We start from the raw sequence: 93,071 nt of genomic DNA, 5'->3' as shown, positions 1-93,071 counted from the left end.
ACCGCTAACCGCTAACCGCTAACCGCTAACCGCTAACCGCTAACCGCTAACCGCTAACCGCTAACCGCTAACCGCTATTCCAGCATCAATCGGCTGATGTACTTCACAGGGGCACTGCCGTAGCTCAGGAATTTTTCGTGGAAAGCCTTCAGGTTGAATTTATCGCCTTCTTTCTTCTTCACTTTTTCTCTCAGATCAATGATTTCTTTATAGCCTGTGTAATAGCTGGTCAGCTGAACACTGGATACATTTACCCGTCTCCACTTGCCTTCTGCTTCAGCCTGTTGCTGGAACGCCTCTTTGGTAAGCAGCTGCAAAGCTCCTTCTTTAGACAGGTCTTTGACATGTACCTGGTAGTCCAGGATCGTATTACAAACCGTTCTCAGGTTCCATTTATACCACATCAGCCACATTTCAGGCTCGTTGTCGCCATAGCCGTTTTCGAGCATCATCTGTTCGGTATACACCGCCCATCCTTCTACCATGGCACCGTTGCCCAGGATAGATTTGATCAGGCTTGGTGACAGATTGGAATAAACCAGCTGGGCATAATGACCCGGAATGGCCTCATGGATATTCAGGATCTGCAGGATATAGTGATTGTACTCTCTCAGGTAACTTTCCGATCGCTCCGGTGTCCAACCGGCCAGGCTGCCTACATTGTAATAGGTATTCCCCTTTTTATCATACGGACCGGGAGCACTGATAGACGCTCCGGCTACACCACCCATATAGGCAGGTTCTTTCCTGACTACCAGTGGTTTACTCTCGTCAAGATAAACCAGGTTTTTGTCTTTAATAAATTTGACCAGCTCCGGAATCTGCTTTTCAATGGCCGTCTGGAATTCCTCCGGTCTCACATGTTTGACAGACAATGTGTCGATCATTTTGCCGATCAGGATTAAGGTATCGGTAGGGGCGGGCTTGCTGCCGAAGTATTTCGGCCACAGTTTCCGGCTGATCTTAAACATTTCGCCATGCAGGTATTGTTTTCTGACCAGGGCCGAATCATAAATCTGGGCAGCCGTGTAGGCCGATTGGATATCGTATTTGAATTTGGTCTCATACAGCTGTTTGCCTAACCTGAAACTCCTAGGTTGGGCAGATTTGAGGTTTTTAAGCCAGCCGACATAGTCTTTGATGGCCGCCACCGCGTCTTTTGATAAAGCAGTAATCTCCGACTTTTCTTTGTCGGATAGTTTGGATTTTTTAACTGCGTCGGTCAGCTCTGTTTCAAAAACAGATAATCCTCCTGTATTCTGATCAATGGCCAGGGTGCGTAATTCTTCCGCAGGGTTAACAATATTGGCTTTGGCTGCCTTGTAATAATCCGGCACATATCTCAGCCTTTTTCCGAAATCAACCAGGCGGGTTTCGATCGGGGCGTAGTTTTCAGACAGCATGAAAGCGAACAATCCTCCGACATTATAATAGGATGGGTCCCAGGTATATTGTTTCTTCGTTTCAATTTCCCACTTTCTTGATTCCAGAAAATCCGAGATCATGTAATAATCTGTCTGATGTGAGGTGTTCAGCTCTTCGGGCTTATACTGTTTCAGGGAATCCAGGTTTGCATTAACAAAAGTCAGGGAGGCGTTGAACCCGAGGCTGTCGGGGATAGTGAGCAGGCTGTCATACTTGTGATACCCTGCCTGGGTGGCCCATTCCGGATCGTTTTTCCATAAATCTTCAATAAAGCCGTCTGAAAACTTCTGGAAAGTGCTGTCTGCCATGCCGCCGTTTTTCTTGCTTTCAGATTGACAGGAGCTTATGATGCCTGCCGAGATAAGCAGGAAGAGTACTTTTTTCATGGTAAGTTTATTGGTTGATGTTCTGTTGGTTTTATTTGCAATATGACAAAAAATACCTGATTAAGGAAGCAGATGCTTATATTTATCCCTTCTGAGAGGCATTTGCGTCGTTAAATTTCTGTTAAGGTTATGGTCTGAAAATTGTAAATTTCTTGGATTGGTTTTATTGTTTGTTAAAACAGTGCAATTTATGAAAGGGCTTGACTCTTTTTGTCTTTTATTTCTCCTTTTTTGTCTATAAAAAAGAAAACCCGGTGAACATATTTAAAAATTCAATTGTTTGAAATGAATAAGTTTAATACTATGGGAAAATCAGAACCTGTCACCGGATATCACGAAATCATACAGATGCCCGGCGGGCGTTTGCAGTCCGAACGCTTACCACACGAACATTTCAATGTATTTCTGAGGGGTGAAGCCTGTAAGCGGACCGCCTCTTATCTCAGAAGGGACTTCTTCAAGATCGGGCTGGTAATCGGGTCGGGTAAGCTGCATTATGCCGACCGGACCATTGAGATTGAAGACCACGCCCTTGTGTTTTATAACCCCCAGGTTCCCTATTCATGGGAGGCCATTTCAGAAACCCAGGCCGGTTATTTCTGTCTTTTCAAGGAAGAATTTATCAGTACAGCCAAAGAAGGTATCCAGGAATCCCCTTTATTTAAGAAAGACGAGAATCCCGTGTTTTTCCTGGACGATGAGCAGTTTGTCTTCATCGATAAAATATTCAGAAAGATGCTGAAGGAGCTTGAATCGGACTATATTCATAAATATGACCTGATGAGGCATTATACTTATCTGATCCTGCATGAAGCCATGAAAATGAAGCCGGTCAAGTCTTCTTTTAAATATATCAATGCTTCCAACAGGATTGCCCTGCTGTTTACGGAGCTGCTGGAAAGGCAGTTTCCGGTAGATTCGGCAGAGCAGCCGCTCCAGTTGAAAACCCCGCAGGATTTTGCCGGAAGGCTTTCGGTGCACGTCAATCACCTCAACAGGGCCGTTAAAGAAGTGAAGGGAAAGAGCACTTCACAGATCATTGCAGACCGTGTGGCCAGTGAAGCCAAGAGTCTTCTGAAGTTTACGGAAAACAATGTCGCGGAGATTGCTTACGGTTTGGGATTTGAACACGCGTCTAATTTTAATACATTCTTTAAAAAGCACACCGGGACGACTCCAAAGTCGTTCAGGTAACATTGTTTGATTTTAGTAAGTATTTGTTTGAATTGAATAATTTGATCTGACTCTTAATGCTGAACTTTGTATTGTAATTTTCCGTGATGTTTCAATGTTCCGGAAAATCTGTATCTCAATAAAGAAATATGCCGAACTCAAAATCGCTTTTTGTACTTTTTTGCTTTGTTATTTTTCAGGTGACGACGGCCTCAGGCCAGACCCTGACTCTGAAGGAAGCCATTAAGAAATCACTGGAGAATTACGGAAGTATCAAAGCCAAAGGAAATAACCTGAAGGCTTCTCAAACCGGACCGGAACAGGTCAACAAAGATTTCCTTCCGAATGTGGTTTTATCTGCTCAGCAAAATTACGGAACCATCAACGGCCAGAACGGCCCTATGTATGGTCTGGGAGGTTTCGGTGTGGCGTCCTCAGGATTGCCCCTGCCGGAACAAAACTGGTCTTCTGCTTTCGGATCACTATACCTGGCCAACTTCAACTGGGAGGCTTATACTTTCGGGCGGAAGAAAGAAAGACTGAACCTCGCACAGGCCATCATCAACCGCGATTCGAGTGATGTGGTGCAGGAGCAGTTTCAGCACCAGGTTCGTGTGGCTTCAGCCTATCTTAACCTGCTGGCTGCCCAGAGGATCGTTATCGCCCAGCAGAAGAACCTTGACAGGGCTTTGGTATTTAAGTCAACTGCCGTAACGAGAGCCACTAACGGCCTGATAGCTGGGGTAGATTCGTCGCTGGCAGGGGCGGAGGTGTCGAACGCGAGGATATCACTCATCAGGGCCAGGGACCTGGAACAGGAACAAGCCAACCGTTTGTCGGTGCTGATGGGTATTCCGGCCAGGGAGTTTGTCCTTGATTCTGCTTTTATCACAAGAATCCCGAGGTTTATCAAGGAAGGTGGAAGTCCGGGGCAAAGCAAACATCCCCTGCTCAGCTTTTATCAGAACAGGATAGAGGTCAATAACCAGAACATTAAATATACTGAAAGGCTTAAATATCCCACTTTGCTGGTTTTCGGAATCATCCAGACCAGGGGATCCGGATTTAAGTCGAATTATGCGGTGGATCAGACGGCTTACAGTCACAGTTATTTTGACGCAGCCATCCCAAGTCGCGGAAACTATATCCTGGGTGCCGGGATTACCTGGAACATCACTTCACTGACCCGGACCAATACACAGATCAAATCACAATATTTCATCTCTCAGGCCCTTAAAGATGAATATGAACTCGTAGACCAGCAATTGAAGGCCCAGATGCAGTTGTCAGATGCCAAGATTAAAAATGCTCTGAGTACCTACCAGGAAGTGCCTTTGCAGCTTCAGGCTGCTCAGGAAGCCTACCAGCAGAAAACAGCTCTGTATAAAAACGGACTGGCGACGCTGGTGGATGTAACCCAGACGCTGTATGCCCTGAACAGGGCTGAAACCGACCGAGATATTGCCTATAACAATGTATGGCAGGCCTTGTTGCTGAAAGCCGCGGCTTCTGATGACCTGGGAGTATTTTTAAATGAATTGTAAAACCATTTTGAGACGGCATTTTTACAGCCTTTCAAACCGATATAGTTAAAATATGAATTTAATACGTGCAGCTCTCCGTAAGCCGATCTCTGTTTTGGTGCTTGTGGCAGGACTTTTCTTCTTCGGGATCAGTGCCATCAAGGATATCAAAGTGGATATCCTGCCGGCCATGAACCTTCCGGTGATCTATATCGCTCACCCGTTTGGCGGATACACGCCTAACCAGATGGAGGCCTATTTTGCCAAGCCATATGTCAACATTCTTTTGTTTGCCAATGGCGTAAAAAGCATTGAGACCAAGAATATCCAGGGTTTGATGCTGATGAAACTTACTTATTATGAGGGGGTCAATATGGCCCAGGCCGCTGCCGAGCTGGGAGCCCTGTCCAACAGGATCCAGGCGGTGTTTCCTCCGGGTTCCAACCCGCCTTTTGTGATCAGGTTTGACGCCTCGTCACTTCCGGTAGGTCAACTGGTACTGAGTAGTCCGACAAGAGATAACAACGAACTTCAGGACCTTGCGAACGTGTATGTGAGGGCTTCCTTTACTTCTGTACCCGGTTTGCTGGCTCCGGCACCCTTCGGCGGTAGCCCGAGAACGGTCGTGATCAATGTGGACCCGCAACAACTGAGGGCTCATAACCTGACACCCGACCAGGTGGTGGAGGCCATACGTCTGAACAACCAGACAGCCCCCTCAGGAAACGTCAGGATCGGCGATCATAACCTGATCACACCGACCAACAATACGATTAAGAATGTAAAAGACTTCGAAACTATTCCATTGTTTAAAGGCGGGGTGCAGACCTTGTTCCTGAAAGACGTGGCGGAAGTAAAAGACGGAGCAGACGTCACGGCGGGTTATGCCCTCGTCAACGGGAAACGATCCGTTTATATCAGTATCGCCAAGGCGGGAGACGCTTCTACCTGGGAGGTGGTAAAGAATCTGAAAGAAAATTTACCGAAAATACAAAGCACATTGCCTGAAGACGTTACGCTCACTTATGAGTTTGACCAGTCGGTTTATGTCATCAACGCCGTCAAGAGTCTGATCAGTGAGGGGGCCATCGGGGCTATCCTGACGGGTCTGATGGTTTTATTATTCCTGGGTGACCGCCGGGCGGCCCTTATCGTTATCCTGACGATCCCGACATCCATCATCGCCGGGGTTTTGTTCCTGAAGTTATTCGGACAAACTATTAACATCATGTCATTGAGTGGTCTGGCCCTTGCCATCGGTATCCTGGTGGATGAGAGTACGGTGACCATTGAAAATATACACCAGCATTTTGACATGGGCAAACCCAAGGCCGTCGCCATCTGGGATGCCTGTAAGGAAATCGCATTTCCCAAGTTGCTGATCCTGCTTTGTATCCTGGCCGTATTTGCCCCGGCCTTTACGATGAGCGGGATACCGGGAGCTTTGTTCCTGCCGCTGGCACTGGCCATCGGATTCTCTATGATTGTTTCCTTCCTGCTGTCCCAGACTTTTGTGCCGGTAATGGCCAACTGGCTGATGAAAGTGCATCCGTCGAAACATGCCGGAAAAGAAGAAGCGATAGATTTGTCTAAAGATGTCATAGGCCAGAAAGAGGTTTTGGTCCAACGTGAAGATTTTAATAATGATGGTAAAATCAGCGGATTTGAACGTTTCAGAAATCGATTTGTGAGATTTTTGGACCGCCTGTTTCCGCACCGCAAATTGGTGGCAATATTTTATCTTGTCCTGATTTCGGGTATTGCTGTATTTCTTTTGTCTAACATCGGGCAGGATGTGCTACCAAGGGTGAATTCCAGCCAGTTTCAGCTGAGGATGCGTGCCCCGGACGGAACAAGGATTGAAAGAACAGAAGAAAAGGCCCTGACCGTTTTGGATGAACTGGAAAAAATGGTAGGCAAGGAACATATCGGCATTACCTCGGTTTATGTAGGTCAGCACCCTTCATTGTTCTCCATTTCGCCGATCTATCTGTTTACTGCGGGTCCTCACGAAGCTGTTTTCCAGATCAGTCTCAAAGACTACCATGAAGACATGGATGAGTTTAAAGACCAGCTGAGAGACAAGATCAAAAAAGCGGCTCCTGATCTGAAATTGTCTTTTGAGCCTATTGAGCTGACAGATAAGGTCTTAAGCCAGGGTTCTCCGACGCCGATTGAGGTAAGGATTGCCGGTAAAAGTAAGGCTCAGAACCTGGAATATGCCAGAAAAGTCGTAGCCAGGCTGAAAGGTATTGACTATATGCGGGATGTACAGATTGCCCAGTCAACCACTTATCCTTCCCTGAATATTGACATTGACAGAACCAGAGCAGCCCAGTTGGGAGTGGATATGAACGACATTTCAAGATCACTGATTGCCTCGACTTCGTCTTCAAGATACACAGATAAGAACCTTTGGATAGATGAAAAATCAGGACTTTCCTATTCCGTTCAGGTGCAGGTGCCGATCAACCAGATGACCAATGAGGAAATGATCAAAGAGATTCCTTTACTGAGGAACTCTGCCCGGCCTGTTTTGGGCGATGTCGCCACATTGAAAAGAGACACTACGTACGGGGAGAATGATAACCTCGGAGCGATGCCCTATTTCTCGGTTACAGCTAACCTGTATCAGAAGGATTTGGGAACTGCCAGGGAAGATGTGAAAGAGGCATTGTCGACTTTGGGTGAACTACCAAGAGGTGTGTCTGTAGAGCCGATCGGACTTGGAAATGTATTGGAAGAAACCATGTCAAGTCTTCAGTCCGGGTTGATCGTGGCCATCGTGGTGATATTCCTGATGCTGGCAGCCAACTTCCAGTCGTTTAAAGTATCATTCGTGGTTTTGACGACTGTACCTGCGGTGGTGCTGGGAGCCTTGTTATTACTGATCATCACCGGCTCTACACTTAACCTCCAGTCTTATATGGGTATCATTATGTCGGTGGGGGTATCTATCGCCAACGCCGTTTTATTGATCACCAATGCCGAGCAGTTGAGGAAACATAACGGGGATGCCCTCAAATCGGCCAGAGAAGCGGCCGCATTGAGGTTAAGACCTATCATCATGACTTCGGTGGCGATGATTGCCGGTATGCTTCCTATGGCCATTGGTCATGGTGAAGGTGGCGACCAGGTTTCGCCGCTCGGAAGGGCTGTGATCGGCGGACTTTTATTCTCGACCTTTGCCGTATTGATTATATTGCCACTGATATTCAGCTGGGTACAGGGCAAAGAAACCACCCAGTCCGTGTCCCTTGATCCGGGCGATCAGGACAGTAAATTTTATGAACCGTCATTAATTGATTAAAATGAAAAATAGCGTATTAGTTTGGATTGGTTTTGCCGTGTTGCTGAACAGTTGCAGTGAAAAACCAAAAGAGAAAAAAGCTGAAGAAAAGCAGGTGGTGGAAACCTTTGCTTTGTCAAAAGAAAGCCTCAGTTCGGCACTTCACCTGCCAGGTGAACTGATTGCTTATCAGCAGGTGGATCTTTATGCCAAAGTAGCCGGGTTCGTCAAAACGATGAAGGTGGACCTGGGTTCTGAGGTGGCAGCGGGCCAGTTGCTGGCTACGCTGGAGGCTCCTGAATTGCTTTCACAAGTGTCTGCGGCCCAGTCGCGGTTACACTCTCAACAAGCCGTGCTGACCGCCAGCACAGCCACATATAACCGTTTGCTCGAAACCAGCAAAACTCCCGGAACAATTTCTTCCAATGACCTGGACATTGCCCTGGCCAAAAGAAACGCAGACCAGGCCCAGCTGGAAGCAGCAAAAGCCTCTGTCAATGAGATCAACACCATGATGACTTACCTGCAGATCAGGGCACCGTTTTCAGGAGTTATTACCGCCAGGAATGTCAACCTGGGAGCTTTTGTAGGTCCGGCGGGGAAAGGTTCTGAACAGCCGCTGTTTACTATACAGGAGCAAAAAAGACTGAGGCTGGCCGTTTCTGTGCCGGAAAACTACACCAGTCTGATTAAGAATGGTGACGAGGTTAAGTTTACCGTCAGGTCATCGAACGATACTTTGAAAGCCAATGTGAGACGTCTGGCCGGTGCTCTGGACCTGAGACTGAGATCTGAGAAAATCGAGATCGATGTATTTAACCCGAATAAGAAGCTGTTGCCGGGTATGGTAGCTGAAGTAACCATTCCATTGGGAAAAGCTGAAAGTACCTTTACCGTTCCCGGTTCTGCCATATTGAATGGGGGAGAGGGCGTTTATGTTCAGAAACTGACCAATGGTAAAGTGTCCTGGATAAAAGTTAAAAAGGGAAGGGAAGTCAACGGAAGGGCCGAAATATTCGGAAACCTTGCAGAAGGCGACAGCATCGTGACCAAAGCCAGCGAAGAGCTGAGAGAAGGCTCAACCATCAAGTAGAATCCACTGCCAACATCTTCATTTTGTCAGCCGGGATCTTCCGGCTGACACATTCAACAGATTTATCACCCTGAAAGCTACGCATCCCGATTGCCGGGTTGTGTGTGGTTTTCTATATATCAACAAACAAAATGAGTTTATTAGAAGCGTTAAAATGGCGTCATGCCTCAAAACACATGAACGGGCAGGTAGTGCCCGAAGAAAAAGTAGAAGCCATCCTGGAAGCGGCGAGGTTGTCGCCCACCTCCAGCGGACTGCAGCCTTTTGAAATCCTGGTGATCACGAACCGGGAGCTGAAAGAAAAGATATTACCCATAGCCAACGGCCAGCAGGTCGTTGTCGGGGCTTCTCATTTGCTGGTTTTTGCGGCGTGGGACAACTACACCGAGAAACGGCTGAATGATTATTTCGAATTGTCGGTCAGCCAGAGAGGTTCGTCACCTACCACAGAGGCTTATCGCAAAAAGCTGATTGAGATGTATGTTCCGCGTGATGCCGGACAAAACTATGCTCACGCAGCCAGGCAAGCCTACATTGCCTTCGGTTTAGCCATCGGCGAGGCTGCCATGGAGAAAGTGGATACCACCCCGATGGAGGGCTTTAATGCTGATGCTCTTGATGAACTTCTGGGTCTTAAACAGAAAGGTTTACGAAGTGTCACCATCCTGGCCCTTGGCTACAGAACCCCCGATAAAGACTGGAACGCCCCGCTGAAGAAAGTCAGAAGAAGCCGTGAAAGTTTTGTGACGGAGTTGGTTTGATGAAGAGCGTTTTACCATTAAGGAATTAAGAGCATTAAGACTTAATGTCCTTAATTCCTTAATGGTTCTTTACTTAGAAACTGAATTGAGCAAGTTCGTCAGAAACCGCCTGCAGCTGGCTTAACAACCTCCTAAACACCCTCCTTTTTAAATATCGCCGAAAATAAACTGTAGCTCAGCAACCCGGTCAGTACGCTGGCGGAAATGTCCCAGAGATCGATCGGTTTCCCGAACATGGGCTGGGCAATTTCATAAATAATAATCGAAATAACCAGCAGTTTGATCAGGGGCCGGCCGTGCATCGGGCTGTTGGTGAGCAAGGCTACCGGAATAAATATAGCCGCGATCGCACCCAGTGAATTTCCCAGGGTATCGGCAATATGGAAGTCATTGATCGAGTTGGCGTAAACCCATGGCCGGTAATAAGGCCGCCCTGCGAATTCGTAAATCATCAGGGCAGTGATACCAACCAGGAAATTGATCAGTTTGTATTTTGAGAATTTCCAGTTGACTAATTCTTCTTTGAGGTCTGCTAATGTCATGGCTTGGAGGCGTCAGGTTAATCCAAAATTAAACATTTTCACCTGATTTTCAAGTGCTTATTTGTTCAGTACCTGCAAAATAGCCACCATCGCCGAAAGGATTACCAGCCAGTGAAGTATAATATTGATATACAGCTTTTTAGTCAGAAGGAAGAGCACGCCGAAAACCAGGCCCCAGATCAGGAACCACCAGAACTGATTGACGGATTTTAAACCGTGCTGAAAAATGAACGGAACAGCCGCAAGAATGACAGCCAGCCATTTATTAATTCGGTAACTTTCCAGGGCTCTGATGGCAAACCCCCTGTAGGTAAATTCTTCCGAAAGCCCGGCAACCAGTCCCATGGCGATGAAAATGATTCTTTCTGTTGTGGTTTTAGGAGTAAGATTGGATAAGTCCGAAAGGGATTTTAGTTTTTCAGGATCTAAACCGGCGTCTGCAAGAGTCATTTCAATAAAAATCAGGAGACAGACGGCAAATACCAGGTAACCTGAAATGAGGTAGATCACTTGTTTTTTGCTGTGTGAAAATCCGATGTTCTTCCAGCTCCAGCCGAAGGTTTTCAAAACCTTTGCAATGATCCATATCTGTAAAATGTACCAGCCGGTAATGATAAGCCAGAAGGTGCTGAAAAAATCAAGTCCGGCATTGGTGAACAGGGATTTCTTCAAAAGTAATAAAGAGATGAGGGTGGAGATTACGGGCAAGCCGATCAAAACCAGGAGCGTTCTACTGAGGGGTAAATTGGGCTGTTTTTCTGTATTTTCCATATTGAAAAGTTTATTGATACGGCAAACTTAGTTTCGGAAAACAGGAAATCACTTACCATTTGGTAAGTCGCGGATTTTTTCTGCCCTGATCCGGCTCAGGCTTTGCGGCGTAATGCCCAGATAAGACGCCAGATACCGCAGCGGCGTGCGTTCAATGTTCTTTTTGGTCTCGAGTATGCCGAGGTATCTTTGTTTGGCGGTCAGGGTAAGCAGGTCTATCTGTTGCTGCTGTTTGGCAAAGTAAGAAGATTCAAGGATCAGCCGGGTGACTTTCTCGCCATGATTGCCGGCTTTAAAGGTTTCCTGGAAATTGGCATAAGGAATCCTGAAGATTTTAGCGTCTTCAAAAAGCCTGATTTCAATCGGGGTGGGTTTCTGCATTATAAACGACATATAGTCGCAGATGAATTCATTCTCAAAACTGATGTCAATGCAAACGAAATTGTTCTTTTTCCAGACCAGGCTGCCACCGCTGCCCCTGATGAGCAACGTCAGGTATTTTTCGGTCATATTAGCCTCTTTCAGGATGGTTTCTTTCGGGAATTTCCTCACTTCCCCGAGCTTCTCAAAGTTCTCCCACACCTGGATATTCAGGTCGATAAACGGGTCGAAGGTGGCTTTCAGGAATTGTGCGATCATCAGGAAAATTGTTTAATGGTCCACTTTCTCCTGTTTAAATCCGAAGGCTACCACCAGCAGGAGCAGGCTGATGAATACAAAAGCGGTCGGTAGTGAAGACCAGTGAGCAATGAACCCGATCATGGCCGGTCCGGCCAGCTGACCCGCATAGCCGAGTGTTGTCACGGCCGGTAAGCCCGAACCCGCCGGAATGCCCGGAAAGCTGCCCGCCCGGCTGAACAATATCGGCACAATGTTAGCTGCACCTATGCCTACCAATACAAAACCAGTCAGCGTAACCCATCCGTGAGGAACGGCAACCGCCACAAAAAAGCCTGCCGAGGCCACGATACTGCCGTATAGCACCACATTGTTCTGACCGATTTTGTGAATGATTTTATCACCCGTAAGTCTCATGACGGACATGGCGACAGAAAAGGCCGCAAAACCCAGTCCTGTCCGCGAATCGGCAAAACCCCTTTCAAATTTGAGGAAAACCGCACTCCAGTCGAGCATGGCCCCTTCGGCCAGAAAGCTGATGAAACATAACAAGCCGAGAATAATCAAAGGGCCTTTAGGTAAAGCAAATGAAGAAACGTTTGACTCCGGACTGGCCGAATGAGGGAGTAGCAGTCTGAACTGGCTCAAAGTAATCAGCAAAATGGCTATAGAGATGGCTATCGCAGCATTGACTGGATCAAGTCCCATATCCATCAGGAAACCTATTCCGAAAGAGCCCAACAGTCCCCCGACACTGAACAGGCCATGAAATGAAGACATGATATGCTGCCCGTATTTATCCTGGATAATGACCGCCTGGGCGTTCATGGCCACATCGATAGTACCGATGGCTGCCCCGAAAACAAAGAGACAAAACCCTAATGCAATGACCGTTTTGGAAAATAACAACAAGGGTAAGAACAGGGCAATCATGATACCTGCCACAAGAATGACTATTTTGCTGCCATACTTCTGTATCAGAAAGCCCGCCAGCGGCATAGCAATAATGGCTCCGGCACCCAGGAATAGCAGTATAAGGCCCAGATCGGCCTCATTGAGCATCAGCCGGGTTTTGGCAAACGGCACCATCGGCACCCAACTGGAAATGCCGATTCCGCAAACCAGGAATATAAGATTGATAGCCCTTCTGGCCGTTTTGACAGCAGGTGGTATACTCATCAGGCGGTGGTGTTGATTAGCGGCAACTTGTTTTTTTGAGGCTCAAGTTTTCGGAGAATTTTAATGAGCTGATGTCTTTGAATTTACTTTTTCCATCCACTTCCACCGACTCCCCGAAGCCCTCTTCCAGTCCTTCGTCAGTTTTCAGAAAAACCACCTGACGTACCGATTCCACCCCTTCCGATTTGAATGTGTAATCCGCGATCAGGGTATCGCCTTTGAAAACGCCGGAAATACTGCCCCTGTTGGCATCTTTTTCATAAAACTGGTAAGAAAGCATTCCTGTAATCTGGTCGCCGTTCAATACTATATTTAGCGTTACCGTGTCTTTTTCTGTCTGATAAAGATAACATTGGCTGGTTTCAGCCTTTTCTTTTACGTCGGTTTCTTTTTCTTCTTTGCTGGTCTGACAAGCAACGATAAGCGTCGCAAAAAACAGGAGGGCAAGTAAAGCAGTTTTCATAGTTTCAGATTTGATGGTGTTCAAATTTAGGGAATAAATTCCTGATTGCAATTTAAAATGAGGCTAATGTAAAATTCGTTGGGGCGATGTAAGTTCGCGTTGGGGCGATGTAAGTTTACGTTGGAGCGGTGTAAGTTTACGTTGGAGCGGTGTAAGTTTACGTTGGAGCGGTGTAAGTTTACGTTGGAGCGGTGCAAGTTTACGTTGGAGCGGTGTAAGTTTACATTGGAGCGGTGTAAGTTTACGTTGGAGCGGTGTAAGTTTACGTTGGAGCGATGTAAGTTTACGTTGGGGCGGTGTAAGTTTACGTTGGAGCGGTGTAAGTTTACGTTGGAATGATGTAAGTTTACGTTGTAGCGATGTAAGTTTACGTTGGAGCGGTGTAAGTTTACGTTGGAGTGATGTAAAGTTACGTTGGAGTGATGTAAGTCTCCCTCAGGCAAAATCCTGTAAATCCTGGAATCCTGTCAAAAAAATAATCAGAAAAGACTTTCTAACTGCCGGACAGCTCCGAAATAATATTGTCGATAAGGCCTTGTTCTTCAGGGTTTAAGCATCGGGCAGCGTTCAGGTAACCTAGGGCACTGATGAGTGGATTCCGGTCGGTATCATGGTAGCCCAGGTAAGCAGGCAAAACAAAGGACAAAGGCCTCAGGTCTTTTCTTTCACACCACCGGTCTATGAGTTTATCCAGTACTTCAATCCTGTTTTTTTCAATACCCATTCTTTTTAAACCATGGCTTATCCCGCTTCTGATCATTTCAGCATACGGACCGGAGCCGAGATGCCCGCAGCTTTCTTCCGCCAGGGTATAATACTTTACGGCCTCTTCCTTCTGAGCCAGGTTTTCATAAGACTTTCCCAGGTTCAGGTAAAGAGAGGGCAGAAGATTTCCGATCTGTTGACTTTTAAGGTTCAGTGCCCGGTTTAAAGATTCCAGGTTCCATCTGAGGTTGTCTTCGGGGGTTTCCTGGTGCCTGGCCAGGTAATGTGCCGCTATAAAAGCTTCATAATCATCACCCGCCAGGTTCCAGGCTTCCTGAAATTTCTGATGAGCCAGTTTCTTATCGCCGCTCACTTCCAGGTTCATCCCTTCGGCACAAAGTTTTACAACAGTATTTTCAGGATCAATCGTCATGATCAGAATTCATTCAGTCCGAAAGCCTCAGATAACAATTCGAATGAGCGGAAACGGTCGGTGGCGTTATCCGTCATCGTAGAAATGATGATCTCATCCACATCGAAATCATTCGCCAGCTGGGTCAGTTTTTCTTTTACCTGGTCAGGTGTACCTGAAATGATCCTGCCGCTGTTGTATCTCAGACGATCCAGTTCCGGTAAGGTAAACTGGTATTTTTTGATAGATTCCGGATCTCCGAAATCCTGGAAGTTACCCTTCTCAAACTGCACGAAAATATAATCCATGTATTTTCTCATTTCCCTCGCTTTCTCCTCCGTTTCTCCGCAGATCACAAAAATAGAGAGCAGGGCATGCGGCTTTTCAAATGAAGCAGACGGCCTGAAACTCTTGCGGTAAGTATCAACGACAGACGGCGTAACGAATCCGTTAATGAATTTGGCAACTGCCAGTCCTAAACCGAACTTGGCAGCAATCTGGCTGCTTCCGCCGCTGGAACTCAGGATCCATTGCTGTGGCACTGAAACAGCCTGTGGTACCGCCAGAATCGGCCCGTGTTCTGTCTCTGCCGTATCTCTGAAAAAATGCTGAAGATGGTTAAGTTGCTCCAGGTAATTGCCCTCACTGAAATCATTGGAAGGGTTTAACAAAGAAGAAGTTAAACGGTCTGTACCCGGTGCCCTTCCCATCCCCAGGTCGATGCGGCCGGGGAAAAGGGTTTCCAGCATCCGGAAGTTCTCAGCCACCTTTAAGGCACTGTGATTCGGCAACATGATACCTCCTGATCCTATCCTGATATGTTTGGTTTCGTCAGCCAGTTTTACCATCAGCACCTCGGGTGTGGATCCGGCAATACGGGTGGAATTATGATGTTCAGAAACCCAGAAACGATGATAACCTAGTTTTTCTGCCAGTTTGGCGGTGGCGATGGTCTGGTCTATGGCTTGTTTTGCAGTGGCCTGATATGATACTACGGACTGGTCCAGTACACTCAATTTTATTTTGCTCATTATTTATGCTTTGAAGTATAGCATAATAACAGCAGGGAGTACTTTTGCATTCATTCCGGCCCGATAAATCGCACTTATTTTCGGTGACAAACAAGTAACTACTCTTAAACTCTGACTTTCAAAAAAGTAGTTTTTTCTGCTTCTTTAATTCGAAAACTTACGCCATCCGAGGTAAATCAGTCCGAACAGCACCACAAAAATGAGAAGCAGGGAAGTGAACGGCAAATAGGAGAAAACAACAATGTGGACTTTTTCCAGCAACCACATCAGGAACATCGTGGTGAACAACATGAACCAAAGCCCTGATATCCTGCCGAAGCCGGGAATCAGGCTTAGATCGACATTTCTGCGAATAATAAATATAGTAGCCAGCATCACAATGATGGGGAGTATCTGGATAAACACGTCGGACTGGAGAATGTCCCTTCTCTGGAACATGAAAAAGTAAATGTTCAACGCTACAGCAAAAATGCCGGGTACACTCACCAGGTAAATCAAAACGGCATACACATATTTCCAGGGAGAAAGGTGCCCCTGTCCTCTGCCGAAAATTCCTGCCAGAATAGCGAACACCGGAATCATCAGGAACCAGAAAAGCAAAGTGCCTGAGTGCTCGCCGATACGTTCAAAAAGCTGTTGTAAAGTCATCGTCAATTTGATTTTGACAAATGTAAAACGATTTTTTAAGAAAAGAGGGGTGGAGGGGTTTTTAAGATAGTATTTTTCGATTTAGTGGTGAATAGTACTGGCATACATAGATGATGAATATGCCGCCCCTACAGGGCTTTGGGTCATTGGTGTAGGGGTTAAGTTACCAATGTTTCGCCCCGCCGGGGCTGGGAAGGTTCGTAATAAAAGAACCGTGTCTTCGTACCTTCGTGGCTAAAATTTGCCGGAAAATAGGCCACGAAGATGCCAAGGCACGACCCGTTTTCTTCGCTTAAAAACGAAGTAATGTTTTGCCTGAGGTTAAACGGCCGATAATTTATGGCAAAAAGAAGACCTGCTTATTCCGGAATTGTTTAACTTTATCAAAAACCTTAAAACAATATAACTATGTCAAAACGTGTCCTTTTAATTGTCTGCTTATTCTTCGTCAGTTGGCTGACTCAGGCCCAGAAGCCCCTCAGAATTATGATGATCGGAGCCCATCCCGATGACTGTGACCTCAAAGCAGGCGGGATAGGCATTATGTTTTCCAAGATGGGACATTCGGTTAAATTCCTTTCCGTCACCAACGGCGATGCCGGGCATCAGAGCGAAGGCGGTGGGATGCTGGCTAAAAGAAGAGCGGCGGAGGCCAAAGAAGCAGGAAAACGTTTTGGTGTGGAATATGAAGTACTCGACAACCATGACGGTGAACTGATCCCGAATCTCAACGTCAGGTTGCAGATCATCCGTAAGATCAGGGAATGGGATGCTGATGTGGTCATCGCTCCGAGGTCAAATGACTATCACCCCGATCACCGTTATACAGGTATATTGGTACAGGACGCTGCCTACCTGGTGGGCGTGCCCAATGTCGCTCCTGATACCCCGCCACTGAAAAAGAACCCTTATTTTCTTTATTTCCAGGACCATTTTCAGCGACCTAACCCTTTCAGACCGGACGTAGCGGTAGATATTACCTCCGTTTTTGAGCAAAAAATATATGCTTTGGATGCCCATGTATCGCAGGTATACGAGTGGCTGCCGTGGATTGGCGGATATCTGGACCAGGTACCGAAAGGTGACGCCGAAAGAAAAACATGGCTGGCCAAAACCAGAGCTGTGACCATCACACCGGAAGTCAGAACATCACTTGAAAAATGGTACGGCAAGGAAAATGCAGCCAACGTAAAACACGCAGAAGCCTTTGAAATTTGTGAATACGGTTCAAAACCGACGGAAGAAGATATTAAGAGGTTGTTTCCGATGCTTAAATCGCGTTAAGCAACAAAGGAAGGTGTGATTTATATAGAAGAATCCGGCGATTGAATTTCATTTCTGAGATAAATCCCGGATTTTTTTTGATGCTTTATATTCAGAAATAACACGGCTTATTTCCTCCTTCTCATGCTGTTTAAGTGGTTTGTTAACAACAAACAAATCGATTTCATCTTTGTTTTTTTTCATTTTATCGGATAATTATATGCTTGTGAATTTTGAAAAGAAGATACAAATTTTTTACGGAAGAGAAAACACTTTTTGTTTGCATCACACGAAATATTTCCTGATTGCAGGTTCACCAGTTTTGAGTGTAAGATTGATAGCCCACAACGTTAATCGTGGGCTATCAGGAATTCTAAGGATTTTTAAGCTAAAAGCTAACCGCTAAACAGCCAAAAGCTCCTAAATCAAATCCCACTCCTTACGATATGGCCTGAACAGGTAGCTATTCGCTTCTTTATCTCCTTTGAATTTCTCTTTTTTAGGATTCCAGTGCAGCTCCCTGCCCAAACGGTAGGAGATGAGTCCCAGGTGCATAGGCATGGTCATTCTTCTGGCATATTCGAGGTTGGATTCCGGTTCGGTCCTGTTTTTAACGGCATTGACAAAATCCTGCTGATGCCCTGGAGACCTGATGATCGTGACCGGCACTTCCGGCACATCTTTCATCACCACACCGTTAATGGTAATCTCTTTACTGCCATAGTCACAGATCAATGTGCCTTTGTCCCCTTCAAAATAGGCACCGATGCCGCGGCTGGCTGCTCCCGGTACATTAGGCGGGGTAGAAGTCCAGTGAATTTTCAGGTCATCGAATTCGTAGTCCACATCAATCCATTTCGGAGCATCGCCCACGCCTTCAGGCTTTTCTCCTTTAGCTTTGATTTTTCTCAGGTTCTGAGGATTGATCGACATCCAGACGATATCGGCAATATGGCACCAGAAATCCTGGAAAACACCCCCGGAATACTCCAGGAAATACCGGTAGGTAAAATGACATTTCTCCGGAGAATACTGAGAATAAGGGGCGGGCCCGAGCCACATGTCCCAGTTCAGTTCACTTGGCGGGGTCTGGAAATTGGAAGGTCCTAAAACGGGCGGGAAGCCTGTTTTCCAAAGCCTTACGGTATGTACTTTTCCGATAGCCCCGGCCTTGATGATTTCGGCAACCCTGTGATAGTTATCGCCCGCGTGTATCTGCGTACCCAACTGGAAAACGCGGTCGTATTTTTTCTGTGCCTTCAGCATTTTCTGACCTTCTTTTACGCTGAACGACAACGGTTTCTCTCCGTAAACGTCCTTTCCAGCCTGGAATGCCAGGATGGCGATCTGGGCATGCCAGTGATCAGGGGTGGCACAGGTGATGGCGTCAATGTCATTCCTGTCAAGGATATGTCTGAAATCCGAATAACCTTTTACCTGGGTATTGGGTTGTTTCGTTTTTAATTTCTCGATCGTTGCATTCAGATGGTTCGAGTCTACATCGCATAAAGCGGCAATTTCGACTTCCGGAAGATTGGCAAACCAGTTCATGTGGTTATTGCCCATACCCCCCAGTCCTATATGAGCTACCCGCAGCCTGTCGCTGGGAGCAGCTTTCCCTGCCAGAGAAGGCAGGATCGTAAAACCTAAAGCAGCAAGACTGCTTTTTTTAAGAAAATCACGGCGGTTTAATGCATTCATTTTTTAATGTTAATCAGGTTGAATATTTTATTGGAAAACGCAAAAAGTAGAACGGAAAAAGGAACAGGCAATACGATGATTGTTATTTAATTCCTTACAGACGAAGTTATAAAAAAAAGCTGTCAAACGGATACGTCTGACAGCTTAAATTATTAATATTTTTTAAAAACATGATTTTGAAAGAAAAACCGTCCGGTTTAAGGTAAAAAGGAAGACGTTTTCCTTGTCCGAAATTGCCATCTGGCCTTACAGCCTTTCTACTTCCTCCGTTTTCCTTCCTCCGTTTTGCTTTCTCCTTTTCCTGCCTTCTTACAAATCAACCTTCTTCATCTTAGGAACCAGGAAGTGCATCACCAGCCAGGCCAGCAGGTAGGCTGCACCGCAGATAAAGAACATGATATAGTAAGCCGTTTCGATCTGTCCGATGGAACGGTAATACACAAACATCTTTTTCTGTACCAGCATTGAAAGCAGGATACCGCCGAGAGCTCCGAACATACCGCCTATACCGACAACAGAAGCCGTGGCTTTCTTAGGGAACATGTCAGAAACCGTGGTGAAAATGTTGGCACTCCAGGCCTGGTGGGCCGAAGCAGCAACACCGATGATGAACACGGCCAGCCACATGGACTGCTGCCCCAAAAGCTGGGCAAAAACGATCGGTAATACAAAGAACGCGAAGATCAGCATGGAAGTTTTACGGGCTCTGAAAACCGGCCAGCCTTTCTGGATAAAGAACATAGGCAGGTAGCCACCTCCCACACTTCCGATGGTAGAGATGGTATAAACCACAGCCACAGGAACTGCAATGGCAAGAGAATCAAGTCCGTATTGGCTTTGAAGGAAATCCGGCAACCAGAAAAGATAGAACCACCAGATCGGGTCGGTGAGAAGCTTTCCGAGAGCGAATGCCCAGGTTTGTTTGAATGTCAGCAATTTAAACCACGAAACCTGTTCCACTGCAGCTTCTGCATCAGGCTGAACCTCGTCCATGTCTGAATGTATGTAGTCATACTCAGCCTGGGATAATTTAGGGTTTTTATAAGGTTTTTCATAAAAATACAACCAGAATGCCAGCCAGATAAATCCTAGCATACCGGTGATGATGAAGGCCCATTTCCAGCCCCAGTAATCAGCGATGTAAGGAACAGAAAGAGGGGCTACAATGGCTCCGACGTTGGTGCCGGAGTTAAAGATACCTGCCGCCAGGGCTCTTTCTTTTTTTGGAAACCATTCAGCTACTGCTTTAATGGCAGCAGGGAAATTACCGGCCTCAGTAATACCCAGGGCGGCTCTTACGGCACCGAAACCAAAAGTAGTACTTACAAAAGCATGGGCCACGGCGGCAATACTCCATAAGGTAGTAGCCAGGGCATAACCTATTTTAGTGCCGAGTTTATCAATAATCCTTCCGGCTCCGAGCATACCGAAAGCATAGAAAAGTTTAAAGGCAATTTCGATGTTGGCATAATCGCCGTCATCCCATTTGAGTTCGGCAGAGAGGGTCGATTTCAGGAGGGCGATGACCTGCCTGTCCAGATAGTTGATCGTGGTGGCAAAAAACACCAGCCCGCAGATGGTCCATCTGTATTTTCCGATTTTGTTTTCCATTATGTAATGTTTAAGGGTTGAATTCTTATAAAAAAGTGTGCTTAAGACTTAACTATCTTGATGAGTGCCTTTACCTGACTGGTCAATTTACTCAAATCTTCTGTATTTTTAAACAATTGAGAACCAATTCCTACGGCATTCACACCGGCACCAAACCATTCTTTAAGGCTGGCTTCGGTGGGTTCAACCCCTCCGGTTACCATAATTTTAACATGGGGCATCGGTCCTCTGAGGGCTTTGACATAGCCCGAACCTACCACATTACCCGGGAATATCTTCACACATCCGGCTCCCAGTTTGGTGGCATTGTTGATTTCAGTCGGGGTCATCACACCGGGAATCCAGGCAATACCGTTTCTCTGGCAGATTTCTCCCACTTCGGGGCTGGTGCAGGGCTGCACGATAAAATCAACCCCCAGGTCAATGTATTTCTGAGCGGTCTCCACATCATAAATGGTGCCTATTCCCAGGATCAGTCCGGGACAGTTCTCTTTCGCAAAAGGAACCAGCTGCTCAAACACTTCCAGGGCTTTTTCTCCCCGGTTCGTAAATTCGAATACCCTGATGCCGCCATCATAGCAGGCTTTCAGGATGGCTTTGCTGAGTTCGGCATCCGCATTATAATAGACCGGAACGATGGGGTTAACAAGGATTTTATCGACAATGTCCTGATTCATATCTCTGTTCAATACCGGGTTTATCCGATGGTTAATAATTGTTCAACATCTTCAATGGTCTGGCTGGTGGCGTCGCCATATTCGTTTAATTTTCCGAAAGCCGCCGCCGCCGCAAAATTGATAACTTCATCTGATGGATGATTATGGTAAAGTCCGTAAATCAGACCACCCATGAAGCAGTCACCGCTACCCACTTTATCGATCACTTTTTCGGTCGTGAATTCCTCAGAAATCGTCAGCTGACCATCTTTATAAAGAGTAGTGTAATATAAAATACCGGACTCAAAAGCATCAAATCTGAAGGTGTTCGCCACGATTTTACATTTCGGAAACTTCGCAATGATCGCTTCGGAAGTTTCAAGGCTGTGTTGCAGGTACCTTTCCTTATCTGCTTTATTAACGGCTACATTTTCGTCAATATCAATGCCCAGCAGGGTATTTGCCGCCCAGATATTGCCCATCACAAGGTCACAGTACTGAACAAGCTCCGGCATCACTTCCACAGGTTTTTTGCCGTATTTCCATAACTTGGCCCTGAAATTCAGGTCAACAGAAATAAAGACACCCTTGGCAGAGGCGGCTTTCAGGGCTTCCAGGCAAACCAGTGCCGCGTCTTCATTCAAAGCCGGACTGATGGCACTGAAATGAAACCATGAAACACCATCCAGTACTTTGTCCCAGTCGATTTCTCCCGGCTTTAAACCCGAGAAAGAAGAATGGGCCCTGTCGTAAATCACCCCGGAGTTTTTAAGGTCCGCTCCCTGGGGGAGCATATAAATACCGATGCGTTCGCCTGTGTATTGAATAGGAGAGGTATCGATTTTTTTTTCTCTGAGATACTGGTCTATTTCGAGTGTCAGGGCATTTTCAGGCATGGCTGAACAGTAAGCCACCGGAACCTGCCAGTTGGCCAGGGCTGTAGCCACATTCAGTTCTGCTCCGCCGATGAAAGCAGGAATCCCGGCATTCCGGATCCAGCTACCTTTCATTTCGGGTGACAGCCTCAATAATATTTCTCCAAAAGCGAGTACTTTATTCATCAAAACTTGAAAAATTCCTTAGCGTTATTATAACATATATTCTGAACAACCTTTCCGGTCCAGATCAGGTCGTTCGGTAATTCTCCGTTTTCAATGTCATCTCCCAGGATGTTGCAGAGAATCCTTCTGAAGTATTCGTGTCTCGGGAAAGAAAGGAAACTTCTTGAATCAGTCAGCATACCTACAAAACGGGTCAGAAGGCCCATGTTCGACAGGGTGTTGATCTGTTTTTCCATCCCGTCTTTCTGATCCAGGAACCACCAGCCTGAGCCGAACTGTACTTTCCCGGCAATGGAGCCGTCGTTAAAGTTACCGATCATTGTGGCGATGACTTCGTTATCGGCAGGATTGAGGTTATAAATGACAGTTTTGGCCAGCTGGTCATATTCGTCCAGTTTGCCCAGGAATTTAGACAAAGCCTGAGCCTGCGGCCAGTCGCCGATGCTGTCCCAGCCTGTGTCGGGGCCCAGCAGTCTGAGAGCTCTTTTGTTGTTGTTTCTCAGGGCTCCGAGGTGAAACTGCTGCGTCCATCCCAATTCAGAGTACATGATGCCCAGGGCATGGAGAATAGCTGATTTGAATTCCAGGGCCTCTTTGTCAGAGATCGGATGACCGGCTAAAACGTGTTTGAAAGCCTTATCTGCTCCTTCTTCAGTATAATCGGCCGCATAAATGTACTCCAGACCGTGATCGGAAAGTTTGCAACCCAGGGATGCAAATTCATCTGCTCTTGCCCTGAGTGCTTTCAGCAGGTCATAGAAATCCTTAATCTCATGTCCGAAAACAATGCCCAGTTTTTCTACCGAGTGTCTGAAATTCGGGTGGTCGATCAGGATGAACTTATCCGGTCGGAAGGTCGGCAGCATTTTCAGGCCTGTGCCTTCCTCTTTTTTGAATCTTTTGTGGTGTTCCAGGGAGTCGAGCGGGTCATCGGTGGTACAAACCACTTCGACATGCATGTGCGATAATAAACCCCTGGTCGAAAATGTAGAACCCTGAAGCATTTCAGAGGCCTTGTCATATATCTTTTGTGAAGACACCGGGTTCAATACGTCTTTGATACCGAAATAACGCTGAAGCTCCAGGTGGGTCCAGTGATAAAGCGGGTTTCTGAGGGTATAAGGAACGGTTTCAGCCCATTTCGAGAACTTGTCATAGTCAGATGCATTTCCTGTGCAATACTCTTCTTTGATGCCGTTGGTACGCATGGCTCTCCACTTGTAATGGTCGCCGTAAAGCCAGGCATGGCTCAGGTTATTAAACCTGATGTTATCGGCAATCTGATCCGGCGGCAGGTGATTATGATAATCAATAATCGGCATCTGCTTCGCAAACTCGTGATAAAGGGTTTGTGCCGTTTTTGTTTTTAACAGGAAATTATCATCTAAAAAAGTAGTCATGATAAAATGGTTGAATAGGCCTGGCTGACCAGGCGGGTTTGTTTATGTTCTATTTTGTCGTATCTGATTCATAATTAAAGTGAAACCCCTCTTTTCCATGGGATAAAGTCTTCCTGCCCGTTTTTAACAGACCAGGCTTCTTTTTCGCCGCTGGCCACACTGATGAGGAAATCCAGGATACGCTCTCCGGCCTCTTCGATGGTTTCATCTCCTTCTATAATGGATCCGGTATCGATATCAATGATGTCCGGCATTTTCTTCGCTAATTTGGTGTTGCTCGAAAGCTTGATCACCGGGGCAATCGGGTTGCCGGTCGGTGTTCCCAGCCCTGTTGTAAACAAGACGATATTGGCTCCTGATCCTACTTCTGCTGTGGTTGATTCCACGTCATTTCCCGGCGTGCAAAGCAGGGTTAAACCCGGTTTCGTTACTTTTTCAGGATAATCCAGGACGTCTACTACCGGGGAAGTGCCTCCTTTTTTTGCTGCTCCTGCCGACTTGATCGCATCAGTGATCAGTCCGTCCTTGATATTACCCGGCGAGGGGTTCATGTCAAAACCTGATCCTACAGACTTGGCCCTCGCATTATAAGTGGTCATCAGGCTGTTGAATCGCTCAGCAATAGAAACATCCACACAACGATCACCCAGTTCCTGCTCTACGCCGCAAAGCTCCGGAAACTCGGAGAGGATCACAGATCCGCCCAGGGTCACCAGCAAGTCTGAAGTGTAGCCGATGGCAGGGTTGGCAGAAATGCCTGAGAAACCATCAGAACCGCCACACTCCAGTCCTAACACCAGTTTGGAAAGTGGTGCAGGTTGACGGGTGATTTTGTTGGCTTCGATCAGTCCGGCAAAAGTTTGTTTGATCGCCTGGCTGATCAGGGCTTCTTCAGTGCCTACCTGTTGTTGTTCTACAAAAAATATCTGGCGGCCATTGGCCCCGCCACGTTTTTCGATCTCGTCCTGCAGCATACTGTATTGTGCATTCTGACATCCGAGGCTCAATACCGTTGCTCCGGCCACATTCGGGTGGGTGATGTACCCGGCGAGTAACCCGCAAAGGGCCTGGGCATCCTGACGGGTTCCGCCGCAGCCCATGTCATGCGTCAGGAATTTAACTCCGTCGACATTCGGGAACAGCTTTTCAGAAGCTTTTTCGTCGCTGGTGACACTGAGGTCACTGTTGATGATTTCTTCTGTGCTTTTACCGGCTTTGTATAGTTCTATGAGCTGACGGGTCTGCTGATGGTATTTCTGTTTTTTATCATAGCCCAGGTCTTTGTTCAGAGCTTCTCTCATCACGTCCAGGTTCCTGTTTTCACAAAAAACCATCGGCAGCACGATCCAGTAATTACCCGTTCCGACAGATCCGTCGGCCCTGTGGTAGCCATTGAAAGTTTTGCCTTCAAATTTCGAAATGTCAGGCATATTCCACTCCAGCTTTCTTTCACCGATGGCAAAATCATTGGCTGCATGTTTTACATTGAACACATTGATCCAGCTTCCTTTTTCTATGGTTTGCTGTGCTTTTCCGACCAACACACCGTACATGATGATTTCATCTCCGGCATTGAAAGTATACTCAGCAAATTTATGCTTGGCTGCGACATCATCTTTCAGTGTAAATATCTGATTTTCAAATGATATCTCTTCCCCGGCTTTCAGGTCAGTCAGGGCTACGATGACGTTATCATCGGGGTGAACTTTTAAAACTCTTTTTTTCATTCGGTTACTAATAATGGTTTGTCTTTTATACCTGAAATGAGATAATAAACCCCTTTGGATTCAATTAGATCAAGGTAAAGGACAATTTCGTCAGCAAATCTATTCAGTTTATTTAAGTTTTGCCCCCATATAAATTCATTTTCTAATACTTTTTTGACATATTGTTCGGTAGAGTGATCTTTATCTGATAAGTTATAGAAAACCTGTGCGGCCGGATCCTGTATAAGATAACGCTCATTATCAGCATTTCCGTAGTATTGATCTCCTGTTTTTTGTGTCGTTTTCATCAACGCGATGCAGGCAGCAATACCCGTAGCCATGTGCTTCGGTGCTGTTCCGTACCGATCGTAATACCTCAGCAAAAGAGGCACCACCCTGTTTTGCATCTTTTGAGTATAATTGACGGATATACTCAGCCACTGATGGTCTATATAAGGATTTTTAAACCGGTCGATGACCTGCAGACCGAATTTTGCAGCGGCTTTCTGATCAATTCCCGGGGGAAGTGCCACGGCTATTTCAGACAGCATCAGGTCACGTACAAATGTAAAGAAATGAGGGTCTTCCATCGCTTCACGCACAGTCTTGAAGCCTGACAATAAGGCCAGTCCGCAGGTGAGGCTGTGGGTGCCGTTGAGCAATCTGAGTTTCAGCTCTTTGAATTTCTCAATGTCCGGTTCTATCACCACGCCGGGATGGGCATCTGCAAAAGTCAGTTTTGAACGCACATGTTCATCGCCCTCTATTGCCCATAGGGCAAATGGTTCTGAAATTACACACAAGTCGTCGGTGTAAGGCAATTGCCTGATGATTTCTTCTCCTGCAGTGCCTTTCGGCGAACCCGGCACGATCCTGTCGACCAGTGAATTACAGCAGACGTTGGAGTTCTCAAGCCAGTCGATAAACTCGGTTTCGAGGTTATTGAGATGGGCGAGCTCGTGGAGGATGGCTTCCAGTTTTCTGCCGTTGTTTTCAATCAGTTCTGCAGGAACAATGATCATGCCCATCGCGGGATCACCCTTAAAGACCTTATATCTTTCATATAAAAAAGCCAGCACTTTTCCGGGGAAAGACTGCGGCACCCCTGCCGAAATATCATCCTGCAAAAGCTGGATACCTGCTTCTGTTGTATTCGAAATGATGATCTCCATGTCAGGGTTGGACGCACACTTTATAATGTCGTTCCATTGCTCAGATGCCGACAATACCCGGCTGATGGCCGTACAGATAACATTTTCTTCTATGATTTCTCCTTCTTCAATACCTCTCAGGCAAAGGGTATATAAGTGATCCTGCTGATCAAACAAACCGGCGTTTCCCTGATCTGTTGATTTAACGACCACGACACGCCCGTTGAAAATGCCTTTTTTATTGGCCTGATCTATAAAATAATCCGGCAAAGCCCTGAGCAGGACTCCGGTACCGAATTGCAATACTTTTTCGGGAAGGTTTCTTAAAGCATGATAATCAACCCCCTGATGCTGCAGGGTTTTGAAGGAGAGACGGTTCATGGTTTTAAACGAGTTTCACAGCCTGCCTGGCCAATAGTTTCCAGCCTCCTTTTCCTTTTACCCAAACTAAAAGAACTTTCAGTTTAACGGTATTGGCTACCCCGCCGTCTTTGATATCTGCTTCCAGGATATGACGTACAGTGGCTGTTTTACCCACTATTTTGATTTCAACGTCTTTGGTTTTGATGGTGATAAAGTCCGACTTGCCACTCACAAGGGCTTCTATAAATTCTTTCTGATTTTCAATTTTACCGCTTGAGTGCCCGTAGCTCAGTTCAGGAAGGGTAAGAGCCTCCAGGCCGGCTTGTGTCGGGTTTTCCAACTGCCGAAGTAGCGTGTTAACGGCTTCGTCCACTGTTTTTTGCTGAGCATCGGCGTTTATCGTAAAGACAAAAAGCACACTCAGAATCATCACAATCGCTTTCATATGTTATTAAGTTTAAAGGTTGAAATACTATACCGTAATTACTGCTTTTACCAGGGTCTGATCCGTAAGCAAGCCGTCAAATGCAGTGATGACTTCTTCAAACGGGATCTCCCTCGAAATCCATGATTGTACATCTATTTTCTTTTGTTCCAGCTGTTCAATGATGTAGGTGAAATCGGCCGGGAGACTGTTTCTCGAAGCCAGTATGCTCATCTCTTTCCGGTGGAATTCCGGATCAGGGAAAGCATAATCACCCTGGAATAAACCGACAAATACCAGTTTTCCTCCATGTCCGACATATTTAAAGGCATTTTTCATGGAATGGGGATTGCCGGTGGCATCAAAAACAACTTCAAAAGCCGATTCGAGCCCTTCAGGAATGGCATCGGCCTGGATGAATTCGTGGGCTTTATTGTATTTTTTACAGAAAGCCAGCCTGTCCGTATTCAGGTCCATGATGGTCGTCTGAGCTCCTTTGATCATGGCAAATTCCAGTACCGAAAGCCCGATGGGCCCGGCTCCGATCACCAGTACTTTTTGTCCGGTTTTGATCTCAGCCCTGTTGACCGCATGGCAACCGATGCCCAGGGTTTCGACCAGGGCCAGTTCTTCATAATTCAGGATGGCTGAAGTGTGCAGTTTGGAGGCCGGGACCTTGATGAATTCAGACATTCCGCCGTCTACATGCACGCCGAGCACCCTCATTTTTTCACAGCAATTGGACTTGCCGTTTTTGCAGGCCATGCACGATCCACAATTGAGATACGGCTCTACCGAGCACTTGTCGCCCACTTTCAGATGTTTCACATGGGCTCCCAACGCGACCACTTCCACGCCCAGTTCATGTCCGAGAATCCTCGGGTAAGAAAAGAAGGGCTGTTTGCCTCTGTAAGCATGGTAATCTGTGCCGCAAATGCCAATTTTGTGGATTTTTATCAAAGCCTCATCTTCTCCCGGTTCTCCGGGTGCTTCGATGTTCTTTTGTTCAAATTTGCCGGGTTCGGCCAGACTGATACTTTTCATGTGTTAATGGACAACGGAAAATGGAAAACGGTTAAAGGAAAATGGACAAAGGAAAATGGTAAAGGGAAATGCATGTAGTCATACCGGACGAAGAATAAGGAAAAAGGTTTTTTCTTTCTCCTTTCTTCATATTCCATTCTCCTCCTTACTTCAATTTAATAACTTCAGAACCTGCCAGCAGGTAAGCTCCGCTCCCGTATACTTCCCAGCTTTCGGCGTCAAAGTTTCTTCTCGGGTCAGCTCCGATTGGTTGTACCCAACCTACTTTGCCGTTTTCCTGCACCAGGGTATTTAAGCCTTCCCATCCTTTTTTGATGGCAGGCAGGTAGGTTTTCTTGTCCAGGATACCGTTGTTAACTCCCCAGGCCATGGCATAGATGTCAAATCCAGAGCCACTGCCTTCGCCACCCGGGTAGGCTGCCGGATCAAGCAGACTTGAACGCCACAAGCCGTCTTCCTGCTGAAGCTCGAGTAATTTCTTGCACATTTCTTTGTAGTTATTCAGGTAGAACGCCCTGGTAGGGTGATCTTTCGGAAGTTCTTTCAATAGTTTCACCAATCCGCCTACTACCCAGCCGTTGCCTCTTGACCAGAAGATTTTCTTGCCGTTAGATTCCAGTTTGATGTTACCGTTTTTGTCTTTAAGATAAGACGCATCTCGGGCAAAAAGGTGTTCTTCGGTATTATAAAGCAGGTCATAACATTCCTTGAAAAACTTGTCACTGGTGGCCAGCAAAGACTTGTCGCCGGTTTCTTTGGCCAGTTTGGCAAAAGTAGGAGGGGCCATAAAAAGGGCGTCGCACCACCACCAGCTGATGCCGTGACGGGCTATTTCGTTACCTGGAGTCGTCTGTACTTTTTTTAGGGTATCCAGGGTAGGACGGATCATTCTTTCGTCTTTTTTGATCCTGTACAGGTCTATGTAAGTCTGGCTGATGGTAATGTCATCAGCGTGGTCGAATCTTTTGCCCGGTTTCCACTGGGTTCTTTCACCCATGGCCATCAGTGAGTCCAGGATCCATTGTTTTTTGGTGGTTTCATAAGCGGCGAAAACACCGGTATAAAACGCCCCATTGGTCCAGTCGGTCAGCTGATGTTTAGGATTGCCCAGCTGCCATTTGGTGACTTTCTCCATGCGGGCTTTGATAAAATCCGGCTTGAAAACGTCTGTTTTCTGAGCAAACAGTGTGGTGTTGATCAGGGTAAGTAAGAGAATAAAGAGCGACTTTCTTGTTTTCATTTTTTAAGGTATTAGATTGAATTGGTTTTATTTATTTTTTAACGAGGGTAATGACTTGTCCTTTCTGAGTGGACAGGTCATACTCAAATTTATCTTTCAGAGACAACTTCTGAACCATCTCAGGGTTTCTGATGATGGGTGTCGAAACTTCTGCGACGTAAAATAAAGGGTTTGCATTGGTTTTCTCAGCCTTTTTCAGCACCGCATTTTTTGACAGCAGCTGATTTCCGGACCTCAGCCTCAGGTTACCGCCCAGGTTTGACTTAACGACCAGTTTGCTGATCTCCCCTTTTTTCCATTCCAGCTCGACGATATCAAAACCACCGCGGGTGCGGAGGCCTTTGATGTTTCCGTTGGGTAAGGCGTCCGGCAGGGCAGGGAGGATGTCAATCAGTCCGTCGTGACTCTGAACCAGCATCTCGGCTATACCGGCCGTGCATCCAAAGTTTCCATCAATCTGGAAAGGAGGATGGGCATCAAATAAATTAGGGTATGTGCCACCGCCACCACTTTTCGGAACGAGGGGTGACAGCTGGTTGGTAATCAGTTTATAAGCCCTGTTGCCGTCGTGCAGCCTGGCCCACCAGTTGACTTTCCAGCCCATTGACCAGCCTGTAGAAACATCACCGCGATGTTCCAGTGTAGTTCTGGCAGCAGAAAATAACTCTGGATTTCTGTAGGGAGAAATCTGGTTGGCCGGAAAAAGTCCGTACAAATGGGAAATGTGACGGTGATTGTCTTTCGGATTATCCAGGTCTTCCAGCCATTCCTGTAGTTGTCCGTGTTTTCCGACCTGCATAGGGGGCAGTTTTTTGGCCATGGCCTTCAGTTTTTCGCTGAATTCCTTATCAATTCCTAACGCTTCGGCTGCATTGATGGTGCTGTGGAACAATTCAAAAACAATCTGGTTGTCCATGGTCGTGCCCGCGTCAATCGAAACGTTCGGGCGGTTGACAGGTGAGTTTTCAGGGGACATCACCGGCGTAACCACCAGCCAGCCATGACTTGGTTCTTCCACCAGAAAATCTGCAAAGAACTGTGCTGCTCCCCTGATCACCGGGTAGACTTCTTTTAAGTAAGTTTTATTGCCTGAATACAGGTATTTCTGATACAAATGCTGGCTGAGCCAGGCTCCGCCCATTGGCCACATGGCGTAATAGATCGGGTCAACAGGCCCGGTTATTCTCCACAAATCGGTGTTGTGATGAGCTACCCATCCTCCGGCTCCGTACATTAATTTGGCGGTTTCCTGCCCTCTGTCGGGTTGTGCCAGGTCTTTGACCATCGCGATCAGCGGCTCATGCAGTTCACTCAGATTGGTGTTTTCTGCCGGCCAGTAATTCATCTCTGTATTGATGTTGATGGTGTATTTGCTGTCCCAAGGCGGGCTCATTTTGTCATTCCAGATGCCCTGCAGGTTGGCGGGTTGTCCGCCGGGTTGAGAGCTGGAAATGAGCAGGTAACGACCAAACTGGAAATACAGGTTTACCAGGTGAGGATCACCGTTTTTAGCAAAATTGTTGATCCGCTCATCAGTCGGCAGATGGGCTGCAGCTGTTTCTCCCAGCTCCAGTTTTACCCTGTCAAACAATGATTTGTATTTATCGGTATGTCTTTTTAACAAAGCAGGATACGTAAAGACTAGGGCTTTTTGGAGATACGAAGCTGCCAGTGCCTGCTGGTCACCCGAAATGTCTTTATAGTTTTTATAATTGGTCGCTATTGAAATGACGAACTGTACTGAAGTCGCATTTTTAACCAGAATACTCGTGTCGGTTTTTTGAACCGTTCCACCCTGAGGCAAGACGCTCACGAGTGTTTCAAATTTTACCTGACCTTTCACGCCTTCGTGTTCTTCTGTAATGCCTGAAAGTTTCAGTAATTTATCTGAAACCGACCGGGTTGTTTTTTGCAGACTGTTCAGAAAAGCATTCAACGAAACGTTTCCCGGACGGTCGGCACTGATCCTGACGACAATCACCCTGTCTGTCAGCGAGGCGAAACTTTCTCTTTTGTACCTGACGCCGTTTGATGTATAGGTAGTGGTCTGAACGGCTTTTTCGATGTCCAGTTCACGGTTATAATCTGTAGCATCCATATGCCCGAAATCAATATTGAGATCACCCACGGGCTGGAATTTCATCCCGTTGATGCCTGGCGACTGGATGGTTTTGGAGGCCAGCTGCTGGGCTTCCTTGTTTTTGCCTTCAAAAATCAGCTTCCTGATCTCCGGAAGAGAGGCTTTGGCCAAAGGGTTTTCGTTGCGGTTAGGGCCTCCTGACCAGACTGTTCCCTCATTGAGTTTGATGATTTCACGCCGGGTGTTGCCGTAAATCATCCCTCCAAGAAAGCCGTTGCCGATGGGCAGGGCTGCCTCCCAGGTGTTGCCGGCCGGTTGTTTATACCACAACTTCAGCGGCGTTTTCTGTGCAAATGTGCTTAGTGAAATAAATGCGGGCATCATCAACTGTAATGCCTTTCTGATAAATTTCATATGTTTTCTGTATTTCCCTTTGTTTTTTTCTTACTTCTTTCCCCACCCGATCTGAACATAACTGTCAGGCCAGCGTTTCCCTGTCTCCTTTTTCCTTTCTGCTTTGTCCTGCTTATTTCAAAATCCACCTGATAATATCTCTTGCTGCTGCATAATTCTGAAACGACGGGCCGATTCTTCTGCCGTCCAGGTATTCATTATATAACCACGGATCGCCGACCACAAACACCCGTCCTTTGCCATAATTGGCCGTAGCGATGATGATGTCATTGCCTTTTTTAAGTACCGGGACAGCCGGAGCTTTTACTGAAAGCGTAACCAGTTCTTTAATATAGACCGTCTGGGTGGTTTTGAAAAGAGGATTACCCGCCGGAATATTCAGCCTGCCCTGTTCAAATTTCACCCCTTCCACCATATTGATGCTGTTGTTCGTAAACTCAATACCAAATGCTTTAGCCAGCTGGTTGAAATGAGGAATTTCGCAGTTGGCCGTATCATTGGCCATCATCACCAGGGTTCCGCCGTTTTTAACCCATTCAGAAATAACCGCGATGTCTTTCGGTTCAACAAAGTTAGGCTTTTCTGTTTCTTTTTTTGTATCGGGGTCTACGATGATGTAGGCATCCAGTCCGGCCAGGTTGGCTTTGGTCGGAGCTTCCCTGAGAGCCAGGGTTTTGCTGCCGAAATCCCTGAACATTTTGCCCAATAACCAGAACCCTGAGTGCATTTTATCTTCCCAGGTATAGTGGAATTGTTCGGTTTTACCGTTCAGGTCTTTTCTGAATTCACGGTTGAAATAGTAATCAAGACCTATATTTTTAGATTTGACAGCCTTTTTCTCAGCGGCGATTTCCATCTCCACACTCGCAAAAATGAATGGACCAACCCCTTTGAGGTCGTTTTTGCGGATGGGCTCGCTCAGGTAGTATTCATAACTGCCGTCACGGTACGGTGTTCCACCTAATCCGCCTACGCTCACGGTTTTGTTGAGGCTGATGGTGCCGTCTTTTTCGACTTCAACGAATTCTTTCAATATGCCTGCGTAACCTTTCTGTGCAGCGGCCAGGAATTCAGGTTTCAGATAACCCATTCTGACACCTTTAGCCAGTGAATAGACAAACATGCATGAAGCGGAGGCCTCCAGGTAATTGCCTTTGCGGGTACTCAATGCGGTCATCTGGAACCAGGTTCCGGATTTCGGGTCCTGGTATTTGACCAGTACCGGGGCCAGCCTTTGAAGATATTTGATCAGATTGGCCCTTTCCGGGTGATTTTCAGGAAAATAATCAAGCACATCCACCAATGCCATGGCATACCAGCCGATGGCTCTGCTCCAGAAATGAGGAGACCTGCCTGTTTTCTTATCCGCCCATGGCATTTCCTTGCTTTCATCATACGCATGATAGATCAGGCCGGTTTTTTCATCCACAGCATATTTTTCGATGAGGGCAAACTGGTTGGCGATGTCGTCGAAGTGTTCCGGTTTATTGAATATTTTACTGTATTCGGCAGAGAACGGCTCGGCCATAAAAAGACCGTCGAGCCACATCTGGTTAGGATATCTTTTCTTGTGCCAGTAGCCTTTTTCTTTGGTACGGGGCTGGTTTTCCAATTGTTTCCAAAGCTGATCGGCAGCCAGTTTGTATTTTTCCTTGTCCGGTTGGGTTTGCTGATAAAGCATCAACAGGGCTTTGCCGGTAGGGATATTGTCAATATTGAATTCATCATATTTATAAGTCCTGATACTGCCGTCTTTCTGAACATAGCGGTCCATGTCCTTGCGGATGTATTCGAAATATTTCGGTTCTGCAGTTCTGTAAAATACTTTTTCAAGAGCCTGGTGCATCAGTCCCTGCTCGTAGTCCCAGCCTGCGGGTCGGCCGGGCTTAACAGCGATCGAGTCTTTATACCATGACATAAATGAGTCGGCCATCCTGATGGAATAAGGCTGTTGGGCAGAAACATGCTGAATGCTGAAAAGGCAGAGTAAAATAAGGAGAAAGGTTGTTTTTTTCATTGTTATCGTTGAATTGCCGGGTTGAATCAAATAAAATCTTCTCTGAGAGGGCTGAAAACATCTATTAAAATGCCTTCTTCCAGACAAACGGCTCCGTGGACAATATCCGAGGGGACAAAGTAAACGTCACCTTCCGACAATATCTTTTTTTCTTCACCGATTTCTATTTCGAATTTTCCTTTGGCGATGTAGCTGGCCTGGGTGTGAGGGTGGTGGTGCAGGGCACCGATACCGCCGGTTTCAAAAGCTACTTTGACGATCATCATCTTGTCATCATAAGCCATGACTTTTCTTTTTATTCCGCCGCCCAGGTCCTGCCATGGTATGCCGGCGTCATCAATCAAAGTATCTACTTTCATCTAATGGTTTTGTTTATTCCCTGTTAAAATTTCTGCGATTGTATTTATCCAATAAAACCGGCAGCCGTTATCTTGTATTGCTTCCCGAATGAGTCTTTAATTATAATAATTAATTATTGGAATATAAATATTTTCAGATGAATTATTTATGCAAACGTTAACGGGAACGATGCCATTTTAAGTTTTCGGGCAGAAGTTACTTTTTTTACAGCTGAATGTTCAGGAAATTGTACTTTTCAGACTCCGGCTCAAGGCCCTCGTCAGGCTTGTCAAGTTGCATTTTTTTAATTTTTGAGAGATCTGTCAACGGCATTCCGGCTCATCCACAGCAGAGGGTGGCGTATGGGTAAATTGCGGATTACTTCGGATTCAACCGGCTGATGGTCCTGGTTTTTCCAGCTGGCAAACCAGGGATAAAAACCATAGGCTTCAGCTCCGAAAAGGACCGAGGGCTGGGCAACCGGCCACTCATCCCAGTACATAACATCTTTCAGATAAGGCCAGAGGCTTTTGTCGTTCAGATAGGGCATAAGAAATTGTATGCCTTTCTTAAGCGATTTGCCGTCGGGGGTACTGTAACTGAAAAGATCATCTTCCGGAGTGGACAAAATCCGGGCAATCGTGGCCATCGCGTCAAGGTTGAAAATGGAGTACCCAAATGGTTTCGTCCTTTTTAGTTCTAAGGGGAAACTGCCGTCTGCGGCCATCTGGTTTGGTAAAAGGACGTTTTTGAATCTGTCGGAACAAAATCCCTGTAGTTTTTTATCGTCAGTAAACTTTGCAAAAGCGGCCACCTGCATCACCCAGCAGGTGCCGTGATTATTGGCGGCATTCATTTCCTGGATACCGTACGGGTGGGTCGTGAGCCAGCCGAGGTAGTTTTTAAACCAGGTTTTATGAAGTTCAATGTCTTTTCTTTTGATCTGTTTAGAATCTGAAATAACCGCTAAGGCCTGGCTCACTTCCATCAGGTGAATGGTGTCAATGATGCCGATGCCTCGCCCCGTAGCCCGGCCTTTGATGGCCTGGGCGTATAAAAGATTGGGGTTCATCAGGGTGGTTTTGTCTGCAAACCAGGCGTTGGCATGTAACATACAGGCCCTGGCATAGCGGTCATCCCCTGTGATTTTATAGGCAGAAGCCAGTGCTCCCATGATCTGACTGAAGCGGATCATGACCAGCCGGTGAGCCGTAAAATTATCCGGATTGGTTTGTCCGTCTTTTTGAATGTAGGCACTGTCAGGATTTGCCGGGTCAGGCCACCAGTAGTCGCCTTCAGATGAAAAATCATGTAAGCCCCCGGCACTCCTGGGTGAAGGGTAGGCTGTGATGGTCAGCGGTTTTTGTTCAAGGGCCCAGGCTGCCTCTTTCATGATCTGTTCACGCAATGTGCTGATAGCCTCGTCATAGAACCTGGATTGGGCAATACCGGCATTGGCCCAAAGCATCAGCAAACAAAACACTGCTCTTTTCATCGTGTCATCGATTTCCAGGTGATGGCTCCCAGATTATCCGGTTTGCCGGGCTGAGGCGAAGAAACCGACCCTTTTATGCTTCCGTCTTTGCTTTTTTCTATGCGGATTTCCCGCCAGCTGAACTCTCCTTTTTCATAATTGAAGGTTTCGCCGTCGTCATCATAAAGCCGGTATCTGCCCGGTTTCTCACCATAGTGCCGGAACTCAATATCGGTTTTCTCTCCCGCTTTCGGAGCATGCAGTTTTTTAGGCATGAACGGAATGATTCCCCCGTCTTTCACAAATACCGGGATTTTGTCCAGTCCGGGCGTGACGGTAATAATTTCGCCGTTGCCGGCATAAGCCCCGGTATAGAAATCGTACCATTTTCCTTTTGGCAGGATCACCTTGCGGGTTTGCTGCCCGGCAAAGAGCGGGGCCACGAGTAGGTATTCTCCGGCCATGTACTGGTCTTTGACTTCTTTCGCCACGGCTTCCAGGTATGGGTTTTCTTCCAGGTTGGTATTTTCGGTTACTTTGCGGGCTTCGGTTTTAAAACCCTCTTCCAGGTTCATGGCCCTGAACGGCGGCGTACCCTCAAAGTGGTATTTGGCGAATTCCGAGTACCAATAAGGCATCATCTGCATCCGTAATTCTGCCATTTCCTTGACCTGCGGTGTCACTTCCGGGTAACTCCATGGTTTGGTGCCGCTCGACCAGGCATTGATCATGGCCATGGGCGAAAATACGACGGTCTGCATTCTTCTCAGCCATTCTTCACCTGATTTTGAAGCCCTTACTTCCGGTGTCCACAGCACCCCGGCAAAGCTGCTGTTGATCAGGGCGGTGATGAAATCTTCGTGGTTGTAGTAATCGTTATAAATCACAAAAGGATAACTCACCCCGCCTGCATTCGAGGCCCTGATGAGGCCGTAGGTACGCTCGTTTTTCTGACGGTAAATGTCTGTGGTGTACCGCTGCATCTGGAGGCCGTAAGTCTGGCGGGTCTGTTCCGCACTGATGCCCGAGGGGAAAGTAGCCACATCCGGCCACAGCCAGGAATCGTATCCGTCCACTTCATCTATTTTATAGCCGCTGATGCCGATATCAATGGCTTCTTTTTTGAATTTACCAAATAACATGCCTCGTCCCTGCGTAGTGTTGAGGTCAGGCACAGCCCCGACCCAGACCGTATGGGAGCCGGTGTAAGGCAGGATCGAAGAATAGATAGAAGAAGAAGGCGATACATAAGGATTAAGCCAGAGGTTGAGCCGGACTCCCTTGGCCAGCATGTCGCTTACCAGTTGTTTAGGGTTAGGGAAACGCCCCTGATCCCATTCGAAAGTGCAGGGGTATGATTTACTTTGCCAGCCGGGTTCCAGTCCGATATAATCCAGAGGGAAGCCTTTTTCTTCAAATTCGCCGGCTTCTCTTTTGACGTCTTCGGCATTATACAACCTTTCGACCCTTTGCGTAAAGCCTAAACCCCAACGTGGAGGCAGGCATCCGCCTCCGTTGAATAAATTGAATCGCCTGATCGCTTCCAAAGGCGTCGGACCCTCAAAAACGTAGACTTCAACCCCTCCTGCAGGCACCATGATCTCAACAGCGTCCGAGTATGGTCTTGCCGACCAGGTTTTGTCGGTGTTCCTGTCCTGGGCAACGGGTGGGTTTTTACTGTCTTTTCTGACGCCGGTTCCGGCATATACATCCAGGTACCTTGCTGAATTGATAAACACCCCATAGCCTTTGGAGGAAACATAAAAAGGTGTAGGAGCGTGGGTGCGGCCATTATCTTTGCCACCAAAATGATCCACATGTAATTGCATGATCCTGCCACGCTGATGCACCGTCTGGAAATTGAGCCCGAAACCATAAATCTGCTCTTCCCTGTCTAGTGGAAAAGAAAGATAGGTTTTGGCATCTGAGATTTTGCCGGAAACTTCCTCAGATTTAAACGGAAAACCTGACCTGGCCAATTGTTGCAATGCGTTTTGGTTAGGAGACGCTCCCGATGCATTGATCAGGTTAAACGCTTCCGGTTTTCCGATGACGGCTTTCCAGACGCCCGGGTTAACTTCCTTCCATTGCATCTTCTGAGCGAAACATACATCACTCAGGAAGGCGAGTATCCATAATATAAGAAATCTGCAGGGCTTCATAAGTTGATTATTTGGGGTGGTAGGTTTTAACAGCATTTTTCATCACTTCAGCTTTGTCAAGACTCATTTTTTTGGTTTTCTTTTCGAGAAACATATCCATCTGGTCAGCGAAATGCGGATCTCCTGCGTTGGAGGAAGCTCCGAAGTTGATCACCGATTCGATTTCCGGCAACCCGTTTTTCGGGAATCTGACCAGTTCGATGTAAGATTCTCCGGCGACGACTTTGAATTTACCGTCTTTATAAGGCTGATCGTGCATGGCCGTCAAGACGTCCGGTAAACCCCAGGAAGGTTTTTCGGTCGTGCCTCTTACCAGCTTTTGTATTTCTCCCAGGGCCGGGTCCGTTTTTCCGAAGTTTTTAAGAAAGTGTTCTTGGGCCAGCTTCAAAGCTTCTTCCATTTCAGCCTGGGTAGCCTGGTGTCCTTCGCTGATTTCTCCGTTAAACATTTTGGTTTTGAAATAATTGTAAACCATCAGGAATACTGCGGCTCCCTTACTGTCAGCATCGGCCTTCCTGTCCCAGGTTTGTAAGGTACTCAGCATGCCTTTTATCTCGGGCTTGTCTGTTTTTAAATTAAAGATTGGATTAAGGTTTACCTGGAAATAGAGGCTGTCGGGGTACTGATTATCATACTTGATCTTTTTAAAATCTTCGTAGTTGAGTTTATCATAGCCTGAAATCAACTGCTGAAACCTGATGCTCCGGTTGTTGTCATAAGTTTCATAACCCATTGTCGGGTCAAAATCCGAGGCTTTCAGATTATCAGCTTTTCCTGTCGCGTTGAAGGGTGTGTGATTGGTATTGACCAGGTATCCGCTGGCAGGGCTTACGTACTGAGGGAGGGCTTTCAGCGGGTGAAATTCCGTCCAGAGGGTTTTGGAGGTGTTGCCCGGCACGGTGTTTTTCCAGTCATAACCTGCCTCTCTTTTCGGGATTTTGCCGTTGCTGACATAAAATATCGTGTCGTTTTTATCTGCATAAATGGTGTTGAATCCCGGTATGGCAGTCATTTCCATTGCTTTGTAAAACTCTGAGAAATTCCTGGCCTTGTCCATCTTATACCATTGTTCCACACCTCTCAGGTCCTGGTTGGCACCCAGACGGATAGAGAAAGTGCCTTTGTCTGTTCGCATGGTGGCACCGTATTTACTCCATAAGGCCTCTTTCCTGACGGTGATATTGATCATGCCCAGTTTGACTTTCAACGGTATTTTTCTCACTTCCAGTTCTTCCCACCGGTCGTCAAAGCGATACTGGTTTTTGTTCTCAGGATTGATCTGCAACTGATAAACATCTATTTTGTCCTGGTAGTTGACAGTGTGTGCCCATCCCAGGTTTTCGTTGACGCCGTGAAACACCACCGGCCCGCCGGGAAAAAGCCCTCCGAGAATATTCAACCCTTCTTCGCTGCAAAGGTGGGCCTCATACCAGGCCACCGGGCCCTCCAACGGCTGATGCGAATTGATGGCCAGATAGGCTTTTCCATCCGTGGTTTTCTGAGCAGAAATGGCAAAAGCATTGGATCCTCCTGCTTTAAAATTATCAAGCGTTTTGATATTACCTTTCAGGACTTTGCCCAGCACGTCATCGGCTCCTGAAATGACCGATAGCGACAAAACGATCGCAGTCATGTATTCTTTGGTCGTCAGGGGAAATGATTTTTTGAGTAATACTTTTTCCGGATGTCCGGCCGCAAAGGCGTTAATCCCCGCCACATACCCGCTGATGAGAGCCTTGAATTCTTTAGAGAGCTGCTGCTCGTATTGTTGTTCAACGACCTCTTTGCATTTCAGTAAAGCCACGACATAATCTATCGTTGCTCCGTCTTTGCCTTTTAATTGCCCCAGCATCCCTTTGCCTGAGAGCATGGTCAGCTGAATGGTCTGGAAGTCATCTTCTGCATGGGCCCAGGCCAGTCCGTAAGCTACTTCCGGGTCTGTTTTGGCAAAAATATGTGGCACTCCCCACTGATCCCTGACGATGTTGATATTTTCAGGATTGATCTGTGCAACGGCTGCACCGGACATCAAAAGCAAAAGGAGGATTTTGAATTTCATGATTTACAGTTGGTTGATAAGGGTACTGACTTTGTCGTCGCCTTTGAGGGCATTGGCCGGCAAAGGATATTGATCATTAAAAACACTTAGTTCATTTCTGCTCAGGACCTTGTTTCCTGATTCGTCAATTTTGCCGTCAGTGGTAACTTTCGCAAGATCAAGGCCCAGGTGTTTAGCCAGGAAATGATAGGCTGCCAGTCTTTTAGAAGGGCCATAGTCGTGCTTTTCATCAGGTAAATGTACATTTTCGACCATTTTCGGAGCGTTGTAGAAAGAATAGATCCGCTGAATATGAGGATATTCGAATTCAGGCGTATGTTTGGTCCAGTCGTCTCCGTCTGAAACCAGCAGCATCGGTTTCGGAGCAAAAGTGGCTGCAATTTCCACATTGGAAGTCTGATGGGTCGGGCGTTTGTGAATCGCCATGCCGCTTTCGCAGGTACAGCCGCCAAAGAAATGTCCTGAAACCATCACCACCGGAACAGAAACTTTCACCCTGTTGTCAAGAGCTGACAAGAGGAAAGTCTGCGTTCCGCCACCGGACTCGCCCGTCACTGCAATGTTGTTTTTATCCACCCCGAGCATACCACTCAGGAAATCAAGGGCCTTGACGCTGTTGATAATCTGTAGTTTAAGCCCTTTTTCGATTTTGTGTTCGCATTGTTTGGAGTCGCCCATGCCGATCATGTCCCAGGCAAAAACGACGGCCCCCATCCTGGCCAGGGTGGCACAACGCTGCTGGGTGGCCTCGCCAAACCTCGGGTCGTTGCCATGCCCGTGAGGACATAGAATGCCCGGTTGCTTGCTTTTCAGCAGGGTGGGTTTGTACAGGTTTCCGGTCACATAAATACCCGGGGCACTTTCAAAATAGACGTTTTCGACAGTGTAGCCGTCCATTGTTTTTTTACTGTGAATCGTAGCTTTCGGAGCAGGGCCGGGCTTGATATGCTTAATTTCAGCCCCATCCAGTATGCCTTTTTTAATGAGATCTGCCCTCTTTTCCCATTCCGCTTTGTTGGTATATGATTTAGCCCATTCGGCATGCACTTCTCTGGCCTGGGGTTCGGTAAAGAAATTTCTCTGGCAAAGATCAGGTTTTTCAGGGTTAAACTGGGCTACGCCCATCAGGCTTGAAGACAGTAAGGTAAATGTCAAAGCAAAGGTTTTCATGATATATCGTTTAATTTAAATTCATCCTAAGACCCAGTTCAGAGCGAGTACGCCAGCCAGACCGGAAACCGACACGAGCGTTTCCATGACCGACCAGGTTTTGAGTGTATCTGCCATCGAAAGCTGGAAATATTCCCTGAAAAGCCAGAACCCGGCGTCGTTGACATGGGAAAACATCATACTCCCTGCCCCGATAGATAATACCATTAAATGTGGCTCGGTACCCGTTGAGGCCAGCAACGGAGCCATAAAGCCGGCCGTGGTGATGCCCGAAACCGTGGAAGAACCCACTGCCACACGGATAATGGCTGCCATTCCCCAGCCCAGGATCAGCGGATCAAGCGTGGAATGTTGCATCATGTCTGCAATGGACTGGCTCACGCCGCCGTCTGTCAATACCTGCTTTAAAGCCCCCGCACCTCCGAAAATAAGGAATAAGGAGGCCACCTCCTTGATCGAGTCGGAGAGGAGAGAAGCTATTTCGGTCATGTTTTTTTTCTGTTTCAGCCCCAGGGCATAAATCGCGAATAACACCGAAATAAACATACTCACCACCGGGTCTCCGATAAAAAACACAACCTGGTAGGCAACTGAGTCTGTATCAAAATAAGGAAGGAAAACCGTAGATAAGCTGATCAGCAGGATGGGTACCAGAACTGTCAGAAAACTGATAAAGTTCGAGGGCATTTCTTCACTTTTCAGTTCAGGGGCTATGAAGGCTTTATTGGGTAAAGTAAGATATTTTTTTACTGTAGAACCAAACAAAGCCCCGGAAACCAGGATAGCGGGAATCGCTACAATGATGCCGTAAAAAAGCGTTAAGCCCATATCTACCTCAAACTGTTTGACAATCGCCAGCGGAGCAGGGTGCGGTGGTAAATAGCCCTGGGTCACTGAAAGAGAAGCCAGCATGGGAAGTCCGAGGTAAACAGCCGGAAGTTTGGAACGGTAAGCTACCGTAATGACAATCGGAGCCAGGAGCATAAAACCCACCGAGTAAAAAAGTGGAAGGCCGACGATGAAACCAGTCAGCATAAAAGCCCAGCGTAAATAACCGCTTCCGAAAATCTCCATCATGGTCGTTGCTATTCTCTGAGCTGCTCCGCTCTGGGCCACCAGTTTACCCAGCATAGCCCCCAGGGCAATGATAGAAACGATAGAACCGAATGTGCCTCCGATCCCTTTTTCGACGGCTTTGACAATGGGCATAGGCTGCATGCCGAGGGTAAGTCCGATACCGAATGCCACAGTGAGAAAAGCCAGAAAAGCGGGTAGTCTGAAATAGGAAATCAACAGAATAAGCACGATTAATCCTGCGATAGTGATCAGAAGGGGCATAAACTAAGTCTTTAAAAGAATAAGGGTTGAATCGGGATACAACTTACTCATTTTTGCGGTACTTTCCCAAGGAAAATTATCACAATAATATTAAATTACGAAGGCTTGTCCGGATAGGAGCTTTTTCGGGGAACTCATTTGTTTTAAATGCGTTGACTTTTGAAACGACGCCGGTATCTGATGAAACTTTCTAAATATTATATCGCTGCACTTTCGGCTTTTCTGATCTGGGGATTTTTCAGTCTTGCTCTTAAGCCCCTGCACCATTATCCTTCGCTTGATATCCTTTTTTACCGCATATTTTTCTGTGCGGTGATCATGGTCGTGATTAATATTTTCTTCAGATACTCCGTTTTAAAAGAGAATATGACGGTATTTAGGGCCATGGAGCCGAAACAGAGGCGGCGGATTGTTTACCTGACGCTTGGTGGAGGATTACTGCTGACGGCCAACTGGTTTGTATTTATCTATGTTCTCAATCACATCAGCATCAAAGCGGCTTCTTTCGCTTATCTGGTTTGTCCGATACTGACGACTGTGCTGGCTTATCTAATCCTGAAAGAAAAACTGAGCAAATGGCAGTGGGTGGCTGTGGCTCTGAGTGCTTTCAGTTGTATTTTACTTTCATTCAACAGCCTCAGGGACATCGTTTACAGTCTGATCATTGCCGGATCCTATGCCTTATACCTGGTAAGTCAACGTAAAAACACCGGTATTGACAAGTTCCTGATCCTGAGTGTGCAGCTGATTTTTGCTGCCCTGGTCTTACTGCCTTTTTACCCGGCTTTCAGCAGTAATTTACCGACAGAGCCGATGTTTTACTGGCTGATCCTGATCATTGCCATTGCTTTTACGATCATTCCTTTATATCTCAACCTGTACGCTTTGCAGGGTGTTACTTCTTCTATGATGGGGATATTGTTGTATATCAATCCCCTGATCAATTTCGTGCTGGCTATCTTTTATTTCAATGAGCCTGTCAACAGCTTCCAGATGATGGGTTATGCTATTATTTTCCTTTCTATCCTGATCTTCAACGAACAGTATGTTTTCGGATTCCGGAGGAAGGCGGGTTTGCAGTTGTAACAAAGTGTTTCTTATTTGTTTCTTGTCGTTAAAAGATACTTCCGGGGTTTGATTTTCCGTTGAAGATTTATTTATATTTGTAATAGTTAAAAAAGGATAGAAATGGAGGCGATTAAGATCAATGTAAACAAACAGATAGACGGTTATACTTTCAGTATCGCTCCGTCTATCAGGGAGTTGATTAAGAAATGGTTTCCTGATTCTCATCCGGCCAATAATATTTTTGTTTCTTACGACACCAAAAGTGATTTTGAGGCTTATTACAGAAGGTTGGAGACTTATATTTATCCTGCCTTACTAGGGGTGAACAATCAAAAAGAGTTTAATAAAAAAGTAGACGAAATTTTATTTATAGACACACAAACCGGAAGTTTACTCCACAAATACAAAACAACTGATTGAAAAGAAATTACCACCTTTACCTTGGGAAGGCTGGTCATCTTAATATCATGTCTGAATTTCTTATTCGCGGATGGAACGTTGCCATCCCTGAAGTGGATATAGGGGATGATATATTTGTCGTTCAGGATGATAACGGCATATTAAGAAGAGTCCAGGTCAAAACCGCTACTGCAGCTGTGAGGAAAAATAGCTTTAGCGGCCAATTCAAAATTCCCCTGACCCAGCTAAAAAATATCTCCAGTATTTTGGTTCATTATGTTTTTATCATCCGGTGTGGGAATCACTGGACAAAGCCGGTTATTACCAGGCAGGACTATCTGCTTGAGCACTGGCAAAACGACAAAGTCGGATCAGAGCACAAAGACTTTCTGAAGTTGTACTTTTCTTTTGCAGACAACAAAGTAGAGTGTTCTGGTTATGACTTTTCAAAGTATGTCTCTGATTTCTCAGATTTTCCGTTGGCAGAGGTTTAAAGGGAATCCAGGAAAGACTTCTTACTTGCCTTATTACTGAAAACCACCTTAGACTTTACATTCCTGAGGTCGGTTTTGGTCAGGCTGATATTTTCAGATCTTTCGCCGTTGATTTCCAGAAGCACCTCTTTGCCGGCTTGGTATCCGATCTGTTCCAGCGTAATGTTCCTGCTGTTCTGGACTTGCATTACTTTGCTGTTTCGGGTAAGTAAATTCACATTTTTCAGAGATATGTTCTCCCCTTCAATACAAACCAGGCCTTTGTTGGCGGTGATGTTAGAGTTTTCGATGCTGATATTTTTAATGCTCATTTCCGGCAATCCTCTGACAAGTATGGCGGTTTCAGCTCCGTGACAAACCACGTTACTGATATGAAAGTCCCGGAATTGAGGCGTGCCTTCGTTCACCGCTTCTGCTTTCATTTCCGGAAGGTCGTTTTGTTCACCATTCAAAGGCACCGGATCTTTGGCCATATAATACATGTCAAACAAAATGGCTTCACCCGGAATGTTGTTCATGTTGATATCTGAAATGTAGATTTTCTCAACCACGCCGCCTCTTCCCCGGGCTGTTTTGAATCTTAAACCGACGTCCGTGCCCAGGAAATTGCAATTGTTGACAAACATATTCCTGACCCCGCCTGACATCTCAGATCCGATCACGAAACCACCGTGGCCGTGAAAAACGGTACAGTTACGGATGATGAAGTTTTCTGTCGGAACACCTCTTTTTCTGCCTTGTTCATCCCTGCCCGACTTGATGGTGATGGCGTCGTCGCCTGTATCGAAAGTACAGCCTTCCATCAATCCGTTCCGGCAGGATTCCAGGTCAAGGGCATCGTTGTTTTGTCCATACCACGGATTTTTAACGTTAACATTCCGTAGCGTAACATGCTTGCAAAGTAAAGGGTGCAAAGTCCAGGCAGGTGAATTCTGGAAAGTAATTCCTTCGATCAGCACATTTTCACAACCCGTCAGACTGATCATGTTGGGTCTTAAAAAATCCCTGACCGTTTTGTAATCTTCAATGGTTTTGCCTTCTGTCCATTTGACGGCCCAGGAGTTGGCTTCCTGGTTGCCCAGTCTTGATTGTTCCGAAGGATACCAGGTGTCGTTGGTGGCATTGACCACACCGCCACTGCTGACATATTTTTTCCACTGGCTTTCAGTCAGTTTACTTCTTTTGACAGATTTCCAGACGTCACCCGAGCCGTCCATGATGCCTTCGCCGGTAATTCCCACGTTCTCCAGGTTAACACCCCAGACCGGAGCCTGACACCGCAAGGCTTTCTGTCCTTCCCAGGTCGTTTCTACAATCGGGTAGTCGTCACGGTTGTCGCTGAATTGCAGCAAGGCCCCTTTGTCAAGATGGAGATTGACATTGCTTTTTAATAAGACAGGTCCGGTAAGCCAGAGTCCTTTGGGAATCAATACCGTTCCGCCGCCTGCGACGTTGGCCTGCTCAATGGCCTGGTTGATGGCTTTTGAATTTAAAGTTACGCCATCGGGTTTTGCTCCGTACCTGACAATATTAAAAGTATCTTTTCTGAAATAGGGTTGGTAGGTAAGGGGCAATTCAAACTCATATTTACCTGGATAAACCGACTTCTTGAGGAAGTATTTCAATGGATTGCCTTGCTGATTAAGCTCTTCCGCCACCAGGTTGGCCATCAACTTCGCTCCGTAAGGTGAAAAGTGCGTATTGTCTTCAACCCCCTCCGGGAATTTCTTAAATATACCGCCGGGGTAGTGCATGAATATCTTCTTTGAGCCGGATACTCCGTGTTGTTCTATGACTTTCCGGCTTGAGGTGTGGAGGTCTATCAATGCCAGGTTGTATTTCGCGGCTACTTCTTTCACCACCTGCGGATACTCTCCGTGCTGATCCGCAAATTTGCCGCTGTCATTGAATTTACGACGCATGACAGGTGTCAGTAAAACCGGAATAGCTCCTTTGGCCTGAGTTTCTTTGATGTAACGCTCCAGGTTAGCCTTGTAGTCCGTTTGCGGAGCCGCATATCTTGAAGTATCGGTGGTTTTCTGGTCGTTGTGCCCGAACTGGATAAAAACGTAATCACCCGCCTGGAGTTGCTCATGTACTTTTTTCCAATGCCCGAGGGTTCTGAAACTTCTCGTGCTTCTCCCGTTCACCGCATGATTCTGGATTTCGACGGCATCGGTAAACAAATGATGAAAAACCTGCCCCCAACCGGTTTCGGGTTCATCGATGGCATTTTTGTTGGCCATGGTCGAGTCTCCGATCATGAAAATTCTTTGTCTGGCTGGTTGAAAGGCCAGGTTCAGAAAAGCAGTGAAAAGGGTCAGTACCAGGTATTTTTTCATGTTTGTCAAGGTTAAATGAGCCGGATTTTCATAAAAGAGGCCATAAGGAAAATCCTTACAGCCCTTTTGAGATCAGATTAGAATTGGAATAGCGTATATTTTTGAAATGAATTGTTATCTGAGTTCGTTCAGATTGACAAAATCCATGTCGGTAAAGTCTTTGTTTTCACCTCCCATACCCCAGATAAAGGAATAATTGGCCGATCCGGCACCGGAGTGGATAGACCATGGTGGAGAAATGATCGCCTGGTGGTTCTGAATCCACATGTGGCGGGTTTCGTCAGGCTTGCCCATAAAGTGCATGACACCCTGGTTTTCAGGTACATCAAAGTAACAATACACTTCAGATCTCCTGTCGTGTACATGCGGAGGCATGGTGTTCCAGATGCTGCCTGATTTCAGGACGGTAAGGCCCATGACGAGCTGACAGCTGTCGATGCCGTCTTTGTGGATGTATTTATAAATCGTCCTGTGATTTGACGTTTCCGGGGAACCGAGGGTTACCGGAGAAGCATCTTCTTTCGTGAAAACCCTGTTGGGGTATTCTTTGTGTGCCGGGCTTGACAATACAAAAAATAAGGCCGGATTCTCAGCCGAATCGGATGAAAATATTACTTCTTTGGTGCCTTTGCCCAGGTAAACACAACTTAATTTTTCTGCTGCAAAATCCTGTCCGTCAGCTTTTACCGAACCGGGGCCACCGACGTTGATAATACCTATTTCTCTTCTTTCAAGGAAGTACTCACTTTTCAGGTCGTCGTAAGTCTGAAGGGTCACCTGCGTTTTAACGGGCTTGACGCCACCGAGTATCAGCCTTTCGTAGTGGGTGTAAACCAACTCAACCGAATCGTCCCAGAAAAGTTGTTCCACCAGGAAGTTCTCTCTCAACTCTTTGGTATTCATTCTTTCCACCTCGCGTGGACTGCTTTCGTATCTGCTCTGCATTTTTTGTTGTTTTTTCAGGTTAAATATAATCCGGTTTGAATGGAGTAATCAAATTAACGGCCCATCCATCCGCCGTCGACGGTCAGAATAGTGCCGTGGATATAATCAGAAGCTTTTGAAGCCAGAAACACCGCCGGGCCTTTAAAGTCTTCAGGCTGTCCCCAGCGTCCCGCCGGGATCCTGTCCAGTATAGATTTGCTTCTCTCAGGGTCGTTTCTCAGGGCCTCGGTATTGTCCGTGGCGATGTATCCCGGGGCAATGGCGTTGACATTCACGCCTTTGGATCCCCATTCGTTGGCAAATGCCTTCACCAGGCTGCCGACCGCACCTTTGCTGGCGGCATAGCCGGGCACATTGATACCTCCCTGGAAAGTCAGCAATGAAGCCGTAAAGATAACTTTACCTGAGCCTCTTTCAATCATTCGTTTCCCGATTTCACGGGTAATGATGAACTGGGCGTCCAGGTTGATGTTAATGACTTTGTCCCACATGTCGTCGGGGTGTTCGGCTGCAGGGGTTCTGAGTATGGTCCCGGCATTGTTGATCAGTATGTCGACGACCGGGTGATCATTTTTCACTTTTTCAAGAAATGCGTAGATAGAAGCCCTGTCTCCGAAGTCGGCCTGGTAGGCCCAGAATTTCCTTCCTGATGCTTCTACTGCGTTCTGAACCTCTGAACCCTGTACCGGAAGGCTACCTGAAACACCGATGATGTCGGCACCTGCCTCTGCCAGCCCTTCGGCGATGGCTTTTCCTATTCCGCGATTACAACCTGTAACTAATGCAATTTTATTTCCTAAACCGAAATCTGTCATATTATGTTTTAAAAAATTCCCATCCTAAATTTAAGGATGGGATTTGAATTTAACCGAATTAACCTGATTAAAAGTATGATTTTTCCTATGAATTTCTTTAAATAATTCTTAGTGGGTTCAACCATAATCTATTGTAAGATTAAACCTCATTCTATAACAAAACAAACAAATTCTTGTAAAATTTTATGCAATCGTTGTCGGGAACGATGCCATTCGGTTCAAAACGAAGAAATAATAGCAATTTATTGACATATACCCCCGGATAAGCTATATTTACATGAGACTAAACACAATTTGAGTGTTCTGTTAGAATTGTATTTAAACAAGATTTTGCGTGGAACCAATCACCATAAAAGACATAGCGAAGGCCCTGAATATTTCTACATCTACGGTATCAAGAGCCCTTAGAGGTAGTTATGAGATCAATACCGAGACGAAGAAGCTGGTGATGGAATACGCAGAAAAAATGAATTACAGGCCTAATCCCATCGCCCTGAGCCTGAAAGAAAACCGGAGCCGGGCCATTGGCGTGATTGTACCTGAAATTGCCAACAACTTCTTTTCACAAGCCATTAACGGAATAGAGAATATTGCCTATAACCGTGGGTATCATGTCGTGATTTTTCAGAGTCATGAATCTTATGAGCGGGAGATGGTGAATGTTCAGCACCTTTTTGCCCGTAAAGTTGACGGATTACTGATTTCATTGTCGGGATCAACCCGTGACGTTAACCATATTGAGAATTACAGGGAGAACAATTTTCCGGTAGTATATTTTGATAGGGTACCCGAAATTACCGACGCTCACAAGGTGGTGGCAGATAATTTTGACGGTGCGTTCAGGGCTACGGAATATATGATTCAGCAAGGCAAAAGAACAATAGCCCATATTACGAGTCCGCCGGTACTCTCTATCACCCAGGAGCGTCTGGCCGGGTATAAGGCGGCGTTGGAAAAGTATGGCCTGCCCATCAGGGAGGAACTGATTAAGTTTTGTTATTTTTCTCCTGAAGAAGCCTTCAATGCCATCGATTCCCTGATTAAAAACTATCAGCCGGATGCTTTTTTTACCGCCAGCGACCGTCTTGCCCTCAATTGTTATGAAGCACACAAAAAGAAAATCATAGAATTGCCTAAAGATGTGATGTTCTTTGGATTTACCAATCTCAACGTGGCCCATTTGCTTGAGCCGCCTCTGAGCACCATCGTGCAGCCCGCCCTCGAATTAGGCCAGACCGCCGCCGAAATCCTCCTTGATATTATCGAAAACAAGAGAAGGGGCAAAGGCTATGAGACCATCAAATTGAAGACGGATTTGCATATTAGGTAATTTCGTGCCTTGAGGCACGAAATTTACCTCCCATTCCTCCAGTTGTTGATATTGTTTTGGATATAATCTTGTGATATAAAAATAGGATATCTCATCTCTGATGATCCTGTCATGAAACCTGGTATGCCATTCGAAATCCTTGAAGCCGTTCTCATTGCACCATCTTTTTATTTTTCCTTTCAGATGATTAATAAATGACGATACCGATTCTTTTTGCAATGGTCTTATTCCGGGTCTGTGTGAATCGGGGCGGGTTCGTGCCTCGAGGCACGAACCTCCTTGTGTTTTATTGATGCTTATGATCAAATGCAGATGATCCGGCATAATGACATATTCATCTACCTTAATTGCCTCCAGTTTTTCCTGAATGATTAAAAAATTGCGTTCAACAAAATCGCCGATGTGCGACAATAACATTTCTTTGTTGCGTATTTCGCCGAAGAAGGGAATACGGTTTTTGGTGACAATCGTAATGAAGTAAGCTCCGTTTTGGGAGTAGTCGTATCCGGCAAGCCGGAAGCGTTTGCGGGTCTTGTTGTTCATGTGATTTAGCTTTCTGCGTGCCTCGAGGCACGCAGGTACATTTATTTTACGAGGGAGGCATCCATGCCTCCCTCGTAAATATGTGCAATTATATTCGCTTTTTGTAGAATTCCGAAATTTTAGTCCTCAGAAAAAGTAAAATGCTAAAATTCTTGGAAATCATAGTAGTGTTTTCAATGCCTCAAGAAGCCTCAGTTCCTCGGCGATGCTTGCTGCATCAATTTGTTTGATAAGCTGGTTTGTTGAATTAAGTAATAATGAAGCTTTATCCTGCTCTTCGAGCCTGATCGCCATATCCAGTCTTAAAATGAGTATCCTGAGCAAATCAATATTTTCGAAATTTTCTTCTGTTTCCATAGCTTTGTCTAATACCCTGGCGGCGGCTGCGTGGTCGCCTTTACCATCGGCCAGGCGGGTAGCCAGGTCGTGGGCTTTGGCCAGGGCTGATACATTGGCTGCCCTGTTGTCCGGGTTGTTTTCCCTGAAATTCGGGTCGTCTGTTTTTTCGATCGGTTGCCCGATCCGGATGTAGTTTCCGGCGGGGTCAATAACAATGAATTGCCTGACGCCGTAGGAGGGCATGTCTTTCAAAGGATTAATACGCGGAATCCCTTTGACAGGAAGTTTTCCAGTGAGGTTTCTCAGCCCTGAAACAAATGATTCGTAAAGCTCATCAATGTTATGAACCAACACATAACAGGTGCTGTAATTCCTTTCTGGCTGGAGGGCTTTCAATACAAAAAAGTGAAGCTCGATACCCCGCAATTTAACAACGGCATAGGTATTGGGCTTTTTTTGCTGATAAGTTACCGCGAAACCCAAAGCCTGATAAAACTCAAGAATTTTATCAATAGAGTTACAAGGCAGGATAGGGATGGTTACCTCTGTCTTCATGTTGTTTATTACGTTATAAGGTGAATGTTTCTACTCTAGTTCAATCCCGGAAAATCCGGCTTCCGAGAGAATTTGTATAAGCGGTTCGCTGTTGACCGATTCCGAATCAATCCGCAGTATTTTGTCACAATCTTCCAGGTCAAAACTGGCATTGGCGTCCGGAAATACCTCAGCAATAACGCTGAGGATTTCCCTGGCTTGTTTTTTCGTTTTTATACTGGTTTTAAATACCTTAACCATGAATTGATTTTTTGAGATATTTTCCGGTCAGCGACACATCTGACTGAATAATTTCAGTTGGCGTGCCTTCGAAAATCACCTGGCCGCCGTTTTTCCCGCCTTCAGGCCCCATGTCGATGATCCAGTCGGCATTTTTGATGACTTCCAGGTTATGTTCAATGACAATCACGGTATTGCCGTTGTCGACCAGCCGGTTAAGGATATAAAGCAGGTTGTCGATGTCAGACATGTGCAGTCCGGTGGTGGGCTCATCCATCACATACACACTTCCTTTTTTATGTAATTCCATCGCCAGTTTGATTCTCTGGCATTCGCCGCCAGAAAGGGTGCTGAGGGGTTGGCCTAGTGTCAGGTAACCTACACCTACATCACATAAAGAAGTGAGTACTTTCTTTAAGGTTTTAGAGCTGAAAAACTCATTGGCATCTTCAAAAGTAAGTGACAGCACTTCATTGATGGATTTGCCCTGATAGGTGAGTTCGAGTACCTCAGGCTTGAACCGTTTGCCCTCACAAACTTCACAGACAGTGCGAACGCTCTCCATAAACGCAAGGTCTGTGGAGGTAAATCCAAGGCCCTGGCAATTGGTACAAGCTCCCTTGGAGTTAAAGCTGAACAGTGCGGGTTTGACTTTGTTGGCCGTCGCAAAAAGCCCCCTGATTTCATCCATGATACCGGTATAAGTGGCCGGATTAGAACGGATTGTGGTATTTACTGCCGCCTGGTTAATTGAGATGGCGTCAGGATAGGCTGAAAGGAAAGCATGATTGATCAGGGTGCTTTTTCCGGAGCCTGCCACTCCGGTGACCACAGTCATGACTTGCTGCGGAATACTGACCGAAACATTTTTCAGGTTATTGGCGGTTACCGGGGGAATCTGCAAATGTCCACCGGCTTTACGAACCGTTGGTTTTAAGCCCGCCGAATGTTTCAGGTATTTTCCGGTCAGGGTGTCGGCTGATAATAAATCCTGATAGGAGCCTTCGTAAACGATTTTGCCACCTTTTTTTCCGGCGTGCGGACCCACGTCTACAATATGGTCGGCAATCATGATCACATCCGGATCATGTTCCACGACCAAAACAGTATTGCCTTTATCCCTCAGCTTCTGCAGTAACTCATTGAGCCTGTGTACATCCCTCGGGTGTAAGCCAATGCTGGGTTCGTCGAAAATATAAACCAGATCCGTCAGGTTGTTGCCCAGCTGTTTCACCATTTTTACCCTTTGCGATTCTCCGCCTGAGAGGGTGGTGGTTTCGCGGTTGAGGCTGATATATTCGAGCCCCATAGAGATGAGGTGGTCCAGTTGCAATGAAACGGAAGCGGCGACCGGTAAAACCGTCGGATCATCAATTTCGTCAATGATTTTTTTAAGGTTTTGGACTTCCATGGCCGTCATCTCTGCAATGTTAAAGCCGTTGACCTGGCAACTCAGGGCTCTTTCGTTGAGCCTCAGGCCGCGGCAGGTCGGACATGTTCCGGAGGTCGTAAACTTCTCTACTTTATTACGGGTGGCCTCTGAGTGGCCGCTGGTGTCCTTTTTAATGTAAAGTCTTGTGAATTTCTCAACCAGCCCTTCAAAGTCCGAATTGAAATCCATTCCTCTGTAGTTTACGGTTACTTTTGAAGGATTTCCGTTCAGAAGCACTTCCCATTCTTCATCACTGTAGTCACTCAGTTTTTTGTCATTGTCAAAGAAGCCGGAGAGGGTGATGATTTTCCAATACCATGAACCGACATTGAAAAAGGGCAGTAAAATGGCCCCATCGTTCAGGGATTTTGACTTGTCAATGATTTTTTCCAGGTCCACGACCACTTTTTTGCCGATTCCTTCACAATCAGGGCACATGCCTTCTGTGTCGTTAAATGAGAATGCATTGGCAAGGCCGACCTGCGGACTTCCAGATCTTGAAAAAAGAAGACGGAGCAGTGAATAAATGTCGGTGATGGTTCCAAGCGTGGATCTGGAATTACCCCCCATTCTTTTCTGGTCAATGACGATGGCCACGGAGAGGTTTTCTATAGAATCTGCTTCAGGTTTACTGTACCTTGGCATCAGATTCCGGATAAAAGCCGGGTACGTTTCCGTGAGTTGTCTTTGTGCCTCAGTGGCGATGGTGTCAAAAACAATAGAGGATTTGCCTGATCCGGATACCCCGGTAAATACAGTGATCTGATGTTTAGGTATTTGCAGGGATACGCCTTTGAGATTATTTTCCCTTGCTCCCCTGATCGTAATGAAATGTTCAGTCATGGTCAGATAAGTTGATTTGATTGAATTGCAAAATTAGATTCCGGAGTTTTTCCGAAATTGTAAATATCCGACATTCTTCATCAGATGGTCAATTCTGCCACAGACTGATAATAAGCTGTCGGGGTATAACCGGTAAAATGTTTGAAATCGTGATTAAAATGAGCCTGATCGTAGTACCCCGAAGCCAATGCCACATCGGTCAGTGGTTGGGTGTTGTCCAGGAAATTGTTCAGGGCATTTTCAAACCTGACAATGCGGGCATAAGATTTAGGTGAAAATCCGGTGAGCGTTTTAAAGTTTCTCTCAAACTGTCTTTCAGAAAGATGGGCTTCCCTGGCAAGGTTTTCGGTCTTGAGCACTCCGCCCGCCTTATTGATGAAATGAATGGTGGAGATGATATTTTTATCTTTTTCCGCAATTTCTTTCAGCCGGGTTTCAAAGAACTCTGAGATAATGCCGGCCCTTTCTTCAAAATTCCGGGAGTTAAATATCCGTTCTTCCAGTTCATGCCCTTTGTTGCCCAGCAACAGCCTTAACTCAACGGTTTCGTTGATCAGTTCTTCAGAAGGCAGGGAGAATAAATAGGGTATGGCATACGGATAAAACTGAATCCCGAATATGGCCGCATTTTCATTGGTGATGTAATCGCCGTATTGGTTGGTCGGGCCGAAAAAATAGGTGGCGGCACTGAAACCGCTCTTTTGAGGATCAGCGGCTTGTCTGAAACCTCCTTTGTAATAAAACAAGAGCTGCGGACTGATCGAGGCCGTTGCGATGTGTTTAAACGTTTGATTGTCAGATGCTTTTATTTCTCCTTCCCAGATGTTGAGAATGTATTTTTTCAGGCTTGCTGAAGGTAGCATTGCTTTGTATCCCATAGTTTTTAGAAGGCATCTGAGGCTGCAAGATAATGAAAGTCAGCACATTCAGGCAAATAACAGGGATTCTTTTTGCGTAAAAAAGGTTGGACAAGAGATTCATTTCTCTTTAACGGGGAAATCAAAATGTACGGCTTTTTCTGAATGGCCTCCTGCAGAATGATAGAAGTCCAGGGCGTGTGTATCTTCTTCATGGGCGGCTACAAATACCTCTGTGATGCCCTTTTTGCGGGCATATTCCTTTATGGCCTCCAACAGCTCTTTCCCGGCTCCTTTTCTTTGGTATGCGGGCAGGATAGCGATATCATAAATGAAAATTTCAGAAGAAGCGGAATAGTATTCCGGCAGTTCATAGGCGGTAAGCCCTCCGGCGACTTCCTGGTCAACCAGGGCAGCGAAGGCTACGAAACTGTCTTTCTGAAGAAGGTTTTCGAGGTAAGGTTCTTCCGGGATTTCTGATTCATTCAGATCAAACACTTCATGAAAGACCCTGATCAGCTTTTGAAAGAGCGGCAGGTCTTCCGGTCCGAGGTGTTTGATCTGAAGGTTGTCCATTTTATCGATTACAATTTAACTCTGCTTCCGAATTTTTTTATAAGCACGTAAATTAAGAAAAACAATAAGGAGAAGGCCCATAAATTAGCTAAAAACAGGATAACTTTTTTTACCTGGTACCAGCCGTTGCTGACAGAATCTGCCAGTTGGCCGCCAAAGCTCTGTTCGAATGCCTCAGCGTTTTCCAGGTTATAGGTGATCTCTTTTTTAAGGGTTGGTTTTTGATAAATGTCGATATTGACGGTACTGAATTTGACCTGGTCTTTCTGCGTAAGTTCTGATATCCTGGCCTGGTCGGCGTTTTCCTGGTTTTTTATTAAAAGGGCTTCCGCTGAAGTTAATTCGTCGGGTTTGATTTTTTCTACGGCCTTTTCCATTCTTTTGTTGCTTTTTTCAGAACGGGCCATGCTGAGCTGCTCTCCCAGTAGTCTTATGCTTGCATCTTCCGATTTGATCACCCGGAAATTAAAAAAATCTGCATTTTTAGTTATTTCTCTCAGTGCCTCATCAAGCCGGGCATTAGGAACTCTTATGATGATGGAATTGGAAGGGGTGAAGCTGCTGACATGAAGTAATGAATCACTGCTTATTTTAGTGGTTTTGACTTCAGTGACGACACTCGAAAGATTGGTGTAGGCAACATAGCCTCCATTTTTTGCGACAACGTCTTCAATGTGGTGAGTGGTTTGGATCACATCCGGCACTTCGAACTTCAGGTCTGCGGTCCGGATAAAGTTTCCACCCGGTACTTTCGCATACACAGTATCGGATACCGGCGTATCAGTTTGGACGGGCTCGGCTGCCGTTTCATAGGTGGTGCTTTCAGGATCTACTTTACATTTTAAAAAAAGGAAGGCCAGTAGAATAAGCAGGATAACAGTTGATTTTTTCATAGTTTTTGAAATAAAAAGGTTAAGAATGGAAGCTTAGACAAAAGAAAGCCACTGTTGCTTTTTACTCAAACGATGAAATGTATTTTAAGTTATTTTTAAGTTTATTATTTTTCTTATTTTGTTATAACTTATTGATATGTAGTTATTAGCAAAAATCGAACTGTTAATAGACTATATCCTATTTTTAAGTTATTTTTAAGATTTGTGTTTTTTAATTTAAAATAGTCGTTTTAAGTTTGTGAGAACAGCTTTAGGAATAGCCTGTAAACCTGGAATATGATCAACGGAATCAGACTCGATAGCAGGCACAGATACCATTGTTCGGGAGAGAGAATCACCAGTCCTAATACTGACCTGGTCTGGGGAATAACATATACCAGGATCAATAAGCCGGTGCAAATAAGGAGTGCCAGCCAGATGAATTTATTTTTTGTGATTTCATTAATGAGCAGACGGGAATCTTTTGAAGCCATATTAAAAACATGAAAGAGTTGAGCAAAAGCCAGGGTAACAAAAGCAATGTTATTAGCTATGCGGTCATCAGCTCCCATAAACCGTTTGCCGTAAATTACCGCCAAAACAACTGCGGCTGTCATCGCAAGGGCGTAAAGGGTGATGAAAAGCCAGTCTTTTTTATTGATGATGTCATCTTTCGGGTTTCTTGGAGGTCTTTTCATGACGGTTTTATCTCCTGACCCCACGCCTAAGGCCAGGGCGGGGAAAACGTCTGTTATCATGTTCAGAAAAAGAATCTGTAAAGCCAGCAGGGTGGAGGCAGGAGCCAGGAAGCCCAGGGCTGTTACAATTAATATTTCACTTAAGTTGCACGATATCAGGTATACGACGAATTTTTGAATATTTTGGAAAATCTCTCTGCCATAAGAAACCGCTTTTGCGATGGAAGCAAACGAATCGTTTTTCAGAATGATGCTCGCAGTCTCTTTTGCTACCTGTGTACCTCGCTGGCCCATGGCTATTCCCACATCTGCTTTTTTGAGAGCCGGGGCGTCATTTACACCATCTCCGGTCATGGCTACAATATTTCCCGAGTTTTGATAAACTTCTGCGATCTCAAGCTTTTGCTTCGGAGTGGTTCTGGCAAATACGGCGGTCGAAAGTATTTTTTTCTTCCATTCTGCAGAAATCTTACCTTCCGGCAGATCCTGCCCTGTGATTACATTTTTTTCTTCTTCATCTACCAGACCTGTTTTCCTGGCTATATTCAGAGCAGTCAGCGGATGGTCTCCGGTGATCATAACAATCCTGATCCCTGCTTCTCTGCAAGTGGTAATGGCTCCTTTTATGTCTGATCTGGGAGGATCAAGAAAGCCGATCATTCCGATATAAACGAGGTCTTCCATGAAGGTTTCTTTATTGATTTTCTTTTCTTCTTTAAAAGCGAATGCAATCACCCTCAGACCACTGGCTGCCATTTTTTCGGAAATAGCAAGAATATTCTTTCGATCTTCCTTTGATAATGTACTGATTTCTTCATTTCTCTGGATTTGCTTACACATTTTGAGCAGATGTTCTACTGACCCTTTGGCTGCGGTAAACCGACCTTTTGCCGATTCATCCAATGTACCCATGACTTTGGTCTCTGAACTGAAAACCTGTTCAGCAATTCTTTTGTAACCTTTTTTCAGGGCTTCGATGTGGGTTTCTGATGCATTGGCCAGTTGAATAAGTGCTATTTCTATCGGGTCTCCCTTTGTTTTCCCTTTTGCATCTATGGTCGCGTTGTTGCACAATGCCCCGGCCAGTTTCAGTTTTTCGAAATTGCCCTGATTCTTTTCTATCTCTCCATTTACGAATTTCAATACATTTTTCTCAATTCTGACTTCCAGTGTTTCATCAGGGAAAGCAAAAGATTCCACATAAATTTTGTTTTCGGTCAGGGTTCCTGTTTTATCGGTCAGAATTACGTTCGTGCTACCTAGTGTTTCAACGGATGATAGTTTCTTAACGATGGCATTCTTTTTTGCCATCAGGAGCATTCCGTATGCCAGGGCGACAGTAGATACGATAGGTAAGCCCTCAGGGAACGCAGCCACTGCCAGTGCAATGGAAGTCTCCAGGATTTCATGCCATTCTTTGCCTTGAATGAAGCCTGTTGCTGCAAAAATAATGGTCATTACCAGCATAATCCATATGAGATTTTTGCTCAGCTTATTTAATTTTTTGTCCAGGGGTGTTTTAGTCTCTTTCGAACTTTCCACAAGTGAGGTAATAGTTCCCAGCTGGGTATTTTGGGCAATTCCCGTAATGATCGCTTTTCCCGTTCCGTTCATTACAGACGAGCCTTTAAAAACCATGTTGAACTGATCTCCTAAAGGCGTTTTTTCGGCAAGTTCTGCCGGATCTTTTACAGAGGGAAGTGATTCACCGGTAAGTGATGATTCGTCACACTGGAGTTGATTGACCTCCATCAGGCGGCCGTCTCCCGAAATAATATCACCTGCTTCAAGTACCAGAATATCCCCCGGGCACAATTGCTCAGATGAAATTTCAGCGGTTTTACCATCTCTTATAACCCTTGAGAGGCTTTTATCCATCTCTTTTAACGCCTTCATGGAATTGCGGGCCTGCCATTCCATGATAAATCCAATACATGCATTGACAAGAATAACCACGAGGATAGCCAGGGCTTCGATATAACTCTTAAAATAAAGAGAAACCACTGCTCCGGATATCAGCAGATACACCACCGGGCTCTGAAACTGTTCAAGAATCATCTTCCAGGCACTTTTTTGCTTCTGGGTCTGATATACATTAAGTCCGAAATCTCTATTTCTTTTCCTGGCTTCTGATGAGGCTAGTCCGGAAACAACATCAGATTGTAAAGTAGCAAGTGTCTGTTCCCGGGTCAGGCAATGTGGGTTTTTAATGGGGTACGTAATCTTCATGGAGTGTTTTGCTTTTCATGAAGTATAAAAAAACTGTTCCTTCAGGGAGTTTTCAACCAGGAAAAGACTTGTCCGGGGAAATAACGGAATTGTGGTAAACGAAGGTTTTTCCCGGGAAACAGAGTTTATTTATCCGCATAAATAAAACCAAGTGAGCCTACTTTCATGTCTTTTTGAAAAGGCTGACCTTCGTTCCAGTTAATACTCGGTACTTCCAGTTTTACACTGTCGTTTTCCGGATCCCTGGCAATATAAATGGAGTAGCGGTTAAGGGGGATTTCCCTCCTGGGACACTCAATCCTGACCACTTTTCCGGACATGTTGTATTTTTTTTGTTTGCCGCAGGTATGATTGATCCTGATCAGCATGCCTTCAAATGAAACGAAAGTGATCATCGAAACGACAAAAATAAGGACAGCAAACCCGGTGATATTACGCCAGAGCGGCATCATTTTGTCTCTGTACCCGAAAGTAGCCCGGTAGGCAAAAAAGGCAGCAAGAATTAATGTGGGAATGCCGCACCATTTAAAAGTGGTTAATAATGTCTGGCTTCTGATGATGAAGTTGGCAGAAATACTCTTTGAAATTCCGGCCACTATGAAGACAGTAAATAAAATCAGGAGGATCAAGTCATTTGTCCTAATTCTCATGGCTAGTTTGTTGTTTAATTACCGAATAAATAGTTTAGGTATGCCGCTGTTTTCATGTTATGATTCGTAAAATCCGGCACCTTTCTATACAAATATACAATAATGCAGTACCAGGTATGAACCGTAAAGTGACGAGTCCAGCCATTTTCAGGACTTAAACCCTAAAAGTGTAGATTACCGTGTTTTTTTTCAGGAGGGCCCTCCGGGTATTCCCTTACTTAGTTGAGGTGCCGGGCTATATTGCTGACACGGTTCGGTTTTGAAAAGCTATGGCTGCTTGCCTCGCCTGTAGCGGAGCAAGCAGCCATATCAGACCTGCAATCGGTTTACTTGCTGCTTTTCTTTTTCTTTTTTACTGTTTCTTCTTTACCGCTGTCGGTCTTAACCTGTTCTGTTTTGGTTTCCCCGGTTTTGACCTGCTCGGCTTTTGGCTCTTCCGGTCTCTTTCTCTGGGTCGGGATAATCACCCTGTTTTTCAGGTCGTATTTCTGGCCCTGGCTCAGGAAGAAAAACGGTCCGGATGACTGGGTATACACTTCTTTGCCGTCTACCACATGTGTGGCATTTTTGCCGACAATCGTATTGTAATCGTAAATGGCCACATAAGATTTTCCGATAACTTCCAGGGTGTCTTTCTGAACCAGAACAGACGTGGCTTCGTCCAGACCCAGACCGATCAGCTCCGGCGACTGCTTTATGAAGTCCACGAGGTCAAACTGGCGGTTGCGTTTCAGCAAGTGCTGGTCTATCACAGAGTTTTTAAGAAAACCGAGTCCCTGCGTGTGATCGCCCACTAAGATCTGGGGACCTTTGGTGTCTCCTCTCCACAGGAATGAGCCCTGGATGCTGGCCCCTGCCGAAGTTCCGATGATCACACCGCCTCTGTCCAGCACCTCAAAAAAAGCCTGGTGGGTCAGGGTATTCAGAAATGAATCGGCGATTCTCCACTGGCGTCCGCCTTCAAAATAGACCCCGGTTGCTTTTTTGAGAGGGGCGATGAATTTTTCGCTGTTGGCTTCCTGCAGGTCATTGGTATGTAACAGCGTAACATCCGCTATACCGGTGTTCTTTTTGAGAAACTCCACTGAGGAGGTTCTGAAAGCGGCTGAATCACCCGAAGCAGCCGTGATGACCACAATTTTGGCTTTGTCTTTTCCCCCGGCCAGTTCTATAAACTTATTCCAGATTTCAGGCGTGGACCCGCCACCGCCGATGATGATCAGGGAGCCGTTTTCAGGACCGTGTTTTGTGGTGCTTTTCTTCACCTGGATCGGGGTTTGGGCACTGGCCAATCCTATGCTGAAGAGGGCCGCTAAGGCAAGAATAAACGTTTTTTTGTTCATAATAATAGATGTTATATTGTTTATATTGAATTAATAACCCGGATTTTGTTCAAGATCAGGATCCTGGATGATTTCGGTTCTAGGAATGGCAAATATCCAGAAATTCGGGTTCTTAAGGTTCGGATTGATTTTTCCAAATACTTCTGCAGCCCTGCCTGTTCTGACGATATCTGCAAACCTGTGGCCTTCAAAACCCAGTTCGAACCTTCTTTCATCTTCGATGGAAAGCAGGATGTTTTCTTTGGTCAAAGTGTTGCTAAACGTAAGTGTGGGTACATCTGCCCTGGATTTGATGGTATTAAGGTCAGCCACTGCTCCCTGAAGGTCAGGGTTTGATTTTTTAGCCCTGGCTTCTGCCCTGATCAGGTATTGCTCAGCGATACGCAGAATGAAAATAGAGCTGGTACCGTCCTGTTTGCTGTATTGCGTCAGGTCGTAAATCCCTTGCGGGGTTTGAAACAAAAGGCTCTTTCTTGCCCCTCCCAATTTCGGATCCAGGATAAGCCCGACAAATTCCCTGGCCGGAATATAATCATGGCGGCCACCCTGAGCGGGAGAGTTCCAGTTGGTATAAAACGAACTCTTGTCTGAGGTACTGAAAGCGATTTCAAAAATAGACTCAGTCGTATTTCTGCCTGTAAAGAAATTGGCATAAGGTTTTACCAGGCTGAAGTTAGTACTTTGAATCGTTTTAGAGGCATTTTCTTCGGCAAGCTCCCATTTCTCGGTATAAAGATATAACCTGGCTTTAAGGGCATAAACCGTAAACTTATTGGCTCTGTTCCTGTTCAGGGTAGTGGTCAGCAGTTCTTCCGCCTTATTCAGATCTGAGAGCACCTGCTCATAAGTCTGGGCTTTGGTACTTCTTTTCGTGCCCTGGTGAGAGGTAGGAGCGGTGGCCGGTTCCAGGACCAGAGGCACCCCGCCGTAGGTTTTAGCCAGGTCAAAATACGACAGGGCCCTGATAAAATAAGCTTCTCCCAGGATCTGGTTTTTGTCGGCTTTGGTGATGGCCGTTTCGCTGAGGGCCGGTACTTTGCTGATGACAAAATTGGCCCTGTTGATGGTCGTATAAATGCCCGAAAAGCCACCGCCGCCACCATCAGCGGTTTTATTCGCGACCACGTTGTTCTGGCTGTTGAAATTGACCACATTGTCGCCCGCGAGTTCAAGCGAAACAATGCTGCCGCTTACATATCCCTGCAAGGCGTCATAGGTGCCGATCAATGCTGCCAGGGCAGATTTCTGGTCTACAATGACCGCTTCGTCAGAAATGTTGGCCTGGGGTTCTGTTTCCAGTACTTTTTTACATGAACTCAAGGCAAAAAGGCTTAAAACTATAATGAGAATGTTCTTTTTCATGTTGCTGATCATTAAAATGTGATGTTAACTCCGAAATTCACTGACTTGGTTTGCGGTACGCCGTTAAAATCAAGCCCCTGCACCAATCCGCTTCCGCTGTCTGCTGCCGAGTTGGTTTCCGGATCCGGACCTGTGTATTTGGTAAGGGTAAGCAGGTTGGTTCCGGTCACATAAAGTCTCGCTTTGGCTATTTTCAGTCTTGATAAAACTGTCGAAGGAATGCTGTAACCCAGTGTGATGTCTCTGAAGCGGATAAATGAAGCATCTTCCAGTAACCGGCTGGTGTTGCTCTCATAGTTTCTGCTGCCATCGGCATTGGTCAGTGAGGTCAGTCTTGGCAGCACGTTGGTGTCACCCGGTTTTTTCCAGTAGTTCAGAGAGCTTTTCTGGATAGAACGGGTAATTCCCCTGGTAGCTCCCGCTTCAAGGAAGAAGGCCGTATAATTGAAAAGCTTGTTGCCCGAACGGTAAACCAGGTTGACATTCAGGTCAAAGGCTTTGTAAGTGATGGTGTTTTTCAGGGTACCTTCGAAATCAGGCCAGGCATCGCCTACAATTTTACGATCTGTTGCGGTTATTTTACCGTCAGCATCTATGTCTTCAAAAATGGCATTACCGGTCTCCGGATTAACCCCCAGGTAATTATAAACCCAGATAGAATAAAGCGAATAGCCTTGCTCCAGGCGGTACATGCCGTAGCTTCCGGTGATCGGGTTATTCAGTTTTTCAATCAGGTTTTTATTATGGGATATCGTAAAGGTGGTATTCCATCTGAAATCTTTGGTCTCGATATTTCTTGAATTGATCAAAAGCTCAACACCTGTGTTGCTGATTTCACCGACATTTTTATAAACTGATGAAAAACCTGTTTTGGAAGCCACCGGCTCATTGATCAGCAAGTCGGTCGTATACTTTCTGTAATAATCCAGTTCGAAAGAGAATTTATCCTTCAGTAAAGTACCTGCCAGCCCGACATTGAACTGGCTCGTGGTTTCCCATTTCAGGTCCGGGTTGGCCAGCTGACTCGGGGCAATACCAGGTAAATCAGCATAATTTCTTCCGCCGCCCCAAAGTCCGCGGGATGCAAAATCATCGATGTCCTGGTTACCGGTGAGTCCATAACTTGTTTTTAACCGCAGGTTACCTACCACTGATGATTTAGGGAAAAAGTCTTCCTTACTGATGTTCCATCCCAGTCCTACAGAAGGGAAATACCCCCAGCGGTTGGCTGCACCAAACCTGGATGAGGCATCGGCCCTGAAATTGGCATCGATGATGTATTTGTTATTGTAAGTGAAGTTTGACCCGGCAAAAAATGATACCAGGCCATAGTCAGAGCCTGTGGAAGAGGCCGTTTGAACAGCTGCCGAAGTGATCCTTTTGAACTGGTTACTCGGAAATCCGGTTCCGGTAAGTGTTTCGCGTTCGGTGCTGGTAAACTGGACTGTATTGCCTAAAAACAAGGAGAAATCAGTCTTCTTTCCTGTCAGCGAGTAGTTGATCAGCTGTTCGGCAATCAGTGATTGCTTGCTGGTCAGTACGTCATTGGCTTCTCCGGCAGGCTGACCATACACCAGGTTGGTGTTGTAATAAGCCTTTTCATGATAGAGATTGAAATCGTTACTCAGAGAGGTTTTGAACGAAAGGTTCGGAAGAAAAAAATACGTTGCATATAAATTGTTGATGCTTCTGAGGCTATTGGAACGCGTATCCGAGTTTTGCAGGATAGCGATGTGGTTATCAAAAACGGTAGGTTTGGTAAAACTGCCGTCTTCATTGTAAAACGGATAGAAAGTCGGCGTATGCAAGGCTGCCTGGAACAAGCCCGCAGGGCCGTCACCTACTCTCACCAGTCTTCTCGGAACACTCGACAGGTTATTGGATGTCCCGATCTTAAAACGGCGGTTGATCGAATGGTCAAGGTTAATTCTGAAGGCATACCTTCCGAAATCCTGCAGTTTAAGCGTCGACTGCTGGTTCTGGTACTCAGCACCGAGGTAGAAGTTGGTGCTTTCGTTGCCACCGGCCAATGATAAATTGTAACGTTGGGAGTGGGCAATTCTGAATACATCGCTCACACGGTCATAAGTTTTCTGATCTTCCGGATTGCCAAAGGCCGGAAACCCGGCAATGACCTCATTGACTGGTCTGAATGGTCTGGTTTCGTAGGTTTTTCCATCGTTGATGTGCACAAGGTTGACCATGGTGGCATGTTCAGGACCCGTCACAAGTTCCCATAGATTCGTGGCTTTTCCTACACCGTAATCAGCCGAGAAGTTGATTTTGGTTTTGACACTTCTGCTGCCTCTCTTGGTGGTAATTAATATAACCCCATTGGCTCCCCTGGCTCCGTAAATGGCCGTTGCATTGGCATCTTTCAGGACAGATACGGATTCGATGTCCTCCGGGTTGATATCTGAAAGCGGGTTGGGCGTCTGACCACCAAGTCCCCTGGATAAGCCCTGGAGGTTTTCATTGTTGATAAATACCCCGTCAATGATGTACAGAGGGTCGTTACCTGCGGTGATGGAAGTGGCTCCCCTTAAACGGACCAAAACGGAGGTGCCCGGAACCCCTGAGTTACTAGAGATCAATAAACCAGGCACCTGGCCCTGTAACTTCTCGGTGACACTGGTGTAGGAAGCCCTTGAAATATCCTGGGAGTTGATGGTCGTAATGGCACTGGTTTGTGCGTCCCTCCTGGTTTGGGTATATCCCACCACCACAATCTCGTTCAATTCGCTTTGGTTGGGAGCGAGTCTGATCGAAACATTACTCTTTTCAATGACCGTTTCTTTGGTTGTAAATCCTATTGAGCTGATGACCAGCGTAAAAGGGAGTTTTTGGCCGGTGTTAAGAAGGAATTTTCCGTCGGAGTCCGTTGTCCCGCCGTTTGTTGTCCCTTTGATTTTTACGGAGGCCCCGATGACCGGTTCATTGGTTACTTCATCGATGATTTTTCCTTCAACGGTAGCATTGATGACAGGGGCGTTCTGAGAAAAGGAGAAAAATGAAATAAGCAGGCCAAAACTAAGGAATAATAGTTTTTTTTTCATTTACTTTACGTTGGTTAAGTTAAAAAATAAGGTACTGAGAGATCGTTAAAAATCTCTTGATCATTGCCAAATGAGCCTTTTGCTGACCAGTCACTCTTGTTGCCGCAAGAGTGACATTTTAAAAAGCTTCAAAATTTAATCGGGAAAGTTTGACAAAGCCCGCTCTTCAGGAACTGTCTGAGATTAAACGCTTCATTATTTAAAGTGATTTTGTTAATTGGCTTCCGGGAGTATGCCGGCCAGGCATATTCAGAATGGTCACAAATAAAAAAAATGTTTTTGATATTAATCTATAAAATAGATAGATTAAGTATTTTTATAGATCAAAACATTGAATTTGTGCAATTATTTATGATAATTTTCAAATTGTAATGAAAGCGGATGGGGTGAATACTTCTTCTTTTTTATTCTTCATCAAGCAAACCTTCTTCTTCCAGTACTTTTTGCTCGTTACCGGTGATGTAGGCGAAAATTTTGTGTTCGTTATTCATGGTCTGTACAAAGTACTTGACATTGAATTCAACATGACCCTTTGACCGGTCTTTTTTGGTGTATTTGCAATCCCAGAATACCTTAACCATGGAGTGGAAGTCATCAAGAATGATGATGTCTTTGGAAACGATGTCGATGGATTCCGTGCCGATGTTCCGGTAAAACCTGTATCCCTGGGGGATCATCTCCCTGAACTGCTGATCGTTTTTACCACTGACCACACCGACCGGGCTGGCTTCTATGAAGCTCTCGGCAAAGGCATTGGCTGTTCCTTCCACGTCAACCTGGTAGTCACGCAGAGCTTTGTTAAACCGTTCTTCATATAAGTCGAAGAAATGATCCAGTTGTTGTGTCCTGTTTTTCATGGTTTTTCATTTTAAAGTTGTTTAATTATGTTTTGTTAAAACGGTATTTAAAGTATGGTATTGTGCTGTAAATGAGCGTGTTTTAATTTAAATTCAGGCCAAAAGCCAGTCCCAGCCAGGGCTTGCCTTCGTAAATCCAAACCCGGTGGTTTTTATCCAGCAGGTGGTCAAAACCTAAAGAAATACCCAGGGTGAAATTATTAATCGCAATGATACCGGATATGCCTTTGATCCATACAATTCCGTCATATTCTGTACTCAGGGTGTTATTGGTGGTGGTGGGGTTCATGGCGGTATTGCCCAACCCTGTAAATCCTCCCAATGAAAAACCGTAATGATTGATGGCCCGTTCGGCTACATTCAGGGGGCTTTTAAGGTAACGGAGACTGAATTTGTCTGTTCTGTAACCAAGGTACAATGCTCCGTTCAGGTTGGTGTTCAACTGCTGCGGTACACCATTTACCGCAGGCCTGTACTTGAGGGGCATGGTAAGGAAGTCTACGTCGAAACTGTGTTTGTTAAAAGAAACCGGGCTTCCGGTTTCGCCGGTTTCCGGTCTGAAAACCCTGGGGGCTTGGATCGTATCTGCAAACGTCTTGTTGTTTTGAGTGTAGGTGTCATAGACCACCACGTTTTCATCTTCAATGTCCGTATAAACGATTTGTTTCCTGTCTCCGGATTTTTGCTTGTAGAAACCACTGGTTAAGGCTGTTTTGGGCGATTTCCTGATGATTTCACATCCGGCGGAAACCAGGATCAATAGCAGGCTTGCTACAATTCTTTTCATGCTAAAGTAATTTTCCTGTTAAAAATAAGGCCGCAACCGAAAAGTAGATGACCAGGCCCGTCACGTCTACCAGGGTAGCTACAAATGGAGCGGAGGCCGTGGCCGGGTCAAGGCCGACTTTCCGTAAAATAAACGGGATCAGAGAGCCTGATAAAGTGCCCCAGAGCACTATGAAAACCAACGAAACAGAAACGCTCATGCCTACTGAAAACCAGTAAGGGCCGTAGTCATAGATCCCTGTTTTTTGCCAGATGAATATCCTTAAAAAGCCGATAACGGCCAAAATGCTGCCCAGCATAAGGCCCGAAAGTATCTCTTTCCGCATGACGTACCACCAGTCTTTTAACCGTAACTCACCCAGGGCCATAGACCGTATGATCAGGGACGCTGCCTGCGAACCTGAATTTCCGCCACTTGAAATGATCAGAGGAACAAACAGGGCGAGCACAACGGCTTTCTGGATTTCACCGTCAAAATACCCCATGGCAGAGGCTGTCAGCATTTCGCCAAGGAACAGGATGATCAGCCAGCCGGCCCTTTTCCTGACGAGTTGCATCAGTGGTGTTTGGGTGTAGGACAAGTCCAGACCTTCCACACCCCCGAATTTCTGAATATCTTCTGTATCTCTTTCCTTGATTTTGTCGATAATGTCATCAAAGGTCACAATACCCACCAGTATCCCGTTTTCGGTGATAATGGGTAAGGCAGACCGGTCGTATTTCTCAAAGATATCCAGTGATTCTTCTACAGGGGTGATCGTCCTGATGGCTACAAAGTTATGGTCCATCAGCTCCGAAATCAGCGTGTCGGATTCTGCCATCAGCAGCTGCCCGATTTTAAGGTCGTCAATGAGCCTGTTGTGGTCGTCAACCACATAGACAAAATTCAGGGTCTCCGCTTTTTTACCGAATTTCTTGATGTGTTTCAGGATATCCCCGACGGTCCGGTTTTGCCTGGCCTGTATATAATTAGGTGTCATCAGTCTCGCTATGCTGTCTTTTTCATAACCGATCAGGTTAAGGGCAATTTCCCTTTCATCGACATTGAGCAGGTTAATGGAATGTTTGATAAGCTGATCAGGGAAATTATCAAACAAAGTAGTTCTGTCATCCGGATCGATGTTATTCAGAATTTCCGAGAATTCCCTATCGCCCAGGCTTTTGATGATTTCCTGCTGAACTACCGGCTCAAAATAGGGGAATACATCACCTTGCTGCTCTCCCGAGAGCTTCAGAAAAGTAAGGTTTCTTTGTTGAGGATCCAGTGCGGCCAGTTGTTCGGCTACGTCTGCGGGGTGTTTGTCAGTTATATTTTCCATGTTTTTCACTGCCTGTTTAGAAGGTACACCTAATTGAAAGCCAAATTTACGAAGGAAAGCTGCCGGATGAGTAAAAAAACAACTTTAAGAAATAATTATACTTTATTCCAGGTATTATTTTGATGATTATATTACCTGGTTTTACATCTTGGGGTTTCTGATTTTCAGATGCAAAACAGAGGCCCCGCTTCGGTAGCAGGGCCTCTGTTTATGGCAGATATGGTGATTTGTGAAAATGAACCATTAACTGACAGGCTCAGGCAAAATCAGGCCTAAGAGGGTAATCACCCAAAATAAAATACCCAGCAGGATAAGGACAATCTGGCTGGTGCTGAATGAATCTTCCGGAGAAACCCTGATATCATCAGAATGTTGCCTGGCATAATTAAACGCATTAAAAGGCTGGATAAAAAAGAGAAAGGAGAAGAATGACAAGAAAAGATAGGGTGCAGGGAACCTTCCGGAAAGACCCGCCAGAAAATATCCTAAAGCAAGCAGAAAAGGGGAATAATCAGAAGGATAGCCTTTCTCTCTGGCAAAATCCAGGATCTTATCAAATAGCTGTCCCGCGAAAAGCACGGCAAAGAACCCCCTCGCAGCGGGTATAATGTCGCTTTCTTCTTTTTGTTTGAAAAATTTCCAGGCTTTGTATGACCACCAGATCTGATAGAGGCCAAATGAAATGATACATAAAAAGATGAATTTTCCTAAGGGGATAATTTTTTGTTCATCAATGTTTTCGTCCAGGGTGCTTACCTGGTCGTCAAAAGGGTTGTAGTTTTCCATGAAAAGAGTTTAGTTAGTCAGAGTTTGCGTAAAAATAGCATTTTATTCCGTATAATAAATACGGTGATACCCGGAATGGAAGATTTAATACCCGTTTTCAGAATAAATTAAAGTACACCTGAGATGCCTCCCCAGTCTTCAGGAGCGACATCTGAAATGGATTGGGAGAAATTCCAGATATGGCCTCCGATGTCTCTGACTACGTATTGCCTTTCACCATACGGATAATCTATGGGCTGCTGGATGATCTCTGCACCATGTTCTGTGGTCCGTCTCAAATGAGCGTCCATGTCGCTGACCCTCACCGTAAGGCTGCTCACAGGGACTTCTCCGTTGGCTGTGTTTGCTTCGGCAGCGGTGATGGTGCCCCCTTCAAATGATAGCTGGGCCCGGTGTGTTCCTGCCCGCCAGCGTTCTGTAAACCCAAAAACCTTACAAAGCCAGTCGATGGCTTGCGGCACATCATGATAGGCCAGTACCGGAATAATGGTGCAGTCGGGCATGGTTCGGTTTTGCATCGGGTTGATTGTTTTAGGGTGAAAATCTGTTAAATCTACACCAGGAAATACAAAAAACAAATGCTTTTTCATCAATTCGGGTAGTCATTACAGCAGAAAATCCCCGAAATAAAAATGCACCTCCGGACTCGGAGATGCATTTTTATAAAGACTTATATGGCTGATTATAATACCGGTTTACGAAGTTTGTGATAATAAACATAAGAAACCACCAGGATAGCCAGTATCACAAGCGGGAAGAAAGTCTGACCGTTGACTCCGTCAACAGCCCAATGGCCGATAAATGCAGAAATCATCGTAATCCCTAATCCTGCATAAGCCCACTCTTTCACACGGGCCGGGACCTGCGGGATAATGATGGCTAAAGAACCTAAAATCTTAAAAATATTCAGTTCTATTCTGAAGTAGTCAGGAAAGCCGAGGTGGCTTACGCCTTGTTTGGCCAGTTCTGTATGGCCTGTCAATGCGGGCATCACCCCTTCAAAAAGGAAAATAAATACGGTGGCAACCCAAAAAATAATCTTGTCTTTTTTCATAGTCTTAGATGTTTATTTTATCTGTTTATTAATTATATGCAAAGCTACACAGGTTGAATATGATTTTAAGGGTGCCACTCCGACAAATGAAAGTGGCGTTTGCGACTTTTTTGTGAAATGAAAAAAATGAAAACAGGAAAATGGAAAAAGGAAAATGGGGACGGGCCTTCAGGCTCAAATCTCCCCGTTTCCCGGCTCCGGACTGAAGCCCGGAGGGGGCAATTATCCGAATAGCCAACCCGTAATGGCAGGGCCCCAGTAATATTTAGTGAAAAAATAAGTTCCGGTTAAAAGAAACCCGGTGGCCAGAAACAGGACTACGGATGCCGCTATTTTGGCGACGGGCTTAGCATTATAACTCCGTGCTCTTAAAAATATCTCCACCACCAGTAAATTCGGCAGGTAAAAGAAAAATGCCATGACCATATCAAATGCCCCGTTGAACTCGGAGGTGTGTCCACCTCCTTTAAAAAGGAGCCAGAAGCCATAATCCATGCGGTAAAGCCATGAGCCTATCGCCAGGGCAAATAAACGCAGGCCCCAGGCCCGGTGTTTTTCGAGCCTTCCTGCTACTGCATGACGGTAAGTTTCAATAGCCGCAATGAACATCAGGACACCATACAATCCAAAGCCTATATCCATGACGGTTCCGCCGATCGTGCCTTTGACTGCGATAAATATCAGCCCGCCGACAGCTGCCAGCAGGCAGGCGAGAACATAGATGCGGCCCGTCCAGCGATGGAAAGTCAGAAACCTTTCCCTGATGCCATCCATGAGCTGAATGCTTCCCAGGATCAGGATTATGCCTCCTGCAGCAAAGTGAAGGCCGATGCCGGTAGTGGCAGCTTTGGTTTTTTGTTCATATAACCGCGGTAGTATCTCATTCCAGCGGTCCATATGACCCTCGTACAGAGCCGCCGCATAAAACGCCAGGATGTACAAGCCGAACAGCAGGGCACTGACCCAGACAGTGGCGGTCAGCAGGATGGTAGCTATCCGGAAAATCTTCTGACTAACCGGTGTTGAAGACGATAAGGGGATTTCTGTCATAACAATTATTTTTCGACCAGCTCAAGCCAGGCTTTGATAATGGTTTCTAAATGAGGGGCTTTGGTTTTGGCTTCTTCAAGGCTGGTAATTTTGACCATTCTTCTTCCGTCGGTATAACTTCCCTCCAGCACACCGGTGGAGTCGGTTATTTTAGACCCGGTAGGGAAGACCATCAGGATGTGATTGTTGCGGTGGAGGTTCAATACCACCAAGTCCCGCTTATACTCTTTGGGATCAAAAGGCTGCATCTCTCCATTGTAATAAAAACTGGGGGAGTTCCATTTGACCTGTTCGGAAATTTCGAAGCTTATGTCAAGAATGGTCCGGCGGAGAAACTCAACAATTTCTTTCCAGGGCTGGTCCATTTTCTCAATGAGTTCCGAGACCTGTTCCTGGTCTGATTTTTTAGGTGCTTTGGCCATTTAAAAAATTTAATTATCGCTAATTTAAATAATTTATCAGGCAGACCGGATATAATCGTTGTGATTTATGCTATATTTTTTGTTTTAAAGGCGGAGATGTTCGCTTATCATCTTTTCCAGCTCTTTTAAAGGAATATGGTTGAAGTCACCTGCAGGTTCAAAACAGGATTTACACAACATTACAACTTCCCCCGATCACCATAAAATGCCCGTTGAATTCTTTCCATACCCTCAGATACCTGAATCTGCCGTCTATGACCTGATCCAGGTATTTGCCTTTCAGGTTGATCTGAACAGAAACCACCGCTTCTTTGTCGATCAGGTTGATTATCATATCGTCAGCTTCCAGGGAGTTAACACTCATGTTTCCTGAGGCATAATTGGCCATGTCCATAGCCTTGGTGATCGTCTGGCCACCGGGAATGATAAAGAGCAGATCGTCATGAAGCAGCTGATTCAGTACGTCAAGGTCGCTTGATTTTATGGCGTTCAATAGCTTTTCTTCGTGCAGGATGATGGCTTCTTTTGTCATTTTGTTAAGATTTCTTTTGCTTCCTCTGTTGAATTAACGAAGATCGTACGTCCGGCCTTGTTACTTTCATAAATAAAATCGCGGAGGCTTTTACTTTCGAATTTGGTAAAATCTCCGACCACCGCCATTTTCATGCGATAATTCGAGAATTTCTGCAGCACTTCTCCTGCCAATCCTGTTTTCAGCTCAAAAAAATCTGCTGTCAGGTTCTTTTCATGAAGAATGATGCCATCCGCTCCCTGGTACCCGCAATCGGCCATCAGATCGAGGGCATCCTGGACGTTGTGAATAATGATATTATCAGCAGTAATTTCTGCTATTCCGGTTCCGTTGATTTCGGTGATGTTGATTTCCATTTTTACTATCTGCTGATCAGGAATCAAATTTAGGAAGGGAATCATTCGCACTTTTAAAAAGAGTCAGAAATTTTCGTTGCCTGTTGGTCTCAGCCATTGCTTTGGGTGAAATTCCCTCGTTGTTTTTGAGATCCACATCTGCCCCATGCCTGAGCAGGAGCTGAACCGCCTCAGGGTCATATTTCTTTCTGACAGCGAGATGCAGGCAAGTATTGCCTTCTTCGTCCCGGGTGTTTACATCCGCCCCTTTTTGCAGAAACCATTCCGCCACTCTGAATCTTTTCCAGTAAAACGCTGCCGTAAAAGGGGTGTCTTTTCCTGATGGGTCCTGAATCTTAGCCCCATGCTTTTGAAACATTTCGGCCGCTTCTACATCGTCATTCCAGGCAATGGCAAACATACAGTTATCAGGTTTTGCCCCTGATTCCAGGAGCCACCGGTATAGTTTTTTATTTCTTCCTTTGGCATAAGCATACCACAAGGGAGTGGCCGGGAAAAAGTCGCATTCTTCTTCAATTCTGTGGATGGAGTTCATATCCATCCCGTTTTTTAACAGTGTCTGAAGAATCAGAAGGCTCTTTTCAGCCCTGGTTTTATCATCACCGACCTTTACACCTCCGAGATAGTGCAAAGCGTTTTTCCCGGTTTCTTCTTCATAACCGGCCCATTTTGGAATCAAAGACTCAACTTTTTCTACATCAAGTGCTTTGATGGCTTTGATGAATGCATTCATGGTTGATTTTCTTCTGAATGAAGAAAGAATGGCCCCGGCCATTCTTTCTTGTTTTTAAGATTCCAGTTTTACTTTCAGGTTATCCAGACCTGTTTTCAGCTGATCACCCAGCATCTGGTCAAAATCCATAAACAGAAGCATCAGGTTCATCGGGTAAGCCATATGCCCGTCAAAACCCCACCTTACTTTGGTTTGGGCAGGAGAAACCGCTTCGGTAGTCATGTAAGCTTTTTCCGTAGACTCAAAAGGTTTGATGAATCTTAATTCAAAATCGATCCTTTCGCCTTCCGTAATTTTTTTGATTTCCTGCTCGCCTTTACCCACGTCTTTGTTCTGGCTGTCCCAGGCTGATACAAAGCCCACGGTTCCGTCTGTTCCCGTATAGGTTTTCTTCATTTTAGGGTCCGTCATGGCCCACACGCTGAAATTGTCCTGGTTTTTCAGGAGTTTAATGTAATCAAATACCTCCTGTTTGGGTTTGTTGATCACAATTTCACGATGTACCGCATAATCTTTTTTGATAAACAGCCCGGTAATGAGCAGAATGGCGACGATACCTAAGAGGCCGATCAGGATTTTCTTTACTACTTTCATTGTACTTTGAGTTTTAGGAAATGATTATTTATGACGTAATAAATAGGTCAGCCAAATATAAAATAAAGATTCCGGATTGATAAAAAATCATGCCCTGTTATTTCAAAGTATTTATTTACAGGTGTTTACGTGTTATTTTGACGGTTATTGATGACGGGCAGGTAACAAGGTGTTCTCCACGTTCCGTTTCTTTTGGCAAAATGTTTCATCTCTTCAGGTTGTTGATTTTACGGATGGCAAACACCGGGGCAATTCTGGCCAGCCAGTAAAGCAGTTTCACACCCCCGACTTTGATTTCGGGCTTGTCATCTTCCAGGCCTTTCAGCATTTCTCTGACGGCCCGGTCCGGTTGAATAGCAATTTTGGGAGGGTTTCCTTTGTGCCATGGTGTATCCACCACCGGGAACATCACTTCTGTGATTTTCACAGGATGCTCTTGCATCTGTATTCGCAATACCTGCGTAAAAGCATGCAAAGCAGATTTGCTGGCATTGTAAAACAAATAATCAGCCCTCGGGGCATAGATCAGGCCCGTGGTGATGTTGATGATGGCAGGATTTTTCTGAGTTTCCAGTACCGGCAAAAGTAGCCTGGAAAGCCAGATGGGGGCCATCAGGTTGGTGTTTATCTCATTTTGTGATTTTTCTATGATCTCGTCCTCTGATGTGAATTGGGTGTTGTGTACAATGGCGGCGTTGTTAATGAGAATATTGAGGTCAGGATGTTCTTTTTTGATCCATTCCGCCAGTAAAATGCATTGCTCAACCTCAGAGATATCGAACGGGCAGGTGATCAGGCCGGGTAACTGCTTTTTAGCTTCCGATAGTTTTTCTGCAGAGCGTGAACAGGCGATTACCTGATTGCCCATCTGAAGTAATTTCCGGCACATTTCGAGGCCCAGGCCAGAGCTGCCGCCTGTAATCAGGATTTTGTTGTTTTTAAGTTCCATATCTGTTTGTTATTGTTTTGATGAAACAAAATTCACAGAGACAGACCGGCTTTGCATTGATCTATGTTAAGACGGCATTTTTTTCCTGATCCTGCTGAGCGATTCGGGCTTAATTCCAAGGTAGGAAGCGATAATGTGCTGTTTTATCCTGTTTTCCATTCCCGGAAATTCCTCCAGGAAGATATGATAGCGGGTTTCAGCATCCAGCAAAAGCAACTCGAGTTCCCGCTTTTCTTTAACAGCATATCCTTTTTGCAGAAGCCTGATAAGAAATTTATCCCAGAAGTTGTTTCTCTCCTGGAGCCTGAGCCAGAGGTGGTAGTCAATTTCAAGGAAAGTGGAGTCTTCAAGGGCCTGAATATACATGAAAGAGGGCTGACCGGAGAGCATTGCATTGTAAGAACTGAAGATATTGTCTTCCAGTATGATGCCTTTGGTGTATTCGTTGCCATCTTTGTCGATATAGAGGTAGCGGAATAGCCCGCTGAGCAGCAAACCGAATTTTCGGGGGACCTGCCCTTCAGAAATAAAATATTCCAGAGCCTGTATGCTTTTAAGCCTGGAAACAGCCAGCAGATCGTCTGCTTCTTTTTCCGGGAATCCGAACCGGGTGATCAGTCTTTCTTTTTCGGGGGACATACTTTTAACAGCAATTGGTCTGTCTTGAACAGAGCAGGATGTTGTAAAAATAGTAAAAAGCGGCGAATAAATCGAAACGTCAGTGAGATGGTAATTGTTAATGAGAGGCTTAGCCGCGTGAGGGTAACAAAAAAGAGGTGCTCATCCAGTTGAGCACCTCTTTGTATCTGACAGCAATAGTAATTACAAAGGATTTTGCACTACCACACCATTTGTGTTGTTGATCTCAGCCTGAGGGATCAGGAACTGCCATCTCTTGTCACCTGCAGGAACATCCATTACGCCGTTGGTAAATGTGGCACTGTGGTTACCACCATTACGGTTCAGAGGAGAATTGGTCCTTTTCAGGTCATAGAACCTGAATCCTTCACCCCACAATTCCACACGTCTCTGGATCATAATCTCGTCGATCAGGGCAGAGCCGGTGTTGGTTGATTTGGTATATTTCGGATCGCGGTTATTGGCAAGAACAAACAATACATCTGCAGCTTCAGCATCTTTAGCCTGACGGGCCAGAGCTTCAGCTTCGATAAGGTACATTTCAGCCGCTCTCATGTAAGGCACGTCGCCGATACTCAAAGCAGGATCAGCCACTTTGAATTTCTTTGAAAGGTATTTGTAACGCTGGAAAGTAGAAGCCGGCAAAGGGAAATCCGTCGTATTGGTTCCGGTTGGGTCCCAAAGTTTCTTACGGACGTCCGTAGCCGATATCTTATCATACAATACAGAATACATTACTTTCGGGGTAGAACGTATCGCAGTAGAGTTGTAATTGATCGACATGTAAGCGAAGAAGGAATAGAAGTAGTTGGTCTGGTCAGAAACGATCCTTGACGCCCACATCCATTCTTTGTTCGAATAGTTGTTGAAACCTGAAAGATAGTCTTCATTGGTCATCAGGGTGTAAGATGCTCTTGCTTCTTTGGCCATCTGGGCCGCAACAGCATATTCCTGCTGAGTCAGTGCTACCCTGGCTTTGATACCTTTCGCTACGCTCATATCAAAATGCGACTTGTTCTGTCTGGTATAGCCGTTCATCAGTGAGATCGCCTTGTCAAGATCCGTATTGATCTGAGCATACACTTCAGACACCTTACTTCTCGGAGTAGCTGTCGTAGTAGGTGTCAGTACCAAAGGAATACCCAAACCATCGTTGGCTTCTCCTTTTACAAATCTCTTACCATAAAACTGAACAGCCTGGAAATAAGCCCATGCCCTGTAAGTTAAGGCCTCTGCTTTGACAGCATCTTTTTCCGACTGAGGACCTGTGGCATTGTCAATATTCGCGATGATCATGTTGGCATTACCGATAATCACATAATAAAACGTGTAATTGTAGAAAGAGATCGAACTCTGTGGATTGATATGACTTATCCACTGGTACTCACTTCTCAACCATGTATTGGATACATTGGGAAATACAAGGTCCTCTCCCAGGATATCACTGTAAAGCATATTTCCTGACTGTCCTCCCTGGGCTTGTGTCGAGAAAATCTGTGAATACATGATCCTGTGTATCCCGTTCAAAGCTGCTTTGGCATTCGCCGTGGTTTTGAACGCATCCACGGTAGCTATCTGGTCTGTCGGGGCAGTTTCCAGGTATTCTTTATCGCAGGCGGTGATTCCCATCAGGAGAGTCAGGCCTAAAACTCCGGTTTTAAATATATTTTTCATTTTTTATGTCTTTTTATTTACCTGATTAGAATTTTACTTTCGCACCAACAGAAAGTACACGGTTGAAATTGTAGGTGTTATCCACTGTACCGTTGAAAGTACCGGTTACGTTCATTCCTCTTCTGGCTGAGAACAAAGCAAGGTTTTCTCCCGAGAAATAAATGTTGGCATCTTTGGCTCCGATGGCACTTACAATAGAAGCTGGTAGTCTGTAGTTCAGGGTTACGTTATTCAACTGGAAATAAGAAGCGTCGGTCAGGAACCTTGTGCTTCCTCCGGCCTGGTTGACTACGTTTCCGTTGTCAAGACGCGGAACAGAAGACTCATCTCCCGAAGCTTTCCAGCGGTTCAAGGCATCCACGTGCAGGGCTGTGCCGTAAGTACCACCGTGCATTAAGGCCGCGTACTGGCTGTCATATACTTTTCCACCCACCTGGTAGGTAAACTGAACTCCCAGGGTGAAGTTTTTGTACGAAAGATTATGTGACATTGAACCGTAAAAATCAGGAATAGAAGAATTTCCGGTGTAACGGTAATTGGCTTCAGCTACTGCTGTAGTTACAGTATCTGTTCCGATCACCCTGGCGTTTGTAGTCATCGCGTTGGTTCTGTAAAGAGCATTTCCGGTTTCTTTATCTACACCGTAAAATTCGCGAAGGTAGAAATCATAGATAGAGTGACCTACGCTGTAGGCTTTGGTACCGCTTTGGATCAGTTTCTGATTATCAGGCATTTTAGTGATCTGGTTTTTGAAGGTAGTCCAGTTCACGGTAGCAGAATAAGTGAAGTCACCGCTTTTGACGATATCTCCTGTCAGCTGAATTTCAAGTCCTCTGTTGAAAAGGTTGCCGATGTTCTGGTTAACAGAGAAACCATCAGTAGTAGTGCCACCGTTAGAAAGGGCCAGAGGCACTTTGAAGATCAGGCCGCTTGTTTCACGGTTGAAATATTCAATGCTACCTGATAATCTTCCTTTCAAGGTGCTGAAATCAACCCCAAGGTCAAAGTTTTTCGCTGTTTCCCAGGTCAGATTCGGGTTGGCGATTGAAGCCTGGGTAAAGCCAGGTTCTGCGTCATTGTTTCTTCCCAGGGTATATAAAGCCTGGTACGGATAGTAACCAAGGTCACCATCATTACCCACCACACCGTATGAAGCACGAAGTTTAAGCAGGTCAACCCACGATACTTTGAAGAAGTCTTCTCTTTCAATGTTGTAGGCACCACCCAATGACCAGAAGTTGGCCCAACGCACATCTTTGGCAAACTTAGAGTTACCATCTCTTCTCAATGAAGCATTGATGATGTATTTCTTGTCAAAGTCATAGCTCAAACGGCTGAAATAACTCTCAATGGTAGCATTGTCTTCGTATGAAGATACGCCCAGGACAGTAGCAAAGTTGGGAAGTTCAGTTACCCCGTCAACGATGATCCCTGTTCTTGAACCCGACAGGTAGTTGTATTTGTAGAAGTAATTTTCATGACCGGCCAGAGCGTTGACATGGTGTTTGTTGAAACCTTTGTCAAATTCAAGGATCTGGTTCCAGGTTGAACTGGTTGTTCTGTACAGGTAATGATAGGCACGGGCAGCAGGAGCACCGTCACCGATGATCTGGTTATCAAATCTACGCTCGTGTGTATCCTGCAAATCAAAACTTACATTCGTTGTCGCTTTCAGACTTGGAAGAATATTGATGGTCGCATAAGTACGGGCACCTAAAGTGGCACGGACATTGGAACGGTTGTTCAGCTGGTTTTCCCAGATGGCGTGACGACCACTTGAGAAAGGTCTTGCATCACCCTGGTCATAGATTTTGTTGCCGTTGGCATCCAGAATAAACGCTCCTGTAGCAGGATCATGCTTGTAAACCGGGTAGATCGGTCCCATAAATCTGGACATAAAGAAAGCATTGATGAAAGAAGTACCTCCGTCCGGAGCGGCGTCGGTGTTTGCTTTGCTGTAGTTACCGTTCAACGTCAGGCCTGTTTTTAACCATTTGGTAGCCTGTGTATTTACGTTGATACGTCCAGTAAATCTTTCGAAATCAGATTTTACAAGATAACCCTGCTCTTTGGTATAACCCAATGAAACGAAGTGGTCGTTTTTGCCTGTACCTCCATCATAAGTGATGTTGTAATTTTGTCTGCTTTTTCCACCTTGCTGGATAGCGTCAGCCCAGTTAAGGTCATCAGGATACAGAAGTTTGGCAGCCGGGTTAAGGTTACCACTGGCGTCGACGATAGCATTTTTAGCTACATTGTAAGGATTGTAACCCAACAGGTCAGCAATTCCCGTATAAGTTTTTCCGCCATAAGAAGTGGTGATACCCGAAGCGATTTTGTTGGCTTCTTCTATCGGTAACTTAGCCGAACCATACGTCAGGGTATTGCGGTAAGCCTCCCACATCAGAGGGTAATACTGGTCAGCATTAACGGTTTCATATTCCGGAAGACCCCTGTTGATGGCACCGCCTGAAGCACTGATACTGAAATTGCTTTTGCCTTCCTTACCTTTTTTGGTAGTGATCATGATCACACCGTTGGCTCCTCTTGAACCATAGATGGCGGTAGTAGAAGCATCTTTCAGGACCGAAATAGACTCTATATCGTCAGGGTTTAGAGTAGAAGTGGAAGCGTCAAAAGGCACACCGTCTACTACATATAAAGCATTGTTTGAGGCAGAAATAGAGCCGAACCCTCTTACACGGATCGAAGGAGCAGATCCCGGAGCACCACCTGAAGAAGTGGTCTGAACACCCGGAGCGATACCCACAAGAGCATTAAGGGCATTGGAAACCGGTCTCTTTTCAATATCGGCGGATTTGATCTGAGCTGACGAACCTACGTGGGTAGATTTGTTTACTGTTCCATAACCTACCACCAAAACCTCGTTCAGCATTTTTGCATCCTGTTCAAGTGAAATGTTGATGACGGTTTTGTTGTTGACCGGAACTTCCGTCGTGGTGTAGCCGATTGAACTGATGACAAGCACAGATTTGCTGTCGGCAGAGAGGGAATACTTACCCTGACTATCTGTTACCGTACCTGTGGTGGTACCTTTGATGAGCACGCTTACACCCGGAAGCGTCATGCCATCTTCTTTGGAGGTGACTACCCCCTTCACTGTTGTCTGAGCCTGCAGGAACCCGCAACTCAGGAGAAACAGTGCGATAAAACTACGTACAGTTTTTCCCATAATTTTAATTTGTTAGATAAAGTTAATAATAAGTTAACACGCAAAGTTCTTGAAAATTTACAATTATTTGCAAATAAAGGGCGAAAAAAATAGATGCTTATTAACTAAAGTTAATTTTTGACGTGACTTTTGATAAAAATTGCACTATAATTTGATTTTTTATTAAAAGTATGTTTTTTGGATGTCGGGCTTTCGGCGACGAACAGGCCTATCTGTTAAGAATTTAATAAGATTTTCGAACTAAAGGTTTAGTTGAACAGACGAATGACAAAAACAGGAAATTTTGCTGCTTTAGATATTTCCAAGACGGGGTTCTGCGGGTATTTCTTCGCATGAAATTATCCGGGCCGGATTTCTTATTTTAGTTATATTTTGAGGGAGCCGGAAGTGCGTTTTGATGCGGGCTGTGAAATGGGTTTTGTCCAATTCAGCATAAATGTTCAAGTCTCCTTAAAAATAAGAATCCCCGGACTTTCCGGCCCGGAGATTCTTAAGAGGTGATGATCAGACAGCTTATTTTTTCAAGGGGTTCGAAACTATCTGTTTTAAACTTTCTTCCGAGTCGATCAGGATTTCCTGAGGTCCGGTTCCGGCAATGAAAGTGTCGAATTCTGCCAGTTTGGAGAAATCTATCCTGGTCTGCTCACTCAGTTCCCTGATGCTGCACTGATATTGTTTAAATTCAACATTGGCATCAATATCAAGGGCCTCAAAATCAATGTCTCCGACAAGTTCTGACTGAGACAATTTGAATGCGGTGGTTTTCAACCGGCCGGCATCGTCGATCCAGGCTATGATCTTGAAAAATTCCATGGGAATCTGTATGCCTTTGTAAACAGCATCCGTCTCTTTAAAAATGGGCCCGTTAAAAACGGATATTCTGGCTGTTCTACCGTTTTCTTTTGAGGCACCGTGCTCCAGTACAATGGTTTCGAGTTTTCCCCACAATCCTTTTCGGCTGCTTTGGTTCAGGGTGTTTACTTGCGGGCAGGCATTGGTATGCATGCAGGTAAGGTCTGCAAAAAGGCGTGCGTCTTCGGCTGTGTCCCCCCAGTTAGCATCTTCCCTGCGGCTCATGTGTCCGCGGTCGAATCCGCTCTTTTTGTAAAAAGCATCGCTGAGTTGTATATCATAGTCGAGGCGGTTGTCGCGGAGCCACATATCCGTTCCTCTTTTCGAGTCGTCCAGTCTTTTTTCGAGGTCTCCATCGACGTTGATGGCACTCAGTAAGGGCATTTTCCTTACCTGGTGAAGCAAAACACTGTAGTGGTAATATTTTAAAACCCGTGAGTTGCTGTTTTTAAGTTTAGCTACCAGGGCGTTGATTTCCGGTTTGGGTTTTGGAAAGGGCAGGTTAATGCCCAGGAAATTGCTCTGGTACCCGCGGCATTCCGAAAAATCAAGGCTGTCTTCTTTAACACTTTGTATGGAGGCCTCAAGCAGGTCTTCTGAAAGGTTGATGGCCTGGCCAGGAGCAGATGTCTTTACTACCCCGGCCTGGTTGGTGTTGATATAAACCGACACATTTCCGGTGTTTCGCAGCAATGTGGCCGGAAAAGAGATGTTTACGTTTTGGCTGTCTGCAATACTTTCTGATTTTTGAGGGGTGTTGTCTGTTTCTTTTCCGGTTTCAGGCGAAGTGGGTGCCGTACCGTTCACAAAAGGCTTTCTGATATTGTTCAATATGGATTGGCCCGGATTTTTCTCAAACAGGTGTTTCAGGATCACACTGATCCTGATGCCTTCATTGGCTATCCAGACTATTTTGGACTCGTCCCATTTTCCGTCGATTTCAGGAATCATATTGCCGTCTTTGTCGATGTAGTCGCCGTTCACGTTCTTTTTCGGAACCCCCATATGATGTAGGGCGACGATCTGCCACTGGTCGTTGAATACCGGGCTTCCGCTGCTGCCGGGGGCTGTGTCCGATTCGTACCAGAGAGAGGTCGGTAATATTTTGGTAAAGATGTTTTCGCGGATAGACAGCTGTTTGTAGTCGCCGTTGGGATGGTGGATAATGTTCAGAGCTTCCTGACCCTCATCGCCTAATTTGCCCAGTACAGGATCGAGATAGACATAGCCGATTTCGGAAAGGTTATGAGTGCCTGTCAAATCTGTTTTACTGACCGCTACCACGCAGTAGTCCAGGTCTTTAAAAGCGTAAAAGAATCCTTCTGTGTTTAATTTGAAAGTAATCGGGGTTTTGGCGTTGCCGAAGGTGTCATACTCATAATAAAACTGTACAACGCTGTCTTTTACAGCCGCTTCTGACCGGAAAACATGCCAGTTGGTCATCAGGAGCTCATCAGAAATCATAAAGCCTGTAGCATATCCCAGGGTTTTGTTGCCGTCTTTTATGGCAATTCTGCCCACCTTCTTTTTGGCTTCATGCAGCAGGTCTACAAAGTTACTGTATACCGAGTCGTTTTTACCTATAGCTCTCTCAAAAGCAAAATCGGGAGGTTCCTGGTTCAGAGCCTTCAGCATTTCCTTTCTTTTGACCCGGTTCTCTGCTTTGCCGAGGATGTTGCCGCTTGTTACTTCTGCAGGGACATCTATATCGGCCATCAGGGCCTCTTCTGCAAGATCGGCTACATTGTTCCGTGTCGGCTCGGTAGTCAGTAATTCAAACCTGGCCTCCGATTTTTCAATGAGTTCTTTAGCTATTAACATGGCATTATTGTTATTTTGAATACTAAGGTAGAATATACGACCTGGTTTGAAAAGGGTGTTTTAGCGGTATTTGAATATTTAACAATTTATTTTTATTAAACGGTCTTTTATGGTGGTAAATGTTTTATTTGTAGTTAGTTACATAGATAATCAGCCGTCAGGGGATATGAAAAAAAGCAGAACCCTGAAGTTCTGCTTTTCATTATTTAGATGTCGGTTTGAATCAGAGATTCATTCCGCCCGATACCTCGATTCTCTGGGCGTTGATCCAGCCTGCTTCAGGCGTACACAGGAAGGCCACCACACCGCCGATATCGTCCGGTAAACCCACTCTCCCCAGGGCCGTAATGCCTGCAATGTGCTGGTTGATATGTTCATTGTCTCTTACAGTTCCACCACCAAAGTCGGTTTCGATGGCTCCCGGAGCTACAATGTTGACTGCGATGCCTCTGGCTCCCAATTCTTTCGCCTGGTATTTTGTCAGGGTTTCTATTGCTCCTTTCATAGAGGCATAGGCACTGTATCCTGGCATGGAGAAGCGGGCCAGTCCTGTAGAAATATTGATGATCCTGCCGCCGTCATTGATAACGGGCAATGCCTTTTGGGTCAGGAAGAAAACACCCTTTAAATGGATATTGAATAACAGGTCGAAAGTTTCTTCTGTTGTTTCAGCCACAGAACCATACAAACCGATACCGGCATTGTTGACCAGGAAGTCGAAACGGTCGGTGTTGAAGTGGTCTTTCAGGGTTTCTTTCAAAGCCGTAAAGAAAGCATCGAAGCCTTTTATTTCACCTGTGTTCAATTGAAGAGCCGCTGCTTTTTGTCCTGTCTGCTCAATCTCGGCCACCACCGCCAGGGCTTCTTCTTTTTTGCTGTTATAGGTCAGGATGACGTTAATGCCTTTTTTAGCCAGGTGAAGGGCCATGTTTTTACCTAATCCGCGACTGCCACCAGTTACCAGAGCTATTTTTTGATTTGATTCCATCTTTGTTTTTATGTTTAATTTGATGGAACAAAGGTAGGGTGGGGCAGTGGCCCCGTGTTTGCAAACATCAATCCGAAGTTTGCAAAAATCAAATATGGTTGTGGGTCCGGTATAAACCGTGAGGCTTATGACCGGAATGTCAAGGGTGCGAAGGCCGTTTGTTTTCTGAAAAAGTTGGAAAAGTGGGCAACTTCCTCAAAACCCAGGCAGTAGGCAATCTCAGAGATATTCCAGTCTGTTTGCTTAAGCAATATCTTGGCTTCCTGCACCACACGGTTGCTGATGAGGTCGGTGGTGGTTTTTCCGGTGTTTTCTTTCAGTACTTTGTTGAGGTGATTGACATGGACAGAGAGCTGGTCTGCATAGTCTTTGGCGGTTCTGAGATGCAGCTTTTGCTGGGGTGATTCAATGGGAAATTGCCGCTCCAATAACTCAATAAATAAAGAAGAAACCCTTGCAGAAGCCGTATGAGAAGGATAGAGGGCCGTAGCCGGCTGCAATTTCTGGCCGTAATGAATCAGTTCCAGGACATAATTACGCAGTAAATCATACTTGTAGGCATAGCTGGAAGACAGCTCTTTGTGCATTTTCCTGAAAATAGCCGTAATGTCCCCGGCATCTTCATCAGAAATCTGGAATACCGGATAGCCCCCGGCTTTGAATATCGGCAGGTGGTCCAGTACGACACCACTCTTCTCCTTAAGTAAAAAGTCTTCTGTAAAAATGCAGAAATCCCCCGACTGCTTTTCATCCTGGGGTAAATAGTTATAAGGGATCTTAGGCGAAGCGAAAAGCAGGGCATTTTTCTCTATGTTAATTACTTTGTCGGCATATTCAGCCCTGTTGTGGCCCTTGATCATGCTTATCTTATAATAATTGCGGCGGTTGTAGGGCATTTCGCCCGTTTTCTTTACTTTGGCGAGCATGTCTTCTATTTTGAACACATTAAAATGGCCGATCTCCCGGCTGATATCTTCGGGGATAAGCAGGGCAGAACTCTGGTAAAACTCTTCGAGGGTAGTTGGTTTCATGGTAAGTCTGATTTGTAAAATTCAAATATAGGGGATTTTGGAGAAATTCGGAGAGTATGGAGTGAGGAAAAAGGTTTTATTGGAATAGTGCGGGGAGAATGGCGAACGGAAAAAGGTTTTTGTTGTGTCTTAAGGAGAAATTCGGGGAGGGCGGAAAAACGGGAAAAGACTTTGTCGTGTACCCCGACAAATTCGGGGACGATGGAAGAAACCTGCCAGGCCTGAGGGTTGCACCCGAGGGGAAAAATTAGTTTAGAGTTTTATTTAAAAGCCCTGTAGGGGTGACACACTGGTGGCATGCAGATTTTAGAAACAAACAAAGCCCCATCGGGGCGACATATTTTGTTATCGATTAAAAAGCCTCCCGATTCCAAAGTGGAACCGGGAGGCTTTTTTTTATAAGAATCTTATCCGTTATATGCATCCATCAAAGTCCTGATGTCCAGTTTTCTCATGGAATACATGGCAGTCTCCATTCTTTTATAGGCGTCTGACTCATAATCGGCTGAGAGTTCGTTGAATAATACCGGTGTTACCTGCCAGGATACGCCGAATTTATCTTTCAGCCAGCCGCACATGCTTTCTTCTCCGCCGTTTTCGGTGAGTTTTTCCCAGTAATAGTCAATTTCTTCCTGGGTTTCACAATTGATGATCATCGACATGGCCTCATTGAATTTAAATATCGGACCACCGTTGAGGGCCATCAGTTCCTGGCCATCGAGGTAGAAAAGGATGGTCATCACACTTCCGGCGGGCTTGCCATGGAATTCAAATCCCTGTTTTCCGTAACGGACGATTTGTCCGACGGAGGAGTTCTTAAATATAGAAGTATACAATTTTACTGCCTCTTCTGCGTCTGAGTCAAACCAGAGACAATTGGTGATGCGTTGCGTTACAGCTGCCATAATTCATTGATTTTGAGATTGATAATAATATATGACAAAGGTAAAAATGATCGTTCCGCTGAACCAAGTCTCATTGCGACAGTTTCAGGGGGTGGGTGCGACTTTCGGTTACTCAAAAGTATAAATCATTCTTTAGGCACCACCTCTTGGAAATTCTCCGCCAAAAATCTTCCCACCCAGCCACGCTGAAGGCAAAGCCAGCACGATTAATGAAATGGCATACCAGCGTGGGGGCGTGTCCCACATGACTACAGCACCGGCGATGCTGAGTGCCAGTCCGATAAAGCCCCCGATCATGGCGTGACGCATAGGTTTACTCGGGGCTAGTCTGGCGGTAAGGTAAGAGCCGAAGGTAGAGAAGGCATTCCGGTAAAGTATCGCCAATATGATAAACCAGGTCGGGTTAGTATCAAATGGCTGTTTCATGATGTCAGTCATATTAAGAATCAGGTCTGTGGCGATGGATAAAATTACCACGACCAGAAATCCGGCCAGGATGGCTACAATGCTCTTGAAGGTATTTTTGCTCATTTTTTAAGGGGTTTGGGGTTGTTTATTTCAAATATATGGAAAAAAGCCGTAGGCTTTAAGCTGTAAGGTCTTTTCTAACAGACTTTAAGGCCAGTGCTTAAATGCTAGTTATTTCCAAGGCCGTGTTTAATAAATCAGGTATCTGACTTTTAATTTCCCGTCAATTTTTCCTTTTACTCCAAGGTCCACTTTAATCCGGAATGTCACAAGGAACGCTTTGTTTTTTAATTCCGGAAATAACCTTGGTTGTTCAATCTCTTTTACCTCCTCAATTTCAAAGATAGAATCGGGGTCCCGGTTCAGGTTGAAACCCTCGGGTATGCCTGACCATACGGGTTTCTCTTCACGAAACAGGATGGTCCAACCTTTCCTGTCTACGGGGCCGGTGATCAGCTTGTTTTTAAGAAGAGAGTATCTTTCCTCTTGTGTGAGTCTCCACGAATTACCATTGATGATAAAAATACTCCCTACATCCTTTATGACGAAATTATAACACGAGTTGCTGGAGACCATCAACATTCCCCATCCTTCGTCGAAGGTATTCATTCCTTCTCCGTTCAATTTTCCTGTTTTGTCAAAGAACGCCCCTTCGAAAGTGGGCCTCTTGGTGTTTTTGGCATTTGTAACTGTGAGCGAATCTCTTCTGCTATGAGTCACTCCATGCTGGTTAAAAGCAGTTAGATAGAGATAATAAGTGCCATTGTTTTCTATGATAAAATCGGGGCTTTCGGCTTTTGATGTGTAGCCGGCGTATTCTCCTTTTTTAATCAGCTTCCATTCGTAATTCGTACTCAGGGCAGACATGTTGATCGTTTTTAGCATCCCGTCAGTTCCTGTTTCGTAAGTGAAATTGGCGAAGGGCTTTGGCGTTACGCTCGAAATGTATATAAGTTTTTGCTGGCTGTCGACACCTTTTTGGTTAGAAACGGTGAGTTTTACATTATAACTACCGTTCGCTTTATAATTGACCTGCCTCTCCCAGGTTCCATAGTTGACAAGTACCTTGCGGATGGTGTCTTTTATCACCTCGCCATTACCAAAATCAAGTAAAAAAGCATCGCCTTTCTGAAATGAGAAATTGATTGAGGCTGAGCCGTTGGCACCTAAAGTGTAGCTGATGTCCGCTTTAGGGGCCTTTACTTCATATGGTTTTATAGCAGGGTAAGAGGACTCTTGCTTGCATGAAAACATGAAAAGGATAATAAGAGATAGGGCGACAATGTTTTTCATAGTTTGTAAATGTATTTAGCTATGACCAATATAGAATGGTGATTATAGTTTGTAAGTGTTTGTTTATTAGGCAAATATAGGTTTTTTTTGGTTGTATCGCATGGCCTTTTTTTAAACAGATATGTGACGCAGCTGTCTACTCTCCCAAAACTCTCTTACCAATCCTATATTTTATTAGTTGGTTATTGCAAAACGGGTAGAGCTATTTGCAATGCCAACCTTTTTAGCTTATTTATCAGAAATGAAAAATTATCGTTAATTTAACAGCAGCAATTAAAACATTTCGAAAATGAAATTTGGAAAAATAGAAGACGCCGGAGAAGTAAGCTTTGACCTTCCTGCCGACCACGCCGATACCACTCGTATCCTGGCAAAGGCCTCCAAACCTGATAAGCCGCAGGTGTATCTTGGCTGTGCCAAATGGAACAAGACAGATCTCAAGGGCTTTTACCCGAAAGGTACCAAAGACGAACTGGCATATTACTCGACCCAGTTTAACAGCATCGAACTGAACGCGACGTTTTACAATAACTTTCCGGTGACCACCATCGAAGGATGGCATGATAAAACCGGGCCGGATTTTAAGTTTTTCCCGAAGATTCATCAGAATATTTCACACAGGAAAAGATTAAAAGACGCAGCTGAACTTACTTCTGTATACCTCGACGGGATTGCTCATCTGCAGGAGAAACTGGGCATGCTGTTTTTACAGATGCCGGATAACTTCGCTCCAAAGAACTGGGAAATACTGAAAGAATACCTGAGTGTATGGCCGTCCGGGTTTCCGTTGGCGGTGGAGCTCAGAAATGAAGGCTGGTATGACGGTTCATGGGACACCGGTCTTTTATGTGAACTGCTGGAAGAAAAAAACATCGCCCATGTCATCTGTGACGTGGCGGGTCGCCGCGACCTGCTGCATATGCGTCTGACGAGCCCTACGGCGTTTGTACGCTACAACGGGGCCAATGTGGCGTCTGATTACACGCGTCTGGATGATTGGTATGAGAGACTGAAAGAATGGATCAGCCAGGGCATTCAGAATATCTATTTCTTCATTCACCAGAACCTGGAAGAAGAGTCGCCGCTACTGGCTGCCTATCTTATTCAGAAACTGAATGCAGATCCGGGCCTGGGCCTTCATGTTCCTCAGTCTGCGAGCACCGGACAGATTGGTATTTTTAAATAAAACATAGGGCCTGAAGCTTAAACTTCAGGCCTTATTTCTATATTATTTGATAAACCATTCCATATTGAGTGTGTCCCGCAGCACTATATCGTCAGGCGTAAAATTAAATGCCTGCATGTCTCCTACCTGTTTGGCTGCTGCATAATCCTGGATGCGTTCCATGCTTTGCATGCCGGCATCTCTGCTCCACGAACCGTAAGAGATCGCTTTTATGCCAGCCAGTCTGATGTTTGAAGCTTTGGATATGACCCCGGCTTTATCGTTGGCGTCTTTTACAGCCATTTCTATGACCTGGGCCTGGGCTTTTTGTTTCAGAGCTTCCGACAGTTCAAACTCAAAGCTAAAGTCGACAGGTTTCTCGCTTTTCGAAAACTCACTGACAATTTTCTGCAATACTGCCTGACTGTAGCCAAACTCGAGCCTGATATTCTGTGAAGCCACATACCCGCTGTCTATCGTCCTGTTATCACGATAGATGATGTTTTTCGAAACCGTAAAGCGGGTTGTTTTGATGTCTTTTTCATTAAATCCGAGTTGTTTCAGAAGTCCGTTGTAGTGATTGGACTTCTCTCCGAGGGCCTTAATGGCGTCCGACATGGCGGGTTTTATTTCAGAGACAGAGATGTTGAGAATACCCAGGTCGGGTTTTACACTTATTTTGGCTGATCCCGTTACATTTAATGTTGGTTTTGCTGGCAATTGCACTTGTGCGAATCCGGAAATTGAAGTAAAGAGGAGGAGGATGGCTGTTATTTTTTTCATTTTGTCTGTTATTTGTTAGTCAGTAATATTAACCTCTGACCTTACCATAAAATTGTTTCATGGTGTTAATTCTGTTTTTTACTAATTTGGATTTCATGGGTTCGAAAGTGTAAACGTCTTTCCCCGCCTGACGGACTATGATCCTGAAGGGTTGTCCGAGTTTCTGCGTAAAATGATACACAGAAAGGTATTCTGCCAGATCTTCGTGGGTGCTGCTGAGCGAATATAAGGAAACAAAAGGGGTTTGCTGGAGTGCCCGATAAAGGCCTGTTGCTTTGTCTGCCGGAACAACTTTCCCGGTCCGGAAACGGGTGTTTTGAAGGATCTCGTCGCTGTATTTTGAAGCAAGTGTTGTCCGCTGTTCCCATATACCGGATGTAAACCCGTTCTTGCCAAAATCGGCATTGTTTTCAGGGAGAGGCATCATGGCTAGTGCACCGTCCACCACATGGGTGCCTTCATGCAATAGCAGATACAACAAAGCTTCCAGTTTGCCTGCATCGACAGAAACACTCCAGTCTGAATTGGTGGTATCAAAACAGGTTTGTTCTTTGGCAGTCAGCCAATCTGATACATTCTGGTTCAGTATACCGGCACGGATGGTAATGTTAAATACCTTGAAAGAATCAGTTGTATTGAGTGTGGAGGTCAGGGCATTGTTCGGCATATTGTCGACGAAGCTGATGCTCGCCAGGTGATCTTTCAGAACGGACTGATGCAATGCCGGTAGTTTTTTTAAGGCGAGATCTACTTTTTTATATTCCTCCGGTGTAAGTGCGTGCTCTGTCGGATTCATACCGGCATTGTGAAATATGGTTAATACCCTTTCTGGTGCAGGTGAAATCCTGGAAATTAATGGCGTATCCGGGCTCAATCCATATTTTTTCTGAATGTCGTCCTTCTTTTCTGCCTGGGCGAAAGCCGGGTTAATGGCCGATGAAAAAAAAATGCTTAGCAGAAAAACGAACAGGATCGAAGCGTTTTTAAATGTTGTTGTTTGAGTTGTCATTCTGACTGGTTTTGGGTTCAGGAAAGGCCTGTTCCTGTTATTTTCTTAAGATTTTTTCCATCACCTTGCCTTTTGCCAGTTCGTCAACCAGCTTATCCAGGTAGCGGATTTTCTGCATGAGGGGATCTTCAATGTCCTCTACGCGGTAACCACAGATAACGCCCGTGATTTTTGAAACGTTCGGATTGAGTTGCGGAGCCTGTCCGAAAAAATCTTCAAAATTGGTTTTGTTTTCCAGTATCTCCTGAAATGTTTGCTGATTGTAGCCTGTCAGCCAGAAAATAATTTCATCAACCTCTTCTTTTGTACGTCCTTTTTTCTCTGCTTTGGCGACGTAAAGCGGGTACACTCCCGCAAAAGACATTTTATATACCCTGGTATTGATCATTTTTGATTTGTTTTACTTTTTTGTTTTCGATTTCGGTGGCTTCTGCTCATTTTCCTGCTTTCTGAACCTGATCATTCTTGCAATCATTTCCGTAGGGAGTTCGTCTTTATTCGGTAACTGGATCACCGATTTTGAAACCTTATAATTTTTCAGTTCGCTTTCAAATTCTTTCAGAAACTCTGCACTGAAAGGGTTTGAAATGGAGACGTGATTAGGAAAACCTGCATAATAGATCAGGTATCCCAGGTACTTGAAACATGGAATCTGGTAGCTGATGACCTCTTCAACCCCGGGCACGATTTCATGGATTATTTTCCGGATGGTCTCCATTCTTTCCCTGATTTCCGGGGGGAATTCTGCCTGGTATTCGTCAATGTTCTTAAAATCTGTTTTTGCCATGTTGCTCTGTTTTTAGGTTGAATTTACAACTTTTTGATTATTTGTCAATACCTCAGCTTCTTATGGTCTCGTAGTAAAAAGTCACCGCACCACAGCCAAATGTCTTAGTTCTCAGGAGTTTAAGGTCGACCCTTTCTTTTATGTTTTTGAACAAAGTCAGGCCGTTTCCGAGAATGACGGGCTGCACAGATATCTGGTATTCGTCGATTAAGCCGAGTTGCGTTAAGGCCGCAATCAGCCCCGGGCTGCCCACCAGGATATAATCGCCCTCCTGTTGTTTTAATTCCAGGATATCTTCTTTAATGAGCTCATTTTTTAACACAGTGTTTTTCCAATCCACATGCTGAAGTGTGCGGGAATAAACGATTTTCGGAACATTGTCTATAATGACTGCAAATTTATCTGTCGCCTCATTGCCGGTCGGAGTCTCCACGACAGTTGGCCAGTAACTTTCCATAAGCTGATAGGTAACCCTGCCATAGATGAGGTCGCCTGCATTACCCAGGAGTTCATTGTAATGTTCATGAATTTCGTCATCGGCAATCATGGCCGTGTGGTCACAAAAGCCGTCGAGGGTCATGTTCATGGCTGCAATCAGTTTTCTCATGGTCGTTTTCGATTTCAGGTATTTATAACACCATGATCGGCTCAGAATTATTCCATTTCATTGATATTTCTTACCGTAACACCCGGCATCTTCCTGAATATGTCTTGCATGTACTTCCTGTGATTAGCTCCGGCTACAACAACTACTTTGCTCAGCCCCAACGCCCTGGACTGATTAACGACATTGTCGCACATGCCCTTGTTTCTCATGAGCCACCAGTGCAGTTGAGAAAGCATCTCTTCTTTCGGGAAGTTCTTTATGTTGTATATTTCCGGGTAATAGAAGTCGCCCGAAGACATAATGAGAGAGGCTTCGTCGGTATTCAGCCATTCCGTCACGTTTTTCGAGGTTTTCTCTATACCTCCCATTCTTTCAAACCCTTTATCTCTTTTAGCCAGCATTGCTTTTAATTCAGCTGCTGTTGTGTCTTGTTTGAGTAGTTCAAATTTAGAATTGAACGCCACGGCAGAGGCCGACCAGTTCAGATCATAATCCTGGGAATCCATAGGAAGCAATTCCTGAACTTTCAACTCCAGCATCAGCGGAAATGTGATCAGGGCGTATTCAGAAGTTTTCAGCCTTTTCATACTTCTTCCTGATACATCCAGTTGAGGACTCAGTAATTTGTCAACATAGTTTTGAAGCTCAGCACCCGGTACTTTCTGCAGCTTGTCGAAAACCTGCCAGAACTGATAGTGGGCATTGGCCACGTCCTGGTTGAGATAGTAAGCATGGGCTAGGTCGGTTTTTATCCGGTAG

At 45.5% G+C, this 93,071-nt stretch carries 82 protein-coding genes (1 of these 82 running past the window's edge); 11 read left to right on the top strand and 71 right to left on the bottom strand.

The features are described 5' to 3' along the window. Positions 1–74: 74 nt before the first annotated feature. Complete coding sequence (locus GVN16_RS21815; protein WP_166566075.1) at positions 75–1,811, bottom strand: DUF885 domain-containing protein; 1,737 nt, start codon at positions 1,809–1,811, stop codon at positions 75–77. Positions 1,812–2,114: 303 nt separating this feature from the next. Between GVN16_RS21815 and GVN16_RS21810 the strand changes: the two genes are divergently transcribed. The 5 genes from GVN16_RS21810 to GVN16_RS21790 all read left to right on the top strand — a co-directional run bounded on the left by GVN16_RS21810 (position 2,115) and on the right by GVN16_RS21790 (position 9,650). Continuing rightward, positions 2,115–3,005: an AraC family transcriptional regulator gene (locus GVN16_RS21810; protein ID WP_166566074.1), complete on the top strand. Its 891-nt coding sequence runs from the start codon at positions 2,115–2,117 to the stop codon at positions 3,003–3,005. Between the two features lie 128 nt (positions 3,006–3,133). Further along, complete coding sequence (locus GVN16_RS21805) at positions 3,134–4,528, top strand: TolC family protein (protein ID WP_166566073.1); 1,395 nt, start codon at positions 3,134–3,136, stop codon at positions 4,526–4,528. Between the two features lie 52 nt (positions 4,529–4,580). Next, positions 4,581–7,817 carry an efflux RND transporter permease subunit gene (locus GVN16_RS21800; protein WP_166566072.1) on the top strand — a complete coding sequence of 1,079 codons (3,237 nt, stop codon included), beginning with the start codon at positions 4,581–4,583 and terminating at the stop codon, positions 7,815–7,817. Between the two features lies 1 nt (position 7,818). Then, positions 7,819–8,889, top strand: coding sequence for an efflux RND transporter periplasmic adaptor subunit (locus tag GVN16_RS21795; protein ID WP_166566071.1), 1,071 nt, complete (start codon positions 7,819–7,821; stop codon positions 8,887–8,889). A gap of 131 nt (positions 8,890–9,020) precedes the next feature. Beyond that, a complete protein-coding gene (locus GVN16_RS21790; protein WP_166566070.1) occupies positions 9,021–9,650 on the top strand; it encodes a nitroreductase family protein in 630 nt (209 codons plus the stop codon). A 131-nt stretch (positions 9,651–9,781) separates the two neighbouring features. Here the strand turns inward: GVN16_RS21790 and GVN16_RS21785 are convergent, their stop codons facing one another. The 8 genes from GVN16_RS21785 to GVN16_RS21750 all read right to left on the bottom strand — a co-directional run bounded on the left by GVN16_RS21785 (position 9,782) and on the right by GVN16_RS21750 (position 16,019). Further along, positions 9,782–10,192, bottom strand: a complete 411-nt coding sequence (locus GVN16_RS21785) for a hypothetical protein (protein ID WP_166566069.1) — start codon at positions 10,190–10,192, stop codon at positions 9,782–9,784. A gap of 57 nt (positions 10,193–10,249) precedes the next feature. Beyond that, positions 10,250–10,963, bottom strand: coding sequence for a CPBP family intramembrane glutamic endopeptidase (locus tag GVN16_RS21780; protein ID WP_166566068.1), 714 nt, complete (start codon positions 10,961–10,963; stop codon positions 10,250–10,252). Positions 10,964–11,011: 48 nt separating this feature from the next. Continuing rightward, positions 11,012–11,602 (bottom strand): Crp/Fnr family transcriptional regulator, encoded by a 591-nt coding sequence (locus GVN16_RS21775; RefSeq protein WP_166566067.1) that lies wholly within the window; start codon positions 11,600–11,602, stop codon positions 11,012–11,014. A 12-nt stretch (positions 11,603–11,614) separates the two neighbouring features. Next, positions 11,615–12,760 (bottom strand): MFS transporter, encoded by a 1,146-nt coding sequence (locus GVN16_RS21770; protein ID WP_166566066.1) that lies wholly within the window; start codon positions 12,758–12,760, stop codon positions 11,615–11,617. 16 nt (positions 12,761–12,776) lie between these two features. Then, the gene (locus tag GVN16_RS21765; protein WP_166566065.1) at positions 12,777–13,223 is read right to left on the bottom strand and encodes a hypothetical protein; all 447 of its coding nucleotides are present in this window, start codon (positions 13,221–13,223) and stop codon (positions 12,777–12,779) included. Positions 13,224–13,716: 493 nt separating this feature from the next. Next, the gene (locus tag GVN16_RS21760) at positions 13,717–14,361 is read right to left on the bottom strand and encodes a hypothetical protein (protein WP_166566064.1); all 645 of its coding nucleotides are present in this window, start codon (positions 14,359–14,361) and stop codon (positions 13,717–13,719) included. 2 nt (positions 14,362–14,363) lie between these two features. Further along, entirely contained in the window at positions 14,364–15,371 is a 1,008-nt protein-coding gene (locus tag GVN16_RS21755; protein WP_166566063.1) for an LLM class flavin-dependent oxidoreductase, read from the bottom strand. A gap of 144 nt (positions 15,372–15,515) precedes the next feature. Then, a complete protein-coding gene (locus GVN16_RS21750; protein WP_166566062.1) occupies positions 15,516–16,019 on the bottom strand; it encodes a hypothetical protein in 504 nt (167 codons plus the stop codon). A 408-nt stretch (positions 16,020–16,427) separates the two neighbouring features. Here GVN16_RS21750 and GVN16_RS21745 point away from each other — a divergent pair, with 408 nt between their 5' ends. Next, positions 16,428–17,303, top strand: a complete 876-nt coding sequence (locus GVN16_RS21745; protein ID WP_166566061.1) for a PIG-L deacetylase family protein — start codon at positions 16,428–16,430, stop codon at positions 17,301–17,303. A gap of 48 nt (positions 17,304–17,351) precedes the next feature. On the opposite strand, the gene GVN16_RS26225 is transcribed toward GVN16_RS21745, so the two are convergent. The 19 genes from GVN16_RS26225 to GVN16_RS21655 all read right to left on the bottom strand — a co-directional run bounded on the left by GVN16_RS26225 (position 17,352) and on the right by GVN16_RS21655 (position 42,692). Beyond that, positions 17,352–17,486 carry a hypothetical protein gene (locus GVN16_RS26225; RefSeq protein ID WP_255490330.1) on the bottom strand — a complete coding sequence of 45 codons (135 nt, stop codon included), beginning with the start codon at positions 17,484–17,486 and terminating at the stop codon, positions 17,352–17,354. Positions 17,487–17,702: 216 nt separating this feature from the next. After that, positions 17,703–18,983, bottom strand: a complete 1,281-nt coding sequence (locus tag GVN16_RS21740; protein WP_166566060.1) for a Gfo/Idh/MocA family protein — start codon at positions 18,981–18,983, stop codon at positions 17,703–17,705. Between the two features lie 309 nt (positions 18,984–19,292). Beyond that, the gene (locus GVN16_RS21735) at positions 19,293–20,594 is read right to left on the bottom strand and encodes an MFS transporter (RefSeq protein WP_166566059.1); all 1,302 of its coding nucleotides are present in this window, start codon (positions 20,592–20,594) and stop codon (positions 19,293–19,295) included. A 41-nt stretch (positions 20,595–20,635) separates the two neighbouring features. After that, positions 20,636–21,271, bottom strand: coding sequence for a bifunctional 4-hydroxy-2-oxoglutarate aldolase/2-dehydro-3-deoxy-phosphogluconate aldolase (locus GVN16_RS21730; protein WP_166566058.1), 636 nt, complete (start codon positions 21,269–21,271; stop codon positions 20,636–20,638). 20 nt (positions 21,272–21,291) lie between these two features. After that, positions 21,292–22,311 (bottom strand): sugar kinase, encoded by a 1,020-nt coding sequence (locus GVN16_RS21725; RefSeq protein ID WP_166566057.1) that lies wholly within the window; start codon positions 22,309–22,311, stop codon positions 21,292–21,294. Next, positions 22,311–23,711, bottom strand: coding sequence for a glucuronate isomerase (uxaC, locus tag GVN16_RS21720; RefSeq protein WP_166566056.1), 1,401 nt, complete (start codon positions 23,709–23,711; stop codon positions 22,311–22,313). The genes GVN16_RS21725 and uxaC overlap by 1 nt, the downstream gene beginning before the upstream one ends. A 74-nt stretch (positions 23,712–23,785) precedes the next feature. Further along, positions 23,786–25,438 (bottom strand): UxaA family hydrolase, encoded by a 1,653-nt coding sequence (locus tag GVN16_RS21715; RefSeq protein ID WP_166566055.1) that lies wholly within the window; start codon positions 25,436–25,438, stop codon positions 23,786–23,788. Beyond that, positions 25,435–26,949: a tagaturonate reductase gene (locus GVN16_RS21710; protein WP_166566054.1), complete on the bottom strand. Its 1,515-nt coding sequence runs from the start codon at positions 26,947–26,949 to the stop codon at positions 25,435–25,437. The genes GVN16_RS21715 and GVN16_RS21710 overlap by 4 nt, the downstream gene beginning before the upstream one ends. 4 nt (positions 26,950–26,953) lie before the next feature. Further along, positions 26,954–27,376 carry a nuclear transport factor 2 family protein gene (locus GVN16_RS21705; protein WP_166566053.1) on the bottom strand — a complete coding sequence of 141 codons (423 nt, stop codon included), beginning with the start codon at positions 27,374–27,376 and terminating at the stop codon, positions 26,954–26,956. 27 nt (positions 27,377–27,403) lie between these two features. Further along, the gene (locus GVN16_RS21700) at positions 27,404–28,399 is read right to left on the bottom strand and encodes a zinc-binding alcohol dehydrogenase family protein (protein WP_166566052.1); all 996 of its coding nucleotides are present in this window, start codon (positions 28,397–28,399) and stop codon (positions 27,404–27,406) included. 145 nt (positions 28,400–28,544) lie between these two features. Next, complete coding sequence (locus tag GVN16_RS21695) at positions 28,545–29,639, bottom strand: glycoside hydrolase family 105 protein (RefSeq protein ID WP_205748941.1); 1,095 nt, start codon at positions 29,637–29,639, stop codon at positions 28,545–28,547. Positions 29,640–29,670: 31 nt separating this feature from the next. After that, the gene (locus tag GVN16_RS21690) at positions 29,671–32,133 is read right to left on the bottom strand and encodes a glycosyl hydrolase family 95 catalytic domain-containing protein (protein ID WP_166566051.1); all 2,463 of its coding nucleotides are present in this window, start codon (positions 32,131–32,133) and stop codon (positions 29,671–29,673) included. A gap of 112 nt (positions 32,134–32,245) precedes the next feature. Next, positions 32,246–34,150 carry a glycoside hydrolase family 88 protein gene (locus GVN16_RS21685; RefSeq protein WP_166566050.1) on the bottom strand — a complete coding sequence of 635 codons (1,905 nt, stop codon included), beginning with the start codon at positions 34,148–34,150 and terminating at the stop codon, positions 32,246–32,248. A 26-nt stretch (positions 34,151–34,176) separates the two neighbouring features. Continuing rightward, on the bottom strand, positions 34,177–34,509 hold the full coding sequence (locus GVN16_RS21680; protein ID WP_166566049.1) for a cupin domain-containing protein: 333 nt from the start codon (positions 34,507–34,509) through the stop codon (positions 34,177–34,179). Positions 34,510–34,793: 284 nt separating this feature from the next. Next, on the bottom strand, positions 34,794–35,984 hold the full coding sequence (locus GVN16_RS21675) for an alginate lyase family protein (protein ID WP_166566048.1): 1,191 nt from the start codon (positions 35,982–35,984) through the stop codon (positions 34,794–34,796). Further along, the gene (locus GVN16_RS21670) at positions 35,981–38,125 is read right to left on the bottom strand and encodes a TIM-barrel domain-containing protein (RefSeq protein WP_166566047.1); all 2,145 of its coding nucleotides are present in this window, start codon (positions 38,123–38,125) and stop codon (positions 35,981–35,983) included. Before GVN16_RS21670 ends, GVN16_RS21675 begins: the two co-directional genes overlap by 4 nt. Before the next feature lie 7 nt (positions 38,126–38,132). After that, positions 38,133–40,184, bottom strand: coding sequence for a penicillin acylase family protein (locus GVN16_RS21665; protein WP_166566046.1), 2,052 nt, complete (start codon positions 40,182–40,184; stop codon positions 38,133–38,135). Positions 40,185–40,187: 3 nt separating this feature from the next. Further along, the gene (locus tag GVN16_RS21660; protein ID WP_166566045.1) at positions 40,188–41,354 is read right to left on the bottom strand and encodes a S9 family peptidase; all 1,167 of its coding nucleotides are present in this window, start codon (positions 41,352–41,354) and stop codon (positions 40,188–40,190) included. Between the two features lie 21 nt (positions 41,355–41,375). Beyond that, complete coding sequence (locus GVN16_RS21655; RefSeq protein WP_166566044.1) at positions 41,376–42,692, bottom strand: gluconate:H+ symporter; 1,317 nt, start codon at positions 42,690–42,692, stop codon at positions 41,376–41,378. Between the two features lie 180 nt (positions 42,693–42,872). Between GVN16_RS21655 and GVN16_RS21650 the strand changes: the two genes are divergently transcribed. From GVN16_RS21650 to GVN16_RS21640, 3 genes are all read left to right on the top strand, one after another. Next, complete coding sequence (locus tag GVN16_RS21650) at positions 42,873–43,778, top strand: EamA family transporter (protein WP_166566043.1); 906 nt, start codon at positions 42,873–42,875, stop codon at positions 43,776–43,778. Between the two features lie 102 nt (positions 43,779–43,880). Further along, on the top strand, positions 43,881–44,180 hold the full coding sequence (locus GVN16_RS21645; protein ID WP_166566042.1) for a hypothetical protein: 300 nt from the start codon (positions 43,881–43,883) through the stop codon (positions 44,178–44,180). A gap of 47 nt (positions 44,181–44,227) precedes the next feature. Continuing rightward, complete coding sequence (locus GVN16_RS21640; protein WP_166566041.1) at positions 44,228–44,653, top strand: hypothetical protein; 426 nt, start codon at positions 44,228–44,230, stop codon at positions 44,651–44,653. On the opposite strand, the gene GVN16_RS21635 is transcribed toward GVN16_RS21640, so the two are convergent. The 3 genes from GVN16_RS21635 to GVN16_RS21625 form a co-directional block, all read right to left on the bottom strand. After that, positions 44,650–46,995, bottom strand: a complete 2,346-nt coding sequence (locus GVN16_RS21635; protein ID WP_166566040.1) for a glycosyl hydrolase family 28 protein — start codon at positions 46,993–46,995, stop codon at positions 44,650–44,652. The two genes, GVN16_RS21640 and GVN16_RS21635, sit on opposite strands and share 4 nt — an antisense overlap. A gap of 114 nt (positions 46,996–47,109) precedes the next feature. Continuing rightward, entirely contained in the window at positions 47,110–47,940 is an 831-nt protein-coding gene (gene kduI / locus GVN16_RS21630) for a 5-dehydro-4-deoxy-D-glucuronate isomerase (protein ID WP_166566039.1), read from the bottom strand. Positions 47,941–47,993: 53 nt separating this feature from the next. Continuing rightward, the gene (locus tag GVN16_RS21625; RefSeq protein ID WP_166566038.1) at positions 47,994–48,755 is read right to left on the bottom strand and encodes an SDR family oxidoreductase; all 762 of its coding nucleotides are present in this window, start codon (positions 48,753–48,755) and stop codon (positions 47,994–47,996) included. 334 nt (positions 48,756–49,089) lie between these two features. Between GVN16_RS21625 and GVN16_RS21620 the strand changes: the two genes are divergently transcribed. Then, positions 49,090–50,085, top strand: a complete 996-nt coding sequence (locus GVN16_RS21620) for a LacI family DNA-binding transcriptional regulator (protein WP_166566037.1) — start codon at positions 49,090–49,092, stop codon at positions 50,083–50,085. Here the strand turns inward: GVN16_RS21620 and GVN16_RS21615 are convergent. From GVN16_RS21615 to GVN16_RS21450, 34 genes are all read right to left on the bottom strand, one after another. Then, positions 49,981–50,628 carry a transposase gene (locus tag GVN16_RS21615; protein WP_166566036.1) on the bottom strand — a complete coding sequence of 216 codons (648 nt, stop codon included), beginning with the start codon at positions 50,626–50,628 and terminating at the stop codon, positions 49,981–49,983. The genes GVN16_RS21620 and GVN16_RS21615 overlap by 105 nt on opposite strands. A 159-nt stretch (positions 50,629–50,787) precedes the next feature. Next, positions 50,788–51,522, bottom strand: a complete 735-nt coding sequence (locus tag GVN16_RS21610; RefSeq protein WP_166566035.1) for a VOC family protein — start codon at positions 51,520–51,522, stop codon at positions 50,788–50,790. 30 nt (positions 51,523–51,552) lie between these two features. Continuing rightward, positions 51,553–51,762, bottom strand: a complete 210-nt coding sequence (locus GVN16_RS21605) for a hypothetical protein (protein ID WP_166566034.1) — start codon at positions 51,760–51,762, stop codon at positions 51,553–51,555. Beyond that, positions 51,755–54,016, bottom strand: a complete 2,262-nt coding sequence (locus tag GVN16_RS21600) for an excinuclease ABC subunit UvrA (protein WP_166566033.1) — start codon at positions 54,014–54,016, stop codon at positions 51,755–51,757. The genes GVN16_RS21605 and GVN16_RS21600 overlap by 8 nt, the downstream gene beginning before the upstream one ends. 80 nt (positions 54,017–54,096) lie before the next feature. Then, a complete protein-coding gene (locus GVN16_RS21595) occupies positions 54,097–54,894 on the bottom strand; it encodes a helix-turn-helix domain-containing protein (protein ID WP_166566032.1) in 798 nt (265 codons plus the stop codon). A gap of 99 nt (positions 54,895–54,993) precedes the next feature. Further along, positions 54,994–55,449: a GNAT family N-acetyltransferase gene (locus tag GVN16_RS21590; RefSeq protein WP_166566031.1), complete on the bottom strand. Its 456-nt coding sequence runs from the start codon at positions 55,447–55,449 to the stop codon at positions 54,994–54,996. 8 nt (positions 55,450–55,457) lie between these two features. Further along, entirely contained in the window at positions 55,458–56,342 is an 885-nt protein-coding gene (locus GVN16_RS21585) for a DUF4349 domain-containing protein (protein ID WP_166566030.1), read from the bottom strand. 230 nt (positions 56,343–56,572) lie between these two features. Then, entirely contained in the window at positions 56,573–59,248 is a 2,676-nt protein-coding gene (locus GVN16_RS21580) for a cation-translocating P-type ATPase (RefSeq protein WP_166566029.1), read from the bottom strand. A gap of 125 nt (positions 59,249–59,373) precedes the next feature. Continuing rightward, complete coding sequence (locus GVN16_RS21575) at positions 59,374–59,898, bottom strand: hypothetical protein (RefSeq protein ID WP_166566028.1); 525 nt, start codon at positions 59,896–59,898, stop codon at positions 59,374–59,376. Between the two features lie 326 nt (positions 59,899–60,224). Next, positions 60,225–61,241 carry a cyanophycinase gene (locus GVN16_RS21570; protein ID WP_166566027.1) on the bottom strand — a complete coding sequence of 339 codons (1,017 nt, stop codon included), beginning with the start codon at positions 61,239–61,241 and terminating at the stop codon, positions 60,225–60,227. Between the two features lie 30 nt (positions 61,242–61,271). After that, the gene (locus tag GVN16_RS21565) at positions 61,272–62,603 is read right to left on the bottom strand and encodes a RagB/SusD family nutrient uptake outer membrane protein (protein ID WP_166566026.1); all 1,332 of its coding nucleotides are present in this window, start codon (positions 62,601–62,603) and stop codon (positions 61,272–61,274) included. 11 nt (positions 62,604–62,614) lie between these two features. After that, positions 62,615–65,659, bottom strand: coding sequence for a TonB-dependent receptor (locus tag GVN16_RS21560; protein ID WP_166566025.1), 3,045 nt, complete (start codon positions 65,657–65,659; stop codon positions 62,615–62,617). Positions 65,660–66,063: 404 nt separating this feature from the next. Then, positions 66,064–66,516 carry a hypothetical protein gene (locus GVN16_RS21555; RefSeq protein ID WP_166566024.1) on the bottom strand — a complete coding sequence of 151 codons (453 nt, stop codon included), beginning with the start codon at positions 66,514–66,516 and terminating at the stop codon, positions 66,064–66,066. 82 nt (positions 66,517–66,598) lie between these two features. Then, the gene (locus tag GVN16_RS21550) at positions 66,599–67,303 is read right to left on the bottom strand and encodes a hypothetical protein (RefSeq protein WP_166566023.1); all 705 of its coding nucleotides are present in this window, start codon (positions 67,301–67,303) and stop codon (positions 66,599–66,601) included. Between the two features lies 1 nt (position 67,304). Beyond that, on the bottom strand, positions 67,305–68,621 hold the full coding sequence (gene mgtE, locus GVN16_RS21545; RefSeq protein WP_166566022.1) for a magnesium transporter: 1,317 nt from the start codon (positions 68,619–68,621) through the stop codon (positions 67,305–67,307). Between the two features lie 243 nt (positions 68,622–68,864). Then, positions 68,865–69,407, bottom strand: a complete 543-nt coding sequence (locus GVN16_RS21540) for a hypothetical protein (RefSeq protein ID WP_166566021.1) — start codon at positions 69,405–69,407, stop codon at positions 68,865–68,867. A 107-nt stretch (positions 69,408–69,514) separates the two neighbouring features. Continuing rightward, on the bottom strand, positions 69,515–69,925 hold the full coding sequence (locus tag GVN16_RS21535) for a VOC family protein (RefSeq protein WP_166566020.1): 411 nt from the start codon (positions 69,923–69,925) through the stop codon (positions 69,515–69,517). Positions 69,926–70,089: 164 nt separating this feature from the next. Then, entirely contained in the window at positions 70,090–70,461 is a 372-nt protein-coding gene (locus GVN16_RS21530; protein ID WP_166566019.1) for a DoxX family protein, read from the bottom strand. Between the two features lie 222 nt (positions 70,462–70,683). Further along, positions 70,684–71,511: a DUF2306 domain-containing protein gene (locus tag GVN16_RS21525; protein ID WP_166566018.1), complete on the bottom strand. Its 828-nt coding sequence runs from the start codon at positions 71,509–71,511 to the stop codon at positions 70,684–70,686. Positions 71,512–71,516: 5 nt separating this feature from the next. Continuing rightward, complete coding sequence (locus GVN16_RS21520; RefSeq protein ID WP_166566017.1) at positions 71,517–71,933, bottom strand: DUF1801 domain-containing protein; 417 nt, start codon at positions 71,931–71,933, stop codon at positions 71,517–71,519. Positions 71,934–72,102: 169 nt separating this feature from the next. Further along, the gene (locus GVN16_RS21515; protein WP_166566016.1) at positions 72,103–72,465 is read right to left on the bottom strand and encodes a nuclear transport factor 2 family protein; all 363 of its coding nucleotides are present in this window, start codon (positions 72,463–72,465) and stop codon (positions 72,103–72,105) included. After that, a complete protein-coding gene (locus GVN16_RS21510; RefSeq protein ID WP_229244288.1) occupies positions 72,462–72,866 on the bottom strand; it encodes a DUF4180 domain-containing protein in 405 nt (134 codons plus the stop codon). The genes GVN16_RS21515 and GVN16_RS21510 overlap by 4 nt, the downstream gene beginning before the upstream one ends. Beyond that, a complete protein-coding gene (locus GVN16_RS21505; protein ID WP_166566015.1) occupies positions 72,838–73,596 on the bottom strand; it encodes an ankyrin repeat domain-containing protein in 759 nt (252 codons plus the stop codon). The genes GVN16_RS21510 and GVN16_RS21505 overlap by 29 nt, the downstream gene beginning before the upstream one ends. A 12-nt stretch (positions 73,597–73,608) precedes the next feature. After that, positions 73,609–74,148, bottom strand: coding sequence for an SRPBCC family protein (locus tag GVN16_RS21500; protein ID WP_166566014.1), 540 nt, complete (start codon positions 74,146–74,148; stop codon positions 73,609–73,611). 205 nt (positions 74,149–74,353) lie between these two features. Next, a complete protein-coding gene (locus GVN16_RS21495; RefSeq protein ID WP_166566013.1) occupies positions 74,354–75,097 on the bottom strand; it encodes an SDR family oxidoreductase in 744 nt (247 codons plus the stop codon). A 66-nt stretch (positions 75,098–75,163) separates the two neighbouring features. Then, the gene (locus GVN16_RS21490; RefSeq protein ID WP_166566012.1) at positions 75,164–75,736 is read right to left on the bottom strand and encodes a Crp/Fnr family transcriptional regulator; all 573 of its coding nucleotides are present in this window, start codon (positions 75,734–75,736) and stop codon (positions 75,164–75,166) included. 183 nt (positions 75,737–75,919) lie between these two features. After that, entirely contained in the window at positions 75,920–77,410 is a 1,491-nt protein-coding gene (locus GVN16_RS21485) for a RagB/SusD family nutrient uptake outer membrane protein (protein ID WP_166566011.1), read from the bottom strand. 25 nt (positions 77,411–77,435) lie between these two features. Continuing rightward, a complete protein-coding gene (locus GVN16_RS21480; protein ID WP_166566010.1) occupies positions 77,436–80,603 on the bottom strand; it encodes a TonB-dependent receptor in 3,168 nt (1,055 codons plus the stop codon). Between the two features lie 513 nt (positions 80,604–81,116). Next, entirely contained in the window at positions 81,117–83,276 is a 2,160-nt protein-coding gene (locus GVN16_RS21475) for a DNA/RNA non-specific endonuclease (RefSeq protein WP_166566009.1), read from the bottom strand. A 223-nt stretch (positions 83,277–83,499) separates the two neighbouring features. Further along, a complete protein-coding gene (locus GVN16_RS21470; protein ID WP_166566008.1) occupies positions 83,500–84,264 on the bottom strand; it encodes an SDR family oxidoreductase in 765 nt (254 codons plus the stop codon). 125 nt (positions 84,265–84,389) lie between these two features. Continuing rightward, the gene (locus tag GVN16_RS21465; protein ID WP_166566007.1) at positions 84,390–85,295 is read right to left on the bottom strand and encodes an AraC family transcriptional regulator; all 906 of its coding nucleotides are present in this window, start codon (positions 85,293–85,295) and stop codon (positions 84,390–84,392) included. Positions 85,296–85,702: 407 nt separating this feature from the next. Further along, entirely contained in the window at positions 85,703–86,200 is a 498-nt protein-coding gene (locus GVN16_RS21460; protein WP_166566006.1) for a VOC family protein, read from the bottom strand. Positions 86,201–86,332: 132 nt separating this feature from the next. Continuing rightward, complete coding sequence (locus tag GVN16_RS21455; RefSeq protein ID WP_166566005.1) at positions 86,333–86,731, bottom strand: hypothetical protein; 399 nt, start codon at positions 86,729–86,731, stop codon at positions 86,333–86,335. 126 nt (positions 86,732–86,857) lie between these two features. Beyond that, the gene (locus tag GVN16_RS21450; RefSeq protein ID WP_166566004.1) at positions 86,858–87,961 is read right to left on the bottom strand and encodes a hypothetical protein; all 1,104 of its coding nucleotides are present in this window, start codon (positions 87,959–87,961) and stop codon (positions 86,858–86,860) included. A gap of 289 nt (positions 87,962–88,250) precedes the next feature. On the opposite strand from GVN16_RS21450, the gene GVN16_RS21445 reads away from it, so the two are divergent. Then, positions 88,251–89,147 (top strand): DUF72 domain-containing protein, encoded by an 897-nt coding sequence (locus GVN16_RS21445; RefSeq protein WP_166566003.1) that lies wholly within the window; start codon positions 88,251–88,253, stop codon positions 89,145–89,147. A 42-nt stretch (positions 89,148–89,189) separates the two neighbouring features. On the opposite strand, the gene GVN16_RS21440 is transcribed toward GVN16_RS21445, so the two are convergent. The 6 genes in view from GVN16_RS21440 to GVN16_RS21415 are tightly spaced (at most 52 nt apart) and all read right to left on the bottom strand, a layout consistent with a single transcriptional unit that may run on beyond the window. Beyond that, on the bottom strand, positions 89,190–89,909 hold the full coding sequence (locus GVN16_RS21440) for an SIMPL domain-containing protein (protein ID WP_166566002.1): 720 nt from the start codon (positions 89,907–89,909) through the stop codon (positions 89,190–89,192). Positions 89,910–89,937: 28 nt separating this feature from the next. After that, entirely contained in the window at positions 89,938–90,918 is a 981-nt protein-coding gene (locus GVN16_RS21435) for a hypothetical protein (protein ID WP_166566001.1), read from the bottom strand. Between the two features lie 37 nt (positions 90,919–90,955). Beyond that, positions 90,956–91,306: a DUF2200 domain-containing protein gene (locus GVN16_RS21430; RefSeq protein WP_166566000.1), complete on the bottom strand. Its 351-nt coding sequence runs from the start codon at positions 91,304–91,306 to the stop codon at positions 90,956–90,958. A gap of 12 nt (positions 91,307–91,318) precedes the next feature. Then, entirely contained in the window at positions 91,319–91,705 is a 387-nt protein-coding gene (locus GVN16_RS21425; protein WP_166565999.1) for an iron chaperone, read from the bottom strand. 52 nt (positions 91,706–91,757) lie between these two features. Further along, positions 91,758–92,312, bottom strand: coding sequence for a dihydrofolate reductase family protein (locus GVN16_RS21420; RefSeq protein ID WP_166565998.1), 555 nt, complete (start codon positions 92,310–92,312; stop codon positions 91,758–91,760). Between the two features lie 47 nt (positions 92,313–92,359). Continuing rightward, positions 92,360–93,071: the 3' portion of a DUF5694 domain-containing protein gene (locus GVN16_RS21415; protein WP_166565997.1), read on the bottom strand. 332 nt of this gene lie beyond the right edge of the window; the window shows 712 of its 1,044 coding nt (coding positions 333–1,044); the start codon falls outside the window, past its right edge — the gene reads right to left on this strand; it ends in the stop codon at positions 92,360–92,362.

It is taken from the genome of Emticicia sp. CRIBPO (assembly GCF_009905725.1).
Lineage (GTDB): Bacteria > Bacteroidota > Bacteroidia > Cytophagales > Spirosomataceae > Leadbetterella.
This window is presented reverse-complemented; position numbering and strand designations above follow the sequence as displayed.

Excerpts from the sequence above, each read along its gene's own strand:
- GVN16_RS21815 (WP_166566075.1), bottom strand. The coding sequence starts at position 1,811 with ATGAAAAAAGTACTCTTCCTGCTTATCTCGGCAGGCATCATAAGCTCC.
- GVN16_RS21810 (WP_166566074.1), top strand. The coding sequence starts at position 2,115 with ATGGGAAAATCAGAACCTGTCACCGGATATCACGAAATCATACAGATG.
- GVN16_RS21805 (WP_166566073.1), top strand. The coding sequence starts at position 3,134 with ATGCCGAACTCAAAATCGCTTTTTGTACTTTTTTGCTTTGTTATTTTT.
- GVN16_RS21800 (WP_166566072.1), top strand. The coding sequence starts at position 4,581 with ATGAATTTAATACGTGCAGCTCTCCGTAAGCCGATCTCTGTTTTGGTG.
- GVN16_RS21795 (WP_166566071.1), top strand. The coding sequence starts at position 7,819 with ATGAAAAATAGCGTATTAGTTTGGATTGGTTTTGCCGTGTTGCTGAAC.
- GVN16_RS21790 (WP_166566070.1), top strand. The coding sequence starts at position 9,021 with ATGAGTTTATTAGAAGCGTTAAAATGGCGTCATGCCTCAAAACACATG.
- GVN16_RS21785 (WP_166566069.1), bottom strand. The coding sequence starts at position 10,192 with ATGACATTAGCAGACCTCAAAGAAGAATTAGTCAACTGGAAATTCTCA.
- GVN16_RS21780 (WP_166566068.1), bottom strand. The coding sequence starts at position 10,963 with ATGGAAAATACAGAAAAACAGCCCAATTTACCCCTCAGTAGAACGCTC.
- GVN16_RS21775 (WP_166566067.1), bottom strand. The coding sequence starts at position 11,602 with ATGATCGCACAATTCCTGAAAGCCACCTTCGACCCGTTTATCGACCTG.
- GVN16_RS21770 (WP_166566066.1), bottom strand. The coding sequence starts at position 12,760 with ATGAGTATACCACCTGCTGTCAAAACGGCCAGAAGGGCTATCAATCTT.
- GVN16_RS21765 (WP_166566065.1), bottom strand. The coding sequence starts at position 13,223 with ATGAAAACTGCTTTACTTGCCCTCCTGTTTTTTGCGACGCTTATCGTT.
- GVN16_RS21760 (WP_166566064.1), bottom strand. The coding sequence starts at position 14,361 with ATGACGATTGATCCTGAAAATACTGTTGTAAAACTTTGTGCCGAAGGG.
- GVN16_RS21755 (WP_166566063.1), bottom strand. The coding sequence starts at position 15,371 with ATGAGCAAAATAAAATTGAGTGTACTGGACCAGTCCGTAGTATCATAT.
- GVN16_RS21750 (WP_166566062.1), bottom strand. The coding sequence starts at position 16,019 with ATGACTTTACAACAGCTTTTTGAACGTATCGGCGAGCACTCAGGCACT.
- GVN16_RS21745 (WP_166566061.1), top strand. The coding sequence starts at position 16,428 with ATGTCAAAACGTGTCCTTTTAATTGTCTGCTTATTCTTCGTCAGTTGG.
- GVN16_RS26225 (WP_255490330.1), bottom strand. The coding sequence starts at position 17,486 with ATGAAAAAAAACAAAGATGAAATCGATTTGTTTGTTGTTAACAAACCA.
- GVN16_RS21740 (WP_166566060.1), bottom strand. The coding sequence starts at position 18,983 with ATGAATGCATTAAACCGCCGTGATTTTCTTAAAAAAAGCAGTCTTGCT.
- GVN16_RS21735 (WP_166566059.1), bottom strand. The coding sequence starts at position 20,594 with ATGGAAAACAAAATCGGAAAATACAGATGGACCATCTGCGGGCTGGTG.
- GVN16_RS21730 (WP_166566058.1), bottom strand. The coding sequence starts at position 21,271 with ATGAATCAGGACATTGTCGATAAAATCCTTGTTAACCCCATCGTTCCG.
- GVN16_RS21725 (WP_166566057.1), bottom strand. The coding sequence starts at position 22,311 with ATGAATAAAGTACTCGCTTTTGGAGAAATATTATTGAGGCTGTCACCC.
- uxaC (WP_166566056.1), bottom strand. The coding sequence starts at position 23,711 with ATGACTACTTTTTTAGATGATAATTTCCTGTTAAAAACAAAAACGGCA.
- GVN16_RS21715 (WP_166566055.1), bottom strand. The coding sequence starts at position 25,438 with ATGAAAAAAAGAGTTTTAAAAGTTCACCCCGATGATAACGTCATCGTA.
- GVN16_RS21710 (WP_166566054.1), bottom strand. The coding sequence starts at position 26,949 with ATGAACCGTCTCTCCTTCAAAACCCTGCAGCATCAGGGGGTTGATTAT.
- GVN16_RS21705 (WP_166566053.1), bottom strand. The coding sequence starts at position 27,376 with ATGAAAGCGATTGTGATGATTCTGAGTGTGCTTTTTGTCTTTACGATA.
- GVN16_RS21700 (WP_166566052.1), bottom strand. The coding sequence starts at position 28,399 with ATGAAAAGTATCAGTCTGGCCGAACCCGGCAAATTTGAACAAAAGAAC.
- GVN16_RS21695 (WP_205748941.1), bottom strand. The coding sequence starts at position 29,639 with ATGAAAACAAGAAAGTCGCTCTTTATTCTCTTACTTACCCTGATCAAC.
- GVN16_RS21690 (WP_166566051.1), bottom strand. The coding sequence starts at position 32,133 with ATGAAATTTATCAGAAAGGCATTACAGTTGATGATGCCCGCATTTATT.
- GVN16_RS21685 (WP_166566050.1), bottom strand. The coding sequence starts at position 34,150 with ATGAAAAAAACAACCTTTCTCCTTATTTTACTCTGCCTTTTCAGCATT.
- GVN16_RS21680 (WP_166566049.1), bottom strand. The coding sequence starts at position 34,509 with ATGAAAGTAGATACTTTGATTGATGACGCCGGCATACCATGGCAGGAC.
- GVN16_RS21675 (WP_166566048.1), bottom strand. The coding sequence starts at position 35,984 with ATGAAAAGAGCAGTGTTTTGTTTGCTGATGCTTTGGGCCAATGCCGGT.
- GVN16_RS21670 (WP_166566047.1), bottom strand. The coding sequence starts at position 38,125 with ATGAAGCCCTGCAGATTTCTTATATTATGGATACTCGCCTTCCTGAGT.
- GVN16_RS21665 (WP_166566046.1), bottom strand. The coding sequence starts at position 40,184 with ATGAAATTCAAAATCCTCCTTTTGCTTTTGATGTCCGGTGCAGCCGTT.
- GVN16_RS21660 (WP_166566045.1), bottom strand. The coding sequence starts at position 41,354 with ATGAAAACCTTTGCTTTGACATTTACCTTACTGTCTTCAAGCCTGATG.
- GVN16_RS21655 (WP_166566044.1), bottom strand. The coding sequence starts at position 42,692 with ATGCCCCTTCTGATCACTATCGCAGGATTAATCGTGCTTATTCTGTTG.
- GVN16_RS21650 (WP_166566043.1), top strand. The coding sequence starts at position 42,873 with ATGAAACTTTCTAAATATTATATCGCTGCACTTTCGGCTTTTCTGATC.
- GVN16_RS21645 (WP_166566042.1), top strand. The coding sequence starts at position 43,881 with ATGGAGGCGATTAAGATCAATGTAAACAAACAGATAGACGGTTATACT.
- GVN16_RS21640 (WP_166566041.1), top strand. The coding sequence starts at position 44,228 with ATGTCTGAATTTCTTATTCGCGGATGGAACGTTGCCATCCCTGAAGTG.
- GVN16_RS21635 (WP_166566040.1), bottom strand. The coding sequence starts at position 46,995 with ATGAAAAAATACCTGGTACTGACCCTTTTCACTGCTTTTCTGAACCTG.
- kduI (WP_166566039.1), bottom strand. The coding sequence starts at position 47,940 with ATGCAGAGCAGATACGAAAGCAGTCCACGCGAGGTGGAAAGAATGAAT.
- GVN16_RS21625 (WP_166566038.1), bottom strand. The coding sequence starts at position 48,755 with ATGACAGATTTCGGTTTAGGAAATAAAATTGCATTAGTTACAGGTTGT.
- GVN16_RS21615 (WP_166566036.1), bottom strand. The coding sequence starts at position 50,628 with ATGAACAACAAGACCCGCAAACGCTTCCGGCTTGCCGGATACGACTAC.
- GVN16_RS21610 (WP_166566035.1), bottom strand. The coding sequence starts at position 51,522 with ATGAAGACAGAGGTAACCATCCCTATCCTGCCTTGTAACTCTATTGAT.
- GVN16_RS21605 (WP_166566034.1), bottom strand. The coding sequence starts at position 51,762 with ATGGTTAAGGTATTTAAAACCAGTATAAAAACGAAAAAACAAGCCAGG.
- GVN16_RS21600 (WP_166566033.1), bottom strand. The coding sequence starts at position 54,016 with ATGACTGAACATTTCATTACGATCAGGGGAGCAAGGGAAAATAATCTC.
- GVN16_RS21595 (WP_166566032.1), bottom strand. The coding sequence starts at position 54,894 with ATGGGATACAAAGCAATGCTACCTTCAGCAAGCCTGAAAAAATACATT.
- GVN16_RS21590 (WP_166566031.1), bottom strand. The coding sequence starts at position 55,449 with ATGGACAACCTTCAGATCAAACACCTCGGACCGGAAGACCTGCCGCTC.
- GVN16_RS21585 (WP_166566030.1), bottom strand. The coding sequence starts at position 56,342 with ATGAAAAAATCAACTGTTATCCTGCTTATTCTACTGGCCTTCCTTTTT.
- GVN16_RS21580 (WP_166566029.1), bottom strand. The coding sequence starts at position 59,248 with ATGAAGATTACGTACCCCATTAAAAACCCACATTGCCTGACCCGGGAA.
- GVN16_RS21575 (WP_166566028.1), bottom strand. The coding sequence starts at position 59,898 with ATGAGAATTAGGACAAATGACTTGATCCTCCTGATTTTATTTACTGTC.
- GVN16_RS21570 (WP_166566027.1), bottom strand. The coding sequence starts at position 61,241 with ATGAACAAAAAAACGTTTATTCTTGCCTTAGCGGCCCTCTTCAGCATA.
- GVN16_RS21565 (WP_166566026.1), bottom strand. The coding sequence starts at position 62,603 with ATGAAAAAGAACATTCTCATTATAGTTTTAAGCCTTTTTGCCTTGAGT.
- GVN16_RS21560 (WP_166566025.1), bottom strand. The coding sequence starts at position 65,659 with ATGAAAAAAAAACTATTATTCCTTAGTTTTGGCCTGCTTATTTCATTT.
- GVN16_RS21555 (WP_166566024.1), bottom strand. The coding sequence starts at position 66,516 with ATGAAAAACAGGACACAACAACTGGATCATTTCTTCGACTTATATGAA.
- GVN16_RS21550 (WP_166566023.1), bottom strand. The coding sequence starts at position 67,303 with ATGAAAAGAATTGTAGCAAGCCTGCTATTGATCCTGGTTTCCGCCGGA.
- mgtE (WP_166566022.1), bottom strand. The coding sequence starts at position 68,621 with ATGGAAAATATAACTGACAAACACCCCGCAGACGTAGCCGAACAACTG.
- GVN16_RS21540 (WP_166566021.1), bottom strand. The coding sequence starts at position 69,407 with ATGGAAAACTACAACCCTTTTGACGACCAGGTAAGCACCCTGGACGAA.
- GVN16_RS21535 (WP_166566020.1), bottom strand. The coding sequence starts at position 69,925 with ATGCAAAACCGAACCATGCCCGACTGCACCATTATTCCGGTACTGGCC.
- GVN16_RS21530 (WP_166566019.1), bottom strand. The coding sequence starts at position 70,461 with ATGAAAAAAGACAAGATTATTTTTTGGGTTGCCACCGTATTTATTTTC.
- GVN16_RS21525 (WP_166566018.1), bottom strand. The coding sequence starts at position 71,511 with ATGACAGAAATCCCCTTATCGTCTTCAACACCGGTTAGTCAGAAGATT.
- GVN16_RS21520 (WP_166566017.1), bottom strand. The coding sequence starts at position 71,933 with ATGGCCAAAGCACCTAAAAAATCAGACCAGGAACAGGTCTCGGAACTC.
- GVN16_RS21515 (WP_166566016.1), bottom strand. The coding sequence starts at position 72,465 with ATGACAAAAGAAGCCATCATCCTGCACGAAGAAAAGCTATTGAACGCC.
- GVN16_RS21510 (WP_229244288.1), bottom strand. The coding sequence starts at position 72,866 with ATGATTCCCTTCCTAAATTTGATTCCTGATCAGCAGATAGTAAAAATG.
- GVN16_RS21505 (WP_166566015.1), bottom strand. The coding sequence starts at position 73,596 with ATGGCCGGGGCCATTCTTTCTTCATTCAGAAGAAAATCAACCATGAAT.
- GVN16_RS21500 (WP_166566014.1), bottom strand. The coding sequence starts at position 74,148 with ATGAAAGTAGTAAAGAAAATCCTGATCGGCCTCTTAGGTATCGTCGCC.
- GVN16_RS21495 (WP_166566013.1), bottom strand. The coding sequence starts at position 75,097 with ATGGAACTTAAAAACAACAAAATCCTGATTACAGGCGGCAGCTCTGGC.
- GVN16_RS21490 (WP_166566012.1), bottom strand. The coding sequence starts at position 75,736 with ATGTCCCCCGAAAAAGAAAGACTGATCACCCGGTTCGGATTCCCGGAA.
- GVN16_RS21485 (WP_166566011.1), bottom strand. The coding sequence starts at position 77,410 with ATGAAAAATATATTTAAAACCGGAGTTTTAGGCCTGACTCTCCTGATG.
- GVN16_RS21480 (WP_166566010.1), bottom strand. The coding sequence starts at position 80,603 with ATGGGAAAAACTGTACGTAGTTTTATCGCACTGTTTCTCCTGAGTTGC.
- GVN16_RS21475 (WP_166566009.1), bottom strand. The coding sequence starts at position 83,276 with ATGTTAATAGCTAAAGAACTCATTGAAAAATCGGAGGCCAGGTTTGAA.
- GVN16_RS21470 (WP_166566008.1), bottom strand. The coding sequence starts at position 84,264 with ATGGAATCAAATCAAAAAATAGCTCTGGTAACTGGTGGCAGTCGCGGA.
- GVN16_RS21465 (WP_166566007.1), bottom strand. The coding sequence starts at position 85,295 with ATGAAACCAACTACCCTCGAAGAGTTTTACCAGAGTTCTGCCCTGCTT.
- GVN16_RS21460 (WP_166566006.1), bottom strand. The coding sequence starts at position 86,200 with ATGGCAGCTGTAACGCAACGCATCACCAATTGTCTCTGGTTTGACTCA.
- GVN16_RS21455 (WP_166566005.1), bottom strand. The coding sequence starts at position 86,731 with ATGAGCAAAAATACCTTCAAGAGCATTGTAGCCATCCTGGCCGGATTT.
- GVN16_RS21450 (WP_166566004.1), bottom strand. The coding sequence starts at position 87,961 with ATGAAAAACATTGTCGCCCTATCTCTTATTATCCTTTTCATGTTTTCA.
- GVN16_RS21445 (WP_166566003.1), top strand. The coding sequence starts at position 88,251 with ATGAAATTTGGAAAAATAGAAGACGCCGGAGAAGTAAGCTTTGACCTT.
- GVN16_RS21440 (WP_166566002.1), bottom strand. The coding sequence starts at position 89,909 with ATGAAAAAAATAACAGCCATCCTCCTCCTCTTTACTTCAATTTCCGGA.
- GVN16_RS21435 (WP_166566001.1), bottom strand. The coding sequence starts at position 90,918 with ATGACAACTCAAACAACAACATTTAAAAACGCTTCGATCCTGTTCGTT.
- GVN16_RS21430 (WP_166566000.1), bottom strand. The coding sequence starts at position 91,306 with ATGATCAATACCAGGGTATATAAAATGTCTTTTGCGGGAGTGTACCCG.
- GVN16_RS21425 (WP_166565999.1), bottom strand. The coding sequence starts at position 91,705 with ATGGCAAAAACAGATTTTAAGAACATTGACGAATACCAGGCAGAATTC.
- GVN16_RS21420 (WP_166565998.1), bottom strand. The coding sequence starts at position 92,312 with ATGAGAAAACTGATTGCAGCCATGAACATGACCCTCGACGGCTTTTGT.